107 protein-coding genes and 2 pseudogenes (2 of these 109 only partly in view) are annotated in these 111,422 nt (G+C 71.5%); 49 read left to right on the forward strand and 60 right to left on the reverse strand.

What is annotated here, in order from left to right:
* Together dhaL and EDD90_RS03325 are read left to right on the forward strand one after the other, a co-directional pair.
* Positions 1–67 carry the end of a dihydroxyacetone kinase subunit DhaL gene (gene dhaL, locus EDD90_RS03320; RefSeq protein WP_123971652.1) on the forward strand. It extends 533 nt beyond the left edge of the window, so only the last 67 of its 600 coding nucleotides appear in the window; its start codon lies beyond the left edge, outside the window; it ends in the stop codon at positions 65–67.
* Complete coding sequence (locus tag EDD90_RS03325) at positions 60–470, forward strand: PTS-dependent dihydroxyacetone kinase phosphotransferase subunit DhaM (protein ID WP_123971653.1); 411 nt, start codon at positions 60–62, stop codon at positions 468–470. The genes dhaL and EDD90_RS03325 overlap by 8 nt, the downstream gene beginning before the upstream one ends.
* Before the next feature lie 28 nt (positions 471–498).
* Here EDD90_RS03325 and EDD90_RS03330 read toward each other — a convergent pair whose 3' ends face one another.
* A complete protein-coding gene (locus EDD90_RS03330) occupies positions 499–1,134 on the reverse strand; it encodes a TetR/AcrR family transcriptional regulator (protein WP_123971654.1) in 636 nt (211 codons plus the stop codon).
* A 155-nt stretch (positions 1,135–1,289) separates the two neighbouring features.
* Here EDD90_RS03330 and EDD90_RS03335 point away from each other — a divergent pair, with 155 nt between their 5' ends.
* Both EDD90_RS03335 and EDD90_RS03340 read left to right on the forward strand, forming a co-directional pair.
* Positions 1,290–2,051 (forward strand): SDR family NAD(P)-dependent oxidoreductase, encoded by a 762-nt coding sequence (locus tag EDD90_RS03335; protein WP_123971655.1) that lies wholly within the window; start codon positions 1,290–1,292, stop codon positions 2,049–2,051.
* 418 nt (positions 2,052–2,469) lie between these two features.
* Complete coding sequence (locus EDD90_RS03340) at positions 2,470–3,861, forward strand: helix-turn-helix transcriptional regulator (protein ID WP_185148896.1); 1,392 nt, start codon at positions 2,470–2,472, stop codon at positions 3,859–3,861.
* 310 nt (positions 3,862–4,171) lie between these two features.
* On the opposite strand, the gene EDD90_RS03345 is transcribed toward EDD90_RS03340, so the two are convergent.
* Positions 4,172–4,858 carry a glycoside hydrolase family 75 protein gene (locus EDD90_RS03345; protein ID WP_123971657.1) on the reverse strand — a complete coding sequence of 229 codons (687 nt, stop codon included), beginning with the start codon at positions 4,856–4,858 and terminating at the stop codon, positions 4,172–4,174.
* A gap of 381 nt (positions 4,859–5,239) precedes the next feature.
* On the opposite strand from EDD90_RS03345, the gene EDD90_RS03350 reads away from it, so the two are divergent.
* Both EDD90_RS03350 and EDD90_RS03355 read left to right on the forward strand, forming a co-directional pair.
* Positions 5,240–6,202: a fibronectin type III domain-containing protein gene (locus EDD90_RS03350; protein ID WP_260327593.1), complete on the forward strand. Its 963-nt coding sequence runs from the start codon at positions 5,240–5,242 to the stop codon at positions 6,200–6,202.
* Between the two features lie 166 nt (positions 6,203–6,368).
* Positions 6,369–6,923: a hypothetical protein gene (locus EDD90_RS03355; RefSeq protein ID WP_123971659.1), complete on the forward strand. Its 555-nt coding sequence runs from the start codon at positions 6,369–6,371 to the stop codon at positions 6,921–6,923.
* On the opposite strand, the gene EDD90_RS03360 is transcribed toward EDD90_RS03355, so the two are convergent.
* The 4 genes from EDD90_RS03360 to EDD90_RS03375 form a co-directional block, all read right to left on the reverse strand.
* The gene (locus tag EDD90_RS03360) at positions 6,920–7,465 is read right to left on the reverse strand and encodes a PadR family transcriptional regulator (protein ID WP_123971660.1); all 546 of its coding nucleotides are present in this window, start codon (positions 7,463–7,465) and stop codon (positions 6,920–6,922) included. The genes EDD90_RS03355 and EDD90_RS03360 overlap by 4 nt on opposite strands.
* Before the next feature lie 22 nt (positions 7,466–7,487).
* Positions 7,488–9,503: an NADPH-dependent 2,4-dienoyl-CoA reductase gene (locus tag EDD90_RS03365; RefSeq protein WP_123971661.1), complete on the reverse strand. Its 2,016-nt coding sequence runs from the start codon at positions 9,501–9,503 to the stop codon at positions 7,488–7,490.
* 121 nt (positions 9,504–9,624) lie between these two features.
* Positions 9,625–9,993, reverse strand: coding sequence for a hypothetical protein (locus EDD90_RS03370; RefSeq protein ID WP_123971662.1), 369 nt, complete (start codon positions 9,991–9,993; stop codon positions 9,625–9,627).
* 120 nt (positions 9,994–10,113) lie between these two features.
* Positions 10,114–10,983 (reverse strand): hypothetical protein, encoded by an 870-nt coding sequence (locus EDD90_RS03375; RefSeq protein ID WP_123971663.1) that lies wholly within the window; start codon positions 10,981–10,983, stop codon positions 10,114–10,116.
* A gap of 275 nt (positions 10,984–11,258) precedes the next feature.
* Between EDD90_RS03375 and EDD90_RS03380 the strand changes: the two genes are divergently transcribed.
* Positions 11,259–13,340 (forward strand): SpoIIE family protein phosphatase, encoded by a 2,082-nt coding sequence (locus tag EDD90_RS03380; RefSeq protein ID WP_123971664.1) that lies wholly within the window; start codon positions 11,259–11,261, stop codon positions 13,338–13,340.
* Positions 13,341–13,502: 162 nt separating this feature from the next.
* Positions 13,503–14,237, forward strand: a complete 735-nt coding sequence (locus EDD90_RS03385; protein ID WP_123971665.1) for a hypothetical protein — start codon at positions 13,503–13,505, stop codon at positions 14,235–14,237.
* Positions 14,238–14,428: 191 nt separating this feature from the next.
* Here EDD90_RS03385 and EDD90_RS03390 read toward each other — a convergent pair whose 3' ends face one another.
* Positions 14,429–15,208, reverse strand: a complete 780-nt coding sequence (locus EDD90_RS03390; RefSeq protein WP_123971666.1) for a putative protein N(5)-glutamine methyltransferase — start codon at positions 15,206–15,208, stop codon at positions 14,429–14,431.
* Positions 15,209–15,251: 43 nt separating this feature from the next.
* The gene (locus EDD90_RS03395) at positions 15,252–16,316 is read right to left on the reverse strand and encodes a hypothetical protein (RefSeq protein ID WP_123971667.1); all 1,065 of its coding nucleotides are present in this window, start codon (positions 16,314–16,316) and stop codon (positions 15,252–15,254) included.
* 160 nt (positions 16,317–16,476) lie between these two features.
* Here EDD90_RS03395 and EDD90_RS03400 point away from each other — a divergent pair, with 160 nt between their 5' ends.
* Positions 16,477–16,878 carry a MarR family winged helix-turn-helix transcriptional regulator gene (locus EDD90_RS03400; RefSeq protein WP_260328678.1) on the forward strand — a complete coding sequence of 134 codons (402 nt, stop codon included), beginning with the start codon at positions 16,477–16,479 and terminating at the stop codon, positions 16,876–16,878.
* On the opposite strand, the gene EDD90_RS03405 is transcribed toward EDD90_RS03400, so the two are convergent.
* A complete protein-coding gene (locus EDD90_RS03405) occupies positions 16,839–17,597 on the reverse strand; it encodes a GNAT family N-acetyltransferase (RefSeq protein ID WP_123971669.1) in 759 nt (252 codons plus the stop codon). The genes EDD90_RS03400 and EDD90_RS03405 overlap by 40 nt on opposite strands.
* Complete coding sequence (locus tag EDD90_RS03410) at positions 17,594–18,517, reverse strand: NADP-dependent oxidoreductase (protein ID WP_123971670.1); 924 nt, start codon at positions 18,515–18,517, stop codon at positions 17,594–17,596. Before EDD90_RS03410 ends, EDD90_RS03405 begins: the two co-directional genes overlap by 4 nt.
* A gap of 169 nt (positions 18,518–18,686) precedes the next feature.
* Here EDD90_RS03410 and EDD90_RS03415 point away from each other — a divergent pair, with 169 nt between their 5' ends.
* The 6 genes from EDD90_RS03415 (at position 18,687) to EDD90_RS03440 (ending at position 24,358) form a co-directional block, all read left to right on the forward strand.
* A complete protein-coding gene (locus EDD90_RS03415) occupies positions 18,687–19,292 on the forward strand; it encodes a sulfite oxidase-like oxidoreductase (protein ID WP_123971671.1) in 606 nt (201 codons plus the stop codon).
* Positions 19,285–20,055: a ferredoxin reductase gene (locus EDD90_RS03420; RefSeq protein ID WP_123971672.1), complete on the forward strand. Its 771-nt coding sequence runs from the start codon at positions 19,285–19,287 to the stop codon at positions 20,053–20,055. The genes EDD90_RS03415 and EDD90_RS03420 overlap by 8 nt, the downstream gene beginning before the upstream one ends.
* A gap of 248 nt (positions 20,056–20,303) precedes the next feature.
* A complete protein-coding gene (locus EDD90_RS03425; RefSeq protein WP_185148898.1) occupies positions 20,304–20,891 on the forward strand; it encodes a hypothetical protein in 588 nt (195 codons plus the stop codon).
* Between the two features lie 241 nt (positions 20,892–21,132).
* The gene (locus EDD90_RS03430) at positions 21,133–22,101 is read left to right on the forward strand and encodes an acetylxylan esterase (RefSeq protein WP_123971673.1); all 969 of its coding nucleotides are present in this window, start codon (positions 21,133–21,135) and stop codon (positions 22,099–22,101) included.
* A gap of 156 nt (positions 22,102–22,257) precedes the next feature.
* Complete coding sequence (locus EDD90_RS03435; RefSeq protein WP_123971674.1) at positions 22,258–23,424, forward strand: serine hydrolase; 1,167 nt, start codon at positions 22,258–22,260, stop codon at positions 23,422–23,424.
* Positions 23,425–23,614: 190 nt separating this feature from the next.
* On the forward strand, positions 23,615–24,358 hold the full coding sequence (locus tag EDD90_RS03440; protein ID WP_123971675.1) for a GntR family transcriptional regulator: 744 nt from the start codon (positions 23,615–23,617) through the stop codon (positions 24,356–24,358).
* Here the strand turns inward: EDD90_RS03440 and EDD90_RS03445 are convergent.
* The 6 genes from EDD90_RS03445 to EDD90_RS03470 all read right to left on the reverse strand — a co-directional run bounded on the left by EDD90_RS03445 (position 24,336) and on the right by EDD90_RS03470 (position 31,440).
* Positions 24,336–25,076, reverse strand: coding sequence for a class I SAM-dependent methyltransferase (locus EDD90_RS03445; RefSeq protein WP_123971676.1), 741 nt, complete (start codon positions 25,074–25,076; stop codon positions 24,336–24,338). The two genes, EDD90_RS03440 and EDD90_RS03445, sit on opposite strands and share 23 nt — an antisense overlap.
* A gap of 141 nt (positions 25,077–25,217) precedes the next feature.
* A complete protein-coding gene (locus EDD90_RS03450; RefSeq protein WP_123971677.1) occupies positions 25,218–27,128 on the reverse strand; it encodes a hypothetical protein in 1,911 nt (636 codons plus the stop codon).
* 317 nt (positions 27,129–27,445) lie between these two features.
* Complete coding sequence (locus EDD90_RS03455; protein ID WP_123971678.1) at positions 27,446–28,207, reverse strand: SDR family NAD(P)-dependent oxidoreductase; 762 nt, start codon at positions 28,205–28,207, stop codon at positions 27,446–27,448.
* Positions 28,204–29,505 (reverse strand): histidinol dehydrogenase, encoded by a 1,302-nt coding sequence (gene hisD, locus EDD90_RS03460; protein ID WP_123971679.1) that lies wholly within the window; start codon positions 29,503–29,505, stop codon positions 28,204–28,206. Before hisD ends, EDD90_RS03455 begins: the two co-directional genes overlap by 4 nt.
* A 37-nt stretch (positions 29,506–29,542) precedes the next feature.
* Positions 29,543–30,478, reverse strand: coding sequence for a VOC family protein (locus tag EDD90_RS03465; protein WP_123971680.1), 936 nt, complete (start codon positions 30,476–30,478; stop codon positions 29,543–29,545).
* Positions 30,475–31,440 carry a fumarylacetoacetate hydrolase family protein gene (locus EDD90_RS03470; RefSeq protein WP_123971681.1) on the reverse strand — a complete coding sequence of 322 codons (966 nt, stop codon included), beginning with the start codon at positions 31,438–31,440 and terminating at the stop codon, positions 30,475–30,477. Before EDD90_RS03470 ends, EDD90_RS03465 begins: the two co-directional genes overlap by 4 nt.
* A gap of 254 nt (positions 31,441–31,694) precedes the next feature.
* Between EDD90_RS03470 and EDD90_RS03475 the strand changes: the two genes are divergently transcribed.
* From EDD90_RS03475 to EDD90_RS03510, 8 genes are all read left to right on the forward strand, one after another.
* Complete coding sequence (locus EDD90_RS03475; protein ID WP_123971682.1) at positions 31,695–32,000, forward strand: antibiotic biosynthesis monooxygenase; 306 nt, start codon at positions 31,695–31,697, stop codon at positions 31,998–32,000.
* 62 nt (positions 32,001–32,062) lie between these two features.
* Complete coding sequence (locus EDD90_RS03480) at positions 32,063–33,187, forward strand: FAD-dependent monooxygenase (protein ID WP_123971683.1); 1,125 nt, start codon at positions 32,063–32,065, stop codon at positions 33,185–33,187.
* On the forward strand, positions 33,184–34,185 hold the full coding sequence (locus EDD90_RS03485) for an amidohydrolase family protein (protein ID WP_123971684.1): 1,002 nt from the start codon (positions 33,184–33,186) through the stop codon (positions 34,183–34,185). The genes EDD90_RS03480 and EDD90_RS03485 overlap by 4 nt, the downstream gene beginning before the upstream one ends.
* Positions 34,185–35,087, forward strand: a complete 903-nt coding sequence (locus tag EDD90_RS03490; protein WP_123971685.1) for a cyclase family protein — start codon at positions 34,185–34,187, stop codon at positions 35,085–35,087. Before EDD90_RS03485 ends, EDD90_RS03490 begins: the two co-directional genes overlap by 1 nt.
* Positions 35,088–35,130: 43 nt before the next feature.
* Positions 35,131–36,501, forward strand: a complete 1,371-nt coding sequence (locus tag EDD90_RS03495) for an FAD-binding oxidoreductase (protein WP_123971686.1) — start codon at positions 35,131–35,133, stop codon at positions 36,499–36,501.
* Positions 36,502–36,507: 6 nt separating this feature from the next.
* Complete coding sequence (locus EDD90_RS03500) at positions 36,508–37,464, forward strand: fumarylacetoacetate hydrolase family protein (protein WP_123971687.1); 957 nt, start codon at positions 36,508–36,510, stop codon at positions 37,462–37,464.
* Positions 37,465–37,648: 184 nt separating this feature from the next.
* Positions 37,649–38,632: a LysR family transcriptional regulator gene (locus EDD90_RS03505; protein WP_123971688.1), complete on the forward strand. Its 984-nt coding sequence runs from the start codon at positions 37,649–37,651 to the stop codon at positions 38,630–38,632.
* Between the two features lie 51 nt (positions 38,633–38,683).
* Entirely contained in the window at positions 38,684–39,454 is a 771-nt protein-coding gene (locus EDD90_RS03510; protein WP_123971689.1) for an SDR family NAD(P)-dependent oxidoreductase, read from the forward strand.
* Positions 39,455–39,457: 3 nt separating this feature from the next.
* Here the strand turns inward: EDD90_RS03510 and EDD90_RS03515 are convergent, their stop codons facing one another.
* The gene (locus EDD90_RS03515) at positions 39,458–40,393 is read right to left on the reverse strand and encodes a hypothetical protein (protein WP_260327598.1); all 936 of its coding nucleotides are present in this window, start codon (positions 40,391–40,393) and stop codon (positions 39,458–39,460) included.
* A 393-nt stretch (positions 40,394–40,786) separates the two neighbouring features.
* Here EDD90_RS03515 and EDD90_RS03520 point away from each other — a divergent pair, with 393 nt between their 5' ends.
* Positions 40,787–42,085 carry a cytochrome P450 gene (locus tag EDD90_RS03520; RefSeq protein ID WP_123971690.1) on the forward strand — a complete coding sequence of 433 codons (1,299 nt, stop codon included), beginning with the start codon at positions 40,787–40,789 and terminating at the stop codon, positions 42,083–42,085.
* A 69-nt stretch (positions 42,086–42,154) separates the two neighbouring features.
* Here EDD90_RS03520 and EDD90_RS03525 read toward each other — a convergent pair whose 3' ends face one another.
* From EDD90_RS03525 to EDD90_RS03540, 4 genes are all read right to left on the reverse strand, one after another.
* Positions 42,155–43,672, reverse strand: coding sequence for an MFS transporter (locus tag EDD90_RS03525; protein ID WP_123971691.1), 1,518 nt, complete (start codon positions 43,670–43,672; stop codon positions 42,155–42,157).
* 13 nt (positions 43,673–43,685) lie between these two features.
* Entirely contained in the window at positions 43,686–44,126 is a 441-nt protein-coding gene (locus EDD90_RS03530; RefSeq protein WP_123971692.1) for a VOC family protein, read from the reverse strand.
* A gap of 6 nt (positions 44,127–44,132) precedes the next feature.
* The gene (locus EDD90_RS03535; protein WP_123971693.1) at positions 44,133–44,903 is read right to left on the reverse strand and encodes an SDR family NAD(P)-dependent oxidoreductase; all 771 of its coding nucleotides are present in this window, start codon (positions 44,901–44,903) and stop codon (positions 44,133–44,135) included.
* A gap of 124 nt (positions 44,904–45,027) precedes the next feature.
* The gene (locus EDD90_RS03540) at positions 45,028–46,269 is read right to left on the reverse strand and encodes a cytochrome P450 (protein WP_123971694.1); all 1,242 of its coding nucleotides are present in this window, start codon (positions 46,267–46,269) and stop codon (positions 45,028–45,030) included.
* A gap of 378 nt (positions 46,270–46,647) precedes the next feature.
* On the opposite strand from EDD90_RS03540, the gene rho reads away from it, so the two are divergent.
* Both rho and EDD90_RS03550 read left to right on the forward strand, forming a co-directional pair.
* Positions 46,648–47,796 carry a transcription termination factor Rho gene (gene rho, locus EDD90_RS03545; protein ID WP_123971695.1) on the forward strand — a complete coding sequence of 383 codons (1,149 nt, stop codon included), beginning with the start codon at positions 46,648–46,650 and terminating at the stop codon, positions 47,794–47,796.
* Between the two features lie 94 nt (positions 47,797–47,890).
* Positions 47,891–48,736, forward strand: a pseudogene (locus tag EDD90_RS03550) (D-alanyl-D-alanine carboxypeptidase family protein); the annotation flags it as partial.
* An 89-nt stretch (positions 48,737–48,825) separates the two neighbouring features.
* Here the strand turns inward: EDD90_RS03550 and EDD90_RS03555 are convergent.
* From EDD90_RS03555 to EDD90_RS03625, 15 genes are all read right to left on the reverse strand, one after another.
* Positions 48,826–50,172, reverse strand: coding sequence for a glycosyltransferase 87 family protein (locus EDD90_RS03555; RefSeq protein WP_123971696.1), 1,347 nt, complete (start codon positions 50,170–50,172; stop codon positions 48,826–48,828).
* Positions 50,169–51,563: a polyprenol phosphomannose-dependent alpha 1,6 mannosyltransferase MptB gene (gene mptB / locus EDD90_RS03560; RefSeq protein WP_123971697.1), complete on the reverse strand. Its 1,395-nt coding sequence runs from the start codon at positions 51,561–51,563 to the stop codon at positions 50,169–50,171. Before mptB ends, EDD90_RS03555 begins: the two co-directional genes overlap by 4 nt.
* A gap of 184 nt (positions 51,564–51,747) precedes the next feature.
* Positions 51,748–52,686: a glutaminase gene (locus EDD90_RS03565; RefSeq protein ID WP_123971698.1), complete on the reverse strand. Its 939-nt coding sequence runs from the start codon at positions 52,684–52,686 to the stop codon at positions 51,748–51,750.
* A gap of 36 nt (positions 52,687–52,722) precedes the next feature.
* Entirely contained in the window at positions 52,723–54,138 is a 1,416-nt protein-coding gene (gene aspA / locus EDD90_RS03570) for an aspartate ammonia-lyase (protein WP_123971699.1), read from the reverse strand.
* A gap of 163 nt (positions 54,139–54,301) precedes the next feature.
* Positions 54,302–55,318 (reverse strand): asparaginase, encoded by a 1,017-nt coding sequence (locus EDD90_RS03575; protein WP_123971700.1) that lies wholly within the window; start codon positions 55,316–55,318, stop codon positions 54,302–54,304.
* A 43-nt stretch (positions 55,319–55,361) separates the two neighbouring features.
* Positions 55,362–56,801 (reverse strand): amino acid permease, encoded by a 1,440-nt coding sequence (locus tag EDD90_RS03580; RefSeq protein WP_123971701.1) that lies wholly within the window; start codon positions 56,799–56,801, stop codon positions 55,362–55,364.
* A complete protein-coding gene (locus EDD90_RS03585) occupies positions 56,798–57,475 on the reverse strand; it encodes a FadR/GntR family transcriptional regulator (protein WP_123980838.1) in 678 nt (225 codons plus the stop codon). Before EDD90_RS03585 ends, EDD90_RS03580 begins: the two co-directional genes overlap by 4 nt.
* A gap of 194 nt (positions 57,476–57,669) precedes the next feature.
* A complete protein-coding gene (locus tag EDD90_RS03590) occupies positions 57,670–58,506 on the reverse strand; it encodes an undecaprenyl-diphosphate phosphatase (protein WP_123971702.1) in 837 nt (278 codons plus the stop codon).
* Between the two features lie 72 nt (positions 58,507–58,578).
* Positions 58,579–58,953 carry a fluoride efflux transporter CrcB gene (gene crcB, locus EDD90_RS03595; protein WP_123971703.1) on the reverse strand — a complete coding sequence of 125 codons (375 nt, stop codon included), beginning with the start codon at positions 58,951–58,953 and terminating at the stop codon, positions 58,579–58,581.
* Positions 58,950–59,330, reverse strand: coding sequence for a DUF190 domain-containing protein (locus EDD90_RS03600; protein WP_123971704.1), 381 nt, complete (start codon positions 59,328–59,330; stop codon positions 58,950–58,952). The genes crcB (EDD90_RS03595) and EDD90_RS03600 overlap by 4 nt, the downstream gene beginning before the upstream one ends.
* Positions 59,327–59,788 carry a fluoride efflux transporter CrcB gene (crcB, locus tag EDD90_RS03605; RefSeq protein ID WP_123971705.1) on the reverse strand — a complete coding sequence of 154 codons (462 nt, stop codon included), beginning with the start codon at positions 59,786–59,788 and terminating at the stop codon, positions 59,327–59,329. Before crcB (EDD90_RS03605) ends, EDD90_RS03600 begins: the two co-directional genes overlap by 4 nt.
* A 90-nt stretch (positions 59,789–59,878) precedes the next feature.
* Complete coding sequence (locus EDD90_RS03610; protein ID WP_123971706.1) at positions 59,879–60,832, reverse strand: SMP-30/gluconolactonase/LRE family protein; 954 nt, start codon at positions 60,830–60,832, stop codon at positions 59,879–59,881.
* A gap of 29 nt (positions 60,833–60,861) precedes the next feature.
* The gene (locus EDD90_RS03615) at positions 60,862–61,149 is read right to left on the reverse strand and encodes a helix-turn-helix domain-containing protein (protein ID WP_123971707.1); all 288 of its coding nucleotides are present in this window, start codon (positions 61,147–61,149) and stop codon (positions 60,862–60,864) included.
* A 209-nt stretch (positions 61,150–61,358) separates the two neighbouring features.
* On the reverse strand, positions 61,359–62,918 hold the full coding sequence (locus tag EDD90_RS03620) for a glycosyl hydrolase 53 family protein (protein WP_123980840.1): 1,560 nt from the start codon (positions 62,916–62,918) through the stop codon (positions 61,359–61,361).
* 156 nt (positions 62,919–63,074) lie between these two features.
* Positions 63,075–65,102 carry a beta-galactosidase gene (locus EDD90_RS03625; protein WP_123971708.1) on the reverse strand — a complete coding sequence of 676 codons (2,028 nt, stop codon included), beginning with the start codon at positions 65,100–65,102 and terminating at the stop codon, positions 63,075–63,077.
* 249 nt (positions 65,103–65,351) lie between these two features.
* On the opposite strand from EDD90_RS03625, the gene EDD90_RS03630 reads away from it, so the two are divergent.
* The 6 genes from EDD90_RS03630 to EDD90_RS03655 all read left to right on the forward strand — a co-directional run bounded on the left by EDD90_RS03630 (position 65,352) and on the right by EDD90_RS03655 (position 70,544).
* Positions 65,352–66,668: an ABC transporter substrate-binding protein gene (locus EDD90_RS03630; RefSeq protein ID WP_123971709.1), complete on the forward strand. Its 1,317-nt coding sequence runs from the start codon at positions 65,352–65,354 to the stop codon at positions 66,666–66,668.
* Positions 66,665–67,591, forward strand: coding sequence for a carbohydrate ABC transporter permease (locus EDD90_RS03635; RefSeq protein ID WP_123971710.1), 927 nt, complete (start codon positions 66,665–66,667; stop codon positions 67,589–67,591). The genes EDD90_RS03630 and EDD90_RS03635 overlap by 4 nt, the downstream gene beginning before the upstream one ends.
* Positions 67,588–68,493, forward strand: a complete 906-nt coding sequence (locus tag EDD90_RS03640) for a carbohydrate ABC transporter permease (protein ID WP_123971711.1) — start codon at positions 67,588–67,590, stop codon at positions 68,491–68,493. Before EDD90_RS03635 ends, EDD90_RS03640 begins: the two co-directional genes overlap by 4 nt.
* A 2-nt stretch (positions 68,494–68,495) precedes the next feature.
* A complete protein-coding gene (locus EDD90_RS03645; protein WP_123971712.1) occupies positions 68,496–69,527 on the forward strand; it encodes a LacI family DNA-binding transcriptional regulator in 1,032 nt (343 codons plus the stop codon).
* A gap of 194 nt (positions 69,528–69,721) precedes the next feature.
* The gene (locus tag EDD90_RS03650; protein ID WP_123971713.1) at positions 69,722–70,072 is read left to right on the forward strand and encodes a VOC family protein; all 351 of its coding nucleotides are present in this window, start codon (positions 69,722–69,724) and stop codon (positions 70,070–70,072) included.
* 73 nt (positions 70,073–70,145) lie between these two features.
* Positions 70,146–70,544, forward strand: a complete 399-nt coding sequence (locus EDD90_RS03655; RefSeq protein ID WP_123971714.1) for a MarR family winged helix-turn-helix transcriptional regulator — start codon at positions 70,146–70,148, stop codon at positions 70,542–70,544.
* 22 nt (positions 70,545–70,566) lie between these two features.
* On the opposite strand, the gene pqqB is transcribed toward EDD90_RS03655, so the two are convergent.
* The 4 genes from pqqB to EDD90_RS03675 form a co-directional block, all read right to left on the reverse strand.
* Positions 70,567–71,457: a pyrroloquinoline quinone biosynthesis protein PqqB gene (pqqB, locus tag EDD90_RS03660; RefSeq protein WP_123971715.1), complete on the reverse strand. Its 891-nt coding sequence runs from the start codon at positions 71,455–71,457 to the stop codon at positions 70,567–70,569.
* A 62-nt stretch (positions 71,458–71,519) separates the two neighbouring features.
* Positions 71,520–72,632 carry a hypothetical protein gene (locus EDD90_RS03665; protein ID WP_123971716.1) on the reverse strand — a complete coding sequence of 371 codons (1,113 nt, stop codon included), beginning with the start codon at positions 72,630–72,632 and terminating at the stop codon, positions 71,520–71,522.
* A 49-nt stretch (positions 72,633–72,681) separates the two neighbouring features.
* Positions 72,682–73,083, reverse strand: coding sequence for an SseB family protein (locus EDD90_RS03670; RefSeq protein WP_123971717.1), 402 nt, complete (start codon positions 73,081–73,083; stop codon positions 72,682–72,684).
* A gap of 111 nt (positions 73,084–73,194) precedes the next feature.
* Positions 73,195–74,436, reverse strand: a complete 1,242-nt coding sequence (locus EDD90_RS03675) for an acyl-CoA dehydrogenase family protein (RefSeq protein ID WP_123971718.1) — start codon at positions 74,434–74,436, stop codon at positions 73,195–73,197.
* A 273-nt stretch (positions 74,437–74,709) separates the two neighbouring features.
* Here EDD90_RS03675 and EDD90_RS03680 point away from each other — a divergent pair, with 273 nt between their 5' ends.
* Positions 74,710–76,125, forward strand: a complete 1,416-nt coding sequence (locus EDD90_RS03680; protein WP_123971719.1) for a family 2B encapsulin nanocompartment shell protein — start codon at positions 74,710–74,712, stop codon at positions 76,123–76,125.
* Positions 76,126–76,131: 6 nt separating this feature from the next.
* On the opposite strand, the gene EDD90_RS03685 is transcribed toward EDD90_RS03680, so the two are convergent.
* Both EDD90_RS03685 and EDD90_RS03690 read right to left on the reverse strand, forming a co-directional pair.
* Positions 76,132–76,680, reverse strand: coding sequence for a cysteine hydrolase family protein (locus EDD90_RS03685; protein WP_123971720.1), 549 nt, complete (start codon positions 76,678–76,680; stop codon positions 76,132–76,134).
* Positions 76,677–78,152 (reverse strand): cytosine permease, encoded by a 1,476-nt coding sequence (locus EDD90_RS03690; RefSeq protein WP_123971721.1) that lies wholly within the window; start codon positions 78,150–78,152, stop codon positions 76,677–76,679. Before EDD90_RS03690 ends, EDD90_RS03685 begins: the two co-directional genes overlap by 4 nt.
* Before the next feature lie 183 nt (positions 78,153–78,335).
* Here EDD90_RS03690 and EDD90_RS03695 point away from each other — a divergent pair, with 183 nt between their 5' ends.
* Together EDD90_RS03695 and EDD90_RS03700 are read left to right on the forward strand one after the other, a co-directional pair.
* Positions 78,336–79,295, forward strand: a complete 960-nt coding sequence (locus tag EDD90_RS03695; protein WP_123971722.1) for an adenylyl-sulfate kinase — start codon at positions 78,336–78,338, stop codon at positions 79,293–79,295.
* A gap of 62 nt (positions 79,296–79,357) precedes the next feature.
* Positions 79,358–79,750, forward strand: coding sequence for an SCO5389 family protein (locus EDD90_RS03700; protein WP_123971723.1), 393 nt, complete (start codon positions 79,358–79,360; stop codon positions 79,748–79,750).
* A gap of 59 nt (positions 79,751–79,809) precedes the next feature.
* On the opposite strand, the gene EDD90_RS03705 is transcribed toward EDD90_RS03700, so the two are convergent.
* From EDD90_RS03705 to EDD90_RS03720, 4 genes are all read right to left on the reverse strand, one after another.
* Positions 79,810–80,778, reverse strand: coding sequence for a threo-3-hydroxy-L-aspartate ammonia-lyase (locus tag EDD90_RS03705; RefSeq protein ID WP_123971724.1), 969 nt, complete (start codon positions 80,776–80,778; stop codon positions 79,810–79,812).
* Positions 80,779–80,967: 189 nt separating this feature from the next.
* Positions 80,968–82,257, reverse strand: a complete 1,290-nt coding sequence (locus EDD90_RS03710; RefSeq protein ID WP_123971725.1) for a DUF2201 family putative metallopeptidase — start codon at positions 82,255–82,257, stop codon at positions 80,968–80,970.
* Positions 82,254–83,471 (reverse strand): MoxR family ATPase, encoded by a 1,218-nt coding sequence (locus EDD90_RS03715; RefSeq protein WP_123971726.1) that lies wholly within the window; start codon positions 83,469–83,471, stop codon positions 82,254–82,256. The genes EDD90_RS03710 and EDD90_RS03715 overlap by 4 nt, the downstream gene beginning before the upstream one ends.
* A gap of 221 nt (positions 83,472–83,692) precedes the next feature.
* The gene (locus EDD90_RS03720) at positions 83,693–85,045 is read right to left on the reverse strand and encodes a hypothetical protein (protein ID WP_123971727.1); all 1,353 of its coding nucleotides are present in this window, start codon (positions 85,043–85,045) and stop codon (positions 83,693–83,695) included.
* Positions 85,046–85,255: 210 nt separating this feature from the next.
* On the opposite strand from EDD90_RS03720, the gene EDD90_RS03725 reads away from it, so the two are divergent.
* The 4 genes from EDD90_RS03725 to EDD90_RS03740 all read left to right on the forward strand — a co-directional run bounded on the left by EDD90_RS03725 (position 85,256) and on the right by EDD90_RS03740 (position 88,794).
* Positions 85,256–85,762: a SigE family RNA polymerase sigma factor gene (locus EDD90_RS03725; protein ID WP_123971728.1), complete on the forward strand. Its 507-nt coding sequence runs from the start codon at positions 85,256–85,258 to the stop codon at positions 85,760–85,762.
* Positions 85,763–85,772: 10 nt separating this feature from the next.
* Complete coding sequence (locus tag EDD90_RS03730) at positions 85,773–86,342, forward strand: hypothetical protein (RefSeq protein ID WP_123971729.1); 570 nt, start codon at positions 85,773–85,775, stop codon at positions 86,340–86,342.
* Positions 86,343–86,410: 68 nt separating this feature from the next.
* On the forward strand, positions 86,411–87,541 hold the full coding sequence (locus tag EDD90_RS03735) for a dolichyl-phosphate beta-glucosyltransferase (RefSeq protein ID WP_260327603.1): 1,131 nt from the start codon (positions 86,411–86,413) through the stop codon (positions 87,539–87,541).
* Between the two features lie 113 nt (positions 87,542–87,654).
* Positions 87,655–88,794 (forward strand): glycosyltransferase family 39 protein, encoded by a 1,140-nt coding sequence (locus EDD90_RS03740; protein WP_123980844.1) that lies wholly within the window; start codon positions 87,655–87,657, stop codon positions 88,792–88,794.
* Between the two features lie 222 nt (positions 88,795–89,016).
* Here EDD90_RS03740 and EDD90_RS03750 read toward each other — a convergent pair whose 3' ends face one another.
* Positions 89,017–89,817: an SAM-dependent methyltransferase gene (locus tag EDD90_RS03750; protein ID WP_123971730.1), complete on the reverse strand. Its 801-nt coding sequence runs from the start codon at positions 89,815–89,817 to the stop codon at positions 89,017–89,019.
* A 207-nt stretch (positions 89,818–90,024) separates the two neighbouring features.
* On the opposite strand from EDD90_RS03750, the gene EDD90_RS03755 reads away from it, so the two are divergent.
* A complete protein-coding gene (locus EDD90_RS03755; protein ID WP_123971731.1) occupies positions 90,025–90,414 on the forward strand; it encodes a cold-shock protein in 390 nt (129 codons plus the stop codon).
* Between the two features lie 292 nt (positions 90,415–90,706).
* Positions 90,707–90,901, forward strand: a complete 195-nt coding sequence (locus EDD90_RS56740) for a hypothetical protein (RefSeq protein ID WP_260327604.1) — start codon at positions 90,707–90,709, stop codon at positions 90,899–90,901.
* A 185-nt stretch (positions 90,902–91,086) separates the two neighbouring features.
* Here EDD90_RS56740 and EDD90_RS56745 read toward each other — a convergent pair whose 3' ends face one another.
* Positions 91,087–91,341, reverse strand: a complete 255-nt coding sequence (locus EDD90_RS56745; protein WP_260327606.1) for a hypothetical protein — start codon at positions 91,339–91,341, stop codon at positions 91,087–91,089.
* A 101-nt stretch (positions 91,342–91,442) separates the two neighbouring features.
* Between EDD90_RS56745 and EDD90_RS03765 the strand changes: the two are divergent.
* Positions 91,443–92,070 (forward strand): annotated as a pseudogene (locus EDD90_RS03765) (alpha/beta hydrolase).
* Positions 92,071–92,331: 261 nt separating this feature from the next.
* Here EDD90_RS03765 and EDD90_RS03770 read toward each other — a convergent pair.
* Complete coding sequence (locus EDD90_RS03770; protein ID WP_123971732.1) at positions 92,332–92,829, reverse strand: MarR family winged helix-turn-helix transcriptional regulator; 498 nt, start codon at positions 92,827–92,829, stop codon at positions 92,332–92,334.
* Between the two features lie 280 nt (positions 92,830–93,109).
* Between EDD90_RS03770 and EDD90_RS55080 the strand changes: the two genes are divergently transcribed.
* Positions 93,110–93,277: a hypothetical protein gene (locus tag EDD90_RS55080; RefSeq protein ID WP_185148902.1), complete on the forward strand. Its 168-nt coding sequence runs from the start codon at positions 93,110–93,112 to the stop codon at positions 93,275–93,277.
* A gap of 197 nt (positions 93,278–93,474) precedes the next feature.
* Here EDD90_RS55080 and EDD90_RS03775 read toward each other — a convergent pair whose 3' ends face one another.
* Entirely contained in the window at positions 93,475–94,974 is a 1,500-nt protein-coding gene (locus EDD90_RS03775; RefSeq protein ID WP_123971733.1) for a long-chain fatty acid--CoA ligase, read from the reverse strand.
* 145 nt (positions 94,975–95,119) lie between these two features.
* Here EDD90_RS03775 and EDD90_RS03780 point away from each other — a divergent pair, with 145 nt between their 5' ends.
* Positions 95,120–96,382 (forward strand): CdaR family transcriptional regulator, encoded by a 1,263-nt coding sequence (locus tag EDD90_RS03780; protein WP_123971734.1) that lies wholly within the window; start codon positions 95,120–95,122, stop codon positions 96,380–96,382.
* 5 nt (positions 96,383–96,387) lie between these two features.
* Here the strand turns inward: EDD90_RS03780 and EDD90_RS03785 are convergent, their stop codons facing one another.
* Genes EDD90_RS03785 through EDD90_RS03795 form a run of 3 tightly spaced genes read right to left on the reverse strand, consistent with a single transcriptional unit; the run spans position 96,388 to position 99,717 of the window.
* A complete protein-coding gene (locus EDD90_RS03785; protein ID WP_260327607.1) occupies positions 96,388–97,167 on the reverse strand; it encodes a crotonase/enoyl-CoA hydratase family protein in 780 nt (259 codons plus the stop codon).
* A gap of 34 nt (positions 97,168–97,201) precedes the next feature.
* Positions 97,202–98,419 carry a CaiB/BaiF CoA-transferase family protein gene (locus EDD90_RS03790; protein WP_123971735.1) on the reverse strand — a complete coding sequence of 406 codons (1,218 nt, stop codon included), beginning with the start codon at positions 98,417–98,419 and terminating at the stop codon, positions 97,202–97,204.
* A gap of 20 nt (positions 98,420–98,439) precedes the next feature.
* Positions 98,440–99,717 (reverse strand): acyl-CoA dehydrogenase family protein, encoded by a 1,278-nt coding sequence (locus EDD90_RS03795; RefSeq protein ID WP_123971736.1) that lies wholly within the window; start codon positions 99,715–99,717, stop codon positions 98,440–98,442.
* Between the two features lie 353 nt (positions 99,718–100,070).
* On the opposite strand from EDD90_RS03795, the gene EDD90_RS56750 reads away from it, so the two are divergent.
* Positions 100,071–101,924, forward strand: coding sequence for a 3-hydroxyacyl-CoA dehydrogenase NAD-binding domain-containing protein (locus EDD90_RS56750; RefSeq protein ID WP_260327609.1), 1,854 nt, complete (start codon positions 100,071–100,073; stop codon positions 101,922–101,924).
* A 3-nt stretch (positions 101,925–101,927) separates the two neighbouring features.
* Here EDD90_RS56750 and EDD90_RS03815 read toward each other — a convergent pair whose 3' ends face one another.
* Complete coding sequence (locus tag EDD90_RS03815; RefSeq protein ID WP_123971737.1) at positions 101,928–102,401, reverse strand: MarR family winged helix-turn-helix transcriptional regulator; 474 nt, start codon at positions 102,399–102,401, stop codon at positions 101,928–101,930.
* Between the two features lie 114 nt (positions 102,402–102,515).
* On the opposite strand from EDD90_RS03815, the gene EDD90_RS03820 reads away from it, so the two are divergent.
* The 3 genes from EDD90_RS03820 to EDD90_RS03830 are packed head-to-tail and all read left to right on the forward strand — an operon-like array spanning position 102,516 to position 105,325.
* A complete protein-coding gene (locus tag EDD90_RS03820; RefSeq protein WP_123971738.1) occupies positions 102,516–103,565 on the forward strand; it encodes an LLM class flavin-dependent oxidoreductase in 1,050 nt (349 codons plus the stop codon).
* Positions 103,558–104,589, forward strand: coding sequence for an LLM class flavin-dependent oxidoreductase (locus tag EDD90_RS03825; RefSeq protein ID WP_123971739.1), 1,032 nt, complete (start codon positions 103,558–103,560; stop codon positions 104,587–104,589). Before EDD90_RS03820 ends, EDD90_RS03825 begins: the two co-directional genes overlap by 8 nt.
* 19 nt (positions 104,590–104,608) lie before the next feature.
* Positions 104,609–105,325 carry an NADPH-dependent F420 reductase gene (locus tag EDD90_RS03830; protein ID WP_123971740.1) on the forward strand — a complete coding sequence of 239 codons (717 nt, stop codon included), beginning with the start codon at positions 104,609–104,611 and terminating at the stop codon, positions 105,323–105,325.
* Here the strand turns inward: EDD90_RS03830 and EDD90_RS03835 are convergent, their stop codons facing one another.
* From EDD90_RS03835 to EDD90_RS58835, 5 genes are all read right to left on the reverse strand, one after another.
* Entirely contained in the window at positions 105,326–106,468 is a 1,143-nt protein-coding gene (locus EDD90_RS03835; RefSeq protein WP_123971741.1) for an LLM class flavin-dependent oxidoreductase, read from the reverse strand. It abuts the gene before it with no gap.
* Positions 106,469–106,495: 27 nt separating this feature from the next.
* Positions 106,496–107,680, reverse strand: coding sequence for an SfnB family sulfur acquisition oxidoreductase (locus EDD90_RS03840; RefSeq protein ID WP_123971742.1), 1,185 nt, complete (start codon positions 107,678–107,680; stop codon positions 106,496–106,498).
* A 4-nt stretch (positions 107,681–107,684) separates the two neighbouring features.
* Positions 107,685–108,242 carry an NADPH-dependent FMN reductase gene (gene ssuE, locus EDD90_RS03845; protein WP_123971743.1) on the reverse strand — a complete coding sequence of 186 codons (558 nt, stop codon included), beginning with the start codon at positions 108,240–108,242 and terminating at the stop codon, positions 107,685–107,687.
* 64 nt (positions 108,243–108,306) lie between these two features.
* Positions 108,307–109,416: a dimethylsulfone monooxygenase SfnG gene (gene sfnG, locus EDD90_RS03850; protein ID WP_123971744.1), complete on the reverse strand. Its 1,110-nt coding sequence runs from the start codon at positions 109,414–109,416 to the stop codon at positions 108,307–108,309.
* A 140-nt stretch (positions 109,417–109,556) separates the two neighbouring features.
* A complete protein-coding gene (locus tag EDD90_RS58835) occupies positions 109,557–109,640 on the reverse strand; it encodes a putative leader peptide (protein ID WP_350760414.1) in 84 nt (27 codons plus the stop codon).
* A gap of 137 nt (positions 109,641–109,777) precedes the next feature.
* Here EDD90_RS58835 and EDD90_RS03860 point away from each other — a divergent pair, with 137 nt between their 5' ends.
* Positions 109,778–110,698 carry a LysR family transcriptional regulator gene (locus EDD90_RS03860; protein ID WP_185148904.1) on the forward strand — a complete coding sequence of 307 codons (921 nt, stop codon included), beginning with the start codon at positions 109,778–109,780 and terminating at the stop codon, positions 110,696–110,698.
* A gap of 202 nt (positions 110,699–110,900) precedes the next feature.
* Here EDD90_RS03860 and glpK read toward each other — a convergent pair whose 3' ends face one another.
* Positions 110,901–111,422: the 3' portion of a glycerol kinase GlpK gene (glpK, locus tag EDD90_RS03865; RefSeq protein ID WP_123971746.1), read on the reverse strand. 999 nt of this gene lie beyond the right edge of the window; only the last 522 of its 1,521 coding nucleotides appear in the window; its start codon lies beyond the right edge, outside the window; the stop codon is at positions 110,901–110,903.

Raw genomic sequence — 111,422 nt, forward strand, 5'->3', positions numbered from 1 at the left:
CCAGGACCCGGGCGCCACCTCGTCGGCCCTGCTCATCGCGGGGCTGGAGGAGGCGTCCGGTGAGTGACGACAAGCTGGTCGGGATCGTGCTGGTGTCGCACAGCGCGGAGGTCGCCGCGTCCGTCGCGGAGCTGGCCAAGGGGCTGGCGGGCGGGGCCACGGCGGTGCCGGTCGCCGCCGCCGGCGGTACCGAGGGCGGCGGGATCGGCACCAGCGCCGAGCTGATCGCCGCCGCGGCCGCGGCCGTGGACCGGGGTGCCGGGGTCGCCGTCCTCACCGACCTGGGCAGCGCGGTGCTCACGGTGAAGGCGCTGCTCGCCGAGGGCGACGAACTCCCGGACGGCACCCGCCTGGTGGACGCCCCGTTCGTCGAGGGCGCGGTGGCCGCGGTCGTCACGGCGGCCACCGGGGCGGACCTCGGCGCGGTGGAGTCGGCGGCCGCCGAGGCGTACACCTACCGCAAGGTCTGAACCCCCTGGAACCCCCTACGAGAACCCCTTAGGACAGCCCGCCCGCCACGACCGCGAGGGCCGAGCGCATGGTCGCCGTGAGTTCGGCCTCGGCCGTGGCGGGGTCCGTGGTCCCGTCGGCGACGCGCCAGGCGTAGTGCTCGGCGGCCGCACGCAGGGCCGCGTTGAGCATGGCCGCCTGGATGGTGGGCCGCAGATCGTCGGCGGGGAGTCCGGCCCGTTCGGCCAGGGCGCGGGCGAACGCCGGTTCGGCCTCGTCGTAGGACTGCAGCCATTCCGCGCGCAGGCCCGGTTCGTCGCGGGTCAGCCGGACCAAGGCGCCCATGGTGGCGCGGTCCGGGCTGTGCGCCAGGCGGCTGTCCGTCGGTACGGCGTCCCCGATCGCCTCCTCCAGCGCCTGGCCCGGCCGCCACGCGCGCAGGCACTCGGCGACGACCTCGATACCGGCCGCGAACAGCGGTCGTACGCAGGCCTCCTTGCTCGGGAAGTAGCGCCACACCGTGCGCGCCGAGACCCCCACCGCCTGCCCGATCTGCTCCCCGGTGGTCGCGGCCACCCCCTGGGCGACGAACAGGTCCACCGCGGCCCGGGCGATCTCCAGTCTGATCTCGGCCTTGCGCTCCTCGGTGAGGGGCGGCCGTCCGGTGCGTCCCCCTGCGGTCATCTGTCCCTCCGGCGTCGGTGACTGCTGCACCGGGATTCTCTCCGAAACGGCGGTGGATTCTGCCGGCGACTTTATGTCACTCGACGACATTAAGTCGTATGGTGTGACCGGAAGCGGGCGCCGGGCGCCCTCGAACCACCAGATCGGAGCACCACATGGCCAGCGGACTCGACGGGCGCGCCGTCATCGTCACCGGCGCAGGATCGGGCATCGGGCATGCCTCCGCCCTGGCCTTCGCGAGGGAGGGCGCCCGGGTGGTGGTCGCCGACCTCAACGCCGAGGGCGCCGCCGCGACGGTGACGGAGATCGAGGAGGCGGGCGGCACGGCCGTGGCCGTCACCGGTGACCTGAGTGAGCAGTCCGTCGTGGACCGGGTGGTCGCGACGACCGTGGAGCGGTTCGGCGGGGTGGACGTCCTGGTGAACAACGCCGGGATCATGGACCGCATGTCGGCGCTGGGCGAGGTGAGCGACGCGGAGTGGGAGCGGGTGATCCGGGTCAACCTCACCGCGCCGTTCCTGCTGACCCGGGCGGTGCTGCCGCACATGCTGGCGGCGGGCCGGGGCGCGATCGTCAACACCGCCTCCGAGGCCGGCCTGCGCGGCAGCGCGGCGGGCGCGGCCTACACGGCCTCCAAGCACGGCGTCGTCGGCCTGACGAAGTCCCTGGCGGTGATGTACCGCAACCAGGGCATCCGGGCCAACGCGATCGCCCCCGGCGGCACCAGGACCGGCATCCAGATCGACCTGGCGGACGGCGCGCACGGTCCGGCCGCGCTCGGCCCCTACTTCGGCAACGTGGGCCAGGTCTCCGAGCCTGAGGAGCAGGCGGCGGCGATCGTCTTCCTGGCCTCGGACGCGGCCGGCAACATCAACGGCGCGATCCTGCCCGTGGACAACGGCTGGGCGGCGGTCTGAGTCGAGGCGGGCCGGCCGGGACGGGTGCGGGGTCCGGTGCCGGCAGGTCCGTCCTGTCGCTGACGGGTGACGAGTCGTCGGTGACGACGTAGACGCCAACGCCCTCCCTTCGGCCGGTTGCGGACCGTCAGGGCCGAGAGGCGTCGGGCCGCCCGGCCGGCCTGCGCCTCGCACGTCTCCTTCGTCACGGCCACACCGGCACAGTCCACGGCCGTCACCACGCCGTCGGCCGGGTCAACCCCGAACTGCCAGCCGATGCGCATCGGTTGGTGTGCGGGTTTCCCCGGACCTCATGCTTGGATGGTCTCGACCGGTGCGGTACCGCGACCCGGCCACCACCTCCCGTGGCGGACCGGGACGCAGGAGCATGAGGACCTGTCTTCGGTGCATGGGGACAGGGCAGGGGGTGGGAGGAACGGTGTCGGACGGCACTGCCGGGGCCGCGTTCGCCGAGTTGCTGCGGGAGTTGAAGGACCGCTCCGGGCACAGCTACGGGACGCTGGCCAGACGACTTCACATGAGCGCGTCGACGCTGCACCGTTACTGCAACGGCGACGCCGTGCCCACCGACTACGGGCCGGTCGAGCGGTTCGCCCGGCTGTGCAAGGCGTCGCCCGGGGAACTCGTCGACCTGCACCGACGCTGGGTGCTGGCGGACGCGGACCGGGGACGGACGGGCGCGAAGGCGTCGGGCGACGACGCGAAAGCGACTGCGACTGCGGCTGCCGCTGCCGCTGCCGCTGAGGCACCCCGGGAGACTCCTCGGGGTGCCGCTCGGGGGCCGTCGGAGGGATCCGAGTCCCCGGCGGAACCTGCGCCGGTGCCGGAGGCGGCCGAATCGGCTCCGGGCAGCCCTGTCCTGCTCCCCGGCGGCAGGCCCGCCGCCTCCGCCGGACGACGCGGCAACCGCGGGCCCGTCCTCGCCGGGATCGCGGTGGCCGCCGTCGCGAGCGTGGTCGCGCTCACCGCGACCCTGCCGTCACGCGGCGACGACAGCCGGGACCGGTCGGCCGGGGCCGCCTCCGCCACGGCCGGCGCTCGGCGCGGCACGGACGGCCGGACCGGTTCCGCGTCTCCGTCCCACGCCTCGCCCTCTGTCTCCGTCGCAGCCTCCGCCTCTGCCACGGACCGGGCCACGAACACCGCCAAGGCATCGCCCGGCGGCACGGCCGGCACGACCCCGTCGGCCACCGGCGCGGACACCTCGACCGGGGTGCCTCTGACGGTGCACACCCGGCCGTACAGCTGGGAGGACCAGTGCAGCCAGCATTATCTGGTCGACGCACCGCCGGACCATGTGGCCCCGCCGCCCGTCGAGAACGACGCGCCCGCGTGGGTGGCGGCCGAGGGGGCCGTCTCCGCGGCCGAGCAGTACGTCACGCTCACCGTGCAGGGCTCCGGTGCGGGCACCGTGGTCCTGGACAGCCTGACCGTCCGCACGACCGGCAGGAGGGCGCCGCTCCCCTGGACCGACTACACCATGGGCGTCGGCTGCGGCGGCGGGGTGTCGACCGGCTCCTTCGGCATCGACCTCGACGCCGCCCGTCCCGCAGTGGTGCCCAAGGACGGGCAGCACGGCTTCCCGATCAAGGTGAGCGAGTCCGACCCGATGGTCTTCTACGTCAGGGCCGACGCCGCCGCGTACGACACGAGTTGGTATCTCGAACTGAACTGGTCCAGCGGCGCCCGCCACGGCACGGTCCGGATCGACGACCAGGGCCGCCCCTTCCGCACCAGCGGCAGCGGCGGACGGCCCGCCTACTGGTACCTCCTCGGCGGCGACTCGTGGACCAAGGCGGACACCCCCTAGGCACCCCTAGGCATCGCCGCGTGAAGCCGCGCCCGCCCACCGGAGGCGGGGAAGGGTTCCCCGCACGGGACCCGTCGAGCGGGCCGCGCGGGCGGCCGGCCGCGGCGGCCGAGCGAGGAGCCACGTCCGGAGGGTGAGCGCCGGGACCGTCCCGGACACGCCGTCCCGTTCGGGCGCATGCCGTGGTCTCTCCCGGGCCGGGCGGAGGGTCGCGGACGGCTCGGGTCGTCCCCGGCTCGCGGGCGGCGTCGCGTGCTTCCCGGCCCGCGGTCGGCGGCCGGGCCGCCCGGTGCCCCTGCCCGGGACCGGTCTAGTCGCTCCCGGTGAACAGTGCCGCCAGCCGCTCCCCCGCCGCCTCCGCCTCCGCCTGGTCCTCGATCGGCTTGATCACCGAGTCCTTGAAGACGATGTACGTGACTCCGGAGGGGACCCCGCCGGCGCGCGGGTCGGGGTTGATTCCGAGGCCTTGGGCGGTGGCGTAGGAAGCCTCGCCGATGATGTCGCGCGGTCCCGTGTCGCCGACGACGGCGTACTGCACCCGGCCCTTGTAGATCACGGCGCCGACCGCACCGCCCCGGACACCGGACGCACGGTGGTCCCAACGGCCGCTGGGGGCGGGTACGACGATGTAGGGCAGCGTCTCCGCGTCGAGATGGCGGCCGTCGGACTGCCGGTAGGCGGTGGCGGCGGAGAAGGCCGGATCGGCGGCGCGGTTGCAGTGGGCGGTGGGCCGGCCGTCGCAGTCGATGTCGAGGTCAGCCTTCCAGAACACGGCCTGCTCGGTGTCGCACACGGGGACGGTGGCGGCGGTACCGGCGTCGGTGCGGTAGCGGCCCCTGGACACCTGGGTGCAGTCGCGGACCTGGTCCAGCAGGTCGGTGGCGGTGATCCGGTGCCGTGCGCCGGGGGCCATGAGGGGGCCGACGGGGATGGGCGACGTGGTCGGGGCGAGCAGGGCGGCGCCGGCCGCGGCCAGCGTCAGCAACTGGACACGCACGATGAGGGACCCTCTCCGTGGGGGGACATGAAGTCACCCAATCTGGTGCCGGTCCGGCCCCCGGGCCAGCAAGCGGAGGCTCCACAGGGCCGTACGGAGCAAGAAACTGACACTCCGTGAGAATCCGCCGGGGGCCGGGGCGCTGAGCCGGTGTCAGCCCAGGCCGCCCCGGCCGCCCGCGTCGGCGCGGGATCAGCGACGACAGCGTTCCGCGCCACAGGCGCGAACTTCCCTGCTCCCGCGGGAAGTTCGGCCGCAGTACGTTCAGCATACGTAACTCCGGCCCGACGTCTGCAATACGGCCCTCTTGCTGTCCGCATGCCGGGCAGGCCATATTGGTCCGGACCATTGCCGTGCTGCCGTCCCCGGAGAGGCGGAACCGTGCGCCGAGCCGTCGTCGTGGTCTGTGTCCTGCTGTCGGTGACGTCCTGCGGCCGGGGCGGGACCGCCGACGGCGACAGCGGGCGGCTGCCCGGCGCGCCGACGGGGGTCACCGCGGCGGCCGGGAGCGCCACCAGCGTGCATGTCATGTGGAACGCGCTGCCGGACGGTGCCGGGATCCGCGCCTACGAGGTATATCGCGGCACCACGAAGGTCGGTGAAGTGCCCGGCTCGGAGCACATGGTGGAGGTCACCAGGCTCAGGCCGTCCACGGTGTATGTGTTCACCGTGCGGGCGCGGGGCGGTGACGGCAGCCTCGGCCCGGGCAGCCCCGGGGTGCGGGCGACGACACCGGCGCTGCTCGCGGCGGACCGCTCGGCGCCGACCCGTCCGGCACACCCGAGCGGCCGGGCCGTGGGCAGTCGCGCGGTGCAGCTGTCCTGGAGCGCCTCGACGGACGACCGGGCGGTGTTGTCGTACGACGTCTACCAGGGCGACGCCCGGATCCACAGTGTGGGCGGGAACCAGACCGCGACCGTGGTGACGGGGCTGCGGCCGGGCACGCGCTATGTGTTCACGGTCCGGGCCGGGGACGCCGCCGACAACCTCTCGCCGGCGAGTTCGGCGGTCCGTCTGACCACGCCGGGCGGCGACGACGGCCGGGACACCGCGCCGACCGGGTTCACCTCGAAGAGCCACGCGGAGGCGGGCGCGTACTACCTCGATCTGGCCTGGGACCCGCCGCGCGTGGACGGTGTGGTCACGGAGTACCAGATCCGGCTCGACGGCACGGCGACCACCTCGCTGGTGTGGGGCGGCACCCCACCGAAAGGCCGCTCCGCCTACAGCTTCTATGTGGGACGGGACCATGGGGTCGTACACCATGTGCGGCTGCGGGCGCGGTTGCCCGACGGGACCTGGGGCGGGTGGTCGGTGGAGCGGGCCGTGCCGACGGGATCGTGACCCGCCCCGCGCGTGACCGTCCGGCGGAGCGCGTCACCTGACCGGTCGCCCTCCGGATGCGGGGCGGGCGGGGGCCGTCTTCGCTGAACCTGAGGCAGCACGGGAGTCTCCCGATCCTCGGCGGCGCAAGGGACGTTCCGCCAACCGTGCCGCCGGAGGGCAGCCAATGCGCACTACACGACTTCTCCTCCGCTCCGGCCTGACCCTGGCGGCCGCCGCCGCGCTCCCGGCCTGGCTGGCCGGCCCGTCCGACGCGGTCTCGGGCATCTCGGTGAGCACCACCGGCACCACGGTCTCGGTGGTCACCAGCGCCTGTACCCAGAGCAACGGCAGCTGGGGCAACGCCTCGCTGCTCAACAGCAGCCAGGCCTCGTTCGCCCAGGGGCGGCAGGTGGCCCTGTCGGGCACCACCGTGAGCCAGTCGGCCGCCTGGTCGGGTGTGTCGCCCGGGACCTACACGGTGGTCGTCGTCTGTTCCAACGGCGGTACGGCGGGCACCCAGTCGGTGATCGTCTCCGCCGCCCCCGCCGTGCCCGCTCCTCCGACGACCTCGTCCGCCAACAGGCCGGCCGCGCCCGCCCGGGGCGTGATGGGCGGTCTGGGAGGTGCCGCCCGCGACTACGGCCCGCTCACGCTGGGCATCGGCGCGGCGCTGGTCGGTACGGGCGTCATCGCCACGGGCTGGTACCTGCGCAAGCGCTCGAAGCCCTACCGGCTCTAGGACCCCTCGGGGAGTTCCCCGAACTCCTGGAGGGCGTGGGTGAGCCACTGCGTCCAGAAGGTCTCCAGATCGATGCCGGCCCGCAGCACCAGGTGCCGGAGCCGGTCCTCGGGGGCGTCCTTGCCCGGCGGGAAGTCGCGGCGCTGGATCTCCTCGTACTCGGCCAGCTGCCGCTGGTGCAGTTCCAGATGGCGGCGCAGGTCGGCCTGGAGTCCGTCGGTGCCGACGACCGCCGCCGCGCGCAGCCGCAGCAGCATCACGTCCCGGATGGGCTTCGGGTCCTGGGAGGCGGCGGTCCAGCGGGCCAGTTCGGCGCGGCCCGCGGGCAGGACCTCGTAGCTCTTCTTCTGCCCGCGGGCCGGCTGTTCGGCCGGCAGTGCGCGGATGTAGCCCTCGGCCTCCAGTCGTCCCAGCTCGCGGTAGATCTGCTGGTGCGTCGCCGACCAGAAGTAGCCGATCGACTTGTCGAACCTGCGGGTCAGCTCAAGGCCCGACGACGGTCTCTCGAGCAGGGCGGTGAGGATCGCGTGCGGGAGTGACATGGGCTCATCCTAGGGACGGCCCCTACAGGGCGGCGGCCAGCTCGGTGCCCTGCTTGATGGCCCGCTTGGCGTCCAGTTCGGCGGCGACGTCGGCCCCGCCGATCAGGTGCGCGTTGCAGCCGGCGGCGACCAGCTCCTCGTACAGGCCCCGGCGCGGTTCCTGGCCGGTGCACAGCACGACGGTGTCGACCTCCAGGACGGTGCTCTCCCCGTCGACGGTGACATGCAGTCCGGCGTCGTCGATCCGGTCGTAGCGGACGCCCGGGACCATGGTGACGCCCCGGTGCTTGAGCTCGGTGCGGTGGATCCAGCCGGTGGTCTTGCCGAGGCCGGCGCCGACCTTGCTCTCCTTGCGCTGCAGGAGGTGGACGGTGCGCGGGGGCGCGGGGCGCTCGGGGGCGGCGAGCCCGCCGGGGCCCTGGTAGTCCATGTCGACGCCCCAGTGCTTGAAGTACGTCGACGGGTCCTCGCTCGCCTTGTCGCCGCCGTCGGTCAGGAACTCGGCGACGTCGAAGCCGATGCCGCCGGCGCCGAGAATCGCGACGCGGTCGCCGACGGGCGCGCCGTCGCGCAGCACGTCGAGGTAGCCGAGGACGCGGGGGTGGTCGACGCCCGGGATGTCGGGGGTGCGCGGGGTGACGCCGGTGGCGACGACGACCTCGTCGTAGCCGGTCACGTCCTCGGGTTCGACGGTGGTGTTCAGGCGTACGTCGACGCCGTGGGCGTCGAGCTGGTGGCGGAAGTAGCGCAGGGTCTCGTCGAACTCCTGCTTGCCGGGGACCTTGCGGGCCACGTTCAGCTGGCCGCCGATCTCGCTCGCGGCGTCGAACAGGGTGACGTCGTGGCCGCGTTCGGCGGCGGAGACCGCGCAGGCGAGGCCGGCCGGGCCGGCGCCGACGACCGCGACGCGCTTGCGCAGCCGGGTCGGGGCGAGGACCAGTTCGGTCTCGTGGCAGGCACGCGGGTTGACCAGGCAGGAGGTGATCTTCCCGCTGAAGGTGTGGTCGAGGCAGGCCTGGTTGCAGCCGATGCAGGTGTTGATGGCCTCGGGCGTACCGGCCTGCGCCTTGGCGACGAAGTCGGGGTCGGCGAGCATCGGGCGGGCCATGGACACCATGTCCGCGTAGCCGTCGGCGAGCAGTTCCTCGGCGACTTCGGGGGTGTTGATGCGGTTGGTGGTGACCAGCGGGACGGACACCTCGCCCATCAGCTTCTTGGTGACCCAGGTGTAGGCGCCGCGCGGCACGGAGGTGGCGATGGTGGGGATGCGTGCCTCGTGCCAGCCGATGCCGGTGTTGATGATGGTCGCCCCGGCGGCCTCGACGGCCTTGGCGAGGGTGATCACCTCGTCGAGGGAGGAGCCGCCGGGGACCAGGTCCAGCATGGAGAGCCGGTAGACGATGATGAAGTCGTCGCCGACGGCCTCGCGCACCCTGCGGACGATCTCGACGGGGAAGCGCATCCGGTTCTCGTACGAGCCGCCCCAGCGGTCGGTGCGCCGGTTGGTCGGGGCGGCGATGAACTCGTTGATCAGGTAGCCCTCGGAGCCCATGATCTCGACGCCGTCGTAGCCTGCCTGCCGGGCGAGGCGGGCGGTGCGGGCGTAGTCGTCGATGGTCCGCTCGACGGCCTCGTCGGTGAGCTCGCGGGGCGGGAAGGGGCTGATCGGGGCCTGCAGCGGGCTGGGGGCGACCAGGTCCCGGTGGTAGGCGTAGCGGCCGAAGTGCAGGATCTGCATGGCGATCCGGCCGCCCTCGCGGTGCACGGCCTCGGTGATGGCGCGGTGCTGCCCGGCCTCCTCCTCGGTGGTGAGCTTGGCGCCGCCCTCGTAGGGCCGCCCCTCGTCGTTGGGGGCGATACCGCCGGTGACGATGAGGCCCACTCCGCCGCGCGCCCGGGCGGCGTAGAACTCCGCCATCCGCTCGAAGCCTCGCTCGGCCTCCTCCAGGCCCACGTGCATGGAGCCCATGAGCACGCGGTTGGGCAGCGTGGTGAAGCCCAGGTCGAGCGGGTTCAGCAGGTGCGGGTAACGGCTCATCTGGGCCTCCGTGCGCGGTGTCGTCACCGTAGTTGTAGAGGACCGCGCACGGTTTATGCAACTAGTTGCACAAAGGCTCACAGTGGCTTGTCACACACCACGCCGCTCTCGGACAGTCCGGTCACCGGCTTTCGAGCAGCACATGCAGCTCCCTCTCCTGGTCCCCCGAGGCGGAGGACAGGTTGCGTACGGCGAACAGGGAGTCGAGGGTCGTGTGGAGCCGGCTGATCGCCCAGTAGCCGCCCTGCGCGTCAGCCTCGACCGAGGCGGTGAGCCGGGGCGGCGGGGTGCACTCGTGGGCGTCGGTGACCTCGAACGTGCCGAGCCACACCATCGGGCGGGTCTCGTGGAGCTGTTGTGGCACGTCCTCGGCGGCCCGGTCGGACTCGAAGCACTGGCACAGCGCGTCGAACACGATCCGCGCGTCCTCCTTGCTGCAGCCGCTGATCTCGAGGGAGACGGGTTCCTCGTGCAGTCGCTCAGGGACCATCGTGATCGCTCCTCTCATGACGATGGCGCGGTGTCACGGGTCCCCCGCGAACCGCGCCATGCCAACAGAAAAGCACCGATTCACGGGCGCTGCACCACCCGCCGGCGCACACGGAAGGAGTCAGCTCCGCGTGAACTTGTACGTCTTGCTGTCCGTGAGGATGCAGAAGCCGGGCGACATCACGATGACGCGCAGGGTGCCGGTGCGCCGGTCGTAGTCGATGCCCTCGACCTCGTAGGTGCCGGAGCAGGAGCTGCGCAGCGGGAGCTGGCGCAGGGCGGTGACATGACCGGTGACGTTGCCCGTGCCGGGCTTGGCGGACAGGTCGATCTGCAGGAGCGGCTTGGTGTAGCCGAAGAGGCTGCCGTCCGGGTCGTCGGAGGAGCACAGCAGCGTGGTGGCGCCGGTGAAGTCGCAGCCCTGGACGTCGCGCACGGCGTGGTCGAGGTTCACCACGGAGGCCAGCGGGAGGTTCGCGGACGGCGAGGTGCTCTTGTTGGCGCCCGGTGCCGGGAAGACCAGGAAGCGGGTCATCGTGCCGTACTCGCCGGAGAGCATGTACTGGCTGTCGGGCGAGATCGCGTCCCAGGAGTTGTTGAGCGCCTCGCCGGAGGCGAGCGTGTGGGTGTACTCCGACCAGGTGCCGTCGGGGGCCTGCACCCGGTACATCTTGGCGGTCCCGGAGTCCGCCTGGTACGGCTCGACGTAGTAGCCGTCGTAGGACTCGTCGGGGTCACCGACGTGGTTCCAGCCGCGGCTGGAGACGCTGACGGGGATGGTGCCGATGCCGGTGTACCGGTTGGCACTGTTGGCCGGGACCTCGACCGAGGTCAGGCCCTGGCTCTCGGTGAGCGGGTCGGCGCGGTCGGAGCCGGTCTCGGTCCAGGTGTCGGCGGCGGAGGCCGTACCGGTGGACAGGGCGAAGGTCGCGGCGAGGGCTATCAGGGCGGTCAGGCCTGCGCGACAACGTTGCCGGGTGGACGCGGGCATGGAAGCCTACTCCTCGGTACTGGGGGGTGGGAGGTGTGTGCGCCGGCCAGTCTGGCGCCGACCCGGTCGACATGTACAGACCAATGACGGAGACGGGAAGGTGAAATCACGTCACTGCCGCCTCCGTGGTCACTTCGCCGTACGGATGCCGTCGTGTTGAGAGATGGTGGAAAAGTCGGCGGCGGCGTCGGAGATTCGGGTGTGAGCGCGATAGAACATGGGGAGTCGGCACGGGGGACGACGTGCCGTACGGAAGTTCGAAGGCGGTGCGTGCAATGAGTCCAGCCGAGGCTTCGGCGGCCGAGGGCGAGGAGCCGGTACGCGGGCCCGTGCGGCCCGGCGGACTGCTCGACGTCCTGGGCATGGCCTCGGTCGTGCTGGACGCCAAGGGGCGCATCGTGCTGTGGAGCCCCCAGGCGGAGGAGCTGTTCGGCTATCCGGCCCACGAGGCGCTCGGGCAGTACGCCGCCCGGCTGATGGTGGATGAACGCCACATCGAACTGGTCGGCAAGCTGTTCTCGGACGTGATGCGCACCGGGCAGAGCTGGGCGGGCGGTTTCCCCATCCGCCACAAGGACGGCACCACCCATGTGGTGGAGTTCCGCAACATGCGGCTCATGGACGACAACGGCGACGTGTTCGCGCTGGGGCTCGCCGCCGACCAGTCGACGGTGCGCCGGCTGGAGCAGGACGTGGCGCTGTCCGAGCGCATCGTGAAGCAGTCGCCGATCGGGCTGGCCGTCCTCGACACGGATCTGCGGTTCGTGTCGGTCAACCCGGCGATGGAGCGGATGAACGGCGTCCCGGCCGCGGAGCATGTGGGGCGGACGATCCGCGAGGTACTGCCCTCCCTGGACGCCGACACCCTGGAGTCGGCCTACCTGCGGGTGCTGCGGACCGGCGAGCCGGTCATCGACGAGTCCGCGGTGGGCCGTACGCCGGCCGACCCGGACGAGGAGCACATCTGGTCGGTGTCGGTCTACCGGCTGGAGGACGCCCTCACCAACGTGCTGGGCGTGGCGGCCTCGGTGGTGGACATCACCGAGGCGTTCCGGGCCGGTGTCGAGGCCGAGAACGCGCGCCGCCGGCTGGCCGTCATCGCCGACGCGTCCGCCCGCATCGGCACCACCCTGGACCTCGACCGCACCGCCCGTGAGCTGGCCGACGTCGCCGTGCCGGAGCTGGCGGACGTGGCGTCCGTGGAGCTGCTGGACGCGGTCGTGGAGGCCCGGCCCCACAGCACGCTCGGCCCGGCCGAGCCCGCGCTGATCCGTGCCCTCGCCGTGCGTGCGGAGCAGGAGGCGGACGCGGTCCAGGCGGCCGACACGCCGGGCACGGTCGCCCGGTACGCGCCGGACCGGCTGATCACCGAGTGCGTACGGACCGGGGAGGCCGTCGTCGTCCGGCAGGTCAAGGACGAGGACCTGCCGAGGATCGCCGCCTCCCCCGAGGCCGCCGTGCTGCTGGGCCGCGCCGGGGTGCACTCGTATCTGGCGGTACCGCTGATCGCGCGCGGCGAGGTGCTGGGCGCCCTCGACCTCAAGCGCACCCGCAATCCGGCGTCCTTCGACGACGACGATCTGCTGCTGGCCAGGGAACTGGCGGCGCGGGCGGCCGTGCAGATCGACAACGCCCGCTGGTACCAGAACGCCCGCACGACCGCGCTGACCCTGCAGCGCAGCCTGCTGCCGACGCACCCGAGGGTCACCAACGGCCTGGAGGTCGCCTCCCGCTACCAGCCGGCGGGCGAGACCGTCGAGGTGGGCGGTGACTGGTTCGACGTGATCCCGCTGGACGGCGGCCGGACGGCGCTCGTGGTGGGCGATGTGATGGGCAGCGGTATCAACGCGGCCGCGACCATGGGCCGGCTGCGTACCGCGACCAACACCCTGGCCTCCCTGGGCCTGGACCCGGCGGTCCTGCTGGAGCACCTCGACAAGACCACCTCGGGTCTGGACCACTCCATCGCGACCTGCGTGTACGCCGTCCACGACCCGCAGCTGCGCCAGTGCCGGATCGCCAACGCCGGCCATCTGCCCCCGGCCCGGGTCCGCCCCGGCAGGCCGCCGGAACTCCTCGACCTTCCCACCGGGGTCCCGCTGGGCGTGGGCGGGGTCCCGTTCGCCACGACGACCGTGGACTTCGAACCCGGCGACGAGCTGGTGTTCTACACCGACGGTCTGGTGGAGACCCGCAGCCACTCCCTGGACGAGCGGCTGGACGCGCTGCTGGACCTCCTCGACGACCCCGGCCGCCCCCTGGAGGAGGCCTGCGACCTGCTGCTGCGGGAGCTGCACCACCCGGACAACCACGACGACGTGGCGCTGCTCATCGCGCGGGCGCTGGAACTGGCGTAGCAGCGAGGACCGGTGGCCGGCGCACCGGATCCGGGTGCGTCGAACGCGGGTCGATCGGATTCACAGGGACCGATTACCAGGTTCTTATCAGCGAGCTCTCACACTTCACACAGAGGCATGCGCCGCGTGATGCCGCGTGCCGTTCGCCGATGGGAGCGAGCCGTGACGCACGAACCCGAGCAGGAACACCGCCGCGCCGGCGACGGAACAGACCCCTCGATCCCGCCGATGCCCGACCGTCCTCCGCAGGCCGCCCCGGAGTGGGAGGTGCTGGCGGGGCCGGGGCCGGACCGCGAACCGGGCGCGCCGCTGCGCGACCGCTGGCGCCGGCAGTCCCTCCGCACCCGTGCGGTGACCGTGGCCTTCGTGGCCGGGGCGCTGGCCCTCGGCGGGACGGTGGCGTTCGCCGCCGGTTCCGGCGGCGGCGCCCCCGCCACCCCGCCAGCGGCCTCCGGTGCGCCGTCGGCGCCTTCGTCCCCGGACGGGCACGGCCCCGGGCACGGCTGGTTCGGGATGGGCGGCATGGGCGTGCACGGCGAGGCGACGGTCAAGGACCCGGACACCGGCAAGTACGTCGTACGGGTCTGGCAGCGGGGCACGGTGGAGAAGGTGGCCGGTGACCAGGTCACGGTGAAGAGCGACGACGGTATGTCGTGGACGTGGACCGTGGGCTCGGGCGTCAAGGTGCGCGGGGATGCCGGCTCGCTGAAGAAGGACGCGAAGGCGTTGCTGGTCGGCATCCGCGGGAATGACGGCAAGCTGACCGCGTCGGGCGCGTTCTCGGGCGACTTCACGGGCATGGGCCGGGGCGGTATGCACGACCGGGGCGGCCCCTGGCAGCGCCCCGGCGACCGCTCCCCGTCCCCCGGCCCCTCGGGCAGCGGGGCCACCACCTAGGGCCCTCCGGCGGAGCGGGGCGCAGGACGCGGTGACTGCCGGCCGAGGTGAGCGGGGTCGTGGGGGCCTTGGGGCCGACCGCCGGGCGGCCACATCGGCGACCGGCGGCAACGCCACTCGCGGTAGCCCCTCCGGGGGAGGGGGGAGGGTGGGCCTCCCGGTCCGCGGCGTGATCCGCCGGGCAGCAGCACCTAGGGCCGTACGCCGATCACGACGTTGGCGTACAGCTCCTGCGACACCGCGAGCCGGGTGGCCAGGCCTGCGCGGCTGAAGGCCTCGACGGCGCCGTCGGCCTGACGTTCGCTCGTCTCGACGAGGACGCAGCCGCCCGGCGCCAGCCACTGGGGCGCTCCGGCGGCGACCCTGCGCAGCACGTCGAGCCCGTCGCCGCCGCCGTCGAGGGCGACCAGCGGCTCGTGGTCGCGGGCCTCGGCGGGCAGCAGCCCGACCTCGCCGCTGGGGACGTACGGCACGTTGGCCGCGAGGATCCCGATCCGGCCGCGCAGGGTGGCGGGCAGGGCGTCGAACAGGTCGCCGGCGTGGGCGTGGCCCCCGTAGGGGGCGATGTTGCGGCGGGCACAGCCGACCGCGGCCGGGTCGATGTCGGCGGCGTGCAGTTCGACGTCGCCGAGGGCGGCGGCGAGGGCCGCGCCCACCGCACCGGAGCCGCAGCACAGGTCGACGACGACGGACGCTCCGGGGGCCTGGGCGAGGGCCTGGTCGACCAGGAACTCGGTGCGGCGGCGGGGCACGAACACGCCGGGTTCCACGAGCACCCGCAGCCCGTGGAACCCGGCCCAGCCGAGGACGTGTTCGAGGGGCCGGCCACTGGCGCGCCGGTCGACCATCGCGGCCAGTTCGTCCGGGGTGCGGGCGGTGGCGAGGATCAGCTCCGCCTCGTCCTCGGCGAAGACGCAGCCCGCGGCGCGCAGCGCGGAGACGACAGCGGTGGTGTCGGAGAGTGAAGTCATCGCCGCGAGCCTATCCGCAGTCCGGACCGCCGGTCGCCGGCCGTCAGACGCCGACCGTCTCCTGGGTCTCCTCCTCGGCCTCCTCGGCGAGTTCGGCCGGCGACTCGGGTACGGCCACGGACGCCGTCGGGGCCGAGACCGGGGCCTGGGCCGCCTTGGCCCGCTCGTACGCCGCCGCGATCGCGGTGACCGCGAGGCCGGCCAGCAGCCAGACCACGAGGGTCCACACGTTCCGGCTCAGGCCGTCGCTGCCGAAGTACAGGAGGCTGCGCGCGCCTTCGACGAAACCGGCGCCGTTCCAGAAGGCGTGCAGGGTGCCGAAGAAGCCGTTCTGCAGCTCGGGGCGGAACAACCCTCCGGAGCTGGTGAAGTTGAGCATCACGAAGAGCACCATCATGGTCAGCGTGGTCCACCGCTTGAGGAAGGTGTGCAGGCCGACGCCGATGAGCAGGATGCCCGCCGAGTAGAGCCAGGCCATGCCCCAGACGCCGGCCAGGTCGTGGTGGGCGAGGTGGAACACCGGTCCGGCGAGCAGCGCGCCGATGCTGCCGACGACGGCGGAGACGCCGAGCGCCAGCAGGGCGCGGATCCGCATGGGGAGTGTGCCGCCGGCCGCGCCGAGGGCGGCGACCGAGGCGTAGGAGCCGATACTGACCGCGATGAGCAGGAAGAACAGGCCCTGTCCTGTGGGGTCGTCGGCGACGGGTTCGGCCACGTCGGTGACCTTGAGCGGGAGGCCCTCCTCGGCGGCGACCGGGGTGAAGACCTTCTCGACGGCGGTGGCGCCCATGTCGGAGGCGGCGCTCGCGACGAGCAGTTCCGGTGTCCTGGTGCTCGGCACATAGGCGCCGGTCACGCTGCGGGCCTTGAGCAGGTCCACGGCCTCGGCGCGGGTGGGCACGGTACGGACGTCGAGCTTGTCACCGGCGGTGTCCTTGATGGTCTGCGCGAACACCTTCGCCTTCGGTCCGGCGCCGACCACGGCCACGGGCAGGTGGTTCGGCTCCGGGTGGACGAACGCGCCCATGTAGGCCAGCCCCATGCCCAGGCACATCAGCAGCGGGGTGATCAGGTGCGTGAGCACATGGCGCAGTGCCGGTGACCTCATCGCGTACGACCTCCAGATCTTCCGGTTCTCCCGAAGCACCTTCGGGGGAAACTGGTTGGCTTATACAACTCAGACTCAAGTTGTACTATACAACTAGACCGTCGGAGGAGGTATTCCCGTGACACCCACGGAGACAGCCGTCGAGACCATCCAGCGCGAGATGACGACCTTCGCGCGGCGGGCCAGGGCGTCGGCCGGGCGTATGCACCCCGAGCTGTCGCTGGTGTCCTACACGCTCCTCGGACATCTGGAGGAGCGCGGCGGCTGCCGGGCGACCGACCTGGCCGCGCACTACGCGCTGGACAAGTCGACGGTCAGCCGGCAGGTGGCGGCGCTGGAGCGGTCGGGCCTGATCGAGCGGCGCCTGGACCCGGAGGACCACCGGGTCCAGGTGCTGCATCTGACGGAGGCCGGGGAGGAGATCCTGGCCCAGGTGACCCGCAGCCGCCGGGCCGCCTTCCGGGAGCGGCTGGCTCAGTGGGCGGAGGAGGACCTGGTCAGGTTCGCCGGCTACCTGGAGCGCTACAACGCCGGGACGTCGACGGGCACCGGCGAGGACTGACCGAGCGCCTGCGGCACCCGGGCCGCGAGGAAGGCGGTACGGCGGCGCAGGCGGAAACCGAGGGACTCGTACAGCCGGATCGCGGTGGTGTTCTCGGCGCCGGTGTGCAGGAACGGGGTCTCGCCGCGTTCCCGGATGCCGTACGCGACCGCGCGGATGAGCCGGGTCGCGAGGCCCTCGCCGCGGTACGCCGGGTCGGTGCAGACCGCGCTGATCTCGGTCCAGCCCGGCGGGTGCAGCCGCTCCCCCGCCATCGCGATCAGCCGGCCGTCGCGGCGGATGCCCAGGTAGGTGCCCATGTCGATGGTGCGGGGCAGGAAGGGGCCGGGCCGGGTGCGCTCGATCAGGTCGAGTATCTCGGGCACGTCGGCGGGGCCGAGGCGGACGGCGGACGGCTCCGGGACGGCCTCCATGCCCTCGTCCACCAGCTGCACTCCCGCGATGTCCATCGTGAGCTCCCAGCCGTCCGGGAGTTCCCCTCGGTAGCCGGGCAGCCCGACCTCCTCGCCGGGCCCGGCGAGGGCGGCGAGGTCCGCCCAGTCACGGGCGTCGGGCTCGTCGGGCAGGGCCAGCCACGGGGAGACGTCGACCGGGTAGCGCAGGATGCGGCCGCGCCGCTCGGCGAATTGGGCGTGCGGGCCGGTGAGCGAGGCGAGGGCGGGGTTGTCCAGGATGTGCGGGACGGTGCCGTCGCCCTCGCGGGGGCCGGGGAGGCTCATATCCCGACCTCGATCACGATCTTGCCGCGGGTGTGCCCGTCCTCGACCGCGCGCAGCGCCTGGCCGGCCCGGTCGAGCGGGAAGGTCTGCGAGACATGCGGGTCGAGTTCACCGCCCACGACCAGTTCGGCCACCTCGTCCAGGACCGCGGCGGTACGGGCCCGCTCGACCCGGCTGCCGCCCAGCGCGGCGACGGCCTGCGGCGTGGCTCCGGCGGTGATCAGCCTGGTGCGGTCCGCGAGCAGCGTGGCCGCCTCGGCGAGCACCTCTCCGCCGACCAGGTCGTAGACGCCGTCCACGCCCTCGGGAGCGGCGGCCCGCACCCGCTCGGCGAGGTCGGGACCGGAGGCCACGTGGACGGCGCCGAGCGACTCGACGAAGTCCTTCTTGGCCTCGCTCGCCACGCCCACGACCCGCAGCCCCCAGGCGCGGGCGATCTGCACGGCCGCCGCGCCGACCCCGCCGCCGGCGCCCACGACCAGCAGGGTCGCGCCCTCGGGCAGGTCGAGCTGGCGTACGCCGTCGTAGGCGGTGGCCGCGGCGACCGGCAGGGTGGCGGCGTCGGTGAAGGACAGCGCGGCGGGCTTGCGCGCGGTCACGGCCGCAGGCAGCAGGGCGTACTCGGCGAAAGCGCCGGCGGGCGTGTTGCCGAAGACCTCGTCGCCGACCGCGAACCCGGTCACGCCCTCGCCGATCTCCTCGACGACTCCGGCGGCCTCGCTGCCGAGGACGACCGGGAAACGCGCCTCGCCCTCGCCCGGGCGGCGCAGTCCGTTGCGCAGCTTCCAGTCCACGGGGTTGACCCCCGCCGCACGCACCGCGATCAGCAGCTCACCGGGTCCGGGGCCGGGCCGGGCCACCTCGGCGAAGGCCTCGGTCTCGGGCCCGCCGTGCCTGGTGTAGACGTATGCCTTGGGCATCGTGTTTCCTCGCTCTCTGGTGCTGTCGCCGGTGTCCCGGTAGCGGCACTCAGCGGCAAGGACGAGCGCACGGCCGCTATTCCCGCGCCCGCGGATCGTTCACACGGCTGCAATGATCGGGGTCCTGACCTGGGCCGGAGCACCCGATCGGACATCGTACGGTTGAAGCATGAACGTCACCCGAGGCTTCACCGGCCGTCCCCGCATCGACAATCCCGGACTGCCACCGGGCCAGTACGACGCGGGCGAGGACTGGCCGGTGCTCTCCGCCGAGGTGACGCCGGAGCTGGCGCCCGCCGACTGGTCGTTCCGGATCGACGGGCTGGTGGCCGAGCCGCGCACCTGGGACTGGGCCGCGGCGCACGCGCTTCCCGCGTCGGCGTACGAGGGTGACATCCACTGTGTGACCAGCTGGTCGAAGTTCGGGGTGCGGTTCGGGGGCGTCTCCTTGGACGCGTTTTTCAATGTGGTCCGGCCACATGTGTCCGCGACCCATGCCGTCGCCTATTCGCACACGGGTTACACCACCAACCTGCCGCTCGCGGACCTCACCGGCGGCCGGGCCTGGATCGCCTTCGAGTACGAGGGCGAGCCGCTGCCCGCCGAGCACGGCGGGCCGGCCCGGCTGCTGGTGCCGCACCTGTACTTCTGGAAGAGCGCGAAGTGGATCGCGGGGATCACCCTCCTCGACCACGACGAGCCCGGCTTCTGGGAGCAGAACGGCTACCACGCACGGGGCAACCCCTGGGAGGAGCAGAGGTACTCCGGTGACTGAGACCACCACCGCCGGGGGCTTCGCTCCCCCGACTCGCTTCGCGGTGCCCGCGCGCATCGCGGTCAGCACCCGGGCCGCCGCGGTGTGGCAGACGGCCACCCTCACCGAGATCCGCCGCGAGACCCCGCACTCGGCGACCTTCCGGTTCGCGGTGCCGGCCTGGGCGGGACATCTGCCCGGGCAGCACCTGATGCTGCGGCTGACCGCCGGGGACGGCTACGCGGCCCAGCGGCACTACTCCCTCGCCTCCGCTCCGGACGACTCCGGGCGCATCGAGCTGACCCTCGACCATGTCGAGGGCGGCGAGGTCTCCGGCTGGTTCCACACGGTGGCCCGGCCCGGTGACACCGTCGAGGTGCGCGGCCCGTTGAGCGGCTTCTTCGCCTGGCCCGGCGACCGGCCCGCGCTGCTGGTCGGCGCCGGTTCCGGGGTCGTACCGCTGATGTCGATGGTCCGGCACCACCGGGCCCGGGCCCTGGACGTGCCGCTGCGCCTGGTGGTGTCGGCGCGGTCTCCCGAGGAGCTGATCTACGCGCGGGAGCTGGGTGCGGAGACCACGGCGGTGTTCACCCGGACCGCGCCGGAGGGTGTGCCGGTGGGACGTATGGCCGCCGCACATGTGGCCCCGCTCCTGGCCGAGCAGCCGGCCGGTGGGTGGGAGGCCTATGTGTGCGGTTCCAACGGTTTCGCGGAGCATGCCTCGCGGCTGCTGGTGGCGGCGGGCCAGCCGGTGGACCGGATCCGCATCGAGCGGTTCGGCTGAGCGCGGGTCCTCCGGACGACCCGCCCCGGGGCGTGCGGTCCGGGTACCGCGGGGCGCCGGGCCGGGTGTGCGGCGCGCGCCGGAAGGTGTGCTTCGGGCGTTTCCGCCTCCGTGACCTCGGCAGGTGAGCCGGCTGCTCCGTACGGGGTACCACTTCGAAGTGGACGCTCGCGTGCAGGCGGGGGCACGCTGGGAGCTGCGGACCGGCTGTCCGGCCCTTCGGCTCCCGTTGCGGCGAGGAGGTCGACATGCGTACCCGGATGCGTGGCTGGCGCTGGCGGCAGAACCCGCTGCGGCGCAGTTCGGACGTGGTCGAGGCGTGGACCGCGCTGGTCGTCGCGGTCCTGCTGTGCGTGGGTGCGCCCCTGGCCGGGGCATTGGTGGGCCTGTGGGCCCATGATCAGGCGCGGGCGGTCGCCACGGTCGAGCGGGCGGAACGGCACAGGGTCCGGGCCGTGGTCGTCGGCAGCATTCCGGAGCAGCTGCCGTCGGTGCAGGGCGGCGACCGGGAGCACGCCTACCAGGTGGACGTCCGCTGGAGCGAACCCGGCAAGGGGGCACGGACGGCCCCGGCCCGGGTGCCGGCGGGGACCCGGACCGGTGACGTGGTGGACGTGTGGTTCGACCGTCAGGGGCACGGTGTCGCCCCGCCGCCCACCGAGGTCGCCGTCTGGCAGCACGCGGTCACCGTGGGCATCTGCGGGGCGAGCGGCGCGGCGGCCGTGGTGCTGCTCGGGCACGGCGTCGTCCGCCGGGTCGCGCTGCGCCACCGGCTCGCCGAGTGGGAGCAGGAATGGGCGCGCACCGGCCCGGACTGGACCCGCGGGCGTGCCTGAGACAGCCCGGGGCGCGACCTGGGTGACCCGACCACCCGCTGTGGCCGCCCGGCGCCCGCGATCTCCCGTCCGCCGTCCACGACGAGCCGCCCGGCCGTCTTGACCAGCGGATCGACAGCAGATCAAGAGCGGACGGCAGGAGGTCACCACGGAGGCCGGCGGTGCACGGGCCTGGCGAGTCGTCGGACCACCCACGTACGGTGTGATCATCCGCACCTACCCTTCGCAAAGGCGGTTGTCGATGGCCCTGTTCGACCTCCCTCTCGACGAACTCCGTGAACACCGCAGCACGTCGGTGGCGCCCGAGGACTTCGACGCCTTCTGGTCCAAGACCCTCCAGGAGGCCCGCGAGCACGATCTGGACGCCCGCTTCGAGCCGGTCGACACCGGGCTGTCCACGGTCGAGGTGTACGACGTGACGTTCGCCGGGTTCGGCGGCCACCCGGTCAAGGGCTGGCTGCGGCTTCCGGCCGGCAGCACCGAACCGCTGCCGCTGGTCGTGGAGTTCATCGGCTACGGCGGCGGCCGCGGGCTGCCGCACGAGAACCTGCTGTGGGCGTCGACCGGCCGGGCGCACTTCGTGATGGACACCCGGGGCCAGGGCAGCGCCTGGGGCGGTGGCGGCGGCACCGCCGACCCGGTGGGCGGAGCGCCGGCGTACCCCGGCTTCATGACGCGGGGTGTCGACGCGCCCGAGAACTACTACTACCGGCGGGTGTACACGGACGCGGTGCGCGCGGTCGAGGCGGCCCGCTCGCATCCGCTGACCGACGCGGCACGGACCGTGGCGCTCGGTGCCAGCCAGGGCGGCGGGATCACCATCGCGGTCGGCGGTCTGGTCCCGGACCTGGTCGCTGTCGCCCCGGACGTGCCCTTCCTGTGCGACTTCCCACGCGCCACCACCCTGACGGACCGTCACCCGTACCGGGAGATCGGCCTGTTCCTCAAGACGCACCGCGGCCGCTCGGCGGACGTGCAGCGCACCCTCTCCTACTTCGACGGTGTGCACTTCGCGGCGCGTGGCCGGGCTCCGGCGCTGTTCTCGGCGGCCCTGGAGGACCAGACCTGCCCGCCGTCCACGGTCTTCGCGGCCTACAACTCCTGGGCGCACGACGACAAGGCGATCGAGGTGTACGACTTCAACGACCACGAGGGCGGCGGCCCGTACCACGAGGCGGCGAAGGTGCGCTGGCTCGGCTCGTACGCCTGAGGCGACGGAGGACAGGGACACCGCGAGACGGCCGAACGGTTCGTCCGGGAACCTCTTTTCCCGTCGGCCTTCCCTCCAGTCCGACCAGTCGGTACGTTCGGGAGACCAGGGCCGCAGCGTCGCGGTCCGGGTTTTCCGGCGTACGACGGAGGGCGCATGTCCGAGCACGAACCCCAGGTCCACGGCGTCTGCGAACCGCGTTTCGCGGCGGTGCGGGAGGCATTCGAGGAGAACTTCCGCGACCGGGAGGAACTGGGTGCCGCCGTCGCGGTGACGGTCGGCGGCGAGACGGTCGTGGACCTGTGGGGCGGCTGGGCGGACCCGGCGCACACCCGGCCGTGGGAGCGGGACACCGTGGTCAACGTCTGGTCGACCACCAAGGGCCCGGTGGCGCTGTGCGCGCACATCCTGGCGGACCGCGGACTGCTCGACCTCGACGCGCCGGTGGCCGACTACTGGCCCGAGTTCGCGGCGGCCGGCAAGGAGCGGGTGCTGGTCCGCCATCTCCTCTCGCACCGGGCCGGGCTGGCCGGTCTGCGGGAGCCGCACTCGTTCCAGGACCTGTACGACTGGGAGTTGACGACCGCGCGGCTGGCGGCGACGGAGCCCTGGTGGGAGCCGGGTACGCAGTCCGGGTACCACGCGCTGACCTACGGTTTCCTGGTCGGCGAGGTGGTGCGTCGGGTGTCGGGGCTGCTGCCGGGGGCGTTCCTGGAGCGGGAGGTGACCGGTCCACTGGGGATCGACTTCACGGTCGGACTGCCGGAGAAGGAGTCCGGGCGGGCGGCGGAGCTGGTGCATCCGCAGGTCAGGTCGGAGAGTGAACAAGCTGCGATCTTCAGCCAGTTGACGCCCGTGGCGATCGCGGCCCTGGGCAATCCGCCGGCGGGCGCGGCGCAGGCGAACACCCCGGAGTGGCGGGCGGCCGAGATCCCGGCGGCCAACGGGCACGGCACGGCCCGCGCGGTGGCGGCGCTGTACGGCGTGTTCGCGGGCCGGGGCGAGTACGGCGGCCGGCGCGTGCTGTCGCCCGAGGCGGCGGAGCGGGTGCGCGAGGGGCAGGGCAGCTGCCGTGACCTGGTGCTCGGGGCGGGGTTCGAGCACGAGACCGAGGTCGGGCTGGGGCTGTGGCTGAGCGGGGCGAACGGCTCGTACGGGCCGAATCCACGGGCGTTCGGGCACGACGGTTTCGGCGGTTCCTGCGGGCTGGCCGACCCGGAGGCGGGGGTGTCGCTCGGGTATGTGATGAACCGGATGGGAGGGCGGATCGCCGACGATCCGCGCAAGACGGCCCTGGTCGACGCCGTCTACGCGAGCCTGTGAGTTCCGCCGAGGCCCGCCCGGTTTCGGCCGAACCCGCCGACCGCCCTTCCCTCGTGGTTTAGACCAATGCTAGATGTGGTCGCGCAACGAACCCGCACGGCTACGTCTTGTCATCGAGGCCCGTCGGCAGGCGTCATCCGCCTGCCCACGGCCCCGGTGGCCGGCCCTTGTCACACACAGGAGGCGCGGCATGGCCCGCACCACCCAGCACGCCCACTCCGAGAGCGAAGAGCAGCCCCTGTACTGGCGGATCGCGACGCTGCTGCTCGGCGAGCTCCGCGACGGCACCGTCCCGCCGGGCGAACGGCTGCCGGCGGAACGACAGTTGGCACGGCACTTCGGGGTCAGCAGGGAGACCGTCCGGCAGGCGCTGGAGGTGCTGCGCCGGAGCGGTCTGGTCGCGACCGACCGGCGGGGCAGCCATGCGACCCTGCGCGGCCGTCCGGTCGAGAGCCCGGTCTCCCTGGCGTTCCCGGTGGGCGCCGGCACCACGGACCACGGCGCGGTCGACCGGGCCACCGTGACCTGGGAGGAGCCGCCGCCCGAGCATGCGGCGGCGCTGGGCCTCGCCCCGCACCGGCCGACCCTGGTGCACCGCTACGAGTCCGCCTCCCCCGACGGCCACGCCCTGCGCACTGCCGTGACCTCCTTCTCGGCCGTCGCCCTGACCGAGGTCGAGGAACTGGGCCGCTACCGGGGACGGGCCGACGGAGCCGCCGCGGCGCAGCTGCGCCGGGCCTACGAGTGGATGCGCAAGGCGGGCCTGACCCTGCACCACCGGGACTCGATCACGCAGGTCGCGGACGCGGCCTCGGTCCGGGTGACCCGCCGGGTGCACGACCAGTACGCACGCCCGCTGGAGATCACCGACCTGGTGGTGGACGCCCGGCAGGACACGCTGGTCTACGAGTTCACGGTGCCGGCGGCGAAGTGACCTTCCGGGCCACGACCAGCCGGGCGCGCGGGCTGCCGTCGTCGCGCTCGCCGAACTCGGGCAGCTCGTACAGGTCCGTCGCGAACCCCGCCCGCGCCGACTCCCGCAGCACATCGCCGAGTCGGAAGGCCCGGTAGTACATGACGAACGGCGGCCGCCACAGCGCGTTGCGCACCCGCATCACGGCGTCGAAGCCGAGCAGCATCCAGAAGCCGAGGCCGGTGGGGCGGGGCGGGGCGAGCACCGGGAAGGCGAAGGTGCCGCCGGGCCGCAGTACCGAGTGGACCTGGCCGAGGAGGCCGGGCAGCTCGCGGGGCAGGAAGTGCCCGAACGCCCCGAAGCTGACGACCAGGTCGAAGGCGGGCCCCAACGGCAGCGCCCGGGCGTCGGCCTGTACCCAGGTGACGTCCGGCCCGTCGGGCAGGGGCAGGCGGCGGGCGACGTCGAGCATGCCGGCGCTGAAGTCGACGCCGGTGACGCGGCCGCCGCACACCTGGGCCAGCACGTCCAGACCGGCTCCGGTGCCGCAGCACAGGTCGAGGCCGGCCTCGAACGGGCCGAGCGGGGTGAGCGCCTTCGCGACCGCCTCCAGCACCGAGTCCGGCGTCCGGAAGGGGGAGTGGTCGAACTTGGGGGCCAGCAGGTCGTAGCCGCGCTCGACCGAGGACAGGGCCTGGACGGCGAGTTCACGGAGGCTCGGGCCTTCGGGGCTGAACATCCGGCCAGCTTACGGGAGCCTCCGGCGCCGGACACGGCGCAGGCGCGGCCCGCGTACGGGACCGCGCCTCCGGCCGGGACTCACGGCACGATGCCGGGTCTCACACCATGACGCCGGGTCTCACAGCCACGGCACCGGCTGTCACGCCACGGTGAGCGTGAGGGCACCCGTGTAGGTGGAGCCGGCGGTGATCGCCGTCTCGGTGCCGTCGACCGTAAGCTTCACGGTCCTGCCGCGCGGCGCCTTCACGGCGGCGTCGGCGGCGAGGGTGAGGCTGGTCAGGTACGACGTCCCGGTGACCGTCCAGGTCGAGCCGCTGTTCAGCTGGACGACCACACCGTTGTTGACGGCGGCCTGCACGGTGTTGGTGACGATGCCGAGCTCGTAGAAGGTGGACGAGTCGATCGAGGACACCCGGTGCTTGGCCTTGGTCGCCGAGATGACGCCCTCGACGCCGGAGCCCTCGAAGGTGAGAACCATGTTCTTGCCGTTGCGCATGCCGTTGTAGAAGTCGCCCTTCAGCCTGATGGAGCTGAAGGTGGCGGCACCGTCGTTGGAGTGGACGGCGGTGACGTCGAAGGAGGAGTTCTTCGTGGGGTCGGTGGTGGGCTCGGTGTAGACGCCGACGTTCATCATCTTGCCGTTGACGGGGACCGGGCCCGGGTCGTCCAGCTCGATCATCTGCAGGATGATCCCGTCGCGCGGGTTGAGCCGCGCGCCCTTGGAGCCGTCGACCTTGATGGTGGTCTGCTGGCCCTTGTTCAGGAAGGTGGCCCGCTCGGAGTTGATGACGGTGCCGCCGTCCAGGGTGAGCTGTCCGGCGCCGAAGAACATGTAGCCGAAGTGGCCGGAGTTCACGACGGTGTTGCGCTCCGGGATGCTCTTGAGCTCGGCGTTGGACAGGCCGAGTGACAGCTCGGTGTTGAGGGCGGCGACGGCGTCGCGGGTGCTGTCGCCGTAGTGCACGACGGCGGCCGGCCCGGCGATGATCGTCGCGTAGGAGCCGACGTCGAAGCGGGAGCCGAGGACGCGGACGGTGGCGTCGCCGATGGCGTAGGTGCCGTAGCCGTAGTCGCCGGTGTTGCCGACGTGGCTGTTGATCGAGGTCAGCTTCAGGCCGCTGCCGCCCTCGACCGACAGGGCGCCCCAGGTCTCGGAGAACACGGTCGAGTTGAGGTAGGTGGCGATGCTGTTCTTGCCGATCAGGTTGGTCGCGCGGACGTTGCCGTCCAGGCCCAGCATCCAGGGCACCGACTCCATGTAGGGGGTCTCGACGGTGGCCTGGTAGTCGGAGGGCAGGACGCCGTTGCGGGCGCGCAGGAAGGAGTCCTTGACGAGGACGTTGGCGCCGTTGTCGGCGATGACCGTCGTACGGACCACGCCCTTGTTGCTGACCCGGGCCCCGTCCACGACCAGCTTGGTCGAGGAGCCGTCGCCGACCACGGCCGCGCCGTACCCGGCGAAGTCCGAACGGCCGTTGCCGGTCAGGGAGATGGTGGCGCCCTGGAGGGTGTAGCTGCCGCTCTCGACGTAGACGCCGTTGAAACACTCACCGGTGGAGGTGATCGACACGTTCCGGGCGGCCGCGTCGGTGACCTTGCCGCCGCGTACGGCGGAGAGCACGGACTTCGCGGAGTCGACGCCGTCGGAGCCGACATACAGCGCCTGCCGGAACGGGAAGGTCAGCGTCTGGTAGGTGACGTCGTTGGACTCGGCGACCGTCAGGACGACGTCACCGCGGTAGGTGCCGGCCTGGATGAGGGTCGCGGTGCCGCCGGTCTCGGTGAGCAGCTGGCCGGTCTCCACTCCGTCGACGGTCAGGCTGATGTCGTACCCGGACGGGGCGACGATCTTGCCGCCGGTGCCGATCGTCAGTTGGCCGACCTGGGTGGTCGCGGCGAGTTCGTAGGTCTCCCCCGCGGCGACGGAGATCGTCTTGCCCGATGCCTTCGGCGCGGCGGTGGCGGTGCCGGAGGCGGCGACCGGAACGAGCACGGCCGCTGCGGTGGCGGAACCGGCGATCAGGAACGAACGTCGGGATGTCAGCGTCATTGCAGGCCTTTCCACGGGTGGAGTGCGCCGTCGCGCAGAGTTACTGGCCGCCGGTCGGGACCTCGGCGGCGAAGGCACCTGAGGTGCTGAGGTGGGAGTGAATCAGCCCCGGGAAATCAGGGACAGGCCTCGCACACACGCATCCCGGAACCCGATGGCTTCGATCGTGTGGCCCACTTCATGGCGATTACACAGAGTCGCCACAGTCGGTGTCGGTGCGCACGCACGACGGCGAGGCGGACGGCCCGCATGCCGTCCGCCTCGCCGTGTCCCTGTATGTGTTCTACACGGGTACGTGTTCTCCGCGGGTATGTGTGCTACGCCGGTGCGATCATCCCCGCCGACAGGTCGATGTCCGCCCCGCAGAGTCCGGGCATCGCGAGCATCGCGACGAGCGCCTGCGCGACTTCGTCCTCCTCCACCAGCCGGCCGAGCGCGGCCCGGGACGCGAAGTCCCGCTCCGCCTCCTCGACGGTGCAGCCGGTGAGTTCGGCGGTCAGCCGGAAGTTGCGGTCCATCCGCGGACCGCGCACCGGGCCGGGGGAAAGGGAGTTGACGCTGACCCCCCGCGGGCCGACCTCGCCGGCCAGCGTCCGCGTGAGGCCGATCAGCGCCATCTTGGAGGCGGTGTACGGCGTGCGGTTGAGCAGCGGTCGCTTGCCGCTGACGGAGGCGACGTTGACGATGTCGCCGCGTCCGGCGGCCAGCATGGCCGGCAGGAAGGCCCGGCACATGAGGTAGACGCCGCGTACGTTGGCGGCGAACACGTCGTCCCACTCGTCGGGTTCGATGTCGACGAGCGGCCGGACCGGTCCCGCGACCCCGGCGTTGTTGACGAGCAACGACACGTCCTCGTCGGCGAGTCCGTCGGCCAGGGCGCGCACGGACGCGGGGTCGGAGACGTCGCACACGGCCGTGCGGGCCGCTTCGCCCACCTTGGCCGCGGCCTCCGCGAGGGCCTGCTCGTTCCGGCCGACCAGGAGCACCCGAGCCCCGGCGTCCGCGAGCGCCAGCGCGAAGGCCCGGCCGAGCGGGCCGCCCCCGCCGGTGACCAGTGCCGTACGCCCCTCAAGGGTCATGCGTGGTTCCACGGCAGCTCGTCGCCGGCGGCCTTGGCGGCCCGTACGTCACCGGAGCGGGCGTGCCCCTCGAACAGCTCGACCCGGGAGGCGCGTCCGCACAGCCGCCCGAGCAGGGCCTGCGACCCGGTGTCGGTGACCTCCTGGTAGGTGACGGTCTTGAGGTACTTCCCCACCCACAGGCCGCCGGTGTAGCGGGCGGCACCACGTGTGGGCAGCACATGGTTGGTTCCGATGACCTTGTCGCCGAACGACACACAGGTGCCCTCGCCGAGGAACAGCGCCCCGTACTGGGTCATCTTCTCCAGGGCGAGGCGCGGTTCGGCGGTGAGCACCTCGACATGCTCGAAGGCGAACGAGTCGGCGAGTTCGTACAGTTCGTCGATCGAGTCGACGACATGCACCTGGCCGTGGTTGCGCCAGGCCGGCTCCGCGTAGTCGCGGGTGGGCATGGAGGGGAGGATTCGGTCGACCTCCGCGATGGTCTTCTCGGCCACCTCGCGGGAGGTGGTGATGAGAACCGCCGGGGAGTCCGGGCCGTGCTCGGCCTGGGAGAGCAGGTCGACCGCGCAGACGAACGGGTCCGCCTGGTCGTCGGCGAGGAGCAGGATCTCGGTGGGTCCGGCGAACAGGTCGATGCCGATCTCCCCGAAGAGCTGGCGCTTGGCCTCGGCGACATAGGCGTTGCCAGGTCCGGCGATCAGGTTGACCGGCTCCATGGTGTCGGTGCCCACGGCCATCGCAGCGACCGCCTGGACGCCGCCGAGCAGCCAGATCTCGTCGGCGCCCGCGAGGTGCATGGCGGCGACGGTGGCGGCGGGGATCTCGCCGTGGATCGGCGGGGTGCAGGCGACCACGCGCGGTACGCCGGCCACCTTGGCGGTGACGATGGTCATGTGGGCGGAGGCGGTGAGCGGGTAGCGGCCGCCGGGGATGTAGGCGCCGGTCGCCTGCACCGGGATGTGCTTCTGCCCGAGCTTCACGCCGGGCAGCGTCTCGACCTCGAACTCGCCCATGGAGTCCAGCTGGTGGCGGGCGAAGTTACGGACCTGCTCCTGGACGAACGTGATGTCGTCGATGACCTGCTGGGGTACCGAGGCGACGATCTTCTCGACCTCCTCGGCGCTCAGCCGGAAGGAGTCGGGGCTCCACTTGTCGAACTTCTCGGAGTACTCGCGGACGGCCGCGTCCCCGCGTTCGCGGATGTCCGCGATGACGCCCGTCACCGTCTGACGCACCTGGTCGAGGGAGGCGGCCACCTCGGCCTTGGGCACGGCCTGCTTCAGGATCTCTGCCACAACTGCGGCCTTTCTGGGGAGTGTTCGGCTCAAAGGATCAGACGGGGGGTGCTTCGAAGAGCACGTCGGGGTCGTTGAACTGCTCCTTGGCGACCGACTCGCTCATCGGGTCGGCGGTGCCCCACTGGTCCTGTGTCATCGGATCGGCCACGTCGTGCCGGCCCGGGTGCCACAGGTCCTCTTCCAGGACGGCGAGTTCGGTCGTGTACTCGACGGTGTTGCCGTGCGGGTCGTGGAAGTAGGAGAACGTGTTGTCGCCCGCCAGGTGCCGTCCCGGGCCCCAGGTGAGCCGGGTCCCGGCCCGCAGCGCACGCCCGGTGCCGCGCATGTACTCCTCCACCCCGCGCATCTCGAACGAGGCGTGGTGCAGCGACACATGGGGGCCGCGCGCGATGGCGAAGGAGTGGTGCAACGGGCTGCATCGAAGGAAGTACATGAGGTCACCCATGTGCGTGGAGTACAGGGTGTCGGTCAGGCGAAAGCCCAGGTGCTGGATGTAGAAGTCCCGCAGCCCCTCCGGGTCCTGGGAGTTGACCACACAGTGCGAGAGCCGTACCGGGATGGCCTCGCGCTCCTCGACCTTGCGGTGGGCGCGGGTGGCGACGTCCGCCGAGACTTCCACGACCCGCCCGTCGGGGTCGAAGAACCGCAGACCGTAGCCTCCGCCGGGGGTGTCCAGCACCCTGGGCTCGTGGATGATCTGCACCCCGGCCCGGCCGAGCCGCACCGCCAGCTCGTCCACCGCCTGGGCCGAGACGGCACCGAAGGCGACGAGGTCCATGCGCTTGCGCTCGTCCTTGCGGATGCGGACGATGTACTGCTCGGGGCTGCCCTCGGCGGCGAAGAACGCGATACCACTGTCGCCCGCGACCTCGGTCAGGCCCCAGGTGGTGCCGTAGAAGGCGCGCTGGGTGTCGAAGTCCGGTACGGCCAGGTCGACATGGCGCAGATGGGTGATGGGCTGGAAGCTCATGCGTGGCTCCTGACGGTGTTGCGCTGCCGGCCGAGGCCGGTGATCTCGGCGTCGATCACGTCCCCGGGCTTGAGGAAGACCCCCCAGTGCGCGCCGTTGCCGGCCGGGGAGCCGGTGAGCAGCAGGTCGCCCGGGCGCAGGGTGGTGGTCGTGGAGGCGTAGGCGATCAGCCGCGGGATGCCGAAGATCATGTCCTTGGTGGACTCGTCCTGGCGGACAACTCCGTTGTGCCGCAGGGTGATCCGCAGGTCGCCCGGGTCGCCGACGAAGTCCGCGGGGACCAGGAAGGGCCCGGTCGGCAGGAAGGTGTCGGCGTTCTTGGCGGTGAACCAGTCGGTGCCGATGGCCTTGAGGTCGGGCCGGTACAGCCGGTCGCGGGTCGTCAGGTCGTTGCTGATCGTGTAGGCGGCGACGTGGGACATCGCCTCCTCGGCCGGGATGTCCTTGCCCGGCTTCCCTATGACCAGGGCGAGTTCGAGCTCCCAGTCGTGCTGTTCGCCGAGCGCGGGCAGCACGATGTCGTCGTACGGTCCGCACAGGGCGCGCGGGGAGCCGAGGAAGATGTACGGGACGCCGTTGCGGATACGCTCGTCCATCATCTTCTCGGCGTCGGCGCGGGCCTCCTCGGGGGTGGCGCCGTGCACGCTCGCCTTCTCGCTGGCGACGATGTCGACCACGTGCTTGCGGTAGTTGGCGCCGCTCTGCAGGATCTGGCCCGGCTCGATCGGTGTCAGGACCCGCAGGTCCGCCAGGTCGTGCCAGGTGCCGTCGGCGGAGGCGGCCAGCTCGTGCAGCCGGGGCAGCCAGGTGTCCCAGTCCTCGAACAGTTCGCGCACCGACCCGGCCTGGTCGGAGAGGTCGCGGACCCGCGGGCCGGCGACCAGGCCGGGGAAGGCGGCTGCGCCGCCGTGGAAGGTGCCGAGCGCGAAGGGTCCGGCATGGGAGGGGGAAGGTTCGGGCACGGGCGGCTCTCCTCGTACGGATGGGGGCTCGCCTTCGACGCTAGGCATCGCACGCGGTCGGCGGAAATGGCCGTTCGCGATGCCTGCCATCGCCTGCGGTCTCAGCCCCTGCCTGCGCGGATGCGGTTCCACCGGGCGGGCGGCTCCATCGCCGTCGGGGATGGATGACGTCCCCCTTCCCGATGACTGGATCCGTTGACCCTGCACGGACCGCCGATCAGGCTCGATGCCACCCCGAACCCGAGGAGCACACCGTGGTAGTCGAGCATGCCGGGCTGACCGTCGAGGAAGGCCGGGAAGCGGATTTCGAAGAGGTCTTCGGCAAGGCCCGTGAGGTGCTCGCCGAGGCCGACGGGTTCCGCTGGGCCGAGCTGCTGCGCTGCGACGAGCGGCCGCGGACGTTTCTCCTGCTGGTCGGCTGGGATTCGGTCGAGGCGCACACGGTCGGGTTCCGGGAGTCGGAGCGGTTCGCCCGCTGGCGGGCCCTGGTCGGCCCGTTCTTCGCCGCCCCGCCGGCCGTCGAGCACTACCACGAGCTGGGCCCCCGTTTCACCGGCTGACAGCTGCCGGGACCCCACTGTCTGTCTTTCTGCCTGTCTTTCTACTTTCGCAAGGATCGCCCATGCCCGTGAACAAGGTGCTCGTCGTCGGCGGCGGCATCACCGGAAGCGTGCTGTGTCTCGCCCTCGCCCAGCGCGGTGTCGAGGCGGAGCTCGTCGAGATCTCGCCCCAGTGGTTCGGGGTGGGCCATGGCATCACCATCCAGGGCAACGCGCTCAAGGCGCTGCGTTCGGTCGGGGTGCTGGACCGGGTGCTGGCCCGGGCGGTGCCGTTCGACCACCTGCGGCTGCGCCGGGCCGACGGCGGTCTGATGACCGAGCTGCAGACCCCGCACACCGGTGGCGAGGACCTGCCCTCGACGGCGGGGGCGCTCCGCTCGGACCTGCAGAACGCCCTGTGCGACGCGGTGTACGCGCACGGTGTCACCGTCCGCCTCGGCCTGAGCGTGCGCGAACTGGACCAGTCGGCCGACCATGTGGACGTCACCTTCACCGACGGTTCCACCGGCCGCTACGACCTGGTGGTGGGCGCCGACGGCATCAACTCGGCGATGCGCTCGCTCATCGGGATCGAGGCCAAGCCGCGCCCGGTCGGTATGTCGATCTTCCGGGTGGTGGCCCGGCGGCCCGCCGAGATGGACTGCGCCGAGGTGTACTACGGCGGCCCTCGCTACAAGGCCGGCTACAGCCCGATCTCCGAGGACCAGTGCTACGCCTACCTCCTCGACGAGAACCTGGACGCCTCGCTGATCGGCCCGCGCGCCTCGCTGGACCTGATGCGTGAGCGTGGCGCCGGGTACGGCGGCACCTGGGGGAAGGTACTCGCCTCACTGCCCGACGACACGGCGGTCGACTACCGGTGGATCGAGGCGGTGCTGGTCGACGAGGACTGGCACCGGGGCCGGACGATGGTGATCGGTGACGCGGCGCACGCGTGTCCGCCGCTGATCGCACAGGGCGCCGCGATGTGCATGGAGGACGCGGTGCTGCTGGCCGAGCTGGTCACCGCCGACGAGCCGGTGGACAAGGCGCTGGAGCGGTTCATGGCACGGCGACTGCCGCGCGTCCGGATGGTGCTGGACAACTCCCTCCAGCTCGCCGAGTGGGAGATCCACCCGGAGACCCCGGGCGCCGACCCGGCGCGGATCATGTCGGAGACGCTCTCCTCGCTGACGGCGGCCGCATGAGCACGCCCGTCGTCGACTTCCACGGCCATCTCGCGGTGCCCGCGGCCGACGCCCTGGTGGCGGGCAGCGCGGGCTTCGCGGCGGAGCTGGCCGCCGAGCAGCGCGCCCACTCCCCCGCGTCGCTGGCCGCCAACCGGGCGCAACTGCAGCGGCTGGCAGGGAAGTTGACGGACGTCGAGGCCCGCCTCGCCGACCTCGACGCGATGAGCGTGGACATCCAGGTGGTGGGCCCCATGCCCATGCACCACTACTGGGCCGAGCCCGATCCGGCCGTGCGGCTGGCCCGTACCGTCAACGAGGCGGTCGCCGGGCACTGCGCCGCCGCACCCGAGCGGCTTCACGGCCTCGGCACGGTACCGCTCCAGCACCCGGACCTGGCGGTCGCCCTGCTGGACACGGCGGTCACCGAGCTGGGCCTGTACGGCATCAGCGTCTCCACCACCGTCGAGGGCCGTGAACTGGCCGACCCCGCGCACGACGAGGTCTGGGCGAAGGCGGAGCAACTGAGCGCGGTCGTCTTCGTCCACCCCTGGGGCTGCTCGCTCGGCGAGCGGCTGGCCTCGAACTACCTGGGCAACACGGTCGGTCAGCCCACCGAGACCACGGTCGCGCTCTCCCATCTGATCTTCACCGGGGTCCTGGACCGCTTCCCGCGGCTGAAGCTGGTGGCCGCGCACGGCGGCGGCTATCTGCCGACGTACATCGGGCGCTCCGACCACGCCTGGGAGGTACGGCCGGACGCGCGCGGCTGCGCCGCGCCGCCCAGCTCCTATCTGCGGCGGATGTGGTTCGACGCGCTCGTCTACACTCCGCGCGCACTGCGCCATCTGGTCGAGGAGGTGGGCGCGGACCGGGTGGTGCTGGGCACCGACCACCCCTTCGACATGGGGGTGACCGATCCGGTGGCCCGCCTGGACGCGGCCGGCCTGGATCCGGCCGCGCGGGACGCGATCGCCGGGGGCAACGCTCTCGATCTGCTGCTGAAAGGACGCGCGTGATGCCCCCGACACATCTCGGTCCCGTCGAGGAAGAGCTCATCAAGGCCCGTACTGCCTACCGGAACCGGGGCCGCTGGGGTGCGGACGACGTGCTGGGCACGCTCAACTTCATCGACGACGCGATCCGCGCGCACGCCGCGAGTCTGGTCCGGCGCGGCCGCTCCTTCTCGCTGGCCCAGGAGTTCGACGGGTCCGGCCCGCAGGGCTTCCCGCACGGCTTCGGCGGCGACGGCGACCCTGTCCTGATGCCGCTGCGGGCGTGCACGCAGTGGGGCGGGCTGGGCCGCGTCCACGACGACGGACGGGCGGGGAACGGCCGTCCGTGCACCCTCGTCGGCGGCGACGGCGAGTCGGTGACCGGCATGGAGCACATGCGGGAAGCCTTCACCGGCCGCGGTGTGCTCCTGGACGTCGGGCGGGCCGTGGGGGACGCGCGGGGCGAACTCCCGGACGGCTTCGCGATCACGGAGGAGCATCTGCGCGTCACCGTCGAGTCCCAAGGTGCCACTTCGGGTGTGCGGCGGGGTGACATCGTGCTCGTCCGCACCGGTCAGCTGGGCCGGGTGCGGCGGCTCGGCGAGTGGGGCGGGTACGCGGCCGGGGACGCGCCCGGCCTGTCCTTCACCACCCTCGGATGGCTGCACCGCACGGAGATCGCGGCCATCGCCACCGACACCTGCGGCCTGGAAGTACGGCCCCACGAGTTCGCCGGGCCGGCCAGGTCCCCGCTGCACCGGATCGCCGTCGCCGACATGGGCCTGCCACTGGGCGAGATGTGGGACCTGGAGGCCCTCGCGGAGGACTGCGCCGCCGACGGTGTGCACGAGTTCCTGCTGGTCGCGGCGCCCCTGCCGGTCGCCGGCGCCTCGGGTGCCCCCGTCAGTCCCATCGCCGTCAAATGAGCCGTCCGCCGTGTCGTACCCGAGCAGCCAAGTGAGCCCCCAAGTGAACACGAACCGTTTCTCCGGCACCCTCCACCTCCCCGGCGACGAGGGCTTCGAGGAGGCCTGTCTCGGCCGGGTCTTCAACGCCCGCCGCCCGGCCGACCGCACCCCCGCCGCCGTACTCGAGGCGGTCACCGAACAGGACGTCGTCGAAGGCGTACGGCTGGCCCTGGAGCGCGGCTGGCAGGTCGCAGTCCGTTCCGGCGGGCACAGCTGGGCCGCCTGGTCGGTACGCCGGGACGCGCTGCTGATCGACCTCGGCGCCTTCCACGAGCTGTCGTACGACGAGAGCACCCGGATCGTGACCGCGACGCCCGGCGTCAAGGGCGGCGACGAACTCAACCCGTATCTCGGCGGGTTCGGGCGTTTCTTCAACGGCGGGCACTGTCCCTCGGTGGGCATCGGCGGCTTCCTGCTGCAGGGCGGGCAGGGCTGGAACGCGCGTGGCTGGGGCTGGGCGGCGGAGAACGTCGTCGCGATCGACGTGGTCACCGCGGACGGCGAACTGGTCCGCGCCGACGAGAGCCAGAACAGTGACCTGTTCTGGGCGGCGCGCGGCGCCGGCCCCGGCTTCTTCGGTGTCGTCACCCGCTTCCATCTGCGCACCCGCCCGCTGCCCAAGCACCTGGCGCACACCGTGCACGCCTACCCGCTGGACCTCTTCGACAAGGTCATGACCTGGCTGCACGACACGCACCACACGGTCTCCGACCTGGTGGAGATCGTCGCGCTCACCCAGACCCCGCCGGACCTCGACGGACCGGTGCTGCTGGTCACGGGTGTCTCGATGACGGACACACCGGAGGAGGCCGCCGAGGCGCTCGCGCCGCTGCACGCCAACCCGTACGCCGACCGGGCCCTGTTCCGCATCGAGGCCGAGCCCACCACCCTCGCCGAGGAGCTCCGCAACCAGCGGCTCGCCAACCCGGAGGGCCATCGCTACCTCGTCGACAACGCCTGGCTGACCGGGCCGGCGGAGGAGGTCGTCCCGGCCGTCCGCAAGGCGTTCACCGAGCAGCCGACCCGGCAGACCTTCACCATCTGGTTCTCGATGGCGCCACTGCGCGAACTCCCGGACATGGCCTTCTCCATGCAGTCGGAGATCTACTGCGCCACCTATGTCGTGCACGACGACCCCGCCCGGGACGCGGAGCTGCGCGCCTGGCTGGACGACGCGATGGCGGCGATGCAGCCGGTGACCGCGGGCCAGTACCTGGGCGACTCCGACTTCACCGTACGGCAGTTGAGGTTCATGGGGGACGAGCAGTGGCGGCGGCTGAACGAGATCCGGGCCGCCCGGGACCCCAAGGGCGTCTTCGCCGGCTATCTGAGCGCCGGGACCGTCACCAACACCAACCACTGGGAGAGTTGAGCAGCCATGCGTTTCGCGACATACGAGTACGAGGGCGGGGAGCGCGCCGGCGTGGTGCGGGACGGGGTGATCCACCCGCTGCCCGAAGGTGTGACCCTGCTCGCGCTCATCGAGGACGGGGTGCTGTATGCGGCCGGTATCGAAGCTCTGAGCGGTGCAGGTGAGTTGACGGTCGATCAGGTGCGGCTGCTGCCGCCGCTCAAGCCGCCGTCCATCCGGGACTTCGTCGGGTTCGAGGCCCACATCGAGGGTGTCTCGAAGTCGCTGGACGGCCTTGAGCACGTACCCGAGGAGTGGTACCGGGCGCCCAACTTCTATTTCACCAACCCGCACGCGGCCTACGGCGCCCATGACGACGTGCCGATCCCGGCGGGCTGCTCGGTGCTCGACTTCGAGCTGGAGGTCGGCGCGGTCATCGGCCGCCGCGGCCGGGACCTCACCCCGGAGCAGGCAAGGGACCACATCATCGGTTACCTGGTCTTCAACGACTGGTCGGCGCGGGATCTGCAGAAGCCGGAGAAGAACCTCGGCCTGGGCTTCTCCAAGGGCAAGGACTTCGCGAACACGCTGGGTCCCTGCCTGGTCACCGCCGACGAGGTGGAGGACCGGCGGGATCCGGACGGCTTCCTGGACCTGGAGATGACGGTCGCCCTGAACGGCGAGCTGATCGGCCGGGACACCCTCGCCAACGTCTCCTGGACCTTCGAGGAGATGATCGCCTACGCCAGCCGGGACGCCTGGGTGCACCCGGGCGACATCCTCGGGTCGGGCACCTGCGGCTGGGGTGCGCTGGCGGAGTTCTGGGGCCGCGTCGGGGAACGCACGCCGCCCCCGCTGAAGCCCGGGGACGAGGTGACGCTGACCGTCGAGGGAATCGGCACGGTGTCCAACAAGATCGTGCCCGGACGGGCGGACGCGTACCTTCCACGAGCCCGCAAGAGGGGTCGTACGCCCCGTCCCTAACATGCGAACCCATGGGGGGCCTGTGTGTCACGCGCGCCCCCCACCTGCGTGTATCCGGGGCTCTAATGGCTGTCATCACATCTTCCTGAGAGTGTGGCCGACCCCCTTCCTCGACCGGCATCCGCTCGTTAACCTCGCGTTTCACCGAAGCTTCAAAGACGTGGCCGGCCGGAAGGGGACATCCGTGGGTCTCGGAGCGATCGATCTCAATCTTCTGGTGGCACTGGAGGCACTCCTCGAGGAGAAGAACGTCACCCACGCGGGTGTACGGCTGTCCACCAGCCAGTCCGCGATGAGCGGCTCGCTGGCGCGGCTGCGCCGGCACTTCAACGACGAGCTGCTGATCCGGGTGGGCCGGGAGTACGAGCTGACGCCGCTCGCGGAGCGGCTGCTGCCGGTCGTCCAGGGGTCGCTGCAGAAGGCCGAGGAGGCGCTGTCGCTGACCCGGCACTTCGACCCGGGGCGCAGCCGCCAGCGGTTCTCCGTGGTGATGTCGGACTATGTGATGACGGTGTTCGTGGAGCCGCTGCTGCGGGTCATCGCCGCCGAGGCGCCGGGCATCCGGATCGACTTCCACCCGATCATCGACGGGCAGCTGGAGACCGAGACGCATCTGCGCTGTCACGACCTGATGATCGTGCCGCTCGGCTATCAGCTGCCCGGGGTCAGCGAGGCCGTGATGCACGACCGGTTCGTGTGCATCGTCGACCCGGCCAACCCGCGTCTGGTGGACGGCCGGCTCTCCCTGCGCGACCTGGCGGAGATGCCGCACGCGGCCTGCGCCATCGGCAAGAGCCACACCCCGGCCGAGCGACAGCTGGAGACCCTCGGGATCTCCCCGAAGGTGCAGGTCAGCACGCCGGGCTTCAGCGTGCTGCCGTTCCTGGTGAGCGGCACGGACCTGGTGGCGATGGTCCCGGAGCGGCTGGCGCGGCGCTACGAGGACTTCGCGCGCTGTGCGGTCGTACCGGCGCCGTTCCCGGATGTGCCGCTGGTGGAGGCCATGTACTGGCATCACAACCGGCACGGCGACCCGGCGCACCGCTGGCTGCGGGACACGGTCCGCAAGGTCGGGACGGCGCTGAGCCAGGATGCCCCGATCGAAATCGCCAAGGCGGATGCCACCCATCCCGAGAGCGCGTTTCCGGAGCTGTCCGCGGCTTCCTAGCGTGGACGGGAGAACATCCCGCACGCCCCCGTGGAGGAAACCGTGGAAGCCGTGAGCCGCACGCGCCTGGCCGGCCGTACCGTCGTCGTCACCGGAGCCGCACAGGGCCAGGGGGCCGCGGAGGCGGCCGCGGCCGCCCGGGAGGGTGCCACGGTGATCGCGACCGATGTGCTGGACGAGGCCGGGGAGAAGCTCGCCGCGTCCCTGCGCGCCGACGGCCTCGACGTCCGCTACGTCCACCTGGACGTGACCTCGGCCGAGGACTGGGCGTTGCTCGCGGACTCCCTGGACGTCGTGCACGGCCTGGTGAACAACGCGGGCATCCCGATGCGGGCCCGGCTCGGCGAGGTCGGGCTCGCCGACTGGAACCGGGCCTTCGCCGTGAACACCACCGGCGCCCTGCTCGGCATCCAGGCCCTGGCCCCGCTGATGCCGGCCGGCTCCTCGATCGTGAACGTCGGCTCGGTCGCCGGGCTCACCGCGCACCACGCCGTCGCGTACACGACCAGCAAGTGGGCGCTGCGGGGGCTGTCGAAGGTGGCGGCCCTGGAGCTGGCCCCGCGCGGCATCCGGACCAACATCGTCCACCCCGGATACATCGAGACCCCGCTGATGGCGACCGCCAACCCGGTGTTCGTCGCCGCCCACCTCGCCATGACACCCCAGGGCCGCCCCGGCACGGTCGACGAGGTGGCCCCGCTCGTCGTCTATCTCCTGTCCGACGAGGCGTCGTACGTCAACGGCGCGGAGATCACCGTCGACGGCGGCTACTCCTCGCACGGCCCGGTGAAGGCGATCACCAACGCACTCGACCAGGACTGAGCGTCAGCCCTTGAGCTGTTGCAGGGTGGCCTTGGTGTCCGACTTCAGCCAGCCCGTCACCTCCTCGAGCGTGGGCGGGTTGGTGTCGCTCTCGTACGAGGACAGGTACGCGCTGTAGTACATGGTGTACGTCATCCAGCCGTCCCGCACCGCGAGGGTGGCGTAGCGCGAGCCGCTGGTGGTGGAGCCGTTGCTGGTGTCCTGGGTGACCAGGTAGGCCTCGTCGCCGATGCCCTGCACGGGGGTCACGTCGTAATCGGTGTGGCTGTCGCCGTAGTTCTTCCAGGTGGCGGTGAACTCCGGTCCCGGGTTGGTCTTCTTGTGCAGGTCGACCTGTATGGAGAGATAGGCGTCCGCGTAGCTGGACCCGGTCTTCTTGAGGCTGAGACTGCAGACGCTCTCGTCCAGGGCCGGGTCCTTCATGGCGTTCTTCGTCGGGGACGAGTCGTCGACGGGGTACTCCTCCTTGAACGACGAGTAGTCCGCGCCGGAGCAGAGGTTCGCGGGCGCCGTGTAGCCGCGCAGATCCGCCTTGTCCCCGAAACCCCCGGTCAGAAAAACGCCGGCGGCCCAGGCCGCGGAGGCGACCACCGCGCCCACCGCGGCCCACAGCACGGCCCGTGCGGCCGTGTTCGTGCCGCCCGACGGCGGAGCGGTGACGGGCGGGTAGCCGTAACCGGGCTGCGGGGCATAGGGGTTGGCCGACTGCGGCATCGGCTGCGGCTGCGGCATCGGCTGCGCAGGCTGGTTGACGAGGGTCGGCTGGGCGTAGGGGTTCTGTGGCGGCGGCGACTGCGGGTTCGGATACGGGTACGCGGTCGGCTGCGGCGGCACGGCGGGCGGCTGCGGCGCGGGCGCCGACTGGGAGGCGTCGGCGTCCTGCGGGGCTGGGACGGGTTGCTGCGGAGGGGAAGGGGGCTGCTCCGGTGGCGTGGACATGTCGTGAAGATAAGGCATAACCCGACATCAAGTCCCGTCCGGGCCAGGACTGTTATGGATTGCGGACATCCGCCGACACCGGTCGACTGACTTGGCGTGAGTTTTTCGGCGGCTTGCGGGGAAAACCCCACCGGCATATTGCCGCTTGTGAGCCGCCGTGCCACGATCGGACAAATATTCGCCCATATGGCATGGGGGTGTTCATGAAACGGACACGGCGCCTGGTAGCTCGCCTGGTCGGCCGGAAGCGGGTCAGCGGACGTTACCCCTACTGGCCCTACCAGCTCCGGTAGCCCGACACCGCTCCGCAGAAGGCCACATCCACCGGAATCGGTGGAAACGCCGTTCGCAGGATCCCGCACGCGGGGTCCTGCGATCCACTGGGGAGGCCGGATGGCACAGCGCGAAACGCTCAGCCGGCCGCCGGGCCCGCGCGGGCACTGGCTGACGGGCAACACCCGCGAGTACGAGGCCGACCGGATCGGATTCCTGCGTCGCTGCCACCGCGAGTACGGTGACGTCTTCTCCTTCGACGAACAGACCGTGTTCGTGATCGATCCGGACCTCACCCACGAGGTGCTCGTCCGCACCGGCGACGACTTCGTGACAGAACTCGCGCCCTTCGACATGCGGCGGGATCTCGACCAGGCCGCCGCTCAGGCCACCGCCTGGATGGCCGCACGCCGTACCGCATGGCCGGGGATCGGCCGCGCGGCGGCGGCCGCGTCCGACGGCCGGACCGTCGAGATCCTCGACGCGGTCATGGCCGACGGTGCCGACCGTGCGGTCGACGTGCTCCCCGTCATGCGGACGTTCACCGCCCGGGCGATCGCCGAGTACTGCTTCGGCGCGGACTCCACCGGCGTCCCCGGGCTGCTCCACGAGATCATCCGCGCCACCCAGCCGTTCACGGACTCGTCCTACGAGTTCCCCTCGTGGCTGCCGATCCCCCGCCACCGTCAGTTCTTCCGCGCCTATCGACGCCTGATCGGCACGCTGACCGCGATCGTCCGACAGCGGCGCGCGTCGGGTTCCCGGGCGCCCGGGAACGACCTGCTCGGGTTTCTGCTCCACACCGATCCGGCCATGCCCGACGAGACCGTGGCGTCGACGCTCCACAGCATCCTCATGGGCGGCCACGGCGTGCCCGCCGCCGCGCTCTCCTCGATCGTGTGGGAACTCGCCCGCCGCCCCCGGCTCGCCGGTGACCTGCGCGACGAGGCGGACGGGCCGACGGGCGGTGGCGCCCCGTCGTCGGCGGCACGGCTCCCGCTGGCCGAGGCCGTGGTCCGCGAAACGCTGCGCCTGTGTCCGCCCGCGTGGTTGATGACCCGCACGGCCGGCGCCGCGACCTTCCTGGGCGACTGGTCGCTCGGCCCCGGTGACGACGTACTGCTCAATCCCTACCTGATCCACCGGGATCCGCGGTGGTGGCGGCGGCCGGACGAGTTCGACCCCGCCCGGTGGTCGGACGGGCAGCAGGCTCCGGGGCCGGCCTACCTTCCGTTCGGTGCCGGACCACGGGTCTGCCTGGGTTCGGCGCTGGCCATGCGCCAGCTCACCCTGGCCACCTCGCGACTCGCGCAGCGCTTCACCGTCACGTCACCGAACGCCGCGGCGGTGGTCCCGGAGTTCGTCGGCCGACTCGCACCGGCAGGCCTGCGGGCGAGTTTCCTCGCAAGGTCGGGCTGAACCGCCGTACGCCCGGCACGGCGGAAGGCCGGAGCAGCGGCCCCGGCCTTCTGTTCGGTGGGTCGAGGATCAGGCGGACACGGTCTGCACCGGCGCCCCCGCAGTCACCCGGGCGGTGTTCCCGCGGACCAGGAGGAGGGTGACCACGGCGCCGAGCAGCGAGGCGCAGCCGCAGATCACCACGCCCAGGGACATGCCGTGGGCGAGGGCGTCCTGCGCGGCGGCCCTGGCACTGTCGCTGCCCGCGTTGACCACCGCCAGGGGACCGGCCGCCGCCTCCATGCCGGCGTCGGCGCCGCTCAGCTTGCCGGCCAGCGCGGAGGAGGCCGCGCTCATCGCGACCGTGCTGATCACGGCCGGGCCGAGGCCCTGACCGAACTCGCGGACCAGGCTGGTCGCGCCGCTCGCCATGCCGGTCATCTCGATCGGCACCGCGTTCACGGCGGCCGACGTCAGCGAGGAGACCACGCAGATGAAGCCGACGCCGAGCAGCAGCACCGGGCCGATGAAGGCGGCGAGGGAGGTGGTGGTGATCGGCAGCGCGGCGATCCAGAACTGGCCGGCCGCCATCGGCAGCAGGCCGCCCATCAGCAGCCGGCGCGGCTCGACGCGGGTCAGCATCCTGCTCAGTACCGGGGCGAGCAGCAGCGGGATCAGCTGGAGGATCACGAAGGGCATACCGGCGCGCAGGGCGCTGAGGTGCATCACCGCGCCGAGCCGGATGGAGACGACGTAGGCCGTGCCGATGAAGCCGAACATCCCGGTGAGGGCGACCACGGCGGCCGCCGCGAACGACGGGATCCTCAGCAGGTCCAGGTTGAACATCGGGGACACGGCGCGCTTCTCGGCGAACACGAACCCTGCCAGGGCCACCGCGGCCAGGACCAGCGCGAGGACGATCGAGGGGCTGCTCCAGCCGCGGTCGCCGCCCTCGATGATGCCCCACAGCAGGGCGGTGAGGCCGACGGCGACGGTGATCTGGCCGGGCCAGTCCAGGGCACGGCCCTCGGGCGCCCTGGAGTCGGTGACCAGCACCCAGCCGGCGATGCCGACCGCGATGCCGAGGACGACCGGCGGGACGAACGCCCAGCGGAAGTCGGCGACGGTGGCAAGGACGCCGGAGGACAGCGGGCCGACGGCAGAGGCGAGGGAGATGCTCAGCGCCCAGGTCGAGACCGCCTTGGCGCGGTCCTTCTCGTCGGGCGTCGCGGCCGCGATCACGGCGAGGGAGCTCGGGAAAAGGGCGGCGGCGCCGACACCGGCGAGGGCCTGGCCGATCCAGAGCATGGTGATGTTCTGGGAGGTGGCGTTGAGGAGTTCACCGAGCGCCAGCACGAATCCGCCGAGGACCAGCAGCCGCTTACGGCCGAACAGGTCGCCCAGGACACCGAAATTCAGTTCCAGGATCGCGGTGGGGAGGATGAACGCGGAGGTGACCCAGGCGACTTGGGATCCGGACGCCCCGAATGCGGCCTGGATTTCCCCGTTGATGGGCGAGGGGACGGTAATGCAGAGCTGCGCGGCGGCAACCGCCAGACAACAGGCTATGAGCGTGCCCACGTCCAGCTTCTTCACGGCGTTGGTCATTCCGTACTCCGTCTCAGGGATTGTCAGTGGTGCCGCGCTCTTCGGTTTCGCCGCGTTCTATGAGTTCGATGAGATTTCCCTCCGGGTCCTTGACCCAGGCCATCCGCACCCCCGGTTCGGGGGACGGACCGGGGGCGAGGACCTCGCTCGCTCCATGGGTCTTCAACGCGGTGTAGACGGGGTCGAGTTCGGGGGTGGTGACCGCGAAGTGCCCGTATCCCTCGGTGAGGACGGCGGTCATCGGGTCGGGTGCCCTGAGGCCGGGTGCGGACCCGGGCCTGGCGAGCAGTTCGATGCGCCAGCCGTGCGGGTGTTCCAGGACGACACCGGTCAGTCCGGGGCCGTCGAGATGGAACTCGAAGACGGTCTCCAGTCCGAAGACCGTCCGGTACCAGGCGAGTTGGGCGGGCAGGTCGCGTACGTTCAGGCCCACGTGGTCGAGTCGTGCGTGCATGCCCGCTCAGCCCGCCATCGCGCTGTCGCCGCCGTCGACCATGAGGTTGGCGCCGTTGACGAAGGCCGCCTCGTCGGAGCAGAGGAAGGCCGCGGCGCGCGCGATGTCCTCCGGCTGCCCGACCCGGCCGACCGGGATCCGTGCCTCCAGCTGGGCCTTCGGTCCGTCCGGGTCGTCGAGGAAGGGCGCGGTGGCGGAGGTCCGGGTCATGCCGGGGGCGATGCTGTTGACGCGGATGTGGTGCGGGGCACCGGCCGCGCACAGGTGCTTGGTCATCGCGAGGACCCCGCCCTTGGCGGCGCCGTGCGGCACCATCGGCATGAACAGCGCGCCGCGCTCGGCAGCCACGGAGGCGACGTTCAGGACGGCGCCGCCGCCGCGCGCGATCAGGTGCGGCCAGGCGGCCTGGGTGCAGAAGTAGGGGATGTCCAGCTCGTTCTTGATGGTGAAGTACCAGTCGGCCGCCGGCATCGTCTCGAAGGGGCCGTTCCGCAGAGCGGAGGCGTTGTTGTAGAGGATGTCGATCCCGCCGAACGCGTCGATCCCGGCCTCGATCCATTCCCGGGCCCCGGCCTCGGTGGAAAGGTCGACCGGGGCCAGCGAACGCATGACGCCGCCGGACTTCTCGACGAGTTCCACGGTTTCCGCCGCGCTCTCCTCGTCGATGTCGCAGCCGAATACGGTGGCGCCCTCGGCCGCGAACACCTGTGCCGCGGCCCGGCCGATTCCGGCCCCCGTTCCACTGATGAAAGCGATTTTTCCGGCCAATCGACCCATGATTGCGAAGCCCCTTGTCCCATGCCGCCCGAGTGCGGTCCTGGCAGCGTAGGTACGGCCTTTGCCCAGAACAAGAAAGGCACCGGGGAAAGGGCATCGGGGGTTCGTATGGCTGGTATGCGCCTCAGGTGCTCAGCCGCACCGGAAGGGCCTGGACGCTGTTGCCGACGAACCCTGCGAGCGGGGCGAGGCGGTCCTCGGGCACGGCGAGGTCCAGGGCGGGGAAGCGGTCGAAGAGCCGCTCCAGGGCGACCGTGGCCTCCAGACGGGCCAGCGGGGCGCCCAGGCAGTAGTGGGCGCCGTGGCCGAGGGAGAGATGGCGTACGGCGTCGGGGCGGGCGGGCCGGGTGACGTCGAACCGGCCGGCGTCCGGGCCGTGCGCGGCCGGGTCGCGCCCGGCGGCGGAGTAGCCGGCCAGAACCGGGGTGCCCGCGGGGATCACCGTGCCGTCGACGGTCAGGTCCCGCACGGGGTACCGGAACGGGAAGTAGCTGACCGGGGCATCCCAGCGCAGGGTCTCCTCCACCACGTCCGCCCAGTCCGCCTCCCCCTTCCGGACGAGTGCGAGCTGGTCGCGGTGGCCGCACAGGGCGCGGACCGCGTTGGTGATGAGGTTGAGCGTGGTCTCGTGCCCGGCGATGATCATCAACACCAGGGTGCCGATGAGCTCCTCCTGCCCGAGCCGGTCCCCGTCCTCGTCCCGGGCGGCGATCAGGGCGCTGGTGAGGTCGTGGCCGGGCCGCTCGGCGCGGGCGGCGGCGACGGCGGCGAGTACGGCGACCAGCTCCCGGTTGGCGGCGACGGCGGCGCCGGGTTCGATGTCGGTGGCCACGACCTGGCTGGACAGATGGTGCAGCCGGTGCCGGAACTCGGCGTCCACGCCCAGGAGTTCGCAGATCACCTCCATGGGCAGCGGCAGCGCGAAGTGCCGCCGCAGATCGGCGACCCCACCGCCCTCGACAGCGGCCCGCTCCAGATCGTCGAGGAGCGCGTCGGTCAACTCCTCGATCCAGGGGCGCAGTTCGGCCACCCGGCGGGGTGTGAACGCCCGGCTGACCAGTCCCCGCAGTCTGCGGTGGTCGTCCCCGTCTGCGGTGGTCATGCCCCGCACGGTGGCGAAGGTCAGCAGCGGCCATCCCGCGGGGATCCGGCCCTCTCCCAGTGCGGTGAAGTGCCGTACGTTCTTGGCGGCTTCGGGCAGCTGGAGAAACTCCTTGAGCGCCTCGTGCCCGAGGACGGCCATGCCCTCGATGCCGCCCGGCAGCACGACCGGCGTCACGGCACCGCGCGCCAGCAGCCCGGCGTTCTCAGCGTGCGGGCAGCCGCCGGCGGGGGCCGGACGGTTCGGCAGGGGCGGGGTCTCCACCGGGGGCTCCTTGACAGCCGTACGACGCGGGCATCGCAGATCCTAGGCGCACATGAGCCCGCCGGGCCGAGGGTCGGGAATATCCGTGACCGGCGTCATGTTGACCGGCACGGAACCCTGGGTATAGTGCGATCAGCACCTGTGGCCGCCCCTGTCGGGCGCCGAGTGCCGGTTCCACTCCTTTCAGCCGTACCGCCCGTCGCCTGCCGACCGGCCCGCCGGCTTCTCAGCTCCACCTCGCGACCAGGACTTCTCCGCCGTCGACAACGGCTCCCGAGGTGTCGTTCCCGCCGCACGGAGGCATGCGCACATGCCCTCCCGCTCGCGGCCCACTCCCTCGTTCCTTCATGTCTTCCGTCCGCGAAAGGACCACCCTTCATGACCACCACACTCGAACCCCCCGTACAGCAGCAGGCCCGGAACGCCACCCGGCCCGTCACCGGTGTCCTCGACATCGACGCGGGCGGGAAGGGGCAGCTGCGGGCCCCTGGCTGCCTGTCCTCCCCCGGCGACCCCCAGGTCTCCCCCGCACTGATCCGCCGTCACGGCCTGCGCAAGGGCGACCTCGTCGAGGGCGTCCGGGGCGACCAGCGCGCGCTGACCGAGGTCACGCGCGTCAACGGCCGTACGCCCGAAGACCTGCGCGGCCGCCGCCACTTCCGTGACCTGACCCCGCTGCACCCGCACGAGCGGATCCGCCTCGAACACCCGGCCTCCGGTCTCGCCGGACGGATCGCCGACCTGTTCGCGCCGGTCGGCAAGGGACAGCGCGGCCTGATCGTGGCCCCGCCGAAGACCGGCAAGACCGTGCTGCTCCAGCAGCTCGCGGCCGCCGTCGCCGGCAACCACCCGGAGTGCCGTCTGATGGTACTGCTGCTCGACGAGCGCCCCGAGGAAGTCACCGACATGCGGCGCTCCGTGCAGGGCGAGGTGTACGCCTCCACCTTCGACCGGCCCGCCAAGGAGCACATCGCGCTGGCCGAACTCGTCGTCGAGCGGGCCAAGCGGCTCGTCGAGGACGGCCAGGACGTCGTCATCCTCCTGGACTCCCTGACCCGGCTCTGCCGGGCCCACAACAACGCGGCCGCCTCCAACGGCCGTACCCTCAGCGGCGGTGTAGACGCCGGTGCGCTGCTCGGCCCCAAGCGGTTCTTCGGCGCCGCCCGCAAGGCCGAGGAGGGCGGCTCGCTCACCATCCTGGCCACCGCCCTGGTGGACACCGGCTCCCGGGCCGACGGCTACTTCTTCGAGGAGCTGAAGAGCACCGGCAACATGGAGCTGCGACTGGACCGCGAACTGGCCTCCCGGCGGGTCTTCCCCGCCCTGGACATCGCCCCCTCCGGTACCCGCCGCGAGGAACTTCTGCTCACCCCGGCCGAGTTGACCGCCGTACGCGGACTGCGCCGGGCCCTGCAGAGCCGGGAGGGCACCTCGGGCGGTCTGGAGACGCTGCTGCAGCGGATGCGCGAGACGCCGGACAACGCCACCTTCCTGCGGCGCGTCCAGCCGACGCTGCCGGCGGGCTGACGCCCGGGCCGTGCGTGCGGCATCCGGGTTGCTCACGTAGTCCTACCGGCCCGGGCAGCGCGCCGTACACCGCCCCCGTTCCTACGTTGATCATATGACGTTCGGATTCTCTGACCACTTCCCTCGTCGAGTGGCGGTGTCGGCCTGCTCCCTCTGTCTGGCGGGCCTGCTGGCGCTGACGCCCGGTACGGCCGCCGCCACCACGGGGGCGCTGGATCCGGCTCCGCCCCCGAGGGCGGTGGTGCCGGGGCCGTCGCTGCTCTACCGCTCCGGCACCCAGGTGCGTCCGCACCTCGGGGCACCCGCGGTACCGGACGTCTCCGCGCTGTCCTGGCTGGTCGCCGACGCGGACAGCGGCCAGGTGCTGGCGGCGAACGAGGCGCACCTCAGGCTGCCGCCGGCCAGCACGCTGAAGACCCTGTTCGCGCTCACCGTGCTGCCCGTCCTGCCGGCCGGTATGGAACACCGGGTGAAGGCCGCGGAGTTGGCGGACGTCGCCGAGGGCAGCAGCCTGGTCGGTGTCGAGGAGGGGCACACCTACCGGGTGTCCGACCTGTGGCGCGGGGTCTTCCTGAGCTCCGGCAACGACGCCGTGCACGTCCTCGCCGCCCTCAACGGGGGCTGGGACCGCACCGTCACCCGGATGCAGACCGAGGCCCGGTCCCTGGGCGCCCTCGACACCCATGTCGAGTCCCCCGACGGCTATGACGCGCCGGGGCAGGTCTCCTCGGCGTTCGACCTGGCGGTGTTCGGCCGGGCCGGGCTGCGCAATCGCGACTTCGCCCGGTACTGCTCCACCGCCGAGGCCCGCTTCCCGGCCGGCGACGGCTGGACGTTCGGCATCGAGAACACCAACCGGCTGCTGACCGGCGAGGACGGTGTGCCGCGCTACCCCGGCCTGATCGGGATCAAGAACGGCTACACCAGCAACGCCGGCAACACCCTCGTCGCCGCCGCCCGGCGGGGCGGGCGCACCCTCGTCGTGACGGTGATGAACCCCCAGGACGGCGGCGTGTACGACGAGGCCCGTCAGCTGCTCGACTGGGGCTTCGGCGCGGCCGGGCGGGTGGATCCGGTGGGTTCGCTGGACGCTCTGCGGCCCGCCCCCCGGCCGGGACCGAGCACCGCGCCGATGGCGGCGGCCACCGCGCCCGAGGACGACTCCGGCTGGTCGGACAGCGCCATCGCCGCGGCCTTCGCGGGTCTCGGCGCGGGGGCCGTGGCTCTGGCGATGCGGCTCAAGGGCGACCGCTCCGACAGGTCCCCGCGGGACTGACCGGTCGGCAGCCGGAGCAGCAGGCCCAGCGTGATCCAGGTGTAGAGGTTGCTGCCGAGGAACCCGTCGATGCCGGACGCGTCGTCGAACCAGAGCCACACCACACTGGTGCACATGACCGCGTAGAGGGCGCCCGCGATCCGCGGGTACCCCGCACGGGCCAGGATCGCGAACGACGGCAGCACCCACACCAGATGGTGCACCCAGGTGATCGGGCTGACCAGGCAGGCGGCGAGACCGGTGAGCGCGAACGCGGCCGTCCAGTCCCCGGCCGCCAGGGCCTTGTGGGTCCGCCACGCCCACACGGCGAGGGTGAGCAGCACCGCCGTCGCCCACAGCGGCTTGTCCGGATGCCCGAGCCGGGCCAGTACACCCTGCAGCGACTGGTTCGACACATAGTCGAGCCGGCCGACCCTGCTGGTGTCCCAGAGCGCCTGCGTCCAGTAGAAGCGGGACGCCTTCGGGTCGGCCCAGGCGGCGAGACCGGTGGCGGCGAGCGCCACCGCCGTGGCCGTCGCCGCCGCCCGCCACCTACGCGCGAGCAGCAGCATGCCGATGAACAGCGCAGGCGTGAGCTTGACCGCGGCGGCCAGCCCGATCCCGGCCCCTGCCCAGCGGCCCCGCCCGCTGCGCAGCAGACAGCAGTCCACCAGCACCAGGGCGAGCAGTATCACGTTCACCTGGCCGAAGCTGAAGGTGTCCCGCAAGGGCTCGAACAGCGCCAGCGCGCACAGGGTCAGGGCCCAGCGGTACCAGCCCCACCGCCGCCAGCCCGGCCCGGCCAGGATCCGCAGCACGAAGGCCAGCGCGGCCAGGTTCAGCACCAGCGAGACGGCGATGGCCAGGTGCAGCCCCACCAGCGCCATGGGCAGCATGCCGAGCGCGGCGAACGGCGGATAGGTGAACCCGTAGGCCGTCCCGGGCACCCGGTAGTCGTAGATCCGCCCGCCGTGGTGCACCCAGGTGTGCACGGTGCCGTAGTACACGCGCAGGTCGAACCAGTCGCGCAGCAGCGGCACGGTGGCCGTGAACACGGTCACGGCGGCGACGAGGACCAGGACGAGCAGCAGCCTCCCCCGGTCGGTACGCGGTCCGCTCATGCCGTACGTCCCACGGCCGGGGCCTGCGCGGCCTGGTGGGCCTGCCAGAGCACGACCACCCCGAGCACCCCGCCGGAGACGGCGAGAACCAACTGGCCGACGTCAGCGGGTCCGCCGCTGGGCAGCACGGCGAGGGCGAGCACCCCGGTGACGGCGGCCACCCGGTGCCGTACCGAGGTGCTGGGTGCGGCGGCCGCTATCAGGAACAGGCCCCAGATCGCGTACCAGGGCCGGATCGCCGGGCCGAACGCGGCCACCGCGGCCAGGCTCAGCCCCAGGGCGTAGACCGGGCGGGGCCGCAGCCGGACCCATATCAGCAGCACGGTCACGGCGGTCAGCGCGAGCCCGAGCAGATGCCAGGCCGGGACGGCCAGCGGCGCCAGGCCGCTGCCGAGGTGTTCGAGCAGCGCGCCGGTGGCCCGGCCGAGCAGGCTGCTGAGCGCCCAGTTGTGCGGGGAGACGGGCGTGTCGAGCGCCCTTATCCACCCGTACCCGGTTCCGGCGACTGCGGTCGCGACCACCGTCGTGGCCCCGGACGCGGCCGCCGTGATGAGAGTGGCGCGTACCGGGCTGCGGCCCTTGCGCGTCTGTACGACGATCACGGCCAGCAGGCCCAGCGCGGCGGGCGCCTTCACCAGCGCCGCGAGCGTGACGAGCACGGCTCCGAGGATCGGCCAGCGGCCCAGCGCCGCGACCAGGCCGAGGCCGAGCAGTCCGAGCATGATCGCGTCGTTGTGGGCGCCGGCGACCAGGTGCAGCAGCACGAGCGGGTTGAGGGCGCCGAGCCAGAGCGCGGCGGCCGGGTCGGCGCCGCTGTGCCGGGCGAGCCGGGGCAGTGCGGCCGCCATCAGGCCGACGCCGAACAGGGCCACCAGGCGCATCCCGAAGAGGCCGGCCGGGAGTTCGCCCCGGGTCAGCCCGGACAGCAGCGAGGCCATCCCCATGAAGGCGGGGCCGTACGGGGCGGCGGTGTTCTGCCACACCGGCGCGACCTCGTCGGCCAGCGGACCGCCGAGCTGGGCGGGGCCGGACGTGTAGACGTCCATGTGCGCGTCCACCATCGCGCCCTGGGCGAGGTAGCTGTAGACGTCCCGGCTGAACAGCGGCGGCGCGAGCAGCAGCGGGGCCGCCCAGACGGCGAGGACCAGCAGCAGCTGTCGCGGGGTGGGTGGCGCTGCGCTGCGCACGAGGCGGCCGAGCAGCAGCCACGCCGCTATCAGCAGTACGACGCCGAAGTAGACACCGACCAGGCCGAACGCCGCCTGTACGGGGCTGGGTGCGAGCAGATCCTCCACGGGCAGGGCGCCGGCGGTCTCACCTCCCAGCGCGAGGAAGGCGGTGCCTGCCAGTCCCAGAACCTGGCAGCGGCGTAGATCGACGGGGAAAGCCATGGCCAACACTGGGTCAGCGTGTCAATGGTGGGTGGCCGGAAAGCGACGGGGTGTTTTCCTGGGGGCGGCCTGGCTGTTACCTGTGGGGGGTGGCTGCGTTGTCGGGTGCGGGTGGGTGGGGGCTGGTCGCGCAGTTCCTCCCCCAGCCTTCGGCCGGGGGTACCCCCAGCGCCCCGTCAGGGCGCTAGAACACCGACAGGCCTGTCAAAGTGGTGAAGCGGTCCAGCGCCGCCACTCCCGCCACCGAGTTGCCCCTTTCATCCAGCCCCGGGCTCCACACGCAGATCGCACAACGGCCCGGCACCACGGCGATGATGCCGCCGCCCACCCCGCTCTTTCCCGGCAGGCCCACCCGGTACGCGAAGTCGCCCGCCGCGTCGTACGTGCCGCAGGTCAGCATCACCGCGTTGACCTGCTTCGCCTGGCTTCTGGTCAGCAGGCGGGTGCCGTCGGCGCGGATGCCGTGGCGGGCCAGGAACGTGGTCGCCAGGGCGAGGTCGGCGCAGGAGGCGGCCACCGAGCACTGGCGGAAGTACTGGTCGAGCAGGACCGGGATGTCGTTGTCGATGTTGCCGTAGGAGGCCATGAAGTGGGCCAGCGCGGCGTTGCGGTCGCCGTGCTGGGACTCCGAGGCGGCCACCTCCTTGTCGAAGTCCAGGGAGGCGTTGCCGCTCTCGGCGCGCAGGAAGGAGAGCAGTTCCCCGGCGGCGTCCCCGGTACGGGTCTGGAGGCGGTCGGTGACGACGAGGGCGCCGGCGTTGATGAAGGGGTTGCGCGGGATGCCCTGCTCGTACTCCAGCTGGACCAGGGAGTTGAACGGGTTGCCGGAGGGTTCACGGCCGACGTGTTCCCAGAGTTCGTCGCCCTCGCGGGAGAGGTCCAGGGCGAGGGTGAAGACCTTGGTGATGGACTGCGTGGAGAACGGCTGCCGCCACTCCCCCACGCCGTAGACCGTGCCGTCCAGTTCGGCGACCGCCATGCCGAAGCTGCGCGGATCGCAGGCGGCGAGGGCCGGGATGTAGTCGGCGGGGCGGCCGCGGCCGGGCGTGCGGCCTATCTCCTCGGCGATGCGCTCCAGGACCGGCAGGAAGGCGGGGGACGACGACATTGTCATGATCACCATTGTGCCTCCATGCCGGTCCTGGTGGGTACTCGCAGGTCAGGCGAGGGGCGACCCGCTGCCGGCGACGACCTCGGGGCGCAGCAGGGCCGCGAGCCGTTCGGCGGGCAACAGGCCCTTCTCCAGGACGAGTTCGGCCACACCGCGGCCGGTGACGAGGGCCTCCTTGGCGATGTCGGTGGCCGCCGTGTACCCGATGTACGGGTTGAGGGCGGTGACCAGACCGATGGAGTTCTCGACGGTGGCGCGCAGCACGTCGGTGTTGGCGGTGATGCCGTCGACGCACCGCTCGGCCAGCGTCAGGCAGGCGTTCCGCAAGTGCGTGATGCTCTCCGAAAGGGAGTGCAGAATGATCGGCTCGAACGCGTTGAGCTGGAGCTGTCCGGCCTCGGCGGCCATGGTGATGGCGACGTCGTTGCCGATGACCTCGAAGGCGACCTGGTTGACGACCTCGGGGATGACCGGGTTGACCTTGCCGGGCATGATCGAGGAACCGGCCTGCACCGGCGGCAGGTTGATCTCGCCGAGCCCCGCACGCGGCCCGGACGACAGCAGCCGCAGGTCGTTGCAGCTCTTGCTCAGCTTGACCGCGATCCGCTTGAGGACGCCGGACATCTGGACGAAGGCCCCGCAGTCCTGGGTCGCCTCGACCAGGTTGGCGGCGGTGACCAGGGGCAGCCCGGTGATCTCGGCGAGGTGGCGGCGGGCCGACTCGGCGTATCCGGCGGGCGCGTTGAGGCCGGTGCCGATGGCGGTGGCGCCGAGGTTGATCTCGTGGATCAGCTCGACGGCCTCGGCGAGCCGGCTGCGGTCCTCGTCGAGCATGACGGCGAAGGTGGAGAACTCCTGCCCGAGCGTCATGGGCACCGCGTCCTGCAACTGCGTGCGGCCCATCTTCAGGACGTCACGGAACTCGACGGCCTTGCGCCCGAAGGAGTCCTGCAGCACGGCCATCGCCCGGAGCAGACCGCGCACCGCGAAGACGGTCGCGATCTTGACGGCGGTCGGGTAGACGTCGTTGGTGGACTGACCGAGGTTGACGTCCTCGTTGGGGTGCAGGTACTCGTACTGCCCCTTCTCGTGCCCGAGCAGCTCCAGCGCCCGGTTCGCCACGACCTCGTTGGCGTTCATGTTCGTCGAGGTGCCGGCGCCGCCCTGGATGACGTCGACGACGAACTGGTCGTGCAGCTTGCCGTCCCGGATCTCCCGGCAGGCGGTGACGATGGCGGCGGCCTTCGCGGGCGCCAGCAGCCCCAGTTCCTCGTTGGCGAGGGCGGCGGCCTCCTTGACGGCGGCGAGGGCGTCGATCAGATGCGGGTAGGCGGAGATCGGCTTGCCGGTGATGGGGAAGTTCTCCGTGGCACGCAGGGTGTGCACACCCCAGTACGCGTCGACGGGCACGTCACGGTCGCCGAGCAGATCGTGTTCGCTACGGGTGACGAGAGTGGTGGTCATGAGGGTAGGAATTCCTCTTTCGGAGGGAGTTGTTTTTCAAGGCACGGCACTGAAGCGCCCCGTCAGGGGCGCTGGGGGTACCCCCGGCCGAAGGCTGGGGGAGGAACTACGCGACCAGCCACAACGGACCCGCAGCCGCCGACCGACAAGTCGGCCCACCCCACTACGCGCAGGCCGGAGCCGAAACCGGCTCCAGCGACCGGACAGGCCGCACACACCCGACCGGCCGCCCACCCCCGAGCAGCGCCTCACCGGCGAACTCGGTCAGCAGCTCCGGAGCAACTCCGGCCCGCGCCAACGCCGCCGCGGCCACCGGCACCCGCGCCCGGTTCGCCCCGTCGGCGATCTTCACGGCCACGGCCCGCCCGTCCGGCAGCGCCGCGACCTCGACGCCCTCGAAGCCGTCCTTGGCGAGCAGCCCCGGCACGGCCCGCATCAGCGCGGCCACGTCACGCCCGGCACCGGACGCCATCTCGGCGTGCTCGCGCATCGCGTCGGCGACCCGAGCCTCGGGCGTACCCGGCGCGGCGGCGACGATCCGCGACACCGCGCGGGCCAGCCCGTGCAGGGAGATGGAGAACAGCGGCGCACCGCAGCCGTCCACCGACGTACGGGCGATCCGCTGCCCGGTCAGGTCCTCGACGATCTCGGCGATCGCCTGCTGGAGCGGATGGGCCGGATCGAGGTAGTCGTCCAGCGACCAGCCGTTCAGCTTGGCTGTCCACAGCATCGCCGCGTGCTTGCCGGAGCAGTTCTGGGCGAGCCTCGACGGCAGCCGGCCCTCCCGCACCCAGGTGTCCCGCACGACCGGGTCGTACGGCATGTCGGGCACGTTGCGCAGGTCGTCCTCCGCCAGTCCGGCGAGTTCGAGCATGCGCCGGGTCCCGGCGAGGTGGCGTTCCTCGCCGGAGTGGCTGGCGGCGGCCAGCGAGAGCAGGTCGCCGTCGAGGGGCAGCCCGGCCCGCAGCATGGCCACGGCCTGGACGGGCTTGAGGGCCGAGCGCGGGTAGAACGCGGCCTCGATGTCGCCGAGCTGGAACTGGACCTCTCCGTCGGCGCCGAGGACGGCGACGGAACCGTAGTGGATGCCCTCGACGACCCCGTCGCGTATGAGGTGGGCGACGGGGGCGTGGAGGGGTTCACGGACGATGGGTGCGTCCGCGGGGGAACTGCTGTACATCACTTCCTGGTCTCGGGTGAGTCGGGACGGACCGGTTCGCGGTTCACGCGCCGGTTCCGGCGGACGGGCGCGCCACGCGGCGGCGGATGGCGTACCAGCCGGCGACGAGCGCTGCGACGATCAGCGGCACACAGAGCACGGTGGTGCGTCCGGCGCCGCCGTCGGCGTACATCAGGACCAGGACGGAGGCGAGGAACGCCAGCGTCACGATCTCGGTCCAGGGGGAGCCCGGCAGTCGGTAGCCGGGGCGGGTGAGTTCGCCGTTCTGGGTCTTCCGCCAGAAGAGCAGGTGGCAGAGCATGATCATGCCCCAGGTGGCGATGATGCCGATCGCCGCGAAGTTGAGGACGATCTCGAACGCGTCGGCGGGGACGACGAAGTTGAGGCCCACGCCGAGGACACAGATACCGCTGGTGAGCAGGATCCCGCCGTACGGCACCTGGGTGCGGCTCATCTTCGCGGTGAACTTCGGGGCGGAGCCGTTGACGGCCATGGAGCGCAGGATGCGGCCGGTGGAGTAGAGGCCGGAGTTGAGCGAGGACATGGCCGCGGTGAGGACGACCAGGTTCATCACACCGCCGGCCGCCGGGACGCCGATGTGGGAGAGCACGGTGACGAAGGGGCTCTGGCCCGCCGTGTACTTGTTCCAGGGCAGCAGCATCGACAGCAGGATGACCGAGCCGACGTAGAACAGGCCCACGCGCCACATGATCGAGTTGATCGCCTTGGGCATGATCTTCTCGGGGTTCTCCGTCTCACCGGCGGCGACGCCGACCAGCTCGACCGAGGCGTAGGCGAAGACGACGCCCTGGATGATCAGCAGCATGGGCAGCAGGCCGTTGGGGAAGATGCCGCCGTTGTCGGTGATCAGGGACGGGCCGGGGGTGGTGCCGTCGACGGGGTGCTGGGTGACCAGCAGAAAGATGCCGATGACCATGAAGATCACCAGTGCGCTGACCTTGACGATCGCGAACCAGAACTCCAGTTCGCCGAAGATCTTCACCGAGATCAGGTTCACGGTGAGGACCACGGCGAGGGCTATCAGGGCGATCACCCACTGCGGGATGTCGGAGAACATGCCCCAGTAGTGGGTGTAGGTGGCGACCGCGGTGATGTCGGCGATGCCGGTGGTCGCCCAGTTCAGGAAGTACATCCAGCCCGCGGTGTACGCGCCCTTCTCGCCCAGGAACTCACGGGCGTACGAGACGAAGGCGCCGGAGGAGGGGCGGTAGAGCACGAGTTCGCCGAGGGCGCGTACGACGAGGAACGCGAAGATGCCGCAGACCGCGTACGCGACGAAGAGGGAGGGGCCGGCGTCGGCGAGGCGGCCGCCGGCGCCGAGGAAGAGGCCGGTGCCGATGGCACCGCCGATGGCGATCATGTTGACGTGCCGGTGCTTCAGCGACTTGCTGTAGCCGTGGTCTCCGGCGTCGACGTGACGGGACGAGGGGCGCGTCTCGTCTTTGAGGTGCTGTTCGCTCACGCCTCGGTTCCGCCTTCCTGGTGCTTGTCCGTGCGCGCGGGGCGCACGATGTGGGTGAGGGTCGTCTCGACGCGGTCGAGGTGGTGGCTCATGGCCTCCACGGCGTCGGGTTCGGAACCGTCGATCAGTGCTTCGACGATGGCCCGGTGCTCCCGGTTGGACTGCTCCCGGCGGCCGCCCAGCTCGTTGAGGAAGGCCGACTGACGCGCCAGTGCGTCCCGGATCTCCTCGATGACCCGGCGGAAGACCGGGTTCTGGGCGGCCTCGGCCACGGCGAGGTGGAAGAGGGTGTCCATCGCGACCCACGCGGTGGTGTCCGTCTCCCGCTCCATGCGGTCGAGCAGATGGGCCAGGTGGTCCAGGTTCTCCGGGGTGCGGCGCAGCGCCGCGTACCCGGCGACCGGGATCTCGATGTGCCGGCGCACTTCGAGCAGGTCGCTCGCCGCGTAGTCGCCGAAGGTGGGGTCCTCGACGGCGTTCGCGACGACGAAGGTGCCCTTGCCGGTCTTGGAGACGGTCAGGCCCATCGTCTGCAGGGCCCGCAGGGCCTCGCGCAGGACGGGCCTGCTGATCTCCAGGGTGCGGCAGAGCTCCGCCTCGGAGGGGAGCTTGTCGCCTATGGCGTACTCGCCGCGCTCGATGGCACCGCGCAGGTGCGCCAGCACCGCCTCCATGGCGCTCACACGCCGTGGGGGCTGTCCGGCTGTCGGGCTGTCTGACAGGTTCACGGGTGAGATGTTCCGGGTTGCGGGAGGAGACTGTCAAGGTTTCGGGAAAGGAAACATTCACGGGGTGCGACGCCTGAATGTGCAGGCATCACACCCCGTGGTGGTGCGAGGACGGACCGGACCGGTGCAGCGGTGGCAGGTCAGGCGTTGATGGTGCCCGTGGCGAGGAGGCCGAAGACCGCCAGGCCGATCACGATCCGGTAGATCACGAAGGCGTTGAAGGAGTGCTTCGCCACGAACTTCAGCAGCCAGGCGATGGAGCCGTAGGCGACCACGAAGGAGACGATCGTGCCGACCGCCAGCGGGGCGGCGCCGACGCCCGCGCCGAGGGCGTCCTTGAGCTCGTAGATACCGGCGCCGGTCAGGGCCGGGATGCCGAGGAAGAAGGAGAGCCGGGTGGCGGCGACGCGGTCCAGGTCCAGGATGAGCGCGGTGGACATGGTGGCGCCGGAGCGGGAGAAACCGGGGAAGAGCAGGGCGAGGATCTGGGAGCAGCCGACCAGCATCGCGTCCTTGAACGAGGTGTCGTCCTCACCGCGCTTGTGGCGGCCCATCTGGTCCGCGCACCACATCACACCGGAGCCGACGATCAGCGAGCCGCCGACCACCCAGAGGGAACCGAGCGCACCGTCGATCAGCGGCTTCGCCGCCAGGCCCACCAGGACGATCGGGATCGTCGAGTAGATGACCCACCAGGCGAACTTGTAGTCGTGGTGGTAGCGCTCCTCCTTGTTGGCCAGACCGCGGCCCCAGGCGGTGACGATCCGCTTGATGTCCTTGAAGAAGTACACGAGCACGGCGGCGATGGCGCCCACCTGGATGACGGCGGAGAACCCGACGACGGACTTGTCGTCGACGGGGATGTTCATGAGCCCCTCGGTGATCTTGAGGTGGCCGGTGGAGGACACGGGGAGGAACTCGGTCACCCCCTCGACGACACCGAGGACGACGGCTTGACCGACGGAGATGGCGCTCATGGGATCCAGTTCTGCAGAGTTTGGTCGACAGTGCTGTAGACAGTCTTACAACGGCCGGGTATGAGGCAAGTTCTAGGCCCAGAGGGCCTGGGCAATCGCGACTCCTGCGAAGGCCGCCCCGAGTCCCGCCACGAGGCTCGCGACGACGTTGGCGGCAGCGTAGAGCCCGGCGCCGGTCTCGGTCAGCCTGAGGGTCTCGTACGAGAACGTCGAGTACGTCGTCAGCGCCCCGCACAGCCCGGTCCCGAGGAGCAACTGGAGATGCGGGCCGGCGGCGCCCGCCGAGGCCGCGCCGGTGAGCAGGCCCAGGATCAGGCAGCCGGTGACGTTGACCACGAAGGTGCCCCAGGGGAAGACGGAGTCGTGCCTGGCCTGGACGGCACGGTCGGTGAGGTAGCGGAGCGGGGCACCGACGACGGCGCCGAGCACGACCAACAGCCAGTTCACAACGACTTCTTACCTTCCGCGTCCGTTTTGGTCGTGTCGTCCGTGCGGCCGACGTACCTGATGACCTCGCAGTCGTCGAGGGTGACGAGGCCCTCGGTCACCAGTTCGTCGAGCTGCGGCAGGAAGTCCCGGACCCGCTCCTCTGTGTCCACGATCACGACCGCCACCGGCAGGTCCTCGCTGAGCGACAGCAGCCGGGCGGTGTGGATGCGGGAGGAGGCGCCGAAGCCCTCGATGCCCCGGAAGACGCTGGCGCCCGCGAGGCCGGCCGTGTGGGCGCGGTGCACGATCTCGGTGTAGAGGGGCTTGTGGTGCCAGATGTCGTCCTCGCCGATGTAGACGGTCAGGCGCAGGGCGCGGCCGGTCAGTCTCGTCATCGCTGCCTCCGGGTGAGGACACGGCGGGTCGCGGTGGCCGCGCACCACACCGCCGCCATGGCCGCGCACAGGGTCGCGGCGAGATAGGCCAGGCCCGTGGCGGGGCGGCCGTGGTCGACCAGTTTCTGGATGTCGACGGCGTAGGTGGAGAAGGTGGTGAAGCCGCCGAGGACGCCGGTGCCGAAGAAGGGGCGGACCAGGCGGTGCGCGGGGAGTCCTTCGGTGATCAGCACCAGGAACGCGCCGATCACCGCACAGCCGACGACGTTCGTCCAGAAGGTCGCCCAGGGGAATCCCCCGGCGGCCGTGGGCAGGGCCAGGGCGAGTGCGTAGCGGGCCACGGCGCCGATCGCGCCGCCGGCGGCGACCACCGAGACGACCGGTGCCTGGGTACGCCACTCGGACCGGCGGCGCGGGGCCGGCTGGACACGGAGGCTCTCGGCTTCCGGGGCTGTCATCGGTCGTACGTCTCCTGTTCGGCACCACCCCGACGGGGTTCGGCACCGCTCCGACGGGGGCAACAGGCTACCGCCGGGCGTACCCGCCGGTCACTTCGCGGTGGGGGCCGCGCAGACCGCGATGCCGGGCTCCCAGACACTGCCGAGGACCAGGTGGCGGCCGGTCCGGCAGACGCTGGTGACCATGCGGAAGCCGGAGTGCCGGCGCGCGAGGTGGTGGACGACCCTGCCGTGGTCGTCGAGGGCCACGACGGCGACGGTGCCGACGGGCCGGTAGGGGGCGTGCACGGCGGCGCGCGCGGCCGCCCTGCGGACGGCGGGCGGGGTGCGGTGCAGGACGTCGAGCGCCGGGTTGCGGGGGCCGGCGAGTGCGACCCAGGTGAGGTCGCCGTCCCGCCACATGTTGTCCGGCATCCCGGGGAGCTCCGCGAAGAACTCGGCGCGGCCGGTGCGCGGGCCGTTGAGCCAGTAGCGGGTGAGTCGGTACGCGCCGGTCTCGGCGACGATCAGGAAGGTGCCGTCGCCGCTCACGGCCAGTCCGTTGGCGAACTGGAGCCCGTCGCAGGCCACTTCGGGCTCCGTCGCGCCGGGGGCGAGGCGCAGCAGGCGGCCGGTGCCGCTGTGCTCGACGATGTCGCCGATCCAGTGGTCGAGGGGGAAGCGGCGGCTCGACTCGGTGAAGTACACCGTGCCGTCGGGCAGGGCGACCACGTTGCTCGCGAACCCGAGCCGCTCCCCCGCAACGGAGTCGGCGAGCACGCGCACGACTCCGTCGGTGAGGCCGACGCGCAGCAGACCGCGCTCCGCGTCGCAGACCAGCAGGTCGCCGTCCGGGAGGAGTTCCAGGCCCAGCGGGCGGCCGCCGGTCTCGGCGAGCACCCGCACCCTGGCGGTGTCCGGGTCACCGAGGTCGTCCAGACGCAGGATGCGGCCGTCCGCGACGCCAGTCAGGACCCGGCCTTCCGGATCCGTCACCACGTCCTCCGGGCCGCGGCCGCCGACGGCGACGTAGTGGAGGGGGAAAAGACGCTCGGGACGGTCCATGGATCCCATACTGTCAGGCGGAACCGGTCTCACCAGCCCTTCTCGAACATCCTGGCCACCTCGGCGATCCGGATCTCGTCGCGCCGGTAGTAGGTACGGTGCCGGATGCGCTTGGTGCGCAGCAGGCCGAGGCGGGTCAGCAGGCTCAGATGGGTGCCGGCGACCTTGCGGGAGACACCGAGCTTGGCGGCGACGGCCCGGACGGTGACACCGTCCTCGACGAGGTCCGCGTGACGCTGGGGCGGGAAGTGGGCCGCCGGATCCTTGAGCCAGTCCAGAATCTCCAGGCGGCTTACGCCCTTTGCGTTCCTCAGCATCCGACCGGCCTCCGTCCCCTGCCTCCTCGTAGTTCGTTTTTCCCACTGTCGCGCAGCCGAAGCCCCCACGTCAGGGACTCGGGGACCGTTGTCCGAGACCGTACGGCCGTACGAGATCGGCCGGTGGGGAACTTGCCTCCGCAACTTGCCGCGGGCAGGGCTGAGGGGCCCGACCGTCCCCTTACGGCCGGGCCCCCGTCAGTGGTGGTTCAGCGGTGGCTGAACCAGGCCATGGAGGACAGCGCCTTGTCGTCGTAGCCGAACAGGGCCTGGTTCTCCCAGCCGTTGCCGGAGCCGGCGTCGGTCGGATCCCAGCCGTTTCCGGTGACGGCGGTCCAGGTCGCCTCCCAGTAGAAGACGCCGAGCCCGCGGCCGTTCGGGACGGCCTCGACGATGTTCGCCACGGCGTTCATCCAGGCCAGCTGGCCGGCTGCGGTGGCCGGGTAGCCGGTGACCAGTTCGCTGGTGGTGTCGATCTGGTTCTCCAGCGAGTCGTCCTGGGCGAGGGTGAACGGGTAGGCCGTCTCGGCGACGAAGACCGGCTTGCCGTAGCGTGACGCCACGTCGTCCAGGGTGGTCTGGGCGGCGGCCAGCGAGCCGTGCCAGTAGCCGTAGTACGACAGCCCGATCACGTCGTAGTTGATGCCGTAGGTCTTGGCGTTGTCGAACCACCAGCGGACCGTGGCGTCGTCGCCCGCGTTGGCCAGGTGCAGGGCGACCTGGGTGCCGGAGGAGACCGCCTTGGCCGCGCTGTAGCCGGAGTTGATCAGCCCGGCGAGCTGCGACCAGTTGCTCGTGGAGCCCTCGGACCAGAGCATGCCGCCGTTGATCTCGTTGCCGATCTGGACCATGTCGGCTGTGGTGCCCTGGGACTTCAGCGCGTCGAGGACGTCGTACGTGTGGTTGTACACATCGGTCTTCAGCTGGCTGTAGGAGTCGTTCGCCCAGGCGGCGGGCTTGGTCTGGGCGCCCGGGTCGGCCCAGGTGTCCGAGTAGTGGAAGTCGACCAGCAGCTTCATGCCGGCCGCCTTGATGCGCTTGGCCATGGCCAGCACATGCGCCTTGTCGTTGTAGCCGTCGGCCGGGTTGACCCAGACCTTCAGGCGCGCGTAGTTCATCCCGGCGTTCTTGAGGATGGTGACCGCGTCCCCGGTGGTGCCGGAGCTGGTCTTGTAGACACCGCCCTTGGCCTCGCTCTTGGCGAGTGACGAGATGTCGGCGCCCTTGATGGACAGGCCCGTCGAACCGGACGCGAAGGTCAGGTCGTCGACGTTGATCCAGTTGCCCGCGTTGGCGTCGGAGTTGATGCTGACCGTGCACTGGTTGTTGGTGACCGCGATCGAGGTGACGATCCGGACCCAGCTGCTGGTGGAGACCGGCAGTTCGGTCCTCTGCTCCGAACTGCCGCAGTTCTTCAGGGATATGTAGGCGGAGTTCTGGCCGCCGCTGGAGCGGACCCAGGCGGTGAGCGTGTAGTTGCCGTTGGTCAGCCCCGACAGGTACTGGTACGTCTCCACCTTGTAGGCGGAGGCCGAGTAGTGGGTCAGGCGGTAACTGCCGCTGTGGCCACCGGACTCGGTGTACGAGGCGCCCGTGTCGCCGTACTCCGACCAGCCGGCGGGGCTGGCCACACCCGCGCCATCCGACTCGAAGCCGCCGTTGGTGAGCGTGCTCGCCGCCTGGGCGGACTGGACGGGCAGGGTGATCAGGGCGAGCCCGGCCGCGAGCGGCAGCAGCAGGGCTCTGATGGTGCGTCTGGGATGGAACATCATCGTCCGTCGTCCCTTCGACGTGACTGGGGAGGGGGTTCCTCCGGTGGGGCCGGAGGAGTGCCCCTCCGCCCGCGGCTCTCGTGGCACGCGCGGACGGAGGGGAGTCTCGGCGGACCCGGGCGCGGCGACCGGTCCGCGACACCGCGACCGGGCTCAGCCGTCGAGTCGTACGACCCGCACGGCACCCGCCGGGACCGCCAGATGGCCCGCGGCGCGCTCGCCCGTCAGCAGTTCGGTGCCGTGTGCCTCCAGGGGCACCTTGGCGTCGGTGGCGGTGTGGTTGATCGCGAACAGGAAGGTGCAGGAGCCCGCCTCTCCGGTGCGGCGGACGACCTCGACATCGCGGGGAAGGTCGGCACGGGGGGCGATCCGGGCGTCCTCGGCGGCCCGGCCGAGCAGGGCGTCCAGGCCCTGCGCGTCGAGCCGGGTGGACACGTACCAGGCGGTGCCCTCCCCCAGCTGGTGCCGGGTGACCGCCGGGCGGCCCGCGGTCAGGCCGTCAGCGTACGTCCAGACGGTCTCGGCGCCGGCCGGCACGACGAACTCGGTCCACACGTCACCGGTCAGCTCGGATCCGTCGGGGCCGGTGAGGCGCACCCGCTGGTCCTTCAGCAGCGGCGAGAACTCCTCCACGGTGAGGCCGAGGACCTCGCGCAGGGTTCCCGGGTAGGCGCCCTCGTGGACGGCGTCGTGCTCGTCGACGATCCCGGAGAAGTACGAGACGACCAGCGTGCCGCCGTTCTCGACGTACTCCCTGAGGTTGTCCCCGGCCGCCTCCGTCATCAGGTACAGAGCCGGTACGACGACAAGGGGATAGGCCGACAAGTCGCTTTCAGGGTGGGCGAAGTCGACGGTGAGGTGGCGGTCGTAGAGGGTCTCGTAGAAGGCGTCGGCGCGCTCGCGCGGGTCGTGGTCCTCGCTGGGGCGCCACTGCAGGTTCTGCGCCCACCAGGACTGCCAGTCCCAGAGGACCGCCACGTCGGCCTGGGTGCGGGTGCCCCGGATCTGGGCCAACGAGTCGAGGGACGCGCCGAGTTCGACGACCTCGCGCCACACCCGGGTCTCGGTGCCGCCGTGCGGGAGCATCGCCGAGTGGAACTTCTCGGCGCCGCGCCGGGACTGGCGCCACTGGAAGAACATCGCGCCGTCGGAGCCGCGGGCCACGTGGGCGAGGGAGTTGCGGGCCATCTGGCCGGGGGCCTTGGCGGGATTGCGGGGCTGCCAGTTGACGCCCGAGGTGGAGTGCTCCAGGAGGAGCCAGGGGGCGCCGGCGGCGACGGAACGGGTGAGGTCGGCCGCCATCGCGAGGTTGACGTGGGTACGGCGGCCGTCGGTGATCAGGTAGTGGTCGTTGGTGACCAGATCGACCTCGCGGCCCCAGGCCCAGTAGTCCATGGAGTCGCACTGGCTGAGGGCGGTCATGAAGTTGGTGGTCACCGGGACGCCGGGCGAGAGGCGGTGCAGGATGTCCCGCTCCATGCGGAAGTTCTCGCGGATGGTGGCGTCGGCGAACCGCTTGTAGTCCAGGGCCTGGCCCGGGTTGACGACCGTCGGGGTGGCGCGCGGCGGGTTGATCTGCCCCAGGTCCGTGTAGTGCTGGCCCCAGAAGGCCGTGCCCCAGGCCTCGTTGACCCCGTCGACCGTGCCGTACGTGTCCGCCAGCCAGCGGCGGAAGTGGGCGGCGCAGGAGTCGCAGTAGCAGGCCGAGACCGGGACGCCGTACTCGTTGTGGACGTGCCACATCGCGAGGGCCGGGTGGTCGCCGTAGCGCTCGGCGAGTCTGGTGGTGATCGCCGCGGCGGCCGCGCGGTAGTCGGCGTTGGAGTGGCAGATGGCGCCGCGCGAGCCGAACTCGTAGCGGACGCCCTCGGCGGTGACCGGCAGGGCCTCGGGGTGCGCCCGGTAGAACCAGGCGGGCGGTACGACCGTGGGCGTGCCGAGGTCGACGCGGATGCCGTTCTCGTGCAGCAGGCCGAGGATCCGGTCGAGCCAGCCGAAGTCGTACTCCCCCCGCGCCGGCTCCAGCAGGGCCCAGGAGAAGATCCCGACGCTCACCATCGTGACGCCGGCCTCGCGCATCAGCCGGACGTCCTCCTGCCAGACGTTTTCCGGCCACTGCTCGGGGTTGTAGTCCCCACCGAAGGCGAGCCTGGTGAGGCCCTTGGGGGTGGTCTCCGGCATGGATCTCTCCCGTTGAGTCGATCATTTGGGAACGTGCACAGACATGATTGGCGGCGTGAGCCCAACATAACCGCACAGCAACAACCATTGACAAGTGTCCGGGATGTTTCTCTACTGTGAACGCTCACAGAGCAGGGCACGGACTCGCGACGGGCGAGAATCCGGGTCTGCGCTCTCCGGAAAGCTCACACATTCATCTGCATGGCAGGTTCCCGCCACGGGCGGGGACCCAGGTCAGGGGAGAGATCCATGCCCAACACGAAGCGCGCTCGCCTCGTGGCATCCACCATCGCCATAGCCCTCGGCGCCACCGCCCTCGCCGCCTGCGGCTCGTCCGACGACAGCAAGGCCGACTCCGGTCCGGTCAACCTGACGTTCTGGAGCTGGGCACCGGGCATGGACAAGGTCGTCGACCTGTGGAACAAGGGTCCGGGCAAGAAGGACCAGATCACGGTCACCTTCAAGAAGCAGGCCTCCGGCGACACGCTGGTCACCAAGATCCTCACCGCGCACAAGGCGAAGACCGGCCCCGACCTGGTCCAGGCCGAGTACCAGGCGCTGCCGACACTGGTCAGCAACGGCGCCGTCGCCGACATCTCGAAGGAGATCGGCGACGCCAAGAGCAAGTTCGCCGACGGCGTCTGGGGCCAGGTCACGCTGGGCACGGACGCGGTGTACGCGGTGCCCCAGGACATCGGCCCGCTGATGTTCTACTACCGCGCGGACCTCTTCAAGAAGTACGGCCTGACGGTCCCCACCACCTGGGACCAGTTCGCCGAGACCGCCCGCGCGCTGAAGAAGAAGGCGCCCGACGTCGACCTGACCACGTTCTCCGCCAACGACGCCGGCCTCTTCGCGGGCCTGGCCCAGCAGGCCGGCGCCAAGTGGTGGACCACCTCCGGCAACAAGTGGAAGGTCGGCATCAACGACGCGGCCACCCAGAAGGTCGCCAAGTTCTGGGGCGGCCTGGTCAAGGAGGGCGCCATCGACAACCAGCCGATGTACACCCCGGCCTGGAACAAGGCGCTCGACACGGGCAAGCAGATCGCCTGGGTCTCCGCGGTGTGGGCGCCGGGCGTGCTGACCACGGCCGCGCCGTCCGCCAAGGGCAAGTGGGCCATGGCCCCGCTCCCCCAGTGGTCCGCGAACGAGGACGTCACCGGAAGCTGGGGCGGCTCCTCGACGGCCGTCACCACCGACTCCAAGCACCAGGCGGCCGCAGCCAAGTTCGCGGCCTGGCTGAACACCAACGGTGACGCGCTCGACACGATGGCCAAGGAGGGCGGAATCTACCCCGCCTCCACCTCCGCCCAGCTGAGCGGTGCCTTCTCCAACCCCCCGGCCTACTTCTCGAACCAGGCGGACTTCTACACCAAGGCCGCCGAGATCGCGAAGACCACGGCGGCCTCCGCGTGGGGCCCGAACGTGAACGTCGCCTACACGACCTTCAACGACGCGTTCGGCACCGCCGCCAAGAACAAGTCGGACTTCGTGACCGCCCTGAACACCATGCAGGACACCACGCTCGCCGACATGAAGAAGCAGGGCTTCGAGGTCTCTCAGTGACCAGCCCCGCACGCCGGAGGTCGTACGGGGTCAAGGGGGCCCCGTACGCCTTCCTCATCCCCGCCACTACCCTCTTCTCGCTGTTCTTCGTGCTGCCCATCGGGTACGCGGTCTGGCTCAGCTTCCGCAAGGTGCACGTCTCCGGCCTCGGCCTGGGCGCGGGCGCCCGCACGGAGGTCTGGGCCGGCCTGGAGAACTACAAGGACGCCCTCACCGACAACGAGTTCTACGACGGTGCGCTGCGTGTCCTCGGCTACGGCTGCATCGTCGTCCCGGTGATGCTCGGCCTCGCCCTCCTGTTCGCCCTGATGCTCGACTCCGAGCGGGTCCGCCTCACCCCGTTCACCCGGCTCGCGATCTTCCTGCCATATGCCATTCCCGGCGTCGTGGCCGCGCTGCTGTGGGGCTTCCTGTACCTGCCGGCCGTCAGCCCCTTCTACTACCTGCTCGACAAGCTGCACCTGCCACAACCCGACCTGCTGAGCGGCGGACCGCTGTACCTGGCCCTGTCCAACATCGCGATCTGGGGCGGTACCGGTTTCAACATGATCGTCATCTACACCTCGCTCAGGTCCATCCCGGCCGAGGTGTACGAGGCGGCGAAGCTGGACGGCGCCTCCCCGCTGCAGATCGCCCTGCGGATCAAGATCCCGATGGTGGCGCCCTCGCTGGTGCTGACCTTCTTCTTCTCGATCATCGCGACGCTCCAGGTGTTCAACGAGCCGATGACCCTCAAGCCCCTCACCAACTCGGTCAGCACCACCTGGAGCCCGCTGATGAAGGTCTATGTGGACGCCTTCGCCAAGGGGGACATCTACTCGGCGGCGGCCGAGGCGACCCTGATCGCCATCGCCACGCTGGTGCTGTCCTTCGGGTTCCTGCGGGCCGCGAACCGCCGCAACAAGCAGGAGGCAGCACAGTGAGTTCTCTTGCCGTCCGCAAGGCAGCCCCGGCGGCGGGTACGACACCGGGTACCGCTCAGGGCCCGCCGCTGCGCCGCCGTATCGCCCTGATCCCGACGATCACTCTGCTGCTCGGCGCGGTCTACACGCTCCTCCCGGTCGCCTGGGTGGTGATCGCGTCCACCAAGTCCGGCAGCGAACTGTTCTCCACGTTCACCTTCCTGCCCGGCACCGGCCTGATGGGCAACCTCAAGGATCTCAACGCCTACCGCGACGGCGTCTACTGGAAGTGGATGGGCAACTCCGCCCTGTACGCCGGCCTGGGCGCCCTGCTGTCGACGGGCGTCTCGGCCTTCAGCGGCTACGCCCTGGCGACGTACCGCTTCAAGGGCCGCGAGGCGATCTTCAACGTGCTGCTCGCGGGTGTGCTGATGCCCCCGATCATCCTGGCCATCCCGCAGTACCTGCTGATGGCCAAGGCCGGTCTCACGGACTCCTACCTGTCCGTGCTGCTGCCGCAGATCCTCTCCCCGTACGGTGTCTACCTCTCACGCGTCTACGCGGCCGCGGCCGTACCTGCCGACGTGGTGGAGGCAGGGCGGATGGACGGAGCGAGCGAGTGGCGGATCTTCACGCGGATCGCCATGCCGATGATGATCCCCGGCATGGTGACGGTGTTCCTGTTCCAGTTCGTGGCCGTGTGGAACAACTTCCTGCTGCCGTACATCATGCTCAGCGACGACGAGAAGTTCCCGATCACCCTGGGCCTGTTCACGCTGCTCCAGCAGGGCAACAGCCAACCGGCGCTCTACACCCTGGTGATCACCGGCGCGTTCCTGGCCGTCCTGCCACTCATCGCGCTCTTCCTGGTCATTCAGCGCTTCTGGAGCCTTGACCTGCTGTCCGGGGCCGTAAAGTCATGACCATGAGCAGCAGCAGTACGGGGGGCCGGCGCAGACCGCCGACGATCCACGACGTGGCGCGCGAAGCGGGCGTCTCACGGGGCACCGTCTCGCGTGTGCTCAACGGCGGGCACTACGTCAGTCCCGCCGCGCAGGAGGCGGTCAACGACGCCATCCGCCGGACCGGGTACGTCGTGAACCGGCACGCCCGGTCGCTGATCACCGGGCGTTCGGACTCCATCGGCTTCCTGCTGACCGAGCCCCAGGAGCGGTTCTTCGAGGACCCCAACTTCAATGTGCTGCTCAGCGGTTGCACCCAGGCACTGGCCGGGCACGACATCCCGCTGCTGCTGATGCTGGCGGGCACGAAGGACGAACGGCGGCGGATAACGCGGTACATCACCGCCGGGCACGTCGACGGGGTGCTGCTGGTCTCCAGCCACTCCGGCGACCGCGTCGCCGAGGAGCTGCGCGAGGCGGGGGTGCCCCTCGTGCAGTGCGGCAAGCCCATGGGCCCCGGCTCCAAGGTGAGTTACGTGGCGGCGGACGACCGGGACGGCGCCCGGGACATGGTCCGCCATCTGCTGGACACGGGCCGCCGCCGGATCGGCATGATCACCGGTCCGCTGGACACCCCTGGCGGTGTCGACCGCCTCGCCGGCTACCGGGAGGTGCTCACCGAGGCGGGCGCCGAGTCCGACGAGGGGCTCGTCGTCTCCGGCGACTACAGCCGGGCCAGCGGCGAGGCGGGCGCCGAGCGGCTGCTGGCGCAGGCCCCTGACATGGACGCCTTGTTCGTGGCCTCCGACCTGATGGCGCAGGGTGCCCTGGCGGCGCTGCACCGGGCGGGCCGGCGGGTGCCGGATGACATCGCTGTCGGCGGTTTCGACGACTCGGTCGCGGCGACGGAGGCTGTCCCCGCCCTGACCACGATCCGTCAGCCGTACGACCGGATCAGCGCGGAGATGGTGCGGTTGCTGCTGGCGCAGATCGGCGGGGAGGATCCGGCGGCGGTGATCCTGCCGACGGAACTGGTGGTCCGCGATTCTGCGTGAGCGCTCCGCTGGGGGTGCCGTGATATGCCGTCGGTCGTCTGCGGCCGCGTCGTGGCCGGCCGCGCAGTTCCCCGCGCCCGTTTGGGGCGCTGGACCGGTCAGGATCGGAGAAGCCTCGGTGGGCTTCCCCGGCCTAGCGTGGGATCACCGGCGAGGAACCCGTCGGGTCACTCATCCCAGAAGGAGAACGTCCCATGAGCGCAGGCGTGCAGACGATCATCTACCCCGTGAAGGACGCGGAGCGGGCCAAGGCCGTGTTCGGGGCGCTGCTGGGCGTGGAGCCGTACGCCGACACGCCGTACTACATCGGGTACAAGGCCGCCGGGCAGGATGTCGGTCTCGACCCGAACGGGCACGCCCAGGGGCTGACCGGGCCGACGCCGTTCTGGCACGTCACCGATCTGCGGGAGCGGCTCGCGGCGCTGGTGGAGGCCGGTGCCGAGCTGGTCCAGGACGCACGGGACGTCGGTAACGGCCGTCTTGTCGCCTCGGTGAAGGACGCCGACGGCAACATGGTGGGACTGCTCCAGGACCCGGTGGCCTGACCGTCGTACGACTGCTTGCACCCGCACTAGTTGCACACTCAACAGTTGGCTGAAACGGTGCTACGGTGCGGGTATGGCAGTCAAGACGGCCGAGGCCCGGCTCGAGGAACAGTGGCGGGACATCCTGTCGGTGCACGCGCGCACGATGTGCGAGATCGACCGGGCGCTCCATCCGCACGGGCTGGGCGCGAGCGATTTCGAGGTGCTCGATCTGCTGGCCACCGAGTCTCCCGCCGAGGGCGACCACTGCCGGGTGCAGAACCTGGTGGGACGGGTCCATCTGAGCCAGAGCGCGCTGTCCCGGCTGATCGGGAGGCTGGAGAAGGACGGCCTGGTGGAGCGGTCGGTGTGTGTCGAGGACCGGCGGGGCGTGTGGGTGGCGCTCACGGCGAAGGGGCGCGCGCTGCACGCCGAGGTACGGCCGTTGCAGCGGGCGGTGCTGGAGCGGACGCTGGCGGGTCCGGTCGGCTGACGTCCGCTGACGTGGCGGGCGGCTAGAGCAGGAACTCGATGCCGTCCGGGAGGACTTCCACCCCCTCCTCGGCCACCCGGGCGCGGGCCCGGGAGGCCGGGTCGACCAGGGGGTTCGTGTTGTTGAGGTGGGTGTAGATCCGGCGGGTGCGCGGGTGCCTGGCCAGCGCGGCCAGGCTGCCGTGCGGGCCGGAGACCGGGAGACGGCCCATCGTCGCCTGGCCGGGACCGGAGCGGACCGCGGTGCCCATCTCGTCGGCGGTGAAGAAGGTGCCGTCCAGCAGGACGCAGTCGGCCTCCGCGCACAGGTCGTCGAGCACGTCGCTCCAGGCGCCGACGCAGGGTGCGTAGAGCAGGACTCCCCCGGTGGCCAGGTCCTCGACCCGGTACGCCGTGACCCAGCGGCCGTCGGCCCCGGCGAGCGCCGCCGGTACGTACTTCGGGGCCATGGCGCTCACCGGATGGGCGGTGACGACCAGCCCGCCGGCCAGCACGAACCCGCCGTCGGCCAGGCTGTCGGCCCACTCCCAGGGGGTGTAGCGGTCGAGGGCGCCCCGGGCCGGGGCCAGGATCTCCAGCACCGGCGGGGCCGCGTAGACCTTGAGGTCCGGTGCCCCGTGCAGCACGGTCAGGCCGGTGACGTGGTCGGCCTCGGCGTCGGTGAGCAGCACTCCGCGCAGCGGGGTCTCCCGGGGACCCGGTCCGGGCCACAGCGCGGCGGTGGCGGTGAGCTGGGCGCGGATGTCCGGGGAGGCGTTGAGCAGCCACCAGTCCCGGCCGTTGCCGGTCAGGGCCACGCACTCCTGGGTACGGGAGGGCAGTTTGCCGTCCCGGGCGGCGGCGCACAGCGCGCAGGCGCAGTTCCACTGCGGGAACCCGCCACCGGCTGCGGTGCCCAGCAGGACGACCCTCACGACGATCCGCCCCTCTCGGTCTCCCCGGCCCCTGATGGGATCTTCCCTCAGGATGCGCCGCGCTACCCGCGAGTGGGGGGAACTTCCGGCCGTCCTGCGGGAGGCTGCCGGTCCGTGGGGCGCAGCGGTGGGATCGGCTGCGACGGGAAGTCGCGGGGGCCGGTCCACAGCGCCGGTACGGCGTCGCAGCGGCGGCACAGTTCGTAGGCGACGGCCTCGTAGTTGACCCGCCAGCCGTGGAAGTGCGGCCAGGCCTCCTCGGTACTGCGTTCGGCCCGGAAGCCCGTCTGCTCCAGCATGGCCACGGCCGCCTCGAACTCCGCGTAGGTCAGGTCGATGGGGGCGTCCGATGCGGGGTCGGTGTCGAAGGTCGCCCGTACGGAGGCGGCGATGTCGCGCAGTGCGGTGAAGCCGGCCCGCAGCACCAGACGGGCCGCCGGCGGCGCGGTGGCCGGGGCGAGGGCGAGCTGCATGGCCGCCGCGTCCATGACGGCGATCAGGCCGACCAGCCAGCTGCGGTAGGGGCGGGGCGAGCGGAACGCCAGCAGGACGGGATAGGTGGCGTGGCTCTCCCCCATGTCCGCGGCCAGCCGCTCCCAGGCCCGGTACAGCTCGGGCAGCGCGGTCTCGGTGTCGACCAGCCACTGCCGGGCGAGGATCTCCGGCCCCCAGGCGGGCTCGCCGGCCCGGGACTGGAGGAGGGTGACCTCCAGTTCGCGGCGGTTGTAGGCGGCGTACAGCGTGGGCAGGTAGGCGATCTGCAGGGCGATGACGACGGGGCCGGTGGCGGCGGCCACGAAGTCGAGCACGGACAGCCGCAGCCGGGCGCCGCTGGCGAAGCCGAGGGTGAACAGGCTGGAGCCCGCCTCCCGGAACGCGGTGCTCCAGGACAGCGGGGAGAAGGAGTACAGCAGCAGCCCGAAGCCGAGGAACGCCCCGCCCAGCCAGGCGGCGAGCATGCCGATCAGCATCAGCGGGGCGAGCCAGGTCTGGGCGCGGTCGATGGACCGGTAGCCGCCCCGGTGCGCGAAGAGGCAGAGCACCCGGCGCAGGCCCCACCAGAGCCGGTACACCAGCAGGGAGTACAGGCCCCGGGGGACCACGAGTGTGCGCAGGATGCTGCGCAGGACCAGGACGAGTACCAGTCCTCCGGCCACCCCGGAGATCCATTCCATGGCGCCATTCTGGCCCGCACGGCGGTCTCGCGGTGACCGGAACCCTTCGTCAGCCCGCCGGCCGGGCCAGCAGTGTGCGCACGCCCTCCGAGGTGAGGGTGAGCGCGTGCGCCGAACTGCCGTCGATGGCGAGGGAGAGGTTCTCGTCGGGCCACTGCGAGGCGAGCGCGCCGAGCGGCACCATGCGGTAGCGGGAGACCGTCGGCAGCAGGCCGGTCAGCTCTCCCTCCGAGGTGAACACCGGGACGACCGGATCGCCGTCGGGCCGTTCCAGGACGGGCAGCGCGATCATCGAGGGGTCGGCCGTCTCCGCGGCGTCGTCGGGCACCGGCACCAGCACGTCGCTGTGTGCGAGGGTGTCCAGCGCGGTACGGTCCTCGGCGTTCACGGCCAGCGTGTCGAGCGCCCGCTGGGCCGGCGTCGGGAAGTCGTCGTGTGCGGGTGTCTCCATGGCAGGTCCCCAGGTAGCGGTGGCGGTACAGGCCGGAACCGGCAGGGTGCCGGACGGCCACGGCACGCGTACCCGGTCGTGGCCGGGGCATGCGCCCGATCACCAGGGCTTTCAGGGGATCAGCGGGATGTCGTCCGAGGGCAGGCCCAAGCGGTCGCGTCCGACGCGGTGGGCGAGCGGTTCGGCCATGCTCGGGCCGACATGGGTCCAGTACGTCGCCGCGTCGCGGAAGTAGCGCTGCATCCGCTCGCCGTCGCGGGCGTGCCGCGAGCCCGCGGTGCGGAAGAGGATCCGCTGGAGGACGTCCCAGGCCAGGCGGCCGGCGTTCAGGAAGGTGAGGGCGAGGCGGTTGTCCTCGGCGGTGGTGAAGGGAGCGTCGCCGACGGCGTTGCGGTGGCAGGTCTCCATCCAGTCCTCGGCGGTGCGCCTGAGGGCGGCCTCCGCGGTGCCGATCATGCCGAGTGCCTCGCCGAGGTGGCGCTGGTAGTCGTCGAGTCCGGCGCGGGTGCGGCCGGGGTCCAGGGTCAGCGGGCGGGTGGGGAGGATCCGGGCGTACTCGTCGGCGGCCGCGTACGCGATGCCGATCATGACGGCGGCCAGTTCGGAGTGGAAGAAGCTCGGCGCGCGCCCGGCGTACATCGGGTTGCCGTGCAGCGCGGATCCGGTCGAGCCGCCCTCGACGGGCAGGTCCAGCAGGGTCGCCCGGAGCGTGAGGTACTCGGGGATGCGGGCCTGGTCGAGGCGGACGCTGTTGGAGCCGCTGCCGCGCAGGCCGAGCACGCCGTGCCAGTCGTCGACGACCGTCCAGGCCGGGCGCGGGGCGACGAACAGCACCGGCGGGCCGGGCGGGTCGCCGGGTTTCTCCGGGGCGGTCAGGGTCTGGCCGACGTAGTGCGTGGAGTAGGGGGCGCCCGAGGAGTACGGCCAGGTGCCGTCGAGGACGACGTGTCCAGTGCCGTCCGGGCGGGCGATGCCGACCGGGGCGACCGTGGAGGCGGCGCGGAAGTCGCCGTCGGGGCCGAAGATCTCGTCCTGTGCCCGTGCCCCGAAGACACTGGCGACCTGGAGGACATGGGCGGCGGTGAGGGACAGCGCCCAGCCGGTGGAGGGGCAGCCGCGGGCGGTCTCGGTGACCACGCGCAGGAACACCGGCAGGCCGAACTCGTAGCCGCCGTAGCGGCGCGGCTGGAGGATCCGGTAGAAGCCGGCCCGCAGGAAGTCCTCGTGGGTGGTCTTCGGGTAGTGCGTCAACTGTTCGGTCTCCGCCTGGCGTTCGCGCAGGGCGGACCGCAGCGCCACGGCCCGTTCGACCATGTCGCGTGCGCTGAGACCGGGTTCGGGAGCTGCGATCACGGTGCCTCCTGGCGGCCGGGGCCGTGTCTGCCGGGTTTGCCGACGCGATAGGGCGATTGAACACGGCGCGCACGGCGGACGTCCCGACCGGAAACCGCCAACCGGGTGGCGATGGCGGAACCAGGGGTGGTGCGGAGGCAGTTCCCCGTGGCACGTGCTTCGCGCTCTGTGCCGTGGCATCACTCGCCGCGTGGGGACAGGGGTAGGGGTAGCCGCGGAAGGTGACGGTCCGTATTTACCCCGTCACCCGTGCGACACGAGAGAAGGAAAGCGATGTCGGTCGAGACCGGTACGGCGCCCGCGGCGGGCGCCGAGGAGCGGGAGCAGCAGAGCCTCGGTACCGCCGCGGCACGGAACCTGACGACGACGACCAAGTCCGAACCCCAGATGCAGGAGATCAGCTCACGGTGGCTGACCCGCACGCTGCCGTGGGTGAACGTGCCGGGCGGCACGTATCGCGTCAACCGCCGGCTGTCGTATCTGGTCGGCGACGGCCGGGTGACCTTCGTGCGGACCGGGGCGCAGGTCAGCGTGGTCCCCGCCGAGCTGGGTGAACTGCCGCTGCTGCGCGGCTTCGAGGACGGCACCGCCCTGCAGGCGCTGGCGGCGCGGTTCGAGCAGCGGGACTACGCGCCGGGGCAGGTGATCGTCTCGGCCGGGCGTCCGGCCGACCATGTGTATCTGATCGCGCACGGCAAGGTGGAGCAGATCGGCGAGGGCCCGTACGGCGACGAGGCGGTCGTCGGGCTGCTCGCGGACGGTGACACGTTCGGCGGTCAGGTGCTCGCCGGTCTCGACGGCGCCTGGGACTTCACGGCGCGTGCGGCGACGGCCACCACCGTGCTGGCACTGCCGCACACGGCGTACCAGGAGGTGGCGGACCGGCACGCCGACCTGCGGGCGCATGTGGAACTGGCCGGGCTGGACGGGCACCGCGGGACGAACGCCTTCGGCGAGGCCGAGATCGAGCTCAGCGCGGGCCATGTCGGCGAGCCGGACATCCCGCACACCTTCGTGGACTACGAAATCGATCCACGCGAGTACGAACTGAGCGTCGCCCAGACCGTGTTGCGGGTCCACTCCCGGGTCGCCGATCTCTACAACAAGCCGATGAACCAGACCGAGCAGCAACTCAGGCTCACTGTACAGGCGTTGCGGGAACGTCAGGAGCACGAGCTGGTCAACAACCGGGACTTCGGGCTGCTCCACAACGCCGACTACGACCAGCGGATCTCCACTCACGCGGGCCCGCCGACCCCGGACGACCTGGACGAACTCCTCAGCATGCGGCGGGACACCACGCATCTGTTCGCCCATCCCCGGGCGATCGCCGCGTTCGGCCGGGAGTGCAACAAACGGGGGCTGTACTTCGGCAGTATCGACGTCAACGGTCACCATCTCCCCGCCTGGCGCGGGGTCCCCCTGCTCCCCTGCGGCAAGATCCCGGTCAGCGAGGCCCGCACCTCCTCGATCATCGCGATGCGGGCCGGCGAGGAGAACCAGGGCGTGGTCGGCCTCTTCCAGACGGGCCTGCCGGACGAGGTGGAGCCGGGCCTGAACGTCCGCTTCATGGGGATCAACGAGCAGGCGGTCATCTCCTACCTGGTCAGCACCTACTACTCGGCCGCCGTCCTGGTTCCCGACGCCCTCGGCATCCTGGAGAACGTGGAGGTGTCCCGCCGGGACTAGGGGCTGTCACCGGCCCAGCAGTTCGGTCACGGTCGTCACCCGGATCAGGGGGCGGTACAGGTCCAGCAGTTGGAGTGCCTTCGTGTGGGAGTCGTCGTCGGCGCCCGCGCAGGCGTCGGCGACGACCAGGACCTCGATTCCGGCGTCGGCCGCCGGCAGTGCGGTGGACAGGACGCAGCAGTCGGTGCTGACGCCGGTCAGGACCAGGCGGCCGTGCGGGGCGGTGCGGGCGGCGAGTTCGGGGGTCCACTTGCCGAACGTCGGGGCGTCCAGGACGACTTCGGCCCGGTCGGCGAACTCGTCGGTGAGCCGCCAGAGTCCGGCGTCCGGGGGCTGGAGCGCGAAGGGCCACCGGTCGTAGTAGGCCTGCCACGCTCCGGCGGGATGGGCCGGGGCGACGAAGCGGGTGAAGACCGTGCGGTGCGCGAAGGCCGGGAGCAGCCGTCGTACGCCTGCCGCCGCCTCGGGGTAGCGCGGGGCCGCCCAGGGGCCGGCGGGGTCGGCGAAGACGTGCTGCATGTCGATGACGGCCAGGAGGCCGGGCGGGGTGGTCATGCGGTCGTCGCCGGGGCGCTCGGGATCTCGGTTTCCTGGGTGTGGACCCGGCCGCGGGCCAGGACCAGGGTGCCGAGGAAGCCGAGCGCCAGGGCGGCCAGGACGCCGAGGTTGGCGTACGCCCAGGCGCCGGACTTGCCGCCGAGGCCGAGCGGGCCGAGGAGATAGCCCTGCCAGGTGAGCCAGCTCGCGGCGGTGTTGGTGACCAGGCCCCAGCCGAGGGCGGTGGCGGCGAGGGTGAGGAGCAGGGGCAGCGGCGGTACGTCGCCGTAGCGGCCGGCGGTGCGGTAGAGGCCGGCGTCGTCGTAGTCGCGGCGGCGCAGCGCAAGGTCGGCGAGCATGATGCCGCACCAGGCGGCGATGGGGACGCCGAGCGTGGTGAGGAAGCCCATGAACTGGCCGAGGAAGTCGTCGGCGAAGAAGACGATGTAGATCGAACCCGCGATCATCAGGACGCCGTCCACCAGGGCGGCGAGGTAGCGGGGCACGGGCAGACCCGCGGAGAGCAGGGCGAGGCCCGAGGAGTAGATGTCCAGGACCGCGCCGCCGACCAGGCCGAGGACGGCGACCACGGCGAAGGGGACCAGGAACCAGGTGGGGAGGATGGTCGTCAGCGCGCCGATGGGGTCCGCCGCGATCGCCTTGTCCAGGGGTGCGGAAGAGCCCGCGAGCAGGAGGCCGAAGACCAGCAGGAGCAGCGGGGCGGCCGAGCCGCCGAGGGTGGTCCAGCCGATCACGCCCCGGCTGGAGGACGTGCGGGGCAGGTAGCGGGAGTAGTCGGCGGCCGCGTTGACCCAGCCGAGGCCGAAGCCGGTCATCATGAAGACCAGCGCGCCGATGAACTCCTGGGCGGAGCCGGACGGGATCGCGCTCACCGTGGCCCAGTGGATGTGGTCGGCGACCAGCACGACGTAGACGACCGTGAGGACGCCGGTCACCACCGTGATCACCGTCTGCAGCCGCATGATCAGGTCGAAGCCCGTCACACCGCCGGCCACGGTCAGGGCGCAGACCACGACCAGGGCGACCACCTTGGTCTCGGTGCCGCCGCCCCAGCCGAGCCGGGTGAAGACGGTCGCGGTGGCCATCGTCGCGAGGGCGATGAGGACGGTCTCCCAGCCGACGGTGAGGACCCAGGAGACGACCGACGGCAGCCGGTTGCCCCGCACGCCGTACGCGGCGCGGCTGAGCACCATCGTGGGTGCCGAGCCGCGCTTCCCGGCGACCGCGATGAAGCCGCAGAGGAGGAACGAGGCGATGATGCCGACGACTCCGGCGGCGAGGGCCTGCCAGAAGGAGATTCCGAAGCCGAGCGCGAAGGCGCCGTAGCTCAGGCCCAGCACCGAGACGTTCGCGCCGAACCAGGGCCAGAACAGGGTGCGCGGGGTGCCCTTGCGCTCGGCGTCGCCGATCACGTCGAGCCCGTGCGTCTCGACCTGGAGCTGTCTGCCGGGTTCCCGTGTGTCCGCCATCGTCGACCCATCTGTCCAGGTGTGTTGGCTGGAGGCTAGGTCGGCACGTGTCGGGGGTCAAGGCGAATTGATCAGGCGGGAGCCGGGCGGCGCCCCGGTCGGCCCAACAGGATTTGACACCGCTGTCACCCCCCTCCAATCTATGATCATGAAATCCATTTTCAAAAGGAGGGACGGCTGACGATGCGTGTGGCTTTCGTCGGCAAGGGCGGCAGCGGCAAGACGACCCTGTCGGCCCTCTTCGCCCGCCGCCTGGCACGCTCCGGCGCGCCGGTCGTAGCGATCGACGGCGACATCAACCAGCACCTGGCCCACGCCCTCGGCCTCGCCGAGGACGAACTGTTCACCGCGCCCGCGCTGAGCTCGCGGACCGGTGAGATCAAGGACTACCTGCGCGGCACGAACCCCCGGATCGCGTCCCGGGCGGCCATGGTCAAGACGACCCCGCCGGGGCGCGGCTCACGGCTGCTGCGCCTGCTCGGGGACGACGAGGTGCACTCCCCCCACGTCCAGGAGGTCGGCGGGGTGCCCACGATGGTCACCGGGGCGTTCGCGGAGAGCGACCTCGGGGTGGCCTGTTACCACTCCAAGCTCGGCGCGGTGGAGCTCTACCTCAACCATCTGGTGGACGGCCCCGGCGAGTACGTCGTCGTCGACATGACGGCGGGCGCCGACGCCTTCGCCTCCGGTCTGTTCACCCGCTTCGACATGACGTTCCTGGTGGTCGAGCCGACCCGCAAGAGCCTGTCCGTGTACCGCCAGTACCGGGACCACGCGGCCGAGTTCGGGATCCCGGTCGCCGTGGTCGGCAACAAGGTCACCGGCGCGGACGACCTCGCCTTCCTGCGTGAGCGGGTGGGCGAGGACCTGCTGACGCACTGTGAGCTGTCGGCGTACGTCCGCGCCCAGGAACAGGGCCGGGGCGACGGCGAGCTGGAGGCGCACAACTCCCGGGCCCTGGACCGGCTGCGGACGGCCGTGGACGCACGGGGCAAGGACTGGGACGCCTTCCAGCGGCATGCCGTGGAGTTCCATCTCCGCAACGCCACCGCCTGGGCCGACGCGGCCACGGGCCAGGACCTGGCCGCCCAGGTCGACCCGGACTTCCGGCACGGGCCGGCGGCCCTGGCCGCCTTCGCCTGAGATCCCGATCTCCTCTCATACGAATCACACAACCCCCTGCCAACAGAACAGGACACCCAGACATGTCGCTCGACGTCTCCCCGCAGCTGCTCGCCGAAGCCGAGAACGGCGCGGTGCGGGAGGAGGACTTCGTGGAAACCGTCCGCACCTCACTGCCGTACGCGTACGACCTCATCGCCCGGCTGGCAGTCGAACTGCGGGACGGCAACGCCGAGTTCGCCGACAACCAGACCCCGCCGGCGTCGGAGAGGGAGCGCGGGCAGCTGCTGCGGGCGCTGTCCTCCGACGCGATCCGCAGCAGCCTGGAGCGGCACTTCGGGATCGCCCTCGCGTTCCAGAACTGCCACCGGGTCGCGGTGTTCCCGCCCGAGGCCCGGGGCGGGGAGACGCACACCCGCTTCACCTCGGCGCGCTCGCAGATCCTCAACCAGTCGCCGGAGTTCCGTGACTGCTGAGCCCAACGCCCGGCAGGAGGGCGCGTCCGGCGGCCTCCTGCCACCTTCACCTCGGCCCGTCAGCCGGCGACGATCTCGGCGAACCGCTCCGCGCCCACGTTGCCGCCGGACAGGATGACCCCGATCCGGCGCGGCAGCGGCGTCACACGGTGAGCGAGCAGTGCGGCCAGTCCGCTGGCGCCGCTCGGCTCCACGACGGTCTTCATCCGCTCGAAGGCGAACCGCATGGCGTCCCGGATCTGGTCGTCGGTGACCAGCGAGATGTCGTCCACCAGGCGCCGGTTGACGGAGAAGGTGAGCTCGCCGGGGATGTCGGCCGCCTGACCGTCGGCGATGGTGCGGGGCACCTCGATGGACACCCGGCGGCCCGCCGCCAGGGACCGCCTGGTGTCGTCCCCGGCCTCCGGCTCGACCCCGACGACCCGGATCCCGGGCAGCAGCCCCTTCGCGGCCGTGGCGCTGCCCGCGATCAGACCGCCGCCCCCGACCGGCACCATCAGGGCATCCAACTCGCCGACTTCCTCGATGAGTTCCAGGGCGGCCGTGCCCTGTCCCGCGATCACGTGCGGATGCTCGTACGGCGGAACGAGGGCGAGTCCGCGATCCGCCGCGAGGGCCTTGCCGATCGCCTCCCGATCGCCGGTGTAGCGGTCGTACGTCACGATCTCCGCGCCGTATCCGGCCGTCGCCTCCAGCTTGGAGCGCGGGGTGTCCTCGGGCATCAGGATCACTGCGGTGGTGCCCAGTTCGCGGGCGGCGAGCGCGACGGCCTGGGCGTGGTTGCCGGAGGAGTAGGCGGCGACACCCTTGGCCAACTGCTCGGCCGGCAGCCGGGACACGGCGTTGTAGGCACCCCGGAACTTGAAGGCGCCGATGCGCTGGAGGTTCTCGCACTTCAAGAAGACCTCGGCGCCCACCAGTTCGTCCAGGGTGCGCGAGCGCAGCACGGGAGTGCGGTGGGCGACCCCCTTGATCCGCGCGGCCGCGTCGTGCACGTCCTGGAGGGTCACGGGCGGGGTGTCGGTCATCTTCGTCCTCCGTTCTGGGCGCCGTCGGCGCCGGATGCGCGTGGATCACTACGGTGCGGCCCCGGCCGTTCACCGTCGACCGTCTGGACTTATTGTCTACCACCTGGACTCAATGTCCAGATGCGGCCGCGGAGTCGATCGGACCCCCGGCGCCGGTTCCGCCGGAACCGCCCGAACCGCCGTGGCCGTTCAGCCGAGCTCGACCACCCTCGCCCACGCCGGCGGTGCGTCCGGTACGTAGTCGGGGTCGTTCTCGTGCCACGAGGTGCCCGAGTGCCGCCGGGGGAACAGTCCCACCACCGTCCGGCAGGACGGCTGCGTCCCGGGCCAGGGTGTCTGGCCGTCGGTCAGGACCACCACGACGTCCGGTGCCGGGCTCGCCCGCAGCGCCCGGGCGAAGCCCGCCCGCAGATCCGTACCGCCGCCGCCCATCAGCGCGATGCCCTCCGCGCGGCACAGCGGCTGCACGGTCCGGGCGGCCGCGTCGCAGGACAGCACGCTGACCAGGTCCCGGCGGCCGCCGACGGCTCGGGCGATGGCGGCCACCTCCAGCAGGGCCGTGCCCAGTTCGGCGTCGCTGACCGAGCCGGAGGTGTCGATGACGACGGAGACCCGGGGCGGGCGGCGGCGCAGGCTCGGCAGGACCACCCCGGGCAGGCCGGCCGAGCGGCGCGACGGACGGCCGTAGGTGTAGTCGTCGCCGGCGCCCGCGGCCGAGGCCGCCGAGCGGACCGCCGCGCCCAGCAGCTCCCGCCACGGCTGGGGCGGATGGAAGGCCTCCTCCGCCCAGCGCCGCCAGCCCGCCGGGGAGTCGCCCGGCCGGCCGGTGATGGCCTGCGCCACCCGGAACCGGACGCCGTCCCGCTCCTGATCGCTGAGGCCGTGGGCGCCGTCCGGGCCCAGGTCCCACTCCCGGTCGCGGCCGTCGGCGCCGCTGCCGCAGTCGAGCCAGGTGAGGCTCTGCGTCAGCGGTCCGAGCCGGAACAGGCGCAGGTAGTCCTCCATCAGCTCGCCTTCGGGCAGTTGCAGCATGATCGGCCGGACGGCGCCTCGGGGCGTGACCAGCCCGTCGCCGTACACGTCGTCGTTGATCTCCAGGTCCGCCGCGATGTTCATGCGCAGCCGTTCTCCGGGGCCGGTCAGCCCGCGTTCCCTGGCGACCCGGTCGCTGCGCGCGTGGTGGTCGCGCAGCAGGTGCGACACCTCGTGGACCCACACCCCGGCCAAGTCCTCCTCCGGCATCAGGTCCACGAACGTGGGCGAGACGTAGCACCGCCAGTGCCGGTCGACGGCCATGGTCGGCACCTGCCGGGACTCCACGACGTGCAGGGCGAACAGGGCCGTCGCGAGGTACGGCCGGGCCCGGGCGGCCTGCAGCCGGGCGGCGTAGAGCTTGTCGAGGTCCAGTGACCCGGTCGGTTCCGCGTTCCTGGTCCCGGTCGGTTCCGCGTTCGTCGACGCAGCCGTTTCCGCCTTCATCGGCCTGCCTTCGCGGCGGCACGCTCCGCCGCCCGGTCGGCCCGGCGGGACACGGACACGACTCCGGCGAGGCGTTCCACGGCGGCCGGGACCTCCCAGTCGTCCCGGCGGAGCGAGGCCAGGGTGGTGGCCGGGACCACCACCAGGTCGGGGGCTCCGGTGTCCAGCGCCCGCACCAGCAGCGCCCAGGCCGCGTCCCAGCGGGACCGGTCCGGCCGTTCGCGGACCGCGGCGACCACACCGTCGAGCACGGCCTGGCGCAGATCGCCGCGCTCGGGCAGGTCGGCCGTGTCCGGGGCGGCGAGCAGTGTCTCGGGGTCCGGGAGTTCCATCAGGTCCACGCTCGCCAGCAGTTCGAGCCCCGGCCCGTCGCCGACCGTGCCGCGGACCAGTAGGGAGAGCACGTCCCTGGAGGAGCCGGCGGCGTGTGCGAAGGCGACCAGGCGCAGCGTCATGTCCCAGCTGCGGGGCGACGGCCAGGCGCCGCCGCGCCGCATCTCGCCGCTGGGCAGCCGGTGCACGAGGGCGGGGCGGGTGGCGAGCAGGCCGCACACCGCGCGGCGCGCGAAGTCCACGGCGGCGGGCAGCCGGTCCGGATCGAGCCGGGGCAGGGTGGCCCGGGGCCAGGTGCCGCCGAGGCCGCGCACGACGACCTCGTGGTCATGGGACCACTGGAGGTGCACGAAGCGGTTGGCCAGCGGCGGGCTCAGCTCCCAGCCGTCGGCCGCCGACCCGCGCGGGTTGGCGGCGGCCACGATCCGTACGCCGGGCGGCAGCCTGAGGGCACCCACGCGACGCTCCAGGACCAGCCGGAGGAGGGCGGCCTGCACGGCCGGTGGCGCGGTGGACAGTTCGTCGAGGAACAGCAGGCCCCGGCCGGCCTTCACCAGCCGCACCGCCCAGTCCGGCGGGGCCATCGGGACACCCTGGACGGCGGGGTCGTCCCCTACGACGGGCAGCCCGGAGAAGTCGGACGGCTCGTGCACGCTGGCGATCACCGTGGTCAGCGGCAGGTCGAGCGCCTCGGCCAGCCGGGTGAGCGCCGCGGTCTTGCCGATCCCGGGCTCGCCCCACAGCAGGACGGGCAGGTCGGCCGCGACGGAGAGGGTGAGCGCCTCCAGCTGGGTGTCGGGGCGGGGTTCGGTGGTGGAGTCGCCGAGCAGCGTCAACAGCTCGTCGGCGACATCGAGTTGGGCAGCGGTACGCAGGGGCATGTCTGATCACCTTGGTGTGGGAGGGCAGGCGGGCGTCGGCACCGGGTGGCGGCCGCGAGGGGGGACATCAGCGGAGGATGCGTGTCGGCAGCGAAGGTGCGTCAGTTGTGGATGCGCGTCGGCAGCGGATGCACATCGGCAGCGAGCGGGCTTCAGCAGCAGATGTGCGTCAGCAGTGTCAGCAGTGTCAGCAGTGGAGGTACGTCAGCAGCAGATCCGTGTCAGCGCCAGGTGGCGGGGCGTGGGCCCGGGCGTGGGTCGCGGAGGCGGCGGCTGCGCCGCTGTCGCCGGGCCCGGACGGGCCCGTTGCGGGATCCGGCGAGACCCGCCCGGTAGAGGCCGTAGGCGACGCGCCGTCGCGCCGCCGCCTCCAGTTCGTCCCGCAACGGGCCGTCGCGCAGCACGGCTTCGGGCCCCAGCAGTTCTTCGACGACGGCGAGTGCGCCGGCCATGTCCCCGTGGTCGAGGCGTTCCCGGACTCCGGTGAGGCAGTCGGGACGGCGGTGTGCCTCGTCGATGACCCGCAGGCAGGGCAGCGGCGGGCCGCCGAGCGCCACCAGCAGTTCCTCGCGCCGCAGTTGGTCCGGGGAGTGGTCCAGCGGGGACAGCACCCCGTCGACCATGCCGATCCGGTGCCGGGCGCCCCGGCAGTCCACCAGGCGTGCCTGCCCGGCCGGGTCGGGACGCACCGCCCGACCGGACGGGAGATACCCGGGGACGAGCGCGGCGGCGACCAGCGGATGCAGCCGGTCCGCGTCGATCAGCCCGGCGCGCAGCAGCTCCAGGTCGGGGAGGGTCCAGGTGGCCGCGTCGGGCAGGACGGGCAGCGCGCCGGTGTCCGTGTCCCGGCCGGTGCTCGTCGTTCCGTCGGCCGCGAGGTGCAGCGCGATCCGCTGCCGCCCGCCCAGCCGCACGGTGACCGTTCCGCTCTGACGCCCTTCGGCGCGGAGCACGATCCGGGCCTCGTCCGCCCATCGGCCCGTGGCGCACAACGACGGTTCGGCGCCCGGCTGTTGGTCGGCGCCCGAACGGGTCCGCAGTTCACCGGCGGCGCCGGCGTCCCAGAGATGGCGGTGCAGGTCGAACCGGAACCGGCGGCTGGGGTGTGGATGCGGATGCTCCCGGGCGGCGGGCTCGCCCAGTGTGCCGTCCCAGAGCGCGAGGCTGATCCGCTGTCCGGCGTCCGCCCAGGCCGGCGGTGTCCGCACCACGAGGTGCAGGGCGCCTTTCCCGGCATCGGAACGGGTCCCGGCGTCGTAACGGGCGAGCGGCATGGTCAGTCCGGGGCGCAGCAGCCCGTCGGGGGCGATCCTCGGCAGGTGCCAGCGCAGCAGGTCGGGGGCGAGCCGGCGCAGGTCGGCACGGATCCGGTCCCTCATGTCCCGGCCCCAGGTGCGCGTCAGGGCGCCGAGGTCGAGATCGACGTCGACATGGGCGGCGGCACAGGCCCCGGCCCAGTCCCCGGCGTTCCGGCGGGCGGTCGCGGTCTCGATCATGGTGGGCGGCACGGCGAACTCGCGCACGCGCTGCCAGCGGGAGAGGCGGGTGTCCTCGTTCGCGATATGAGTGCCCATCAGCAATCACCTTGCGCGGACGGGACCCCCGATCTGTCATCGGAGTGAGTGGTCATCGCGGGGAGCATACGGCGCGCCCGCCGCGTTCGGCCACGCAATTACGGACCGGGCCCGCACGTGACGCGGATCACCTTGATCAAGTGCAGCGTTCTGCGGGTCCCAGAGTCTTTTCCCAGGTGTAGGCAGCCGGGGAGAGCGGGGACCGTGGGAATGGAGCAGGCTCGGGCCGTTGAGTACGACGAGTTCGTGGCGGCCCGTTGGTCGGGGTTGTTCCATCTTGCCCGTCTGCTCACCGGTGGCGATCGGCATCGGGCCGAGGACTTGTTGCAGGAGTCCTTGGTCAAGTTGTGGTTCGTCTGGCCGAAGATCGCCGACGAGGCGCCGGAGGCGTACGTCCGCAAGGTCCTCGCCCGCGCGGCCGCCCGCTCGGCCCGGCGGCGCTGGTGGGGCGAGCGTCCCGTGGAGGAGCTGCCGGAGGTCGCGGCGGCCGGCGACATGTCGGCGATCGTCGCCGAGCGGTCGCGTCTGGAGGCGGCGCTCGCGCTGCTGACCCCGCGCCAGCGGGCCGCGGTCGTCCTGCGCTACTACCAGGACCTGCCCGACCGGCAGGTCGCGGAGGTGCTGGGGTGCCCGGTGGGCACCGCCCGGTCGCACGCGGCGCGCGGTGTGGCCCGGCTGCGTGAGCTGTTGTCCGACGCCATCGAGCCGGTGAGGTGAGGGAGAAGCCATGGATCACTTCGAGCGGCAGTTGACGCAGTTGATGCACGACGACCGGGGGTCGACGGCTTTCGAGCCGCGGCACCGGGACCGGCTGCGGGCCGGTGTGCAGGCGCGGCGGCGCGTCCGGGCGGCACAGCGGGCGGCCGGCGGTGTTCTCGCGGTGGCGGGGCTGGGCCTCGGTCTCTTCCTGTGGCCCCATTCCGGCACCCGTGACGAGCCCGGCGCGCCACACCCGTGGCCCGCGACCAGCCCCGGCCCGAGCACGAGTACGGCCCCGGGGCCGGGCCCTTCCCCCACCGTCCCGTCCTCCGGGGCCACGACCTCGGCGCCACCGCCCACCGGCACCACCGCGCCGCCCGCCACGCCGACGGCCACGAGCAGCGGTCCGGCTTCCTCCTCGGCACCCCCGTCCGCGACGTCGACCCCCGACACCGGTACGACGAAGGGCACGTCGAGGGGCGCGTCCGGGAGCCCCTCCGGGGGTTCGAGCGCCACCACCTCGCCGCCGTCGGCGCCCGTGACCGAGGGGGCCGACCCGTCGGGCGGCGCGTCGGCAGCGGCCGGCTCGGCCGGCTAGCGAGCGGTTCCCCCGCCATCCACCCCATCGCCGGGTGCGCCTTCGGCGCGCCCCGAGAAAGAGTACGAATGCGAAAAAACACCATGAAACCTCCGCAGGCCACGCTTCCGGTGCCGGCTCCCCAGCCGCCCCCGGCGCGGCACGACGGCGAACCGGTCCTGGACCTGGCCGTCCCGGTGTTCAACGAGGAGACGGACCTCGAGCCGAGCGTTCGACGGCTCCACGCCCATCTGCGGGAGTCGTTCCCGTACCCCTTCCGGATCACCGTCGCCGACAACGCCAGCACCGACACCACTCCCCTCATCGCGGCCCGGCTGGCCGACGAACTGCCCGAGGTGGAGTGGATACGGCTGGCCGAGAAGGGGCGCGGCCGGGCGCTGCGGGCCGCCTGGTCGAGATCGTCGGCGCCCGTCGTCGCCTATCTCGACGTGGACCTGTCGACCGGGCTCACGGCGCTGCTGCCGCTCGTCGCCCCGCTGCTCTCGGGCCACTGCGACCTCGCCATCGGCACCCGGCTGGCGCCCGGCTCCCGGGTGGTGCGCGGCCCCAGACGGGAGATCGTCTCCCGCTGCTACAACATCCTGCTGCGCTGCACCCTCTCGGTGGGCTTCTCGGACGCGCAGTGCGGGTTCAAGGCCGTACGACGGGAGGCCGCCGGACAACTGCTGCCGCTGGTGCGGGACTCCGAGTGGTTCTTCGACACCGAGTTGCTGGTGGTCGCGGAGCGGGCCGGGCTGCGGATCCACGAAGTGCCGGTCGACTGGGTGGACGACCCGGACAGCCGGGTCGCGCTCGTCTCCACGGCCCTCGCCGACCTGCGCGGCATCGCGCGGCTCGGACGGGCGCTGGCCCGGGGCGTGCTGCCGCGGCGACCGGGGAGGTTGGCGGTTCCGGCGGCCGTGACGGCTCTCGCGCAGCTCCTGCTGTATGCGGCGCTGCGCCCGGCCGCCGACGCGCAGGTGGCCAACGCGCTTGCCCTGCTCATCTGTTGGGTGGCCGGGCAGACGGTCTTCGGTCTGCTTCCGCTGCCCGCCCTGGCCACCCGGCTGGCCCTCACCGCCGGTTCGCTCGCCGCCCTGCGGCACACGGTGCCCGGCGCCGGGCTCCGCGCCGAACTCGCCGTACTGGCCGCCGCCCGGCTGTCCCTCGTGCTGGCGTCGGCGTTCGGGCGGAACCGGACGGGGTCCGCGGCCTCATGACCACACCCGTGGAGATCACGCCCCCGGCCGCCCTGCCGGCGGTTCCCGGCACCCGGCTTCCGAAGGCGCCCGGCTTCCGGCGGCGCGTCCGCCGCTACGGCCCGGCACTCGCGATGTACGGCATCCTGAAGCTGATCGGCTTCGGCTCCTTCATGTATCTGCTGGACTCGGCCGGGGACTTCCGCAAGAAGCATCCGCGCTTCGGGGGCGGCGCGCACACCTGGGACGTGCTGGGCACCTGGGACGGCTGGTGGTACCAGCAGATCGCACTGCACGGCTACCACCCGCAGCTGGTTCCGGTACCCGGCGCCACCGGCATGATCGATCTGCAGGGCAACTCGGCCGCGTTCTTCCCGCTCTACCCGGCGCTGATGCGGCTGGCGATGGAGGTCACGGGACTCGGTCCGTTCGGTGCCGGACTGCTGGTGTCGGTCGTGGCCTCGTTCGCGGCGGCGCTGGGCGTCTTCGCCGTCGCCGCCTGGTTCGCGGGCCGGCGGGCGGGGCTGGCGGCGGCCGGGCTGTGGGCCGTGTGGCCGGGCTCCGGCGTGGAGTGGGCGGTGTACTCCGACTCGCTGTACGTGGCCCTCGCCGCCTGGGCCCTGTACGCCGTGCTGACCCGCCGCTGGCTCACCGCCGGTGTGCTGACCTTCGCGGCCGGTCTCAACCGCCCCACCGCCGCCGCGCTGATCGCCGCGCTGGCCCTGGCCGCCCTGCTCGCGCTGCGCCGCCGCGAGGACGGTGCCGCGCGTCCGCTGACCGCCATGCTCGTGGCCCCGCTGGGCCTGCTCGGCTATCTGGGCTGGGTGGGCCACCGCATGGGCGACTACGGCGGCTACTTCAAGCTCCAGTCGGGCGCGTGGGGGCACGAGTTCGACTACGGCAAGCAGACCCTGGACGTCCTGACGTCAGTCCCCGTGGGCCACTTCTCGTATCTCTTCGCGCTCCCCTTCGCGGACGTCATCGGGGTCGGTGTCGTGCTGCTGGACCTCGCACTGCTGCCACTGCTGTTCCGGCTGCGGCCGCCGGCGGTGCTGGTCGTCCACACGGTGCTCACCCTGGCTCTGGTGCTGGGCAGCCAGCAGTACTTCGCGAACGTGTCCCGCTATCTGCTGCCGGCGTTCCCGCTGTTCGTCCCGCTCGCGGTCGCACTGCGCCGCGTCAGCCTGCCCTGCCAGTGCCTGGTGCTGGGCATCGCGGCACTGGCCTCGGGCTCGTACGCGGGATACGCGTTGTTCGAACTGGGGGTGCCCTAGGCCCTGTCGTCAAATTCCCGCCTGCCCCGCGACGCCATGCACGCACTGTCGCCGCACCGGGCCCAGACCCAAGTACATCCAGTACGAGGGTCAGGGCCCGGCACTCCCCCAGCCTTCGGCCGGGGGGACCCCCAGAGCACGCACCTGACGCCGCGGAGCCGCCCTCCGGGCGACGACGGGAATTTGACGACAGGACCTAGCCGGACTCGGGCACCCCGGCGTTCAGCTCTTCTTGACGGCCACTCCGCAGTAGAAGCCGAGCTCCTCGGATCCGGCCGGCGGGGTGGCGTCCGGGCGCCAGAACGGCACCTGGAGCACACCCGGTTCGACCAGGTCGAACCCCTCGAAGAACCGCTCGACCCGGTCCCGGGAGCGCAGGTTCATGGTGGCGGTCGCGTTGTTGTAGACGGCCTGGGCCTCGGTTCGGTCGCCGACGAAGTCGCTCGTCGCGTGCGAGAGCACCAGGAAGCTGCCGTCCGGGAGCGCGTCGCGCAGGGTGGCCACGATCCGCTCGGGCTCGTCCGTGTCGGGGATGAAGTGGAGGATGGCGACGAGGAACAGCGCGACCGGCCGGCCGAAGTCGATGACCCGGCGGACCTCAGGATGGTCCAGGATCGACTGCGGATCGCGCAGGTCGGCGAGAATGATGCTGGTCGTGCCCGCCCGGCTGAGCAGTGCGTCCGCGTGCGCCTTCACGATCGGGTCGTTGTCGACATACGCCACGCGCACGTCCGGCGCCACGGTCTGGGCGACCTCGTGCACGTTCGGCGAGGTGGGCAGCCCGGTGCCGACGTCGAGGATCTGGCGGACGCCGTTCTCGACGACGTAGCGGACCGCGCGCTGCAGGAACGCTCGGTTGGCCTTCACGGAGGCGTACACCTCGGGCGCGAGGGTGCCGAGCTGGTCGCCGGCCTTGCGGTCCACCTCGTAGTTGTCCTTGCCGCCCAGCAGGTAGTCGTAGATCCGCGCGGGATGCGGCTTGCTGGTGTCGATCTCCACGGCCCCGGTGCCGTCCTGCGTCACGTGCGCTCCCATCTCGACGACCGCTCCGGCACCCCTTGGCACACCGACGGCCGGCGACAACTTTACAGATCAACTTCCGTGCCCGCGCACCGAGTTCCCGGCACGAGAAGGACGTGCCTCAGGCCGGTGTCGCCCGTCCGGGACCGTCTTGACTACCATCTGGTCCAGGTGTCCGGGCAGGTGGTCCGGTTTGGTTGGGGGTTTCACATGGTTACCGGTCGTGTGGTGCGGTTCGACAGCTCGCGCGGGTACGGGTTCATCGCCCCGGACGGTGGCGGAGAGGACGTCTTCCTGCATGTGAACGACATGCAGATGTCGGAGTCGTACGTCCGCCCCGGTGTCGCGGTGGAGTTCGAGATCGAGAGCGGTGAGCGCGGCCCGAAGGCCTCCGGCGTCCGGCTCGCCCGGGGCGCCGACGTACGGACGCTCGGCCCGGACGACGACTCGCTGTGCGACCTGCTCAGCGCGGACGAGTTCACCCGCGAGGTCACCGAGACGCTGCTGGCCTCGGCGCCCACGCTCACCGCCGAGGAGATCGTGCGGGTCCGGGGCGCACTGGCCCAGTTCGCGAAGAACCACGGGTGGATCGAGGGCTGACCCGACCGCCGCGGGCGGCCGCTCCGATCGCGTGATGCGATCGGAGCGGCCGCCCGTCTGCGTTCGGACGGCGTGGCAAGGCAGGGCTGCCCCGCGCCCGAGACGATGAACACGGCCCAGGCACAGGGCCGTTGCGCGATCACCGAAACCCAGATGTGACGAGGGCCGCACCTCCATCCTCGAACTTTGGCGCGCCCCGTGCATCTAGTCCGCGTCGGTTCACCGAACGGTCGCGGAGCAACGGAGCAACCCCCTTCCGAGGCCGTCCAATCCATTCAGCAAGGAACACTCAATGGGTTTTGTGGCTTATCTACGCGGCTTCGCCCCCTGGATCGTCGCCGGTGTCGCGTCGGGCTTCGTCGACTGGCGCTGGGGTGCGGTCAGCGGTGTCGTCTCGGGTCTGCTGCTCCTGCTCCAGGACCGCCGTCGGGGCGTCGACCTCGACGCGCTGATCCTGGAGGCCGGCACCATCGTGACTTCGTCGTGACCGGCGCCGTCTCCGTCGCGGACCCGGAGTAGTCGCTCCAGCACACTCCGACGTCATCTCGTTCGTCTGGCCGGCCGCCACCGCCTGGGGCTCGCTGGCGATCCGCCGCCCCTTCACGCTGGGCATCGCCAAGCGCCAGACCCGCGCGAGTACTGGGACATGCCGGAGTTCGTCCAGGTCAACAACTACATCACCAGCGCCTGGGGGGCCGGCTTCACCTTCATCGCCGTCGTCCTGGCCATCGGCAACGCGGTGAACGCCCCGGTGTGGGTGGGCATCAGCGCCCATGTCATCGGCCTCGCCGCCCCGATCGTCTTCACGAAGGTGTACCCGGAGCGGGCCCAGCGGCGCCTGCTGGAGTCCCAGGGGCTGACGTCCGTACCCCGGTGCCCCGTCGCGTCGGCCCCCCACGACGACCGCCGTCCCGCACGCCCGAGCACCCACCCCAGGAAGGAGCAAAGACATCATGAGCATCGTCCCCGAAGCACAGAACGTCATCCTCGTCCACGGCGGATTCGTCGACGGATCAAACTAAAAGGGCGTGTACGACGTGCTGCGCGCCGACGGCTACCGCGTCACCGTCGTACAGAACCCCACGCTCTCGCTGGCCGGCGACGTCGCCGCGACCAGGATGGCCCTCGACGCGCAGGACGGCCCGACCGTGCTGGTCGGCCACTCCTACGGTGGCCCGGTGATCCCCGAGGCGGGCAACCACGACGAGGTGAGCCCGCTCGTGTACATCGCGGCGTTCGCGCCCGACAAGGACGAGTCCGTGAACACCCTGATCGCCGACCCCGCGCCTGGCGCCCCCGTGCCGCCGATCCTGCCCCCCGCGGGAGGGGTTCCTCTTCCTGGACCGGAAGAAGTTCGGCGCCTCCTTCGCCGGGGACCTGCCGGACGAGGAGGCCCGGTTCCTGGCCGACTCCCAGGTGCCGTGGGGTCTGGAAGCCCTCGGCGGGACAGTCACCCGGCCCGCCTGGCGCACCAGGCCCAGCTTCTACCTGGTCGCCACCGACGACCGTATGATCCCGCCGCCGGTCCAGCGCACCATGGCCGAGCGGGCCGGCGCGACGGTGACCGAGACCGGCGGCAGCCACACCGTCTACGTCTCCAAGCCGGCCGAGGTGGCCGCCTTCATCAGGCGGGCCGCCGGCGCGGCCACCGCCTGACCGGGCGATCCGCTCGTAGGAACTCAACTGCCGTCGCCAGCTGATCGCCCTGACCCCCGCCGGGCACGAGCACGCGGCACTGGGCCGCGAGCAGGCCAGGGAGACGAGCCGCTGGATCGAGGAGCTGCTCGGCCCCGAGCGCCTCGCCACGCTGACCCTGCTGCTGAAGGAACTCGGGGACGCGGGACGCGGGCAGCAGCCGCCCGCGGTCTGCTACCGGACCGCGTGGATCGCCGTAATGTTCAAGTCGTCGTGATGCGCTCAGCGCACCGGCGAGTCGACGCGCTGGAGGATGCGCTCGGCATCCTGGCCGAGCCGGCGGAGCCGTTCGGGAGACAGGTTGTCCACGACGAGGTGACGGACGTTGGCCACATGCGCGGGCGCGGCCGACTCCAGTTTCCGCATGCCCTCGGGCAGCAGGATGGCGTTGGTGAACCGCCCGTCGGCCGGGTCCGGTTCACGCCGGACGTAACCGCGCTTCTCCAGCCGCTTCACCAGGTGCGACAGTCGGGACAGCGATGAGTTGGTCTCCTCCGCGAGGGTGCTCATCCGCAGGGTCCACTCGGGCGCCTCGGCCAGCATGGCCATGGCCATGTACTCGACCATGCTGAGGTCCGCGTCCCGCTGCAACTGGGCGTCCAGGGCCCAGGGAAGCCGGGTGATCAGCCGCACCACCGACATCCATGAGGCCAGTTCGGCCGGTGTGAGCCACAGGTCGGCATGCTCGTCGGCCGGCCGCGATGTGTCGGGGGTGGTCATTTCGGGAGCGTACCAGCCGGGACACGGCGGTCGGCGGGCCGGAACCGCCGGTCCGGGCACCGGGTCGCGTGCCGCGCGGTCCCCCTCGGATCACTTGTCCCTTCATGTGATCCGCGACCCTCACGTCTCACTCCCTCTGCGACGTCGGACGGGTGCCGGGGCCGTACCGGCCCGGATGGGCAGGTCGCCGTCGCGCGGGCGCCGCCCGCGGCGTCCATGGTCCACGGCGACGAGCTCGACGTGGATCGACAGGGCAGCAGGTCCAGGGAACGCGACGGCCGTGCGCAGCCGGTGCCGGCAGTCGGGCCGGTGCCGTGGCGGCGTACGACCGGGCGACCTCCAGGTGCGCCTGCGCCTCCTCCAGGCGGTACGCGTCCAGGGCGGCGAGCAGGTCACGGCGGTCGATGAGCCCGGGCCGCCCCCGGGCCGGATCACCTGGGGCCGATAGGGAGGGCGTCGCGCCATGTCCGTCGGGCACGCGGCCGGCCTGGCCGATGTGAATCACCGCACTCCGGTGATGACCTGTCACCCACCCGCCGGAGAGCGTGAGTTCGCCCTTCACCGCCCTCGGGGTGGATCCGGCACGGACACCGAGCAGATCATCCGGAGGGCCTCGATCGGTTCGGCCGGCGCCTGTCGCCCGGCTCACCGCCGGCCGAGGCCGGACGGCGGCACGATCTCCGTCTTGAGGATCTTGCCGGTGGGCCCCTTGGGCAGGGTGTCCGCGATCCACACCTTTCGCGGGTACTTGTAGGCAGCGACCTGGCCCTTGACGTACTCACGGAGTTCCTCGGCCGTCGTCCGGGCCCCCGGCCGGAGCACCACCGCCGCGCCGACCTCCTCGCCGAGATCGGGGTCGGGAATGCCGATGACCGCGGCATCGGCAACGGCCGGGTGCTCGTACAGCACTTCCTCGACCTCGCGGGGGTACACGTTGTACCCGCCCCGGATGATCACGTCCTTCTTCCGTCCGACGATCCAGAGGTAGCCGTCCCGGTCCACCCGGCCGAGGTCGCCGGTGTGGAACCAGCCGTCCCGGATGGCGGCAGCGGTCTCCTCGGGGCGCTTCCAGTAGCGCTTCATCACGTTGTGCCCGCGGACCGTGATCTCGCCGGTCTCCCCCTGCGGTACCTCCGTGCCGTTGTCGACCAGCCGCACCTGGACACCCGGGATCGGGATGCCGACCGAACCGGGCCTGGGCCCGGCCTGCAGGGTGTTGACCGAGACGACGGGCGAGGTCTCCGAGAGTCCGTAGCCTTCGAGTACGGCGCAGCCGAACGCGGTCCGGAAGTCCTGCTGCACCTGGACCGGCATCGCCGCGCCGCCGGCGAGGCACGCGCGCAGCCGGGAGACGTCGTAGGCCTCCTTGCCGGGCTGGCGCACGAGCCTGCTGTACACCGTCGGCACCCCGGCGAAGACGGTGACCCCGTGCTTCTCGACGACGGCGAGCGCCTTGGCCGCGTCGAAACGCGGCAGCAGCGTGAGGCACGCGCCGGAGGTCACGGCGGCGTTGAGGGTGCAGGTCTGCCCGAAGGCGTGGAACAGGGGCAGTCCGCCGAAGATCACGTCGTCGGGGGTGAGCCGGAACACTTCGGTGGCCGCGATGTGGCAGTTCTGGGCGAGGTTGGCGTGGGTCAGTTCGGCGCCCTTGGGCCGACCGGTGGTACCCGAGGTGTAGAGCACGACCGCGGTGTCGTCCGGCTGACGCACCGTCGGTTCGTCCAACGGCGTTGCGGACCGCAGCAGTTCGTCGAAGGCGCCGGGACCGACGACGACCGCCTCCGCGTCCGCCCGCCGTGCGCCTTCGTGTGCCTCGTCGGCGAAGTCGTGCCAGGCGAACAGCAGCCGGGCCCCTGAGTCGTCGAGGTAGTAGTCGATCTCGCGGGCCTTCAGCAGGGGGTTCATCGGGACCACGACGCCACCGGCCCGCAGGACGCCGTAGTACACGAGGGCGAACTCCGGCACGTTGGGCAGCATGAGCGCGACCCGGTCGCCTGGCCGCACACCGCGCTCCCGGAGCAGTCCGGCCGTGCGGGCGCTGAGCTCGTCGAGCTCCCGGTAGGAGACGGCGGCGTCCCCCAGGCGGAGCGCGAGGCGGTCCGGATACGTCCGGGCGCTGCTCACCAGGTGGGATGCGAGGTTCATGTCCGCTCCTTTCCGTCGTGACCGGGTAAGAGGCTAGGCCTGGACCGCGGAACGGCCACTGGACGCTCAATACGACCTTCCCCCGGGAATTGGTGCCATCGGACCAAAGCAGAGGGATTACGAGGCACACTGTAGGATTCCCTCTATGGCTGCGGAGCGTCCCGATGCCGTGAAGCAACTTTCCGTGGTCGCGGAGAACGTAGGGTCACGCCTCCCGGACGTCAGCCGTGACATCGGTGAGTATGTTCTTGCCGAGATCCCGGAGCTGCGGGGCGACTCGACCGTCGTGAAAATCCTGCAGGCCAGCATCGCGGAAAACGTCGCCACATTGCTGCACGTATTCGAGAACGACATTCCGCTGGAGAAGATCGAGGGGCCGGCGGCCGCTCTGGAATACGCCAGGAGGCTGGCCCAGCGGGGTATCCCCCTCAGCGCGATGGTCAGGGCCTACCGGCTGGGGCACTGGCGTTTTCTGCAGTGGTGCCTGGACGAACTCAACCGCGAGAACGCCGACGACGACCTGCACACCGCGACCAGCCGGCGCATGCTGAGGGTGAGCTTCGGTTACATCGACCGGGTCACCGAGCACGCCATCCTGGTCTACCAGCACGAACGCGACAACTGGCTGCTCAGCCAGACCGCGGCGCGTGCCGCGCGGGTGCGGGACGTGCTCGCCGAGGACGATGTCGACCTCAACCGGGTCGAGCCGTCGCTCGGTTACCGTCTGCGTCAGCACCACCTGGGGCTGGTGGCCTGGTTGCCCACGCTGACGGACGGGGGCGAGGGAATCGCCCGGCTGCACCGGACCGCGGACGAGTTGGCCCATCGGATCTCCTGTTCCGCGAGGCCGCTCTTCGTTCCCCGGGACGCGATTCTGTCCTGGATCTGGCTGCCGCTCGGCTCACACACCGACGCACCCCTGGAACAACTGTCGAACGCCCTTGAGAACAGCGATTCCTCGGTACATGTGTGCGCCGGGGACGTGGGGTACGGAATCGAGGGATTCCGCTCCAGTCACCGGCAGGCACTGCGCACACAGGAACTCGCCGCGGCGGCGGATCCCATTCCTCGATTCACCGACTTCTCCACCGTCGCCCCCATAGCCCTGATGGCCACGAACATCGACGACATGCGGTCGTGGGTCTGGAGCGCCCTGGGTCCGCTGGCCGTCGACGACGAGAACAGCGCGCGGCTGCGGGAGACGGCCCTGATATTCCTCGACCACGGCTGCAGTTACACCGCGACCGCCAGCGCCCAGATCCTGCACAAGAACACCGTCCAGTACCGCATCCGGAAAGCCGAGGAGATCATGGGCCGCCCGGTCCAGGCAGGCCACACCGATCTCGAGATAGCGCTGCGGGCCGTCCGGTACCTCGGCTCGACCCTTCTGCGCACCGAGCCGGCCTGACGCCGTCAGTTGCCCTGCCAGTGCGGCTGGCGGTGCTCCGCGAAGGCGTGGGCGCCCTCCTGGGCGTCGTGGGAGGCCAGTACCGGTTCGGCGATCAGGTCCTGGTCGGTGAAGGCGTCCTGGTCGCTGAAGGCCCGCCGCTCGTTGACGACACGCTTCACCGCCTCGACGGCCAGGGGTGCGTTGAGCGCGATGCTGCTGGCCAGCTCCAGGGCCCTCGTCAGTGCCTGGCCCGGTTCCGTCAGCTCGTTGACCAGACCGAACCGCTCCGCGCGCTCGGCGGGCAGCTTCCCGCCGGTGAGGAGGAGTTCGAGCGCGATGTTGTGCGGGATGCGTTCCGGCAGACGTACCATGCCGCCTTCGGGCGGCACGATACCGTAGCGGACCTCGGTCTGCCCGAAGGTGGCGTCGCGTGCGGCCACGATCATGTCGCAGGCGAGCGCCATCTCGGTGCCGCCGCCCAGCGCGTAGCCCTCGACGGCGGCGATGAGCGGGGTCGTGATCCGGGCGCGGGTGATACCGGCGAAGCCCCGTGCGCCGACGATGGGTTTGTCCCCGGCCGCGAAGGCCTTCAGGTCCATGCCGGCGCTGAAGACGCCGCCGGCACCGGTGAGGATGCCGACCCTGAGGTCGTCACGGGCCTCCAGTGTGTCGATGGCGGCCGCGAGGGCCCGTGCGGTGGCCCCGTCTATGGCGTTGCGGGCGGCCGGCCGGTCGATGGTGATGACGAAGATGCCGTCGATCTCCTCGGTCCGTACGGTCGGTGTGTTCATGCCCGTGGTCATGACGTGTCTCCCTTCACTGTGGCTTCGGACGACTTCAGGCGACGGCACCGGCGGTGCGCAGTTCCTCGACCCCGGCGGCGTCGAACCCGATGTCGCGGAGCACCGCCTCGGTGTGTTCGCCCAGGTCGGGGGCCGGGCGCGGACGGACCTTCTGCTCCTGGTCCAGCCGCACGGGGCTGTCGATGGTCAGGTGCGGCTCCGCGCTGCCGTCGTCAATCGGCACGAGGATCTTGTTGGCCACGAGCTGGGGGTCGTGGGCGAACTCCTCGATCGTCTGGGCGACCCCGTAGGTGAGGCCCGCGGCGTCGAGCACCTGGCGCCACTCGGCCAGCGGCCGGGCCGCGAACGTCTTGTCCAGCAGGCCGGCGATCTCCGCGGCATGGGCACGGCGGCTCTGCGAGTCGGCGTAGCGCGGGTTCTGGGCGGCCTCGGGGTGGCCGATGGCTTCGAGGAACAGCGGGACCTGCTTGTCCTCGTTGGCGAAGGCCAGCATCAGCCAGCGGTCGTCCGCGGTGCGGTAGGTGTTGGCCAGCGCGTTCGGCGGATCGGTCCGGTCGAGCGGGCGGGGGGCCTTTCCTCCGACCAGGACGGCCTGCAGCCACATGCCCGCCGACCAGGCACCCTCGGCCACCAGTGAGGCGGTCACCCGTGCGCCCTCGCCGGTCTTCTCCCGCCGGTACAGCGCGGTCATGATCCCGGCGAACAGGGTGATCGCCGTCGGGTGGTCGCCCGATCCGAACGCGTTGATCGCCGGCGGCGCGTCGTGCTGACGTGTCACGTCCATCAGGCCGCTGCGGGCCCAGAAGGCGGTCACGTCGAACCCGGGCAGGTTCGCGTCCGGCCCCTCCTCGCCGAAGCCGGTGACATCGGCGTAGACCAGTCGCGGGTTGAGGGAGGCCAGGTCGTCGTAGTCCAGGCCCAGCTTGGCGCGGGTGCGCGGCGGGAAGTTGGTCACCAGCACGTCCGCCCAGGTCACCAGTCGTTCGACCACGGTGCGGGCGCCTGGCGACTTCAGGTTGAGCGCGATGCTGCGCTTGTTGCGGTTGTCCAGCTGCCAGGGGTAGTTGACCCCCTCGACCCGGGGGTTCGGTGGCATGCGGCTGAGCGAACGGTAGGCATCGCCCACGCCCGGTGGTTCCACCTTGACGACGTCGGCGCCGAAGTCACCGAGGATGGTGGCCGCGGCGGGCCCCGCGATGAAGCTCGCGAGATCGACGACGTGCAGTCCCTGCAGGAGGGGCGTGCTGCTCATGACGACTCCTCGTCCTGCGGTCAGTGCTGGCTGGGCGCCACGGGCACGAAGGCGTTGAAGCCGGTGATGTCACGGCCGACGATCAGTGCCTGCACGGTGTCGGTGCCCTCGTAGGTGTCGATGGCCTCGATGTCGCACAGGTGCCGGGCCACGTGGTAGTCGAGAACGATCCCGTTGCCGCCGAGCATGTCGCGGGCGTCGGCGAGGATGGCCCGGGCCCGTTCGGTGTAGTGCATCTTGGCGAGTGAGACCCGGGGCATCGAGTAGTCGCCCTCGTCCAGCAACTGGCTGAGCCGGAACTGCATGCACAGCATGTCGGTGATGTCCGCGAGCATCCGGGAGAGCCGGTACTGGATGAGCTGGAAGGCGGCCAGGGGCATCCCGAACTGCCTGCGCTGCTTGGCGTGGGCCAGGGCGGTCTCGTAACCGGCGATGGCGGCGCCGAGCGACTCCCAGGCGACGCAGAACCGCGAGGCCAGCAGGACCTTCTCGGTGTCGCGGAAAGTCTGGGCGTTCGCCAGCCGGTTGTCGGCGGGCACCCGGACGTCGGTGAGGGAGATCTGTGCGTTCTGCACACAGCGCAGCGCCGTCTTGCCCTTGATGACCGTGCATTCGAACCCGGGCATGCCCTTCTCGACGACATAGCCGCCCACGTGCCCGTCGTCGCCACGGGCCCAGATGATCGTGTAGTCGGCGAACGAGGCGTTGCCGATCCATCTCTTGTAACCGTTGATGACGTAGGAGTCGCCGTCCTTGCGCGCGGTCGTCTCCAGTTTGACCACGTCCGAGCCGTGCGTGGGCTCGGTCAGGCCGAAGGCGCCGATCTTCTCCAGCCGTGCCATCGGCGGGAGGAAGCGCTGCTTCTGCTCCTCCGAGCCATGCAGGGCGATCGACATCATGGCCAGGGCCGACTGGACGCCGGTGAACGTCGAGACGCTCAGATCGCCCCGGGCCAGTTCGAGGATGACCAGGCCGGCCGTCACATTGCTCATCCCCGGGCAGCCGTACCCCTCGATCTGGAAGCCCGCGATGTTCAGCTGCGCCAGCTTGGGCACCAGCTCGAAGGGGAACTCCGCCCGCTCCCAGTACGGGTTGATGATCGGTATGACCTCCTGGTCCATGAACTCGCGGACCTTCTTCTTGAGCGCGCGCTGTTCGTCGGTGAGCAGGTTGTCCAGAAGGAAGTAGTCGGAGAACTCCGGTCCGCCCAGAACGGGCGGCTCCACCCCGGACGAGTTCCCGTCGGGGCTCGCGACAGCGTGGTCCCGGCCGACCGCTGCGCCGTGTGTCGCCTTCATGTGCCGTTCCTTCCGATCGGGGATCCGATGGGGTCGGTGCGAACGACGCTAGGAGGGCGCGGGGGCAGAACCACTGGGCGCGGAACACCACATTGTCCGCCGATTTGGTGCCCTTGTACCAATCGGCCGGTGAGGCGCTCTCCGCGCCCGCCGACACGGCGCTTCGCCGAGCGGGGTGCCCTGCAGTGCCGGGCCGGGTACCGGCCGGGTGCCCTGTACCGCGGTACCAAGGACGCGCTCGAATCCTGGGCGCGCAGCCCGATGCGCCGGTTTCCCTGCCGGCCGAGGCTTGAGCTGTGGCCGTCGTTCCCTCCCCCGCCACCCGTGGCCGACTTCAGGAGCAGTGATCAGCCATGACATCGCACAGGCCCGTCCACCGCGTGGCGATCGTCGGGACCGGCACCATCGGTGCCAGCTGGGCGACGCACTATCTCGTCCGTGGCTTCGACGTCACGGCGACCGATCCCTCGCCCACCGCGGAAGCGGCCCTGCGGTCGTACGTGGCGGCGGCATGGGACGCGGCCGCCTCCATCGGGCTGGCTCCCGGCGCTTCGCAGGAGCGTCTGGGCTTCACCGCCGACATGCGTCAGGCCGTCGCGGACGCCGACTTCGTGCAGGAGAACGCGCCCGAACGCCCAGAGCTGAAGGTCAAGTTGTTCGCCGACCTCGACGACGCGACACCACCGGACTCGATCATCGCGTCGAGTTCGTCGGGCATCACGATGAGCGAGATCCAGGCCGGGTGCCGGCGCCCGGAACGGACCGTCATCGGCCACCCCTTCAACCCTCCGCACATCATCCCGCTGGTCGAGGTCGTCGGCGGCACGAGGACGGCCCCGGAGACGGTCCGGGACGTCATGTCCTTCTACGCGTCGGTCGGGAAGAAGCCGATCCATCTGAAGAAGGAGCTGCCCGGGCATGTCGCCAACCGCATCCAGGTCGCGCTGTACCGCGAGGTCGTCTACCTGGTCCAGGAGGGCGTGCTCGACGTGGCCGACTCCGACGACGCGGTCTCCTGGGGGCCGGGGCTGCGCTGGGGTGTCATGGGCCCCCATCTGCTGTGGCACCTGGGCGGGGGCGAGGGCGGCATCCAGCACTTCATGGACACCCTGATGCCCCTGATGGTCGCGTCCTGGAAGGACCTGCGCACCCCCGACTTCACGCCCGAACTCGCGGAGACGATCGTCAGCGGTGTGCTCCGGGAGGCGAACGGCCACTCGGTCGACGAGCTGGCCGCCGGGCGCGACGAGATGCTCTCGGCCTTGCTGGCCGTCCGCGCCCGGCACGACACGGCCGGCTCCGCGAGCGCCGTGACCGTGCCCCACGACCAGGTAAGACTGTTCGTGCTGGAGGCCAGCGGCGGTGGCCGGCTCTTCTCCGTGAACTCCGACGGCTCCGACAAGAACGTCCTGGTCACCGGCTGCAGGATCCCCGACGGGGTCGCCGTCGACGTCGCCGCCGGGCACGTCTACTGGACGAACATGGGGATTCCCCCGGAGAACGACGGCTCGATCGAGCGCGTCGACCTGGACGGCGGCAACCGGACGACCATCGTCCCGGACGGCGTCACGCACACCCCGAAGCAGCTCCACTTCGAGGCCACCGACCAAAAGCTGTACTGGTGCGACCGCGAGGGCATGCGCGTGATGCGCTGCGACCTCGACGGCTCCGGCGTCGAGACCCTCGTGCAGACCGGGGAGGGGGACGACGACCGCCGCGACGAGACGAAGTGGTGCGTGGGCGTCGCCGTCGACCCCGTCGGCGGCCACCTCTACTGGACCCAGAAGGGTCCCAGCGACGCGGGTCTCGGAAAGATCCTGCGGGCCGGGATCGACCTGCCGGCCGGGCAGACAGCGGCCGGGCGCGACGACATCGAGGTGCTCTTCGACGGGCTGCCGGAACCGATCGACCTGGAACTCGACCTCGACGGGCACATGCTGTACTGGACGGATCGCGGGGACCCGCCGCGGGGCAACACCGTGAACCGCTCGCCGATGGACCCGCCGGGCGGAGAGTGGACGTCCGAGATCCTCCTGACCCATCTGATGGAGGGCATCGGCATCGCCCTCGACCCGGACGGCCGGCACATGTACGCGACCGACCTGGGCGGCAGCGTCTACGCGGCCGGCCTGGACGGTTCGGACCGCAAGGAGATCCTCGCCGCACAGGGCAACCTCACGGGCATCGCACGCGCGGTGCTGCCCTGAGGGTCATGTGTCGCGTGGTGCCTTCAGACGGCTCCCCAGTGCCGTGGCGATCTGTTCCGCCGCGGCGAGCTGGTCCGGGGTGAGCGCGGACACGAACAGTTCCCGTACGGCGCGCAGGTGAGGAAGGGACGCGTTCCGGAAGGCCTCCGCGCCCTCGGGTGTGAGCACCACCTCGGCGCCCCGGCTGTCGGTGGCGCACTCCTCGCGCCGGAGCAGCCCGCGCCGCTCCATGCGCCCGATCTGGTGCGAGAGACGGCTGCGCTCCCAACCGACCTGGACGGCGAGTTCGGAAGAACGCAGCCGCCTCCCTTCGGCTTCGCGCAACGCGAGGAGCACGGCGTAGTCGCCCGACGACAGGGCACTCTCGCGCTGCAGACGTGAGGAGAGCTCGGAGCGGAGCGCTTCCGTCGTCTCGATGAAGTCCCGCCAGATCCGCAGTTCATCAGCGGTGGGGTAGTCCTTCCGTCGCGCTGCCATCGTGCCGCCCCTCCCGTCATAGTTGACACGTCAATCATATCGGGGTGATGATTGACGCGTCAACCAACCGTCGGCCGTGTCGTCCACGGCCGGAGGGCGCGGCAGGAGGGACTCATGACCGCCGAGGGACTCGAACTGGGGCTCAACTCGTTCGGGGAGGTCGCGACCGGTGCCGACGGCCCGCTGAGCGACGCCGAGACCGTGCGCCTGCTCGTCGAGGAGGCGAGGCTCGCGGAATCCGTGGGGCTCGACGTGTTCAGCATCGGCGAGCACTACCGCCGGGGCCACAACGACAGCGCCACCCCGGTCCTGCTCGCCGCAATCGCCACCGCGACGCGCCGCATCCGGCTCGGCACCGCGGTGACCGTGCTGAGCACGAACGACCCGGTGCGGCTGTACACCGAGTTCGCCACCCTGGACGCCGTCTCGAACGGCCGTGCCGAGCTCGTGCTCGGACGGGCGTCGGCCACCGACTCGTTCCCGCTGTTCGGCTACGACCTCGCCGACTACGAGGAGCTCTTCGAGGAGAAGCTCGACCTGTTCATGCGTCTGCAGCGCGAGGAGACGGTGACCTGGTCGGGGCGGTTCCGGCCGCCGCTCGTGGAGCAGCGGCTGCATCCCCGGATGCCGGCCGGTGGCCTCCCCACCTGGATCGGTGTGGGCGGCAGCCCCAACTCCGTGCTCCGCGCGGCCCGTTACGATCTGCCGCTGATGCTCGCCATCATCGGCGGGCGCCCGCAGCGCTTCGCCGGCCATGTCGAGCTCTACCACCGCGCACTCGCACAGTTCGGGCACGCCCGGCGGCCGGTCGCCCAGCACTCCCTCGGGATCGTCGCGGACACCGACGAGGAGGCGGTCGAGACCTGGTGGACGTACTGGCAGCCGGTCGTGGCCCAACTCGCGGCGGAACGCGGCTTCTACCAGCCGACCCGGGAGCGCTATCTGTGGGAGGTCGAGACGGGCGCGCTGTTCGTCGGATCGCCCGAGACCGTCGCCCGCAAGATCGCCGCGACCGCCCGCAACCTGCACCTCAGCCGTTTCGACCTCAAGTACGACGTCATGAACCTGCCCCGCGAGGCCCGGGCCCGCAGCATCGAGCTGCTGGGCCGCGAGGTCGCCCCGCTGGTGCGGCAACTGCTTGCGAAGGAGCCCATCCATGTCTGATCTCGTCTTCGGTCTGGACACGTTCGGCGATGTGCCGCAGGACGACTCGGGAAACCCGGTGTCCGACGCGCGGGCCATCCGGCAGGTCGTCGACGAGGCCGTGCTCGCCGAGGAGACCGGCGTCGACGCCATCGCCCTCGGGGAACACCACCGCCCGGAGTTCGCGATCTCGACCCCGGAGACCGTCCTCGCCGGCATCGCCACGCGGACCGAGCGCATCCGGCTGGCCTCCGGTGTGACCGTGCTGAGCTCTGACGACCCGGTCCGGGTCTTCCAGCGCTTCGCCACCGTGGACGCGCTCTCCAACGGCCGCGCCGAGGTCATCCTCGGGCGCGGCTCCTTCACCGAGTCGTTCCCCCTCTTCGGCTACGACCTGAGCGATTACGACGTGCTGTTCGAGGAGAAGATCGAGCTGTTCGCCAAGCTGCTGGAGGAGAAGCCGGTCACCTGGAGCGGCACCAAGCGGGCGCCGCTCGACGGCGCGGACGTCTTCCCCAAGACCGAGTCGGGGCACCTGACCACCTGGGTCGGGGTCGGCGGCACACCCCAGTCCGTCATCCGCACCGCGCGCTACGGCTTCCCGCTCATGATCGCCATCATCGGCGGCTCCCCGGAGCGGTTCGCGCCCTACATCGACCTCTACCGGCGCGCCGCCGACCAGTTCGGCACGACCGCTCATCCGGTCGGGATGCACTCGCCGGGCTTCATCGCCGACACCGACGAGGAGGCCCGCGAGCTGCACTGGCCGTACTACCGGGTCATCCGGGACCGCATCGGCGCGCAGCGGGGCTGGCCGCCGATCCGCAAGGCGGAGTACGAGGCCGAGATCGAGCACGGCTCCCTCTACATCGGCTCCCCCGAGACGGTCGCCCGCAAGATGGCCCGCGCGGTCAAGGCGCTCGGCGTCGGCCGGTTCGACCTCATCTACACCAGCGGGTCCCAGCCGATCAGCGGTCGGCTGCGCGCCGTCGAGCTGTACGGCACCAAGGTGATCCCGATGGTCCGCGAACTCCTCGCGGACTGACGCCATGAACGGAGAAGACATGGAGACCACCGCCGTGCGCACCGTCGGCATCCTGGGCGCGGGGAAGGTCGGCACCGTGCTGGCACGGCTCGCGGTGGCCGCCGGCTACCGCGTCCTGATCGCCGGATCCGGCGCCCCCGACCGGATCGCCCTCACCGTCGAGGTCCTCACCCCCGGCGCCGTCCCGGTCACCGCCGAGCAGGCCGCGACGGAGGCGGACGTCGTCGTCCTGGCGCTGCCGCTCGGCAGGTACCGCAGCGTCCCCGCCGAAGCGCTGCGCGGCAAGCTCGTCATCGACGCGATGAACTACTGGTGGGAGGTCGACGGCATCCGCGACGACCTCACCGACCCGCTCACCTCGTCCAGCGAGACCGTGCAGGCGTATCTGCCCGGATCACGTGTGATCAAGGCGTTCAACCACATGGGCTACCACGACCTGGAGGACGGGGCCCGGCCCGCGGGGACGCCGGGACGCAAGGCGATCGCGATCGCCGGCGACGATCCGGACGGCCTCGCCACCGTCGCCCGCCTCGTCGACGCTCTCGGCTTCGACGCAGTCCCGGCAGGTCCGCTCGCCGAGGGGATGCGGCTGGAACCGGGCACCGAGCCGTTCGGCGCCAACGCCGACGCCGGAGAACTGCGCGCGATGCTGGACCGCTTCCCCGAGTCCGACCGCGGCCGCACGGTGCTCGGCGCGCGGGCGGCCGCCGAGGAGCGGGCCGAGGACGCCGCCTGATCAGGACGCGAAGGGCACCTGTGCCGACGGGACACCGCCCCTGGCGAAGGGGTGCCGCCACACCCCCGCCGCGGCCAGCCGGGGCAGCACTCCTTCCCCGAACCAGTACGCCTCCTCCAGGTGCGGATACCCGGACAGCACGAACTCCTCGATCCCGAGCGCCGCGTACTCCCTGATCCGCGCGGCGACCTCGTCGTGCGAGCCGACCAGGGCGGTACCCGCCCCGCCCCGCACCAGCCCGATACCCGCCCAGAGGTTGGGATGGATCTCCAGCGCGTCCCGTCGGCCGCCGTGCAGCGCGAGCATCCGCTGCTGCCCCTCGGACTCGCTCCGCCCCAGCCCCGCCTGAACGGACTCGACGGTCTGCGGGTCGAACCCGTCAAGGAGCCGGTTCGCCTCGGCCCAGGCCTGCTCGGAGGTGTCGCGGGTGATGACATGCAGCCGGATCCCGAACCGCAGGGTCCGGCCCTCCTTGGCCGCCAGCCTCCGGATCCAGGCGATCTTCTCCGCGACCTGGGCCGGCGGCTCGCCCCAGGTCAGATACACGTCGACATACCGGGCCGCGACCTCCCCCGCGATCGGCGAGGATCCCCCGAAGTACACCTCGGGCACCGGATCCGGCAGCCGGGCCAGCCTGGCGTCCTCGACCCGGAGGTGCTCCCCCTCCAGGTCGACGGTCCTGCCCTCCCACAACCCCCGTACGACTTCGAGGAATTCACCGGTACGGCGATACCGCGCGTCCTTGTCGAGGAAGTCCCCGTAGGCCCGCTGCTCATGGCTCTCGCCCCCGGTGACGACATTGAGCAGCAGCCGTCCCCCGCTCTGCCGCTGGAACGTGGACGCCATCTGCGCGGCGAGCGTGGGCGAGACGAAGCCCGGCCGGAAGGCGACCAGGAACTTCAGCCGCTCGGTGTGCTGACTGACCATGGCCGTGGTCAGCCAGGCGTCCTCGCACCAGGCGCCGGTGGGCGTGAGCGCCCCCACGAAACCGAGGTCCTCCGCCGCCTTGGCGATCTGGCTCAGATAGGCGACCGTCGGCGGCCGGTCCCGGCCGGAGACGGTGGCAGGGGTGCCGTGGCCGCCGCCGACGACATGGCGGCTGTCCCCGTTGGTGGGCAGGAACCAGTGGAAGGTGAGGGACACGAGGGGTTCTCCGTTCGTGGGTGTCCGTCAGAGCAGACCGTGGCGGGGCGGCAGGGTGCCGCTGAGCACGTACCGGCCGATGTGCTGGATCTTCCAGCGGGCCGGATCGTGCAGGGTGTGGGTGCGGGCGTCCCGCCAATGCCGGTGCAGGTTCAGGGAGTTGAGGGCCGAGCGGGTGCCGGACACTTCGAACAGCGCCCCGGCGACCTCGACGGCCGCCTCGGCCGCCGTCACCTTCGCGGCGGCCACGGCGATGGACGCCTCGGCGGCCGTCTCGTCGGCGAGGGCGGCGCCGGCCGCGTCGACCTGGCGGCCGGCCTCACGCAACAGCGCCTCGGCCGCCCGTACCCGCAGGGCGAGTTCACCGAACCGCTGGATGAGCAGCGGGTCCTCGGCGGCGGTCTCCGCCCCGCTCTCGAACCAGGGCCGGCTCCTGGTCCGTACGAACTCCGCCGCCTCCGCCAGCGCTCCCCGGGCGATCCCCACGTCGATGGCGGCGTGCAGCAACTGGGCCATCGCACCATGGAGTTGGGGCCCCTGGAAGGTCAGGTGGTGCGGCAGCACCCGGTCGGCGGGGACGCGGACACCGTCCAGCCGGACCGTGCCGCTGGCGGTCGTACGCTGCCCCATGCCGTCCCAGTCGTCGACGACCGTGAGGCCGGGCGCGTCCCGGGGGACGTACGCCACCTGCAGGGTGTCGCCCTCGGCACGCGCCAGGACCGGGATCCAGTCGGCGAAGAGGGCGCCGGTGGAGTAGTGCTTGACCCCGTTCAGCAGGTACGAGCCGTCGCCGAGGCGCTCCAGGCGGGTCCGGATGTCCTGGACGTGTTGCGTGCCCGCCTCGGACTGCGCGTTGCCGAACCGGCCGCCCGCGAGCAGCTCGGCGAAGAAGAACTTCCGCTGTTCCTCGGTTCCCTGACGGCGGATCACGTTCACGTACACGAAGTGGCTCTGCGGTATCTGGGCGAGGCTGCCGTCGGCCGAGCCCAGCAGCCGGAAGATCTCCGCGAGGGCCTGGGCGCCGATGTCGGCGCCGCCGTGCTCGGCGGGCACGGTCACGGCGAGCAGCCCCGAGGCCGACAGCCGGTCCAACTCGGCCCGGGGCAGCCTGCGTTCCGCGTCGCGTTCGGCGGCCCCGGCGCGGAATTCGTCGGCCAGGGCGGTGGCGACGGCGATCGCCTCCGTGGCGTCGGCGATGACATGTGCGGTCATCGGTTCAGCCCGCCGCGGCCAGGACGGGCGCCCGTCCGGCGAGCGCGGCCGAGAACTGGTCGACGACCGGGACAAGGGCCTCGGCGGCAGCCGGCGCGAGGGCCAGCGTGCCGTCCTCACGTACGGTGATGTCCTTGTCGAGGGTGAACCAGCCTTGGACTATGTGCGCGGCGCCCATTGAGTTCAGGACCGGGCGCAGCGCGTAGTCGATGGCCAGGACGTGTGCGACGGAGCCGCCGGTGGCCAGCGGGAGCACGGTCTTGCCGGTGAGGGCGTACTGCGGGAGCAGGTCCAGCAGCGCCTTGAGGACACCGGAGTACGACGCCTTGTAGACCGGGGTGCCGACCACGACCCCGTCGGCGCGGGCGAACAGCTCCGTCGCCTCGACGATCGCCGGGTGCCGGAAGTCCGCGCCCAGCAACGCCTCGGCGGGGATCGTCCGGACGTCGAGCGGGATCACCTCATGGCCCTGGGCGGCGAGCCGCCGGTCCAGGTGGCGCAGCAGACGGCCGGTGCGGGAGGAGGCGGAGGGGCTGCCGGAGACGGACAGGACGGTGGCCATGGAACTGCCTCTTTCTGGTGGGCCGGGCGCCCGTGAAATGCGGGCGCCGACGGGAAGGGGACGGTCAGGCGGACTCGGACTCGCTGTCGGCCGACCGGGCCTCCAGCTCCCGGACCAGGGGCAGCACACGCCTGCCGAAGTACTCGACCTCCTCGTGGTAGTGCAGGAAGCCGAGCAGGAAGAGGTCGACGCCGAGCTTCTTGTAGGCGACGATGCGCTCCGCGATCTGCTCCGGGGTGCCGATCAGGCCGGTGCGGAAGCCGTCGTTGTACTGGACGAGGTCCTCGAAGGTGGAGTCCTGCCACATGCCCTTGCCGTCGGCGGCGGACCGGCCTGCCTGCTTGACGGCGGCGCCGAAGCCCTCGACAGCCTCGCTGTCGGCCTTGGCGATGATCTCGCGGAGGGTGCCGCGGGCCTCGGCCTCGGTGTCCCGGGCGATCAGGAAGCCGTTGAGGCCGAACTTCGGTGCCCTGCGGCCCGCTTCGGCGGCGGACTTGCGGACGTCGTCGATCTGCTCGGTCACCCCGTCGAAGTCCTTGCCGTTGGAGAAGTACCAGTCGGAGACCCGGCCGGCCATGGCCCGGGCGGCGGTGGAGTTGCCGCCCTGGAAGATCTCCGGGTGCGGCCGTTCGGGGGTGCTGAGCGGCTTGGGCTTGAGGGAGAAGTCCCGCAACCTGTAGAAGTCACCGGCGAGTTCGGTGTGGTCCTCGGTCCAGATCTGGCGCAGGGCGCGGATGAACTCCTCGGCCCGCCGGTACCGCTCGTCGTGCTCCAGCCAGGGCTCGCCGAGCGCGGTGAACTCGCCCTTGAACCAGCCGGAGACGACGTTCACGGCGAAGCGGCCGTTCGACAGGTGGTCGGCGGTGGCACCGAGTTTGGCGAGGACGCCGGGATGCCACAGTCCGGGGTGGACGGCGGCGATGACCTTCAGGCGCTCGGTGGCGAGCAGCAGGGCGAGGCTGAAGCTGGTCGACTCGTGCTGGAACTCGGCGCCGTAGCTGGCCATGTAGCGGACCTGGCTGAGGGCGTACTCGAAGCCGTTGTTCTCGGCGAGGACGGCGAGTTCGCGGTTGTAGTCGTACCCCCAGTCGGTGCGTTGCTCGATCTTGCTGGTGACGAGTCCTCCGCTGACGTTGGGGACCCAGTAGGCGAATTTCACGGGCGCGGCGGGCATGCGGAACTCCTGTTGCGGTTTCTTCGGGCACGCCGGAATTCAGGGGCGCGCGGCGCACGCACGGGCGCGGGCGCGGTGAATTCAGGCGGGAAAAGGAAGGAGGAGAAAGGAGGAGAGCGCGGCGGATCGTGGAGTGGTGATCAGGCCGCGGCGCAACAGGAGGCGCTGGAGACGCGTGCGAGGTCGACGTGGCGTCGCCGCGTGAGGTCCAGTCGCATCTTCATGCCGTCGATGGTCGCAGTCGGTGTCGAGGGCCGTCAAGGAAAACCCGACCGTTCTCGTATCGCGGACCATGGGAATTCACGAACGTGTGACAGGGAAACCCTTGAACGCGCCCCGAATGGCCGCGCATTCTGCGGGGGTGCGGACCGAACAGCTGGAATACATAGCGGCCGTGACCCGGCTCGGCTCGCTGCGCCGGGCGGCCGACGAACTGCGCCTGTCACAGCCCGCGTTGAGCGAGACCGTACGGAACCTGGAGCGGGAGCTGGGCGTCGACCTGCTGGAGCGCAAGCGCACCGGGGCGACGATGAGCGCGGCCGGGCAGGAGCTGCTGCCGCGGATCGTCGATGTGCTGGAGGCAGTGGACCGGCTGCGGGCGGCCGCCGGTGAGCAGCACCGCATCAGCCGGATGGTGCGCGTCGGCACGGTCAACGCGGCGACCGTGCCGCTGCTCATCCCGGTGCTGCGGGACTTCCGGGCCGCCCACCCGGTCACCCAGGTCGAGGTGGTGGGCGCGCAGCAGACGGAGATCCAGCGGGGGCTGGCCGAAGGGGGTTTCGACCTGGGCCTGGTGAACCATCTCGACGGCGACGACGTGCCCGTCGGCTTCGAGGCCGCCGAACTGCTGCGCGGGCGGCCGGTGGTGTGTCTGCGACCGGACAGTCCGCTCGCCGGCCGGGCCGAGGTGTCGGCCGACGACCTGCTCACCGTGCCGCTGGTCGCCATGCGCACGGGCTATGTGATGCACCGCTATGTGCACCGACTGCTGGCGGGCCGGGCTCCCGCCTTCTCCTACTCGACCGACGGTGCGGAGATGGGCAAGCTGATGGTCGCGGAGGGGCTCGGGGCGACGGTCCTGCCGGACTTCAGTGTGGTCGGGGACCCGCTGGAGCGCGACGGGAGGATCGTGTGCCGGCCGCTGGCCGGGGACGGCACCGAGGTGGTGCTGATGCTCCAGCGCCGGCGGTCCGAGTCCGTGCCGCAGGCCGCGCGGGACCTGCACGAGACGTTCGTACGCCGGGCGCGCGACCTGGGCGGGACGGTCCCACGGCGGTCCTGAGCGAACGCGGCGGCCTTCGCGTCGGTAAGGCCCCTCCCACCCGGCTTCCACCCGTTCGGCACAAAGCCGGAGGGAAATGGAAAGGCCATGGAAATGGAAAGGGGGCGCACCCATCGGCTTTCGGGAAACACGGACGGAAAACACTTTCGGGAAACAGGAGACAGAAAGGGCATTCATCCACGACGTGTTCCCGGCCGCGCGGTCAGGAAGGCCCGGGCGGCTTGATCCAGCCCAGGGACCGTTCGACGGCCCGTAGCCAGTTGTCGTACTCCGCGTCCCGGTGGGCGGGGTCCATCGCGGGCAGCCAGCGGGCGGCCGGGTGCCAGTTGCGGCGCAGGACCTCCAGGTCCGGCCAGTAACCGGCGGCGAGCCCGGCGGCGTAGCCGGCGCCCAGGGAGACCGTCTCGGAGACCATCGGCCGTACCACGGGCACGTCGAGGACATCGGCGACGAACTGCATCAGAAGATTGTCCGCCGTCATGCCGCCGTCCACCTTCAGCTCCTTCAGCGCCACCGAGGAGTCGGCGTTCATGGCATCGACGACCTCACGTGTCTGCCAGCCCGTGGCCTCCAGGACCGCCCGGGCCAGGTGTCCGCTGGTGATGTAGGAGGTCAGACCGACGATGACGCCGCGTGCGTCGCTGCGCCAGCGGGGTGCGAACAGGCCGGAGAAGGCGGGCACGATGTAGCAGCCACCGTTGTCCTCGACGGTCCGTGCGAGCGT

Source organism: Streptomyces sp. Ag109_O5-1 (assembly GCF_003814875.1).
GTDB lineage: Bacteria > Actinomycetota > Actinomycetes > Streptomycetales > Streptomycetaceae > Streptomyces > Streptomyces sasae.

Excerpts from the sequence above, each read along its gene's own strand:
- EDD90_RS03330 (WP_123971654.1), bottom strand. The coding sequence starts at position 1,134 with ATGACCGCAGGGGGACGCACCGGACGGCCGCCCCTCACCGAGGAGCGC.
- EDD90_RS03335 (WP_123971655.1), top strand. The coding sequence starts at position 1,290 with ATGGCCAGCGGACTCGACGGGCGCGCCGTCATCGTCACCGGCGCAGGA.
- EDD90_RS03355 (WP_123971659.1), top strand. The coding sequence starts at position 6,369 with ATGCGCACTACACGACTTCTCCTCCGCTCCGGCCTGACCCTGGCGGCC.
- EDD90_RS03360 (WP_123971660.1), bottom strand. The coding sequence starts at position 7,465 with ATGTCACTCCCGCACGCGATCCTCACCGCCCTGCTCGAGAGACCGTCG.
- EDD90_RS03365 (WP_123971661.1), bottom strand. The coding sequence starts at position 9,503 with ATGAGCCGTTACCCGCACCTGCTGAACCCGCTCGACCTGGGCTTCACC.
- EDD90_RS03370 (WP_123971662.1), bottom strand. The coding sequence starts at position 9,993 with ATGGTCCCTGAGCGACTGCACGAGGAACCCGTCTCCCTCGAGATCAGC.
- EDD90_RS03375 (WP_123971663.1), bottom strand. The coding sequence starts at position 10,983 with ATGCCCGCGTCCACCCGGCAACGTTGTCGCGCAGGCCTGACCGCCCTG.
- EDD90_RS03380 (WP_123971664.1), top strand. The coding sequence starts at position 11,259 with ATGAGTCCAGCCGAGGCTTCGGCGGCCGAGGGCGAGGAGCCGGTACGC.
- EDD90_RS03390 (WP_123971666.1), bottom strand. The coding sequence starts at position 15,208 with ATGACTTCACTCTCCGACACCACCGCTGTCGTCTCCGCGCTGCGCGCC.
- EDD90_RS03395 (WP_123971667.1), bottom strand. The coding sequence starts at position 16,316 with ATGAGGTCACCGGCACTGCGCCATGTGCTCACGCACCTGATCACCCCG.
- EDD90_RS03400 (WP_260328678.1), top strand. The coding sequence starts at position 16,477 with ATGACGACCTTCGCGCGGCGGGCCAGGGCGTCGGCCGGGCGTATGCAC.
- EDD90_RS03405 (WP_123971669.1), bottom strand. The coding sequence starts at position 17,597 with ATGAGCCTCCCCGGCCCCCGCGAGGGCGACGGCACCGTCCCGCACATC.
- EDD90_RS03410 (WP_123971670.1), bottom strand. The coding sequence starts at position 18,517 with ATGCCCAAGGCATACGTCTACACCAGGCACGGCGGGCCCGAGACCGAG.
- EDD90_RS03415 (WP_123971671.1), top strand. The coding sequence starts at position 18,687 with ATGAACGTCACCCGAGGCTTCACCGGCCGTCCCCGCATCGACAATCCC.
- EDD90_RS03425 (WP_185148898.1), top strand. The coding sequence starts at position 20,304 with ATGCGTACCCGGATGCGTGGCTGGCGCTGGCGGCAGAACCCGCTGCGG.
- EDD90_RS03430 (WP_123971673.1), top strand. The coding sequence starts at position 21,133 with ATGGCCCTGTTCGACCTCCCTCTCGACGAACTCCGTGAACACCGCAGC.
- EDD90_RS03435 (WP_123971674.1), top strand. The coding sequence starts at position 22,258 with ATGTCCGAGCACGAACCCCAGGTCCACGGCGTCTGCGAACCGCGTTTC.
- EDD90_RS03440 (WP_123971675.1), top strand. The coding sequence starts at position 23,615 with ATGGCCCGCACCACCCAGCACGCCCACTCCGAGAGCGAAGAGCAGCCC.
- EDD90_RS03445 (WP_123971676.1), bottom strand. The coding sequence starts at position 25,076 with ATGTTCAGCCCCGAAGGCCCGAGCCTCCGTGAACTCGCCGTCCAGGCC.
- EDD90_RS03450 (WP_123971677.1), bottom strand. The coding sequence starts at position 27,128 with ATGACGCTGACATCCCGACGTTCGTTCCTGATCGCCGGTTCCGCCACC.
- EDD90_RS03455 (WP_123971678.1), bottom strand. The coding sequence starts at position 28,207 with ATGACCCTTGAGGGGCGTACGGCACTGGTCACCGGCGGGGGCGGCCCG.
- EDD90_RS03465 (WP_123971680.1), bottom strand. The coding sequence starts at position 30,478 with ATGAGCTTCCAGCCCATCACCCATCTGCGCCATGTCGACCTGGCCGTA.
- EDD90_RS03480 (WP_123971683.1), top strand. The coding sequence starts at position 32,063 with ATGCCCGTGAACAAGGTGCTCGTCGTCGGCGGCGGCATCACCGGAAGC.
- EDD90_RS03485 (WP_123971684.1), top strand. The coding sequence starts at position 33,184 with ATGAGCACGCCCGTCGTCGACTTCCACGGCCATCTCGCGGTGCCCGCG.
- EDD90_RS03490 (WP_123971685.1), top strand. The coding sequence starts at position 34,185 with ATGCCCCCGACACATCTCGGTCCCGTCGAGGAAGAGCTCATCAAGGCC.
- EDD90_RS03500 (WP_123971687.1), top strand. The coding sequence starts at position 36,508 with ATGCGTTTCGCGACATACGAGTACGAGGGCGGGGAGCGCGCCGGCGTG.
- EDD90_RS03515 (WP_260327598.1), bottom strand. The coding sequence starts at position 40,393 with ATGTCCACGCCACCGGAGCAGCCCCCTTCCCCTCCGCAGCAACCCGTC.
- EDD90_RS03520 (WP_123971690.1), top strand. The coding sequence starts at position 40,787 with ATGGCACAGCGCGAAACGCTCAGCCGGCCGCCGGGCCCGCGCGGGCAC.
- EDD90_RS03525 (WP_123971691.1), bottom strand. The coding sequence starts at position 43,672 with ATGACCAACGCCGTGAAGAAGCTGGACGTGGGCACGCTCATAGCCTGT.
- EDD90_RS03530 (WP_123971692.1), bottom strand. The coding sequence starts at position 44,126 with ATGCACGCACGACTCGACCACGTGGGCCTGAACGTACGCGACCTGCCC.
- EDD90_RS03535 (WP_123971693.1), bottom strand. The coding sequence starts at position 44,903 with ATGGGTCGATTGGCCGGAAAAATCGCTTTCATCAGTGGAACGGGGGCC.
- rho (WP_123971695.1), top strand. The coding sequence starts at position 46,648 with ATGACCACCACACTCGAACCCCCCGTACAGCAGCAGGCCCGGAACGCC.
- EDD90_RS03555 (WP_123971696.1), bottom strand. The coding sequence starts at position 50,172 with ATGAGCGGACCGCGTACCGACCGGGGGAGGCTGCTGCTCGTCCTGGTC.
- mptB (WP_123971697.1), bottom strand. The coding sequence starts at position 51,563 with ATGGCTTTCCCCGTCGATCTACGCCGCTGCCAGGTTCTGGGACTGGCA.
- EDD90_RS03565 (WP_123971698.1), bottom strand. The coding sequence starts at position 52,686 with ATGGTGATCATGACAATGTCGTCGTCCCCCGCCTTCCTGCCGGTCCTG.
- aspA (WP_123971699.1), bottom strand. The coding sequence starts at position 54,138 with ATGACCACCACTCTCGTCACCCGTAGCGAACACGATCTGCTCGGCGAC.
- EDD90_RS03575 (WP_123971700.1), bottom strand. The coding sequence starts at position 55,318 with ATGTACAGCAGTTCCCCCGCGGACGCACCCATCGTCCGTGAACCCCTC.
- EDD90_RS03585 (WP_123980838.1), bottom strand. The coding sequence starts at position 57,475 with ATGGAGGCGGTGCTGGCGCACCTGCGCGGTGCCATCGAGCGCGGCGAG.
- EDD90_RS03590 (WP_123971702.1), bottom strand. The coding sequence starts at position 58,506 with ATGAGCGCCATCTCCGTCGGTCAAGCCGTCGTCCTCGGTGTCGTCGAG.
- EDD90_RS03600 (WP_123971704.1), bottom strand. The coding sequence starts at position 59,330 with ATGACGAGACTGACCGGCCGCGCCCTGCGCCTGACCGTCTACATCGGC.
- crcB (WP_123971705.1), bottom strand. The coding sequence starts at position 59,788 with ATGACAGCCCCGGAAGCCGAGAGCCTCCGTGTCCAGCCGGCCCCGCGC.
- EDD90_RS03610 (WP_123971706.1), bottom strand. The coding sequence starts at position 60,832 with ATGGACCGTCCCGAGCGTCTTTTCCCCCTCCACTACGTCGCCGTCGGC.
- EDD90_RS03615 (WP_123971707.1), bottom strand. The coding sequence starts at position 61,149 with ATGCTGAGGAACGCAAAGGGCGTAAGCCGCCTGGAGATTCTGGACTGG.
- EDD90_RS03620 (WP_123980840.1), bottom strand. The coding sequence starts at position 62,918 with ATGTTCCATCCCAGACGCACCATCAGAGCCCTGCTGCTGCCGCTCGCG.
- EDD90_RS03625 (WP_123971708.1), bottom strand. The coding sequence starts at position 65,102 with ATGCCGGAGACCACCCCCAAGGGCCTCACCAGGCTCGCCTTCGGTGGG.
- EDD90_RS03630 (WP_123971709.1), top strand. The coding sequence starts at position 65,352 with ATGCCCAACACGAAGCGCGCTCGCCTCGTGGCATCCACCATCGCCATA.
- EDD90_RS03645 (WP_123971712.1), top strand. The coding sequence starts at position 68,496 with ATGAGCAGCAGCAGTACGGGGGGCCGGCGCAGACCGCCGACGATCCAC.
- EDD90_RS03650 (WP_123971713.1), top strand. The coding sequence starts at position 69,722 with ATGAGCGCAGGCGTGCAGACGATCATCTACCCCGTGAAGGACGCGGAG.
- EDD90_RS03655 (WP_123971714.1), top strand. The coding sequence starts at position 70,146 with ATGGCAGTCAAGACGGCCGAGGCCCGGCTCGAGGAACAGTGGCGGGAC.
- EDD90_RS03665 (WP_123971716.1), bottom strand. The coding sequence starts at position 72,632 with ATGGAATGGATCTCCGGGGTGGCCGGAGGACTGGTACTCGTCCTGGTC.
- EDD90_RS03670 (WP_123971717.1), bottom strand. The coding sequence starts at position 73,083 with ATGGAGACACCCGCACACGACGACTTCCCGACGCCGGCCCAGCGGGCG.
- EDD90_RS03680 (WP_123971719.1), top strand. The coding sequence starts at position 74,710 with ATGTCGGTCGAGACCGGTACGGCGCCCGCGGCGGGCGCCGAGGAGCGG.
- EDD90_RS03685 (WP_123971720.1), bottom strand. The coding sequence starts at position 76,680 with ATGACCACCCCGCCCGGCCTCCTGGCCGTCATCGACATGCAGCACGTC.
- EDD90_RS03690 (WP_123971721.1), bottom strand. The coding sequence starts at position 78,152 with ATGGCGGACACACGGGAACCCGGCAGACAGCTCCAGGTCGAGACGCAC.
- EDD90_RS03695 (WP_123971722.1), top strand. The coding sequence starts at position 78,336 with ATGCGTGTGGCTTTCGTCGGCAAGGGCGGCAGCGGCAAGACGACCCTG.
- EDD90_RS03700 (WP_123971723.1), top strand. The coding sequence starts at position 79,358 with ATGTCGCTCGACGTCTCCCCGCAGCTGCTCGCCGAAGCCGAGAACGGC.
- EDD90_RS03705 (WP_123971724.1), bottom strand. The coding sequence starts at position 80,778 with ATGACCGACACCCCGCCCGTGACCCTCCAGGACGTGCACGACGCGGCC.
- EDD90_RS03710 (WP_123971725.1), bottom strand. The coding sequence starts at position 82,257 with ATGAAGGCGGAAACGGCTGCGTCGACGAACGCGGAACCGACCGGGACC.
- EDD90_RS03715 (WP_123971726.1), bottom strand. The coding sequence starts at position 83,471 with ATGCCCCTGCGTACCGCTGCCCAACTCGATGTCGCCGACGAGCTGTTG.
- EDD90_RS03720 (WP_123971727.1), bottom strand. The coding sequence starts at position 85,045 with ATGGGCACTCATATCGCGAACGAGGACACCCGCCTCTCCCGCTGGCAG.
- EDD90_RS03725 (WP_123971728.1), top strand. The coding sequence starts at position 85,256 with ATGGAGCAGGCTCGGGCCGTTGAGTACGACGAGTTCGTGGCGGCCCGT.
- EDD90_RS03730 (WP_123971729.1), top strand. The coding sequence starts at position 85,773 with ATGGATCACTTCGAGCGGCAGTTGACGCAGTTGATGCACGACGACCGG.
- EDD90_RS03735 (WP_260327603.1), top strand. The coding sequence starts at position 86,411 with ATGCGAAAAAACACCATGAAACCTCCGCAGGCCACGCTTCCGGTGCCG.
- EDD90_RS03740 (WP_123980844.1), top strand. The coding sequence starts at position 87,655 with ATGTACGGCATCCTGAAGCTGATCGGCTTCGGCTCCTTCATGTATCTG.
- EDD90_RS03755 (WP_123971731.1), top strand. The coding sequence starts at position 90,025 with ATGGTTACCGGTCGTGTGGTGCGGTTCGACAGCTCGCGCGGGTACGGG.
- EDD90_RS56740 (WP_260327604.1), top strand. The coding sequence starts at position 90,707 with ATGGGTTTTGTGGCTTATCTACGCGGCTTCGCCCCCTGGATCGTCGCC.
- EDD90_RS03770 (WP_123971732.1), bottom strand. The coding sequence starts at position 92,829 with ATGACCACCCCCGACACATCGCGGCCGGCCGACGAGCATGCCGACCTG.
- EDD90_RS03775 (WP_123971733.1), bottom strand. The coding sequence starts at position 94,974 with ATGAACCTCGCATCCCACCTGGTGAGCAGCGCCCGGACGTATCCGGAC.
- EDD90_RS03780 (WP_123971734.1), top strand. The coding sequence starts at position 95,120 with ATGGCTGCGGAGCGTCCCGATGCCGTGAAGCAACTTTCCGTGGTCGCG.
- EDD90_RS03785 (WP_260327607.1), bottom strand. The coding sequence starts at position 97,167 with ATGACCACGGGCATGAACACACCGACCGTACGGACCGAGGAGATCGAC.
- EDD90_RS03790 (WP_123971735.1), bottom strand. The coding sequence starts at position 98,419 with ATGAGCAGCACGCCCCTCCTGCAGGGACTGCACGTCGTCGATCTCGCG.
- EDD90_RS03795 (WP_123971736.1), bottom strand. The coding sequence starts at position 99,717 with ATGAAGGCGACACACGGCGCAGCGGTCGGCCGGGACCACGCTGTCGCG.
- EDD90_RS56750 (WP_260327609.1), top strand. The coding sequence starts at position 100,071 with ATGACATCGCACAGGCCCGTCCACCGCGTGGCGATCGTCGGGACCGGC.
- EDD90_RS03815 (WP_123971737.1), bottom strand. The coding sequence starts at position 102,401 with ATGGCAGCGCGACGGAAGGACTACCCCACCGCTGATGAACTGCGGATC.
- EDD90_RS03820 (WP_123971738.1), top strand. The coding sequence starts at position 102,516 with ATGACCGCCGAGGGACTCGAACTGGGGCTCAACTCGTTCGGGGAGGTC.
- EDD90_RS03825 (WP_123971739.1), top strand. The coding sequence starts at position 103,558 with ATGTCTGATCTCGTCTTCGGTCTGGACACGTTCGGCGATGTGCCGCAG.
- EDD90_RS03830 (WP_123971740.1), top strand. The coding sequence starts at position 104,609 with ATGGAGACCACCGCCGTGCGCACCGTCGGCATCCTGGGCGCGGGGAAG.
- EDD90_RS03840 (WP_123971742.1), bottom strand. The coding sequence starts at position 107,680 with ATGACCGCACATGTCATCGCCGACGCCACGGAGGCGATCGCCGTCGCC.
- ssuE (WP_123971743.1), bottom strand. The coding sequence starts at position 108,242 with ATGGCCACCGTCCTGTCCGTCTCCGGCAGCCCCTCCGCCTCCTCCCGC.
- sfnG (WP_123971744.1), bottom strand. The coding sequence starts at position 109,416 with ATGCCCGCCGCGCCCGTGAAATTCGCCTACTGGGTCCCCAACGTCAGC.
- EDD90_RS58835 (WP_350760414.1), bottom strand. The coding sequence starts at position 109,640 with ATGAAGATGCGACTGGACCTCACGCGGCGACGCCACGTCGACCTCGCA.